Genomic DNA, 115,343 nt, shown 5'->3' with positions numbered 1-115,343 from the left:
GAAACCAAGGTTTCTCCAATCGCGGTTTTAGTTCCATCGGTAATTCTGACAGTGGTGCTGAGCTATGGTTTGTATTATAAATTTGGCGCGTCAGACGATATTGTTCAATGGCAAGAAGTGTCTGCAAATCTACCTGAGTTATCGAAAAAGCTGATGTCGGCTTCTTCTGAGCCGCTGAGTGACGATGAAATGGCGGATTTGACCCTAGCCCTTCGAACTCGCTTACATTACCAGCCGGAAGACTCGACAGGTTGGTTACTGCTAGGTCGTATTGCGTTAGCAAATCGTGATGTCACCACGGCTATCGATGCGATGGAAAAATCGTACCGCCTAGAGCCAAAAGACCCAGATGTGATGTTGGGTTATGCACAAGCTCTGATGCTGTCTCAAGAGGAAATGGATCAAGCGACGGCTCGCTCATTACTCGGCAAGCTGATGCAGCAAGACTATGTCGATCTGCGTGTGTTTTCTTTGTTAGCGTTCGATGCGTTTGAGCGTCAAGACTTCCCGGCAGCCATCAAGTACTGGGGAATCATGCAGCAAATGATTGGTCCAGAAGATAGCCGCTACGAGATGTTGTCACGCAGTATTGAGAGTGCTCGTAAGCAAATGGGCGAAGCGGTTTCACCGGATAAGAGTGTAGCAGTGACAATTAATGTGGCACCAAATGCTCGGTTGGATCCAAACGCAGTTCTGATTGTGTCAGTACACCGTTCAGATGGCTCCCCGATGCCTGTGGCTGCTGCTCGTTATCCGCTAGGTACTTTCCCTCGCACAGTCGTATTAGATGATGGCAATGCCATGATGCAAGGGCAAAAGTTATCTTCACTCGATAAGCTAATCGTCCGTGTGCGTGTAGATTCTGACGGTAACGTAGCAACGCGTGATCAAGATTGGCACGGAGAAAGTGACGTCGTTGAATTTGGCGCACCAGTAGAAGTGACCATTGATCAGCAGTATTAATTGTTAACATCTGTCTCTGAAACATGACAACGAGGTAGAGTCAGTTGCCTTTAGTGGTATGACTCTAAACGATCGAGTAGAATACCGAAGGCCAGCGATTGCTGGCCTTTATTTATTCCCATATCTGAGTCATCTTTACTATGTATCCTGCTCAACATACGTACAATGGTTAATCGGGGTGACTTAGGTACATTAATAGTCGTTATGGAAAATAAAATGTATAACAAGGGTAAATCTACCTTCTTGTTGCTGTTAGCCGTTGGACTGGTTGGCTGTTCAAGTGCGCCTGATGAAGCAGTAACAGGACAAGAAACAAATCAAACGACTTCTGATGTGTATGACCCGTTGGAAGGCTTTAACCGAACCATGTGGGAACTCAACTACGAATATTTAGATCCGTATTTGGTTCGTCCTGTATCACTTGCGTATGTAGAATACACGCCAGTTCCTATTCGTTCTGGTATCGCTAACTTCTTATCGAACTTAGATGAGCCAGCAAGCATGGTTAATAACTTAATCATGGGTAATGGTACGAAAGCCGTGGACCACTTTAACCGTTTTTGGATTAACTCGACGTTCGGTATTTTCGGTTTATTCGATATTGCAAGTGCCGCGGGTATTACGAAGTACGACGAGAAAGCGTTCAGTGATGCGGTAGGCCACTATGGTGTTGGAAATGGTCCTTACTTCATGGTTCCAGGTTATGGTCCGTATACCTTACGTGAAGTGACAGATACCGTAGATAGTACGTATTTACCCCTCTCTTATCTCAACTTCTGGGCGAGTTTGGGTAAGTGGGCGTTTGAAGGAATGGAGAAGCGTGCTTTATTAGTACCGCAAGAAGCGCAGCTAGACTCGTCGCCGGATCCATATATTCTAACTCGCGATGTTTATATCCAGCGTCAAAACTTTAAAGCAGAAGTTGAAACGGTAGAAGAAGTTAACATCGAAGAAGAAGAGTATTTAGACGAATACCTAGAAGACTTTTAAGCGTTGTTCTTCACAATAGAGAAATGAAAAAAGGCTTAGCTGATGCTAAGCCTTTTTTGTATTTTGCAGCTTGGTTAGAAACGGTAGTTTGCTTGAACACCGATTAGCCAAACATTACCCGTAGTTTCGCCTACGAATTGGCCACCGACTTGTTCTGCAGTGTCGTCTGACTTGTAACCACGAGACTCAACGATTGGTGCGTCTTTCGCAAAAATATAGGTGAAGCCAGCGTCTAGGCTGAAGTCTTTCGTCCAATCGTACGTTGCGCCAATACTTAGCCAAGTGCGGTCAGTTTCTGGAATAGTGATCGTACGGTTTTTGTCGCTTACTGCTGAAGTATCGTATGCAATACCAGTGCGTAGCGCTAGCTTAGGATCAAGCTGGTAAGTGGCACCAACAGCAAAGCGATAGTTGTCTTCCCAGTTTTCTACTTTAACCATATGCGTGCCAGCAGTATCTAGACGTGCTTCCAATTTCTCGAAAGAGCTCCAATCCGTCCAGTTAACGCTTGCGTGTAATGCAAGTTGGTCTGTTACTTGGTGGAAGCTTGCCAACTCAGCCGTTGCAGGCAGGTTTAGATACATGTAGCCGTTGTCGCGTTCAGAAGTACCGAAGCCAAAACCAAGACCTTCAGCATGGCCTTCAAGCTTCAGTTCAACTTCAGATTTGTACGCGAATCCGATACGGTTATTTTCATTGATCTGCCATGCTGTACCAACTTGCCAGCCCCAAGCGGTATCGTCACCTTCCATGTATTTTAGAGCGGTACCTTGAGGAACACTGATTGGTTGATTAGTTTCAGGGTTTAACCCTACAACGTTATTCTTAGGAGCTGCTGCGCCAAAGCTGCCTTCGCCGATGATGTAACGGATACCACCACCAACGCTGATTGATTCATTGACTTTGTAAGCTGCGTTCAAGTTCGCTTCCATTGTCGTTACGCTTGCTTCGTTACCGAAGTGCGAGGCACCAAAGCCTTTACCTAAATCGGTTTCCATGCCGTAGTTGGTGCCAAATGCCAAACCAATCGCGAATTTCTCATTATATTGGTGTGATAGGTAGAAGTTTGGAATGATTGCATCATGTGCGAAGTCATCTGAAGATGCAGAAGAAGTGCTACCGTGGAAGTTTACATCACCTTCAATATCAATATTTGGGTTCACATAGATTGCACCAACGGACACTTGAGTGCCTTCCAAATAAGTTAGCATTGCTGGGTTACGCCATTGTGCACTTGCGTTGTCAGCCATTGCTGCTTCACCAGCATATGCTCGACCTAGGCCTGTTGCAGAATATTCAGCAAGTTGGAAACCTGCTGCGTTAGCCATGCCCGTTGCGCCAAGTAGGCTTAATGCCACTGCTGTTGATAGAAGAGTCTTGTTGGTTTTCATTCGAATGTTCGCTGATTTATTTATAACGTGGGACGAAAGTTTAAAGGTAGAGTTTTTACTTTAGAAATGAAAATCCAGTATAAGCAGTCATTTGGAATATTATGCTTTCAAGTGTTGATTGGGTGGTTTAATTATCTAACTGTGAAAGGCTTGTAAACGGAATTCAGCGAACAGCTGTGCGTCCTAATTGTGAGATTTAGATACACGTGTTCACTCAAATTGAGTGGGCAATAAATCGCAGATATGAAAAAAGGCTGGAAATCCAGCCTTTTATATAAAGTATTTTTCTACTAACTAACAGCGAAGCGTTTAGAAGCTACGGCTGTATTGTAAGCCGAATAGAATAGCATCAGCGCGTGTTGTTGCTGACAAGCTCGAGATATTTTGAGGGCTTTGAGCGTCACTTGGGTTGTACATTGGGTTAGGTGTTGATTCATTTACCTCAACATCTTTACCCATTAGGTACGTAAAGCCAAAGTCGACATTTGATTTACTATCAATGTGATAAGTAAAGCCGGTAGAGAACCATTGGCGATCTGAGTCAGGAACGGAAACAGACGTTAAGTCAGCTTGGGCGCTCGTGTCGTACATGTAACCAGCACGAAGTGTCCAGTTATTACTTAGGTAATATGTACCACCAATCGAGTAGTGCCAAGCATCTTGCCACTGGTACTGTTTATCGTACGATGAGCCAAGAGGAGAGCCTTTTAAGTTAGAGAATTCAATTTGATCGAAAGTTTCCCAGCCAATGTATTGGATACTGTAGTGTACAGCAAACTTAGTGTCTTGAATTTTGTGGAAGCCGGAGAACTCGGCCATATCTGGTAAAGGTAGTGTGATTTTTTGACCTTTATCGTCTTTTGCTTCCATTTCTGGACTATGACGGTATGCAAGACCAAATCGATTGTTTTCATCTAGCTCGTACACAGTACCAACATTGAAACCTACAGCCCAACCATCAGCTTCGTCTACATCGACGAGTGTGCCTATTGCAGCATGTTCACGCTTCATTGTACCTTGGCCGTAGATTAAATCTAAACCAGCACCAAAGCTCCATTGTTCATTGAGACGGTAAGAACCTGCAAGGCCAAAGTTTACGCTCTTAACATCAGTTAAGCCGCCATATTCTTTTGCCGCAAAGCTATTGTCGAATTCTGTTTTAGTACCGAAATTAGAGTATGCGTTTACGCCCCATGCAAACTTGTCATTTACAGGAACGATTAGATGAATGTTCGGTGCAATAGAAGTATCGCCAGCGTCGTCATAGTTTGAGTCGACAGGCTTGAGCAGTGTTGGTGCTACTTGGCACGTTGAACCACAATATTTCGCATCTTTCACTTCAATCATTGAAGTAATGCTTTCGAAACCTAGCGACAGTTCCATTTTATCAAACAGAGCCATTGCTGCTGGGTTACGAGCCATTACTGCTGCATTATCTGCGATTACTGCATCACCAGCAAATGCACGGCCGATGCCAGTTGCTGATTGAGCGTTGATTTGGAAACCCGCTGCCATCGATTGACCTGAGGCAAAAGCTACCGTTACTGCTAGGAGAGTCTTTTTAAACAGACGCGTGTTCTGAGTCATTTGTTTTTCCTTATTAGATTCGTCTCTTTGGACGATAAATTGAGCTTTTGCTCAGTGGCGCAGATAGTAGTATCAATAATTGCTTGGACAAATCCGACCATTGGATAAAATTGAATAAAAATTGCAGAAATGATGTCTAAAAGACGGGAAATTGCACTTAAAATGCATAATTTAGAGTTTAAGCTCTAAATGGTATAGCGATGGTGAATGTTTTGCGTTCTATTTATACAAAAATGCCGCTAAATAAGATCATTTAGCGGCATTTAACCTTTTGAAGGCTGGAAATCGTCGAAGTTGTTACATCGGCTTAATCATTGATGCAAGAGTCGTAGCGATAGCATCAATATTTTCACCTTCTTCCCCGACTAAAATCAGGCTTGAACTCCCAACGGGCTGAACGATTCCGGTCATGCCATCCTTATTAAAGTCGGTACTTTGTTCGCTTGGAATACCAGTAATAAATAACGTTACTTTACCTTTTGGACCTTGGAACACCATATGCACCGCATTGGATTCACCAAAACCGCAGTGGTTTAGGTAGTAAACGTGATATGGAAAGTTTTCACTAAACTGGTAATGAAATGGCGACATTTTCGCATTAATTTGCGAGCTCGGTACATCCTCATCAAGATGACGAACAAACGGTTCTTCATGAATTACGTGTTTCATCGCGGTATCCGCTAAACTGGCTTGTGCTGGAGACACCAAAACATTTCCCCAGTTTACTTGACCAACTAATAACCCTGCGGTGAACGCAATAGAAGCGGCAAGTGCCATTGCTTTGCGGACAAAGTTTGGTCTGACGACCTTCTCTTCATCAAGTGCACTCGACGTCTGGCTAAATAAAATCTTATCTGCGAGATCTTCGGGTACATCCACATTCATGGCTTGTTTAATTTTTACATCGAGATCCAAAACGTCATCAACAAACTTATTGTTGGCGTCGCTACCAGCTAAAGCTTGCAGAATCTCTTCATCCTTTTGTTTTGGATCCGACAAAATACGACGACGAAATTCTAAATCATCCATTCTTTTGTCCTCTCTTGGTATCTTGAGAATCCAACATCTCTTTAAGTTGATTACGAGCGCGAAATAGTCGAGTCATCACTGTGTTTTTATTTAAATCAAGAATGTCACCAATTTCTTCTCCACTGAAACCACCGACAACTTGGAGAAATAAAGGCTCACGGTATTCAACATCGAGCTTCATGATCTGTGCCTGCAGCCATTCTTGCTGATGATGTGGGTCATCGCTGACTTTAGCATCATTGCCGTAATCATCGATATCAACTAAATCAAATTGTTTACGTTCGAAGCGGCGCGCATTTTCTCGTCTCAATATTGTGATGAGCCAAGACTTGGCAGCTTTTTCGTCTTGGAGGCTATCGAGTGACTTCCAAGCTCTAAGACAGGTTTCCTGAACTAGATCTTCCGCGACCGCTTTATCTTTGCACAACCAATATGCGTAGCGGTACAAGTCACGATGATACCCTCGGACGAGCGCTTCGTATTTTCTTTGCTTGTCCATATCAGAGTTGACCGGACTGTTGGAATTTTTCTTTCCAAACATTTTTAATATGGCCACAGGAGCCTCCATCCTCGCTCTGTGAGTTTCTTATTTGTTCTGAGCATGACTTTACTTGCTTCATCGCTTAGCGGTTTTGGTTGCAGGATTTGTCATGCAACCCCTTTGACACAATAAGCCATGTGGTTACCTAAAAGTGTATACGCAAATGTCAGATATCATCGAACACGAATTGATATATATTGTTAACAATATCATCATTAGTAATCAATGGCTTGGATAAGTTCACTCGATGGAGCATTAAAAGGGACTTCTGATGGTGGATTCTTGAATTGTTTTGAATCAATAATCGCTCTAGGTGAGCTTAAAACTCGTAAAATCACTATAAAATTGATCTATTTCAAAATATCAAGCAGTGAAGGGGTTATAGTACACCTTGTCATCTCGTTAGTCATTGCGACTAACATGTTGAGCAAGATGACACTTCCTTTTGAAGGCTGACTTTACTTTCTCCTAATCAGGAAACTGATTACTTTTCAATTGGCGTAAGTTAATTGTTTTATAGATATTCCGACCACACAGTTATGTGTGGTTTTTTTTTGCTTCGATTTTACTTTCCGTATACCTCTTACCGTTTTAACTCTCTATAGTTAACCATTAGTAATCGCATAAGAATCAAAGAAGTAGAGTAATTGAACTACTTGCTTCACGTTTATTTAAACGCACGTTTGATAAATTTAACAAATTCATTACAATGCATCAGGTCAGACCTCTTGTATTTAAGGAGAAACAATGGGCAAGCAGGAAGTAAAAACACGCAATGGTGAGCGTGTCGCTATTGTCGCGGGGCTTCGAACTCCCTTTGCTCGTCAAAGCACGGAATTTAGCCAAGTGCCAGCGGTCGATTTAGGGAAAATGGTAGTAAGCGAAATGCTTGCTCGAACAGATATTGATCCGAAGTTAATCGAACAAGTGGTATTTGGACAAGTAGTACAAATGCCTGAAGCGCCAAACATCGCACGAGAAATCGTGTTAGGCACCGGTATGAACATCCATACTGATGCTTACAGTGTGACTCGAGCGTGTGCGACGAGTTTTCAAGCGGCGGTTAATGTCGCAGAAAGCATCATGGCGGGAACCATCGATATTGGTATTGCTGGCGGTGCAGACTCTTCTTCCGTCCTGCCTATTGGCGTATCAAAGAAATTGGCCGCTAATCTGCTTGCTCTTAGTAAGACAAAAACAATGGGTCAGAAGCTTAGTATCCTCAAAAACTTGAGCTTTAAAGACCTGATGCCAGTGCCACCAGCAGTAGCAGAGTACTCTACGGGTTTATCCATGGGACAAACTGCAGAGCAAATGGCTAAAACACATGGTATTTCTCGCGCAGAACAGGATGCGCTTGCACATCGTTCTCATACGCTGGCTTCTCAAGCTTGGAAAGAAGGAAAAATCCAAGATGAAGTGATGACGGCTTTCCCTGAACCATACAAAAAGTGGATTTCGGAAGACAACAATATCCGTCATGACTCAACGGTTGAGGGATACGCGAAATTGCGACCTGCGTTTGATCGTCAGTATGGCAGTGTTACGGCTGCGAACAGTACGCCATTGACTGATGGTGGTGCGGCAGTGATGTTGATGCGAGAAGGTAAAGCGAAAGAGCTCGGAATGGAGATTCTTGGTTACATCCGAGGTTATGCATTCTCTGCTATCGGCGTGGAAAAGGACATGCTGATGGGGCCGACTTATGCCACAGCGAAAGTGCTTGAAAATACAGGCTTGGAACTGTCAGACCTGACGTTGATCGACATGCACGAGGCCTTTGCTGCTCAAGCATTGGCGAATGTGAAGATGTTTGCTTCCGATAAGTTTGCTCAAGAAAACCTTGGTCGCTCAAAAGCGATTGGTGAAATTGACATGGATAAGTTCAACGTGCTTGGCGGATCAATTGCTTATGGTCACCCATTTGCTGCGACTGGTGCGCGTATGATGACGCAAACCCTACGAGAACTAAAACGCCGTGGCGGTGGTATTGCATTGAATACCGCATGTGCTGCTGGTGGTCTTGGTGCGGCAATGATTCTGGAGGTTGAGTAATGAGCGAGCAAAAAGCATTTAGTCTAAAGGTTGATGAGCAAAATATTGCTTGGTTAGCAATTGATGTTCCTAATGAAAAAATGAATACGCTGCAGGCGGCTTTTGCTGACGAAATGAAAGAAATTTTTGCTCAGCTAAAAGACTCCAGTGGTATTAAAGGGATGATCATCCACTCCCTAAAACCGGACAATTTTGTTGCGGGCGCAGATGTTCGAATGCTAGAAGCATGCACCACAGCAAGTGAAGCGGAAGACTTAGCAAGGCAAGGTCAGGATTTATTCCAGCAGCTATCGGACTTACCGTATCCTGTCGTTGCGGCTATTCATGGCCCATGTTTGGGCGGTGGTTTAGAACTGGCTCTTGCATGTGATTATCGTGTTTGTACGGATTCTGACAAAACGCGTTTAGGTCTGCCAGAAGTACAACTTGGTTTATTGCCAGGTTCTGGTGGTACTCAGCGTCTGCCACGTTTGATTGGCCTGTTACCGTCGTTGGACTTGATCCTGACGGGTAAACAACTTCGTGCGAAGAAAGCTAAAAAATTGGGCGTTGTGGACGCCTGTGTGCCTGACACCATTTTGCTCGACGTAGCAAAACAGTTTATCGACAAAGGTAAAAACAAGGGCACGAAAAAGCTATCGACGAAAGAAAAGGTGATGTCTGGTAGCGGGCTAGGGCGCAAGTTTGTATTTGAGCAAGCTGCGAAGAAAACGAATCAAAAAACTCGCGGTAACTATCCAGCAACGGTTGCAATTCTAGAAGTTATTCAACATGGCTTAGAGAAAGGCTTCGCTAAAGGTCAAGAGCTTGAAGCGAAGCGCTTCGGTGAGCTTGTGATGAGCTCAGAGTCAAAAGCGCTCCGTTCGATCTTCTTTGCCACAACAGAAATGAAGAAAGAAAATGGCACGGATGCGAAACCAGCACCAGTTCATAAAGTTGGTGTGCTTGGTGGTGGTTTGATGGGCGCCGGAATCAGCCATGTGTCTGTTGCAAAAGCAAAAGTACCTGTTCGCATCAAAGACGTTAGCAACGATGGCGTTTTAAACGCGCTCAACTACAACTACAAGTTATTTGAGAAACAGCGCAAACGTCGCATTCTATCCAAGGCCGATCTGCAAGCGAAAATGCTGCAACTGTCTGGTGGTGTCGATTTTACCAGTTTTAATCATATTGATGTCGTAATTGAAGCCGTTTTTGAAGACTTAGATCTTAAGCAAAAAATGGTGGCGGACATTGAAGCGAACGCTAAGACAGAAACTATCTTTGCGACCAATACTTCTTCGTTGCCTATCCACAAAATTGCAGAAAAAGCGGAGCGTCCAGAAAACGTAGTGGGTTTGCATTACTTCAGCCCGGTAGAAAAAATGCCGTTGGTGGAAGTGATTCCGCATGAAACGACGTCAGATGAAACCGTTTCAACAGTTGTTGCACTTGCTAAGAAGCAAGGTAAAACCCCGATCGTAGTGAAAGACAAAGCGGGCTTTTACGTGAACCGCATTCTTGCTCCATACATGAACGAAGCGGCGCATATTTTGTTGGCTAACGAACCGATCGAAAAGATTGATACGGCGTTGCTTGATTTTGGTTTCCCTGTTGGCCCGATTACCTTGTTGGATGAAGTTGGTGTCGACATTGGCGCGAAAATTATGCCGATCCTGGTTAATGAGTTAGGTGACCGATTCAAAGGGCCGGATGTGTTTGATATCTTGTTAAATGATGGACGTAAAGGACGCAAGAGTGGTAAGGGGTTTTACACTTACAAGGGCAAGAAGAAAGATGTCGACAAATCGGTTTACAAACTGCTTAAGCTCGACCCTGAATCTAAGCTAAGCGATAACGATATTGCGTTGCGCTGTGTGCTGCCAATGCTGAATGAAGCGGTACGTTGTTTGGATGATGGTATCATTCGCTCGCCACGTGACGGCGATATTGGCGCGATATTTGGTATTGGTTTCCCACCGTTCTTGGGTGGTCCGTTCCGTTACATGGACCAATTTGGCATTAAAGAGCTCGTAGAGAAAATGAATGAGTTTGCATCGAAGTATGGCGATCGTTACGCGCCATGTGATGGCTTGCTTACTCGAGCTGGTGAAGGGACAACGTTCTATTAAACGTTGCTTCGGTAGAGAAAAAGGCTTGCCAGTGGCAAGCCTTTTTCATAAAGAAGAAATGGTTACTTCTTCTTGTCTTTCTTATCTTTATTGTGGCCTTTACCAGGGTTGTCGTCCCCATGAACGCTGCTATTACCTTTTTTGTCTTTATCATTCCACTGTTTTGAAGAGCAATCATCTGATTTGATGGATACATTGTCTCCGCTAAGGCGCACACAGTCGTCACTTAGTTCGAAACCATCGCCTTTGACTGAGATTTCAGCGTGAGCAGATGCCAATGGCAGTATAAGAGCCACAAGTAAAAGTGCTTTTTTCATGATTACCTCATTAAGTTATTTTTAGTGCGGTAATTAGAGCATAAGCCGCAATGGCGCAATTTCAATTTTCTGCCAATTATGGTGCCGATTCAATCTATGAGACCGACAACCTCATGGGTTTGTAGGTTCATTCTAGTAATCGACAATTTTATTTCTGCGCAACTAGATCACCCCAAGCCGCAATCTTTTGGCCGAAGTTGGAACTCTTCAATCGATCCTATTTCTTGTCCTAGATGGATGCGCGGAGCCTCCGAATGCGCTTGACCTTGAGAGTGCATGATCAAACGATTTGCAGTACGAGGTTTCAATTCGTTCACAACGAAGCGAATCATGTCTGCGCGCGTCAGCTTCTTCAACTCGGCCAGTACCTTGTCACGTTGGTTAAACTCAGTGTCTTTGTTTCCTATCGCAACCCAAAGACGTTGAGCTCGTCCTCGAAGAGTGGTGTCCGGCGTTGCTATTTGGTTCCACAAGCCGCGCTTACTGCTGTGCCATTGGTAATCGTTTAGCTCTAACAGCACCATATAAAAGGCATTTAAAAACTCGTCGATTGAGGTAACCAGCTCGGCAGGTGCTGCATTAGGTGACTGCACATACAGTACAATACCAGGGTGACGATTTAGCGGCATATTGCCAGTGCCTACCATGTAACCTAATTGCTGCTTGGTACGGATTTCGTGGAAAAACGTTGCCGACATAAGGTGATTGGCCAATGAGTATAGCGCGATACTACGAGGCTCAATATCCTCGCACTGGTGGTAAATAACGACCGCGGAATCTTGCTGATTACAATGCACCTCACGTTGAAAGCTGCCATTTTTACCTAGCATAATGAGCGGACGAAGTGCCTCTTCATAACGTTGCTCGTTAACTCTTAGAGCATCCTTCAAGGTCGTAGCCATGTCATGGGCTTGCTGGCGTTGCCAGTCTCCGTAAACAAACATTTCAACGTGCAGTTCTGCAAGAATGGATTCTACGAATACCGAGAGTTCATCGACTTCGATTTCTTCTAGCGCTTCGACTAAGGTTGCGAAAGGCGGGTTATTGGGTTGAAGTAACCCAGTAAGTGCGTTAAACAGCTGCGAAATAGGGCGATCTTGTGAAGCATTTCTCCAGTTTCGTAACAGTTGTTGTTTGATGGTTTCAAAGCGAGCAGGGCTGAAATCTCGAGAAGCAAAACGGTGCAGAATCATTTCTAGCAACTGAGGCAGCTTTTGACTGAACCCTGAGAGGGTTAAGGTCACACCACCTTGGTGAGCGTACATGTTGTAACCCATCCCTGCGATTTCTGCTTGATAGGTTTCTTTTGCTAGCGAATCGAGGAACATCTCTACACATAAGCGCGTTTTGACGATGTTCTTTGGTGATGCAACGGCATGAGAGCTGTCGATAGCGACATAAACGACACCTTTAGGCACGCGAAATTCGTCATCTTGCAAATGCCACAGCCGAAACCCTTCGAGATCCTCAATCAACTCTGGCAGCGAATCACCATTTTCGAGTGGCATGGGGTCGAGGTCGTAGCAAATATAAGGGTTCTTTTTCGGTAAGACGAATTGCCAGCTTGGGTCGATTTGTTGATAGAAACGACGTTGGCCTTCACTAAAAGGTGTGACGGAGTACGGGGTAAAGTACCATTCGGCAGTACGGTTGTATTCCAGGCCTTTAGCAATCAAAGTGACGCGTACATTATCGATGGTTAAGTATCGCAGCAATGAACGCTGTAACTCCTCATCGTAGCCCGCCATTTTGTAGTCACCATAAACCGTGTCTTCCGGTTGATAGTGCTGCATGTTGATCACCAGATGGCTGACGAGATCCATTGGGCGCGATGGCTCTTGGAAGCGGAAAGCCGATTCTAATACCGCTTGTTTTTCGAGATAGCGCCATTCATCTAACCCGTCTTGTTTGATCATCGAGAGGTATTGAAAAACCGCTTGAACGATATCATCAACATGATCTAAGCCGTTTGGCGTCAGGGTGCAGCTTACGGTAAAGTCTCGGTAGTTACTGCCACTCGCGCCGCCGCCCGCTGAGAGAGAGGTAATCCAGCCTTTTTCTTTGAGTTGAAGCATCAAACTGCCTTCTCCTTCATAACCCAACAGGTGAGCAAAGTAGGAGAGTGGCTTCACGCTATAATGCGCATCCATTCCCGGCATGGGGAATGTGAGAATCAGTTTACGGAACTCTTTGAGCGGCTCGACTTGAACCAAAATGCCCGTGCTTTCCTCAGTGCCTATCGGTACATCAATCGATTTTCCACGAAGGTGGTGATTTGGGATGTCGGCAAACATGGTTTCTACCCAAGCTTGCTGTTCATCGAGCGACTGTGGCCCAAATAGAGTCAGTGTCATCAAATCGGCGGAATACTGAGAGTGGTGAAACTCCACAATTTCGTCGCGGATGGATTTACCATCTCGGTCGCCAAGAGTATCTAAGTTTCCGACAGAGAATTTTGAAAACGGGTGCTCTGGATTGATGACTTCTTTGTTAACTTGATACAGGCGACGAGAATCATCATTGAGTTTGAGCTTGTATTCGGAGTCGACAGCCTGGCGTTCTTTGTCTAATGCTTCTTCGTTAAACAAAGGTGCGGTAAAGAATTGGCTAAATCGATCTAAGGCACTTTCAAAGGCATTTGGAGCAATATTGAAAAAGAAACAAGTGTGCTCTGTACCAGTCCAAGCGTTGTTTGTTCCACCGTGTTGGCTAATATAGCTTTGAAACTCGCCCACTTTAGGGTATTTTTCCGTACCCAAAAAAAGCATGTGTTCTAAATAGTGTGCCAGACCTTGGCGATCGTTTGGGTCGTCGAAGTGTCCAACGTTCACTGCCAGAGCAGCTGCCGACTGTTGAGCTGTATCGGAATGAATCAGCAGTACACGCAGTTCATTGCTCAAGGTAATGTAGCGGTATTGATTTGAATCGTTAGGACTTAGATGCACGATGCGTCTCCAGATTTCGCATTACAGTAATTTAGGCTCCCCTCGCGGGGGGGCGCAAAGTTTGCGTTTCGACAAATACTGCTTGCCGTATTTTTGTTATTCGTAGACTTCTGCACAGGCCCATCGCGTTTGCGTATGGGTAAGAACTGTTTGAGTGAATGCTCTGAACTCATTGCACAGTTAAATAGTGTGATGAACTGAGTACATTCTTTTAATAGATTGTTAAGAAAGTCGCTATCTTTAACAAGCGAATTGGTATAATGAACAGATAATTATATCAGTATTTTTGTTTCGTCATTGTTAAAGTTAGCCCCGTCTATCTAATAAAGATAGCAGTCAACCTTTTGGTAGCGTTAGCTATCCCTAGGAAATAACATGAAAATATTCATCATGCGTCACGGTGAAGCCGAGCATTTTGCAGATTCAGACGCAGCACGACAATTGACCCCAAGAGGCAGAGTCGAATCAGAAGCGGTTGCGAGAGCCTGTAAAGAACAGGGTTTTGCGCAATTCGATAAAGTGTTGGTGAGTCCGTACATTAGAGCTCAACAAACTTGGCAAGAGATCAGTGCGTATTTCTCTGCAAAAAGCATTGAAACTTGTGAAGATATTACACCTTATGGCCAGTCCGAGCATGTCTTCGATTTCGCAAGTGCGTTAATCGAAGTCGAACAATTGGACTCGCTTTTGTTCGTATCGCATTTGCCTTTGGTCGGTTATCTGACTTCAGAGTTTGTAAAAGACATGACACCACCGATGTTTCCTACATCAGGCCTAGTGTGCATTGAATATGATTTACAAACACAAAATGGTGAAGTGCTTTGGCATATTACGCCATAAGTGTCTAAACCAAAATAAGCGTTTGCAAATTAGAGACAGAATAAGAAAGGCAGGAGATCCCTGCCTTTTCGTTTCGTCGTGTCTACAGCAAGCCTGTTACTTTTCAGGAATAGAAAGCAACACTAACAACGCACCATCACCACCAAATTCTAGTGGCGCTTGGTGAAAAGCCATAACGTCAGGATGCTGTGCTAACCAAAGTGGGGCTTTCTGTTTCAGGATGTGTTTCCCAATACCATGTTGCACACACGCACAATGAATCTCGTTTTTGATGCAATAGGCTATCATCGCACCAAGCTCGCGTTTTGCTTCTTGCTGTGTCATGCCGTGCATATCGAGGAACACGTCCGGTACATACACGCCACGACGTAGACGTTTGACTTCATAAGTGGAGACGTCGTCACGTGCATAACGAGTTGGACCTTCATCGTTTAATAGAGGGACAAACTCGTCTGAAAAGTAAAATTCAGAGTCACTCGCTTCACGGTTGGAGCGCTTGATTTCTTTTTGCTTAGTATTTTTTTTTGGTTGCTGGATTATGGTATCCTGTCGCAACTTTTTCACGCCCTGTACTGCTTCCTGAAACAAGGCGAAATCGTCATCGTTCTCGGTGTCTTTTTTGCTCATTAGGTAAACAATTTCATTAATAAACTTTATTGGCAGTATTGTAGCGCTTTTCGGAGGCAATTTTGGATAAGATTTTTGTAGAAGAAGCGGTATCGGAACTGCATACCCTTCAAGATATGATTCGTTGGACGGTAAGCCGCTTTAATGCAGCGAACCTGTTTTACGGTCATGGTACTGATAATGCGTGGGATGAAGCTGTTCAGCTTATCCTGCCAACCTTATACTTGCCGATTGATGTGCCTCCGCACGTATTGAACTCTCGCCTAACGACAAGCGAGCGTCTGCGTATTGTTGAGCGCGTAGTAAAACGCATCAACGAGCGTACGCCAACAGCATACCTAACCAACAAAGCATGGTTCTGCGGTCTTGAGTTCTTCGTTGATGAGCGTGTACTTGTGCCACGTTCTCCTATCGGCGAATTGATTCAAGCGGAATTCCAACCTTGGTTGGTGGAAGAGCCTACGCGCATCATGGACCTATGTACGGGTTCTGGTTGTATCGCGATTGCTTGTGCGCACGCTTTCCCTGAAGCAGAAGTGGATGCTATCGACATCTCTACAGATGCTCTACAAGTGGCTGAGCAAAACGTACAAGATCATGGCATGGAGCAGCAAGTGTTCCCAATTCGCTCTGATTTGTTCCGTGATCTTCCAAAAGAGAAATACAATCTAATCGTGTCTAACCCACCATATGTGGATGAAGAAGACATGAACAGCCTGCCAGATGAGTTCACGCATGAGCCTGAGCTTGGGCTAGCTGCGGGTACGGATGGTCTAAAACTAGTGCGTCGTATTCTTGCTAACGCGCCAGATTATCTAACAGATAACGGCATTCTTATTTGTGAAGTCGGAAACTCAATGATTCATATGATGGAACAGTATCCAGAGATTCCATTTACTTGGATTGAGTTCGAGAACGGCGGTCATGGCGTATTTATGCTAACGCGTGACCAGCTGGTTGAGTGTGCAGAAGAGTTTAAACTGTACAAAGACTAATAGAGTCTTGCACTAAACATCAAAACACCGAGCTTTATGCTCGGTGTTTTTTTTATGCATACCTCGCCGATATTAACTCTTTACATCAAAACGTAATAAAGCCACTATGAATCCACGAAGAATTGGAAAGCAGCTATGCTCTGTTTTGAGAGAGCGTGGCGATAAAAACTTGAGGAAGTAATGGCAGGAAACAGTATCGGACAACATTTCCGAGTGACGACATTCGGGGAAAGTCACGGTATCGCACTGGGATGTATCGTAGACGGATGTCCTCCGGGGTTGGAAATTACAGAAGCAGATCTACAAATCGATCTCGACCGCCGTCGTCCAGGCACATCACGTTACACCACACAACGTCGTGAACCGGATGAAGTTAAAATTCTTTCTGGCGTTTTTGAAGGCAAAACCACGGGCACATCGATCGGTTTGCTAATTGAAAACACCGATCAGCGCTCAAAAGACTACTCTGACATCAAAGATAAGTTCAGACCGGGTCATGCTGATTACACTTACCACCAAAAATATGGCATCCGCGACTATCGCGGTGGCGGCCGTTCTTCAGCTCGTGAAACCGCAATGCGTGTGGCTGCTGGTGCAATCGCGAAGAAATACTTAAAAGATGAGTTTGGTGTTGAGATTCGTGCTTACTTGTCACAAATGGGTGATGTATCTATCGACAAGGTAGATTGGAACGAAATCGAGAACAATGCATTCTTCTGCCCTGATGCTGACAAAGTAGAAGCATTTGACCAACTTATCCGTGACCTGAAAAAAGAAGGCGACTCTATTGGCGCAAAAATCCAGGTTGTGGCAACTAACGTGCCTGTTGGTCTTGGGGAACCCGTATTTGACCGTTTGGATGCAGACATCGCGCACGCACTAATGAGCATAAACGCGGTGAAAGGCGTGGAAATCGGAGACGGTTTCGAGGTGGTAAACCAAAAAGGCAGTCAGCACCGTGATGCGCTTGCTCCTGAAGGTTTTGGTAGTAATCATGCGGGTGGCATTCTTGGTGGTATCTCGACTGGTCAAGACATTGTCGCAAACATTGCGCTTAAGCCAACATCAAGTATCACTGTGCCGGGTGAGACCATCACAAGAGAAGGTGAACCAACTCAGTTGATCACCAAAGGTCGTCATGACCCATGTGTGGGTATTCGTGCTGTGCCTATCGCAGAAGCGATGCTGGCTATTGTGGTGATGGATCATTTACTACGCCACCGTGGTCAAAACCATGGCGTAACAACTGAAACACCGAAGATTTAAGAGCTTTGTGTCATTCCAGCGAGCTATAGCGAGACTAGGAATCTAATTTCAGCGCGATGAAAAGAGAAAGAAACATCTCTGACAACAGAGTGCTCGGATAATAGATCCTGAATCATGTTCCTTCGTCGCTGTTCAGGATGACTGAATATAAAATTATGCCACTCACTGAATCGCGGGTGGCACAATTTTATCAGGCAACCTTTTTTGTTTAAGTAGTTTTTGCTTAATGAATCGAGCCTTCTGTTTCCAAATGGAAAGAAGGCAGACGCCACTTAAAGCGTACCGCAGCCATACGCAACATGTAACCAGTAACCAGTGTAATAATAGTGGCAGTGACATCGGGAACATTGAATTCTAATAGCGCTAAGTACATTCCTGATGCGATAAGAGCGACAGAAGCGTAAAGCTCTTCATGCAGTACCAATGGTGTTTGGCGACAGATTAAGTCGCGAAGTAGCCCACCGAATACACCCGTTACTAACGCTGAAACCATACAAATACCAGGGTGCAAGCCCATGCCCATCGCAATTTTTGTTCCGATGATACTAAACACGATTAAACCTAGTGCATCGAGGCGAATGAACAGACCTTTCAGCTTAATCACCCATTTCGCTAAACCTGTTGTTAGCACACCTGCAACACACGTAATTGCAAGGAACTCTGGGTTTTTTACCCAACCAAGAGGGTAGTGGCCTAATAGAATGTCACGTACGGTGCCACCACCAATGGCCGTTGCGCTGGCCACCAACATAACACCAAACCAGTCCATCTTTCTTCTACCAGCACTTAACGCACCTGTCATGGCTTCAGCCGTGATACCAATGATATACAACACACTTAGCAACATAGGGAAACACTCAACGTAAAAAGTCACTACGTTCTACGAGAATCAGCGTAGGCGAAGTAACAACACTTACAAACGGTTCTATCTCTCTTAAAAAGTGATTAAAACCAGCAACATGCTTGTAGTCAAACGGCTTAAAAATAGCGGTTTGAAAGGCATCAAAATAAGGCGAGAGTGTAGTGGTAAATAAGTACGCTGACGAATGAGAAATTGTATGGAGAAAGCGACCTTCAGATAAATTCAACTAATAACCAAAAATGTGGGGGTGCCTTTACCTCATAGCTAAAAACAGCGACAATATGCAGCGCATGTCAAACTGAAGTACAAACTCGACGATGACCCACGAATACCAAGACTTAATCACCATTTTTAATGACACCTTTTTAGAACAATTTAATACGAAATTAGAGTTAGGTGGTGATGAGCCTATTTATCTTCCTGCTGATGATGAACACCCTCATCATCGGATTATTTTTGCTCGGGGTTTTTACGCCTCTGCTTTACACGAGATCTCGCATTGGTGTGTGGCTGGTCCAGAGCGTCGTTTGCTGGAAGATTTTGGCTATTGGTATGAACCCGATGGGCGAACAGCAGAAGTTCAAGCGGAGTTTGAGAAAGTTGAAGTGCGACCTCAAGCTTATGAATGGATTCTGGCACAAAGCGCTGGCTTCCCTTTTACGGTGAGTTGTGACAATCTACACGGCGATTTTGAACCAGATAGGCTCGGCTTTATGAAAAAAGTGCATAAAGAAGTGCTGGGTATTTTGGACGTTGGCTTGCCTTTGCGAGTGAAAATGCTTTCTGATGCCCTGCGCGCATTTTATCAAACTAAGCCACTGGAAGCGTCGGACTTTTGCGTTAAATAACCACTAATAACCTCAGAGATACACCATGATTATTGAATTTGAAGAAAAACTACTGGAACTGATTGATGCTCGAATTGAAACAGCATCTGACGATGAATTGTTTGCTGGTGGTTATTTACGTGGTCACATCTCTTTATCCGCGGCGTCTTGTGAAGAAGAAGGGATTAGCGATATTACTGAGCTGAAGTCACGCATTGAGAGCAGCTTAGAAGATGCGCGTACCGAGTTAAGCCCGGCCGATCGCGTGATTGTCAGTGATTTGTGGCAAGAGCTCCAGGCTCAGGCTTAATCCCTAAGCAGCGTTCTCCCTTTATTTAATCCTAGTAATTTACTACTTCGAAAAATTCGAACCTCTCCATAAAATTTTTGTGGTTGTAGCGAAACTGTTCAACTTTTATTCTGATCAGCATAAAACGTGAACAAAGGATTACAACCATGAAAATTGTCGCATTTGGTGCATCTACCAGCTCTACCTCAATCAACAAACTACTTGCTACATACGCAGCAAATCAAGTCGAAGGCGCTCAAGTGAATGTTCTAGACTTAAACGATTATCAAGCGCCAATGTTTAGCGAGGACAAAGAGAAAGAAATAGGTCAAGCTGAAGGGGCTGTCGCGTTTTTACGTGACTTGGCGGAGGCTGACGCTCTCGTTGTTTCCTTCGCAGAGCACAACGGTTCGTACCCAGCGGCCTATAAAAACTTGTTCGATTGGGCGACGCGCATTGAGCGTAATGTATTTCAAAACAAACCTGTCGTTTATTTAGCAACTTCCCCAGGTCCCGGTGGTGCACAAAGTGTTCTTGCGGCGGCGACAGGTTCTGCACAATTTTTTGGCGCGGATGTAAAGGCATCGTTATCTGTGCCGAGCTTCTACGAAAATTTTGACGTGGAATCGGGTAAGGTTGTAAACCCAGAAGTGGCAGAGCAAGTGAAACAGGCAGTTGCACTGCTGAAGTAATCTCAGTACGAGCAACTTAGTGAGTTAGCGATTCCCGACACGTATCTGTGTCGGGAGTTAAAACGAGAGAATACTCTTACAGCTCGGTAATGGCTTTGCCTTTTCTTAGTTTACGAACCCACATTCGACTTGGGTGAAGTTCGGTCAATACATCAACCGGTAATGGCAGCGGGTCCCCACAGATCTGGGAGGCCAACACTTCAGCTAATAATGGTGCAGAGCTCAGTCCACGAGATCCTAAACCTAAGAAGCAGAATAGGTTAGGGTACTGATGAATGGTTTCTACCTCTTCTGCTTTTTGATTTTGTAAGTTGGCGTATTGCGTTTTGATCGTCTCAAAGTCACCCACATTCCCGACAAATGGTAAGTGATCTCGGCTAACACAACGAATACCTTGGCGAGATTGATTATCAGTGATATCTACCTCTTTTGCCCATGTTTGATTCGGTACACATTTCACTAGCTTTTCCGCATTATCTTTTTGGGCGTTTTCATCAAATTCGTAGTCAAGGTGACTGCGGTCGTAGCTTGCACCGATACACAAGTGTTGATTACTTGGGTTAACAGGTGTCATGTAACCGTCGTAACACAACACCGTTTTCAGCTGACTCAGCGTTTCGGTTGCTGGCGCATGACTGACTTGTCCTTTCACTTGTCCCATTGGTAGGGAAGCGGTTTGACTCAATGTCTGGAACTCATGGCCGTTCGCAATTACAACCGTTGAGTGCTCAAATGTTTGACCACTCGCCGTTAGTAGCCAGAGCTGACGCTTTTCATCCCAATCTAATGCCTCAACATGGTGTTCAAACTTCGTTGAGAGTAACGACGTCTTCTCCAATTGTTTAATTAACCCGCGAGTTAACTCGGCAGGGCACAGCCACCCTCCCATTGGGTAGTGCACAGACGCCATATCAATAGGTAACCCGATAGTGTTCGCAGTTTCCTCGGCGGACAGCTTTTGAATGAGCTCTGGAGTGAAGTTACCCGCAAGCATTTTCTCCAGTTTGTCTGTGGATTTGTCATCCCACATCAACTGAGTTACGCCACACCAGTCATGATCAAAATCGATCTCTTGTGCTGCTTGTTCAACAAACTGACGTGCGAACAAAAATGCAGGAGCAAACACTCGTGAAACACCCGTGTGCGGGCCATTAAGCAGTGGATAAACGGCTCCTTGTCGATTGCCTGAAGCTCCTTTGGCTGGTTGTTTGTCTTTACAGTAAAGGGTGACGTTTTGGCCACGACGAACTAACGTTTTCGCTAACGCCGCGCTGGCTATACCACCACCAATGATGGCAATCGAATCAAGATTGCTAGATGCTGTGCGATTGAACCAAGGGAGATGGTTCGACTGCTTTTCACGTTGCTCCATAGAGCCGGCGATCATTTCTCGCTTAGTGCCGAAACCTTTCACCTTTTTCATTGTAAAGCCAGCTTCGTTCAAACCACGACGTACAAAGCCTGCTGCGGTAAACGTGGCAACTGTACAATCTTGCTTGGCTAGCTTTGCCATGTTGTTGAACAGGCCTTGGTTCCACATCTCTGGGTTTTTGCTTGGCGCGAATCCATCTAAGAACCAAGCATTAATCAAACCTTGTTCGTTGTATGGGACTTGCGGCATGCAGTCTTTAATGTCACCAAACCAAAGGTCGAGTGTGATTGCGCCGTCTTCTAAAACAATGCGATGACACTCCGGCACAGCGGCAGGGTAGTGCTTTTGTAACTTTTCCGCGTACTCAGCTAGCTCAGGCCAAGCTTCATGCGCCTTCTTTAAATCGGCTTTGCTTAATGGGTATTTTTCAAAGCTAATAAAATGCAGCTCTTTCAATGTTGCGTCCGGATGCTGACGACGAAACTCACTAAACCACTGGCATACTGCTAAGAAGTTTAATCCCGTGCCAAATCCTGTTTCACCAATGACAAAACGTCTTTGGTCAAATTCCTGCCATCTTTCTGGGAGATGATTTTGTTTTAAGAAAACGTAGCGTGTCTCTTCAAGACCGTTTACGTTAGAGAAGTAAACATCATCAAATTGGTCTGAAACCGGAGTACCAGCTTCGTTCCAACCAAGTTCTGCGTTTTTTATTGAAGTCATAATGGTGCAAATTTGTGATTTGGCGCGGTAAGAATGGGGCGATTGTACGAATTTATGGGAAAGCTGACCACTTTTGTTGACTATCTTAGTTATCATCTAGCGGATTTTTGAATTATAGGAATGTCATAATGAAACGAGTCGTAATCACCGGTATGGGTATTGTTTCAAGTATCGGTAACAACGTCGAAGAAGTTCTAGCGTCTCTTAAAGCGGGCAAATCTGGCATCACTGCATCTGAGCAGTTCAAAGAACACGGTCTTCGTTCGCAAGTATGGGGTGACCTAAAAATCAACCCGGCGGAACACATCGACCGTAAGCAGATGCGCTTTATGGGTGATGCGGCTGCTTATGCATACCTATCAATGGAGCAAGCAATCGCAGACGCTGGTCTTACAGAAGAGCAGGTTTCAAACGATCGTACCGGTATCGTTGCAGGTTCTGGCGGTGCTTCTGCATACAACCAAACGGTAGCGACAGACACGATGCGCGCAAAAGGCGTAAAGCGAGTTGGTCCTTACATGGTTCCTCGTACTATGTCTTCTACTGTTTCTGCTTGTCTTGCTACGCCATTTAAGATTCGTGGCGTGAACTACTCAATGAGCTCTGCATGTGCAACATCTGCACACTGTATCGGCCATGCTATGGAGCTTATTCAACTAGGCAAACAAGATATTGTTTTTGCTGGTGGCGGCGAAGAGCTAGATTGGTCTCAAACTATGATGTTTGATGCGATGGGCGCACTGTCAACCAAATACAATGACACGCCAGACAAAGCATCTCGTACATACGATGCAGACCGTGACGGTTTTGTTATCTCGGGCGGCGGCGGCATGCTGGTTATTGAAGAACTAGAGCACGCACTGGCACGTGGTGCGAAAATCTACGGTGAAATCGTAGGTTACGGTGCGACATCAGATGGCTACGACATGGTAGCGCCATCAGGTGAAGGCGCAATTCGTTGTATGAAGATGGCGATGCAAAACGTTGATGGTGTGGATTACATCAACACGCACGGTACATCGACACCAGTTGGTGACGTGAAAGAGCTTGGTGCTATCCAACAATTGTTTGGTGAGAACAGCCCTGCAATCTCTGCAACAAAAGCAATGACTGGCCACGCACTCGGCGCAGCGGGCGTGCACGAAGCAATTTACTCAACACTTATGCTAGACAAAAACTTCATTGCTCCAAGCATCAATATTTCAAACTTGGACGAAGCAGCACAAGGTCTGGACATAGTGACAGAAGCACGTGATGCAGAGTTAACGACCGTAATGTCAAACAGCTTTGGCTTTGGCGGCACAAACGCAACTTTGGTTATTAAAAAGTACCAAGGTTAACTGAATTTGTTGGCGCCTTGCGAGAGTACTGTAAACGCCAACAATCCAGTTTCCAGAGCTTGATCAGTCACACTGATCGAACAGACGCAGACTCTATCCCATGGAGAGCGGGATAGGATCCTTTTGTTCTGGAACTTTGCCCGGCTATTTAGCCGGGCTTTTTCTTTTCTCTGTTTCTGCTTTTCTCTAGGCTTCCCGGCAATCGATTCTATAGGAGTTACCTCCTTGAGGTTTATTGGTGTTATATCTTGAGATTTTTCGGGAAAAGGGCACAATCGCTTTAGTTTCGCATCTTGCGAATAAACGAACTCTTACAAATGGATGTTAGAACGCTGGCGCTATGAAAATTATTGTTGATGAAAATATGCCGTATGCTGAAGAGCTATTCAGCCAACTCGGTAACGTAATTCTAAAACCAGGTCGTACACTGACCGCCGATGATTTAGTGGATGTTGATGCCCTAATGATTCGCTCTGTCACCAAAGTGAATGCTGACCTGATCAGCAAAGCAAACAAGCTGAAGTTTGTTGGTACGGCCACGGCAGGCATGGATCATGTTGACCAAGCACTCTTAAAAGAGAAAGGCATTTTCTTCACTGCTGCGCCAGGGTGTAACAAAGTGGGTGTAGCGGAATACGCGTTCAGCGTGATGATGGTACTCGCTCAGCAACAAGGTTTCTCGGTATTTGACAAGACGGTAGGTATTATTGGTGCAGGCCAAGTAGGTAGCTACCTAGAGAAATGTTTGAAAGGCATGGGTATTAAAGTTCTCATCAATGACCCATTCAAACAAGAGGCTGGTGATCCTCGTAGCTTTACTCCGTTGACAGAACTGATTGAAAGCTCAGACATCATTACACTACATACGCCAATCACCAAAGATGGCCCATACCCAACGCATCATTTGATTGATGAGAAGGTGTTAAATGGTCTCCGCAGCGATCAAATTTTGATTAACGCGGCTCGAGGTCCCATCGTTGACAACGCTGCTTTGAAGCAACGTCTTTTGAAAAACGATGGCTTTACAGCGGCACTTGACGTATTTGAATTTGAACCAGAGGTTGATATGGAGCTTCTGCCTCTGCTAGCATTCGCAACCCCTCACGTTGCAGGCTATGGTCTGGAAGGGAAAGCTCGCGGTACGACGATGATTTTCAACAGCTATTGTGAGTTCTTAAATAACGAATTACGTGCGCATGCCAGCGATTTACTGCCAACCGCGCCTGTTCCTACTATGGTATTGGACAGAGCTTGGGACGAAGCAACACTGCATAACATCACGCAGTTAATCTATGATGTGCGTAGAGATGACGCTCTTTTCCGCCGTGAAATCAGTAAGCCAGGCGCTTTTGACCTGATGCGTAAAAACTACTGGGATCGCCGTGAATACAGCGCTGTCACGCTAGTGGGTAACAAAACATGTAACCTTGCTCCATTAGCAGAACTAGGTTTTCAGATTGAGGTAAGTCAATGAGCCAGCAATATAATGTTGCCATTTTAGGTGCGACCGGTGCGGTCGGTGAAACAATTTTGGATGTGCTTCAAGAGCGCAAATTCCCAGTAGGCGAAATCTTCCTACTCGCGAGTGAGCGCAGCGAAGGCAAGACTTACCGCTTCAATGGTAAAACGGTACGCGTTCAAAACGTAGAAGAGTTCGATTGGTCTCAAGCGCATATCGCACTGTTTTCTGCTGGTGGTGAGCTATCAGCCAAGTGGGCTCCAATTGCCGCTGATGAAGGCGTGATTGTTATCGACAATACATCACACTTCCGTTACGAGTACGACATTCCTCTTGTCGTGCCTGAAGTAAACCCAGAAGCGATTGCAGAGTTTCGTAACCGTAACATCATTGCGAACCCGAACTGTTCAACCATCCAAATGCTGGTGGCACTAAAACCAATTCACGATGCGGTGGGCATTGAGCGTATTAACGTATCAACTTACCAATCGGTGTCTGGTGCAGGCAAAGCGGGTATCGATGAGCTAGCAGGTCAAACGGCGAAGCTGCTAAACGGTCTGCCTGCAGACAAGAAGCAATTCTCTCAACAGATCGCGTTTAACTGTATTCCACAAATCGATCAAATGATGGAAAACGGCTACACCAAAGAAGAAATGAAAATGGTGTGGGAAACACAGAAGATCTTTAACGATCCATCAATCACAGTCAATCCAACGTGTGTACGTGTTCCTGTATTCTACGGTCACGCAGAAGCACTTCACATTGAGACTCGTTCACCTATCGATGCACAAGAAGTCGTTAACTTGCTTGAGCAAACTGACGGTATCGAAGTGTTCCACGGTGAAGACTTCCCTACACAAGTTCGCGATGCGGGCGGTAAAGACCATGTAATGGTTGGCCGTATCCGTAACGATATCAGCCATCATAGCGGCGTAAACCTGTGGGTTGTTGCTGATAACGTGCGTAAAGGCGCGGCAACTAACGCGGTGCAAATCGCAGAAGTTCTGATCCGCGATTACTACTAAGTCGCTTACAGTTCATTTCAAAGCCTCGCACAGTGCGAGGCTTTTTTGTACGAACGAAACAAAATAGTGTGAGATTAGTACGAATATGGCGAGAGCCACACATTTTTTATTCTCAACGCTATAGTTTTGCATGCGATATCCGATATATTTAACCGATCACCATTTCAAATTGTATCTAGCACAAAACTGAGCCTTCTATGCGTCAAAATTATAAGCGTTTGTTAGCAGCCCTTGTGTTGATGAGCGCGACTCAGACATCATCAGTGGTTCAAGCCGAAGGAATTCGTCTTGTTGGACCGTCTGGTGAAGTGCAATCATCTCCGAGCTATGCTGAAGATATTGAGCGAGCATTACCTGCTCCTCCTGCGAATACTCAACCGTCACGTTTCTTTGGTCCGACTGGTGAAAATCAAACACTATGGTCGATCGCTTCAGAATTACGACCTTCACGCGGTGTTACCGTTCAACAAACGCTTCTTGCCATTTACCGAATTAACCCTCAAGCGTTTGAGAACCAAAACATTCATGAATTGATCCCAGGGAGTCGGCTACGAGTACCTTCTCTAGAGCAAGTGCAAAGCGCGACCACAGCGCAAGCTGTTGCGATTATGAAGGCGCATGAAGCTAAGTTAAAACAGCCGAAGCCGACAAATAGAGCGACGCCAGCACAACGAGTCACCGAGCAACCAAAGCCACAAATTAAAGTAGAACCCAAGCCTGCGGCTAAGCCAGAGACAGTGGCAGCAACGGAGCCAAAACCAACTCCGAAAACAATACCCGTCATCCCTGCGCCACCAGTAACCACCTCTCCGCAGGGTGAAAAGCAGGTCAGTGCGCTAAAGGACAAACTTCAAGGCTCACAAAGTGAATTAGACTCATTAGAAGAGAAGAACCATCGTCTTCGATTGATGCTGTCAGAAGTGCAAAGCGAAGTCGAAACTTTGAAAAGCGAACTGAATGACGAAGAACGCATTCGCTCAGAAGTCGAGAAACTGCTTGCAGAAGAGCGCCAGCGCCTTGCTGAACAACAGCGCATGCAACCAAGCACCATGGACAAAATTTTGTCTAATGGTTGGCTTGTTGGTCTTGCGGCATTAATTCCTGGAGCTTTGATTGCGTTGCTAGTTGTTATGCTTCTTGGTCGACGCTCTAAAGCGAAAGGGGAAGAAGCGGCTGCACAGGAACAGCAAAACGTTGATCCTCTTGCGGCGCCAATCGGTTTAGCGGCGGCGGATGAGCTTGATGAAGAGCTCACGCTTGATGATGAATTGTTTGCAGATGAAGATATCAACACACAGTCTTTACAAGAAGAGAAGTCAGATTTAGAAGAAGACGTCTTTGCTAACCTCGACGATGAAGAACTTGATTTCAATCTGGAAGGGGACGATGACCCATTTGCAGATATTGGCGATGACGGTGACCTAGATGTTGGTCTGGATGAGTTTGAGTCATCGAACAATGGTATCCAAGTCAACGGCGAAGAAAAAGCGCTTGGTTTAGAAGAAATGGAGCGAGCCTTAGATGAGGTTGCTCCAGAACTAGAAGTGCTCGATGACGATGAGTCTGGCTTCGATCTTTCGGATGATACGAATGAGAAATCAGACTCACTTTCAGACGACGCATTTGCCGAGTTACTTGCAGCCGATGAGCCGTCAGAAGAGTTACCAAGTGACACTGTCGACCAGGATATGCTTGATGACTTGTTTGCTGAACTTGGCAACGATGACTTCGATTTAGATACTGATGAGCCTGAGTTAAAACAGCCCGTTTCGGATGATGACTTTAGTGTTGGAGAGGCATCTGACGACGATATCGATAAGCTATTGGCCCAGTATGAACAACCGGCTAGTGAATCGGAAGTTCGAGAAGCTGACGCCAATGAAGGACCTGTTCTAGATGAAAACAGTACAGAGCTACTCGATGAACTCATTGATTTTGATGAAGATGACGCAGACGAGTTTGATCCACTAAACGAGCTAGAAGCAATCTCTGGTTTTGAAGGTGATGACTCGATCGAAGAGTTAGACGCAGATAGCACAGACTTACTGGATGAACTCATTGATGATGTTACCTCTGAACTTGATGAAGAGACTGAAGCTGATTTAGATCCGTTTGATGATCTGATTCGAGAGGACGAGAGCCCAGAGCAGAATAAATCGGAAGAGGAAGAGTTACTGAAATCACTTGGTTTTGGTGAGTCAGACGCCGGCGAAAAGCCATCTTCCGTAGTTGAGTCAGAACAAACTCATGAAGATCAGGACATTGAGTCTGGATTGGACATCGACGCTTTATTAAGTGAAAGCCAACCAGACACGCAACAAGCTGCAAAAGAGCAACCATTAACCGAGCCAGAGGCTGCTTCAGAGCCATTTAGCAGCGATGAATTTCTTGGTGATTTAGAGGACCTCTCACCAGAGAATGATCCTTTAATGAGCGAGCTAGACGACCTATTTGAGTCAGACAGTGAAGAACTTCTGCCAACAGAACAAGAAAAAGCGGATTTTTCTGCTGAACTTGACGCTCTATTTGATAGTGAAGACGATTTACCGCAGCAAGTTGAAAAAACACAAACGGAGATAGAGGAAGCTTCATCACTACAACAAGAGGCTACCGATACTGATTCAACACAAGAACCATCCGTGGAGTCCGATGCTGAGGTACAGCCTCACGTTGAGCAAGAGGAAGACATTCCAGCCTTCACGCCGACACCAAATACAATAGAAAATGAATTCGGTGTTCCACAAGAAGAAGATTGGCTACTGGATGAGCCTGAATTGGAGCCGGAAACTGAGTCGACCAACGATTCAGAAGAAGAATTCAATTTTGATGAGCTGGATCTTCCAGAATTCAGCGAAGAAGATGCTCTAGCATCTATGGCTGGCGAACCTGCGTTAGAAACGTCCGAGTCCGTTGAACCAGAACAAATTGTAGCCGACTTGCCAGCTGAGTCCGAAGAAGAGTTCAATTTTGACGAGCTGGATCTTCCAGAATTCAGCGAAGAAGATGCTCTAGCATCTATGGCTGGCGAACCTGCGTTAGAAACGTCCGAATCCGTTGAACCAGAACAAATTGAACCCGACTTGCCAACTGAGTCCGAAGAAGAGTTCAATTTTGACGAGCTGGATCTTCCAGAATTCAGTGAAGAAGATGCTCTAGCATCTATGGCTGGCGAACCTGCGTTAGAAACGTCCGAGTCCGTTAAACCAGAGCAAGTCGAAGCTGACTTACCAACCGAGTCCGAAGAAGAGTTCAATTTTGATGAGCTGGATCTTCCTGAGTTTAGTGAAGAAGACGCATTGGCGTCTATGGCGGATGAGCCGGAGTTAGAAACGTCCGAGTCCATTGAACTAGAACAAGTTGAAGCCGACTTGCCAACTGAGTCCGAAGAAGAGTTCAATTTTGATGATCTCGATTTGCCAGAGTTCAGTGAAGAAGATGCCTTGGCGTCGATGGCTGGCGAACCTGCGTTAGAAACGTCCGAGTCCGTTGAGCCAGAACAAGTTGAAGCCGACTTGCCAACTGAGTCCGAAGAAGAGTTCAATTTTGATGAGCTCGATTTGCCAGAGTTCAGTGAAGAAGATGCACTGGCGTCTATGGTGGATGAGCCGGAGTTAGAAACGTCCGAGTCCATTGAACTAGAACAAGTTGAAGCCGACTTGCCAACTGAGTCCGAAGAAGAGTTCAATTATGATGAGCTCGATTTGCCAGAGTTCAGCGAAGAAGATGCCTTGACGTCGATGGAAGAAGAGCCAGAATTACCGAGCTCTGAGACTGCAGATATAGAACCAATCTCCGGTGAGGATGAAGAGTTAAGTTTTGACGACCAAGATCTTCCAGAGTTCAATGAGGAAGATGTTCTCGCGTCAATGAACGAGGGTGCTTCAGGGAGCCCTAAGGTTGAAGCAGAGACATCGAGACCAGCTATTCAAGCCGATAACGATCATGATGCTTTGTTTGAAGTATTTGCGCAGCAAAACGGCTTTGATACTGACCCAGAAGTGCAGCCAACAGCGACAGAGGGTGAGCCGCTCAGTAATTTGGATGATGAATCATCAATGGCTAACCTTCTTGCGGAAGACGCAAACTCAGAAGTATTTGAAGGTAAACTAGACAGTGACACCATCGCAAGTGCAGGTATGGATTTTGAAACCATGCTTGATGTTGGAGATGATTGGGATGGCTTTAAACCCGCTGCTGATAACGTAAGTTCTACTGAAGAAGTGCCTGAGGACCAGCGTGATGTTTGGAATTCGAGTGATGCACTAAGTCAGCCAGAGATCGCGCAAGAAAACTGGGCAGAGCAAAGCGACTTGGATGACTTCGACCCGAAGAAAAATCAATTTATGACGATTGATGAATTGATGGCTCAGGTCGACAGAGAAGGCGGTGAGTTCGAAGAAGAAGACTTTAAGCTCGATGTCGGATTGAACGAGTTTCCAGATGTTATCGGTGAGATCGGCGATATTGACGTAGATAGCAATGCTGAAGCGGCTGGGAAACTGGATTTGGCTAAAATCTATCTCGAGATGAACGATTCTCAAGGGGCGATTAAACTACTAGAAGAGGCGATTGTTTACGGTGAGGATGATATTCGCCGCGAAGCAAAAAGCCTGATTGACGCCATTAATGGCCGATAAACCGAAACAAAAGGGTAGCGTTTGCTACCCTTTTTGTGTCCCGTTAGTAGGATGCTACCTTTATGTCACCCTTGGTGAAACTGGCAACTTGAGGTGACTTGAGTATATACTTCCCGCCCCATTTTAGAGTTCGAAGGTTAAGATGAGAATCGCATTAGGTATCGAGTACAACGGTACAAACTACTTTGGTTGGCAGCGCCAAAGAGAAGTGAAAAGTGTCCAAGAAGAGCTAGAGAAAGCATTGTCCGTCGTCGCTAATCACCCAGTTGAAGTTCAGTGTGCTGGTCGGACAGACGCAGGCGTGCATGGCACGGGACAAGTTGTGCACTTTGATACCAACGTTACTCGAAAAATGGTAGCTTGGACCATGGGCGCAAACGCGAACATGCCGAGCGATATAGCGGTTCGTTGGGCTCAAGAAGTTTCAGATGATTTCCATGCAAGATTCTCAGCGACAGCGCGCCGTTATCGTTACATTATTTTCAATCATGCTTTACGTCCAGGCATCTTAAACTCGGGGGTTAGTCACTATCATGGTGAGCTCGACGAGAAAAAAATGCATGAAGCAGGGCAGTTCCTACTCGGCGAAAATGATTTTACGTCGTTTCGCGCGGCGCATTGTCAGTCTCGCAGTCCATTTCGAAACTTGATGCATCTGAACGTTACGCGCCATGGAAACTATGTGGTTATTGATATTAAAGCCAATGCGTTCGTGCATCATATGGTTCGTAATATCACGGGTAGCTTGATAAAAGTTGGACGTGGCGAAGAGAGTCCTGAATGGATCAAGTGGTTATTAGAAGCCAAAGATCGCAAACTAGCGGGTGCGACAGCGAAAGCGGAAGGTCTGTACCTGGTAGATGTAGACTACCCAGAAGAGTTTGGGTTACCTGAAGTGCCGATCGGTCCACTGTTTTTACCAGATAATTTGAACTAATTTTACAAACTTATTTCAAAATATCGGTAGTGTTTACATTGAATGTGAACGGAAAACATACGCTATTTACGATATCAAAAATAGGTACAACCAGTTTTTTATCTACAGTAGCTGCAAGATATGGTTTAATCCGTCGGTATTATGTCGAATTTATATCTTTCGCAATGAAGCGGAAGAGTTGAGAGAAAAGGTCTTCCATGAGTTGGCTTGAAAAGATTTTAGAGAAAAGCAATCTAGTAAGTTCACGCAAAGCTTCTATCCCAGAAGGTGTGTGGACTAAATGTACCTCTTGTGAACAGGTTTTATACCATGCTGAACTAGAGCGTAACTTAGAAGTTTGTCCAAAGTGTAACCATCACATGCGTATGAAAGCGCGTCGTCGTTTGGAAACATTTTTAGATGAAGGTAATCGAGTTGAATTAGGTTCTGAACTTGAGCCACAGGATAAACTGAAATTTAAAGATTCTAAGCGATACAAAGAGCGTATCTCTGCTGCACAAAAAAACAGCGGTGAGAAAGATGCGCTAGTTGTGATGCAGGGTGAATTGCTTGGTCTGCCGCTTGTGGCGTGTGCGTTTGAATTCTCCTTCATGGGTGGTTCAATGGGTTCAGTCGTTGGTGCTCGCTTTGTGAAAGCAGTGGATGCAGCCATTGAAAATAACTGTGCGCTTGTTTGTTTCTCAGCAAGTGGTGGTGCTCGTATGCAAGAGGCTTTAATGTCTCTTATGCAAATGGCAAAAACCAGTGCTGCGCTTGAGCGTTTATCAGAAAAGGGTCTGCCGTTTATTTCGGTTCTAACTGACCCTACAATGGGTGGTGTTTCAGCAAGTTTGGCTATGTTGGGTGATATCAACATCGGTGAACCTAAGGCCCTCATTGGCTTTGCTGGTCGTCGTGTAATCGAGCAAACTGTACGTGAAGATCTTCCTGAAGGTTTCCAGCGTAGTGAGTTCCTACTTGATCACGGTGCTATTGATATGATCGTTGACCGTCGTGAAATGCGTCAGCGTGTGGGTGGTCTTATCGCTAAGATGACTAACCACAAGTCTCCTTTGGTGGTTTCGGTTAACGAATCTCCAAATGAAGAGCCATATTCTGTACCAGAAGCGGACGAAAAAGGGTAAAGTATCAACTAACATAAAAACCAAAGAATTTAATGGTTAAAGTTAGATGACCCAAAACCCAATTCCTCAAGCCACATCTTCATTAGAGATGTGGCTTGATTATTTAGCAAATATTCATTCCTCAGCAATTGATCTAGGCTTAGACCGTGTCCAAGCGGTAGCAAACAAAGCCAATCTTACCAAACCAGCTCCAACCGTAATCACCGTTGCCGGAACCAATGGCAAAGGCTCAACGTGTGCGTTAATGGAAGCCATTTTACTTGATGCTGGCTATTCAGTCGGTGTTTATAGTTCTCCGCACCTGATTCGTTACAACGAGCGTGTACGCATTAATGGCGTTGACGTTGTAGATGCCAAGCACTGTGAAGCATTCGATTATGTAGAAAAGCAGCGTGGTGATGTTAGCCTTAGCCTCTTTGAATTCGGTACGCTTGCTGCGCTACGTATTTTCCAAGTAGAGAAAGTTGACGTTGTCTTACTTGAAGTAGGACTTGGCGGCCGTCTAGACGCCACTAACGTTGTTGACCATGATGTTTCTGTTATTACGAGCTTAGCGATCGATCATGTGGATTGGCTTGGTGATGACATCAATGTTATTGGTTTTGAAAAAGCGGGCATTTACCGTTCAGGGAAGCCAGCAATTTGTGGTCAACCGACGCCACCAGCGACCGTGGCGGCTCATGCTGACGATATTGGTTCTGAGTTCTTCCAAGTAGGTATTCAGTACGATTACCAACTAACTGATAATGGTTGGAAATGGAGCAGTGGGGCATTTGAGTTAGAGGATTTACCAATCCCATCGCTACCATTACAAAATGCAGCCACTGCACTGATGGCACTAGGGGCTTCGGAATTGCAAATCACTGACATAAATATTGTCAATGGCTTGAATAATGCTCGTTTGGCGGGGCGTATGCAAGTACTGCATCACGAACCTGAAATAGTCCTTGATGTCGCTCATAACCCGCACTCTGCTGAGTATTTGGTAGAAAGAGTGAAGCAACAATATCTGGGTAAGAATATCCATATTGTGGTTGCAATGCTGCATGACAAGGACATTAAAGCAACCATTGAAGCGCTAACTCCAGTTGCAACACAATGGTATCCAGCGTCGCTTACTGGACCGAGAGCGGCGACCGCTGATGAATTGTGCCAATACTTACCTGATGGGCAAGTTCATTTTGAAAACCCTGTTGACGCCTTCGAGAGTGCGAGAAGCCACGCAAAGGCAGGAGACGTTATTCTGGTGGTTGGCTCATTCCATACCGTCGGAGAGGTATTGGAACATTGGCAATCAAATAATAAATAAGCAAAGGTATTTTGATGGCAAGTAAATTCCAAAGTCGTTTAGTCGGCACCATCATTCTAGTCGCAGTCGGAGTCATTGTTCTTCCCGATGTGCTAGATGGTAAGAAACTGCACTACAAAGAAGAATTTGCCAGTATTCCTATCAAACCAGAACTTGATAGTGATGTGGAAAACTTCGAAATATTAGAGCCAGTGGAAGACGACATTACGTTACCGGATTCTCCGGTTGAAGCTGTAGTGCAAGAACGTGAGGATGCTCAAGTAGCCGTTTCTGAGCCCGAGCCAGTGCCAACATCTAAACCTGAGGTCATCAAACAACCAGAGCAAGTTGAGGTCGTCACTCGTCCTGTTCAAGAGAAAAATCAATATGAAGATTCAGCTTGGATCATTCAGTTGATGGCACTTAAGAATCACGAAAATGCTGTCGCGCTTGTCGCGGATTTGCAAAAGCGTGGTTATCAAGCTCACACAAAGAAAGAAAACGAGTTTACGAGAGTGATTGTTGGCCCTGATGTGTCAAAAAGTAAACTTGAACGACAAGTTCAAGAATTACAAAAAATTACAGGTTCAAAAGGTCAATTGCTTAAATTTAAGCCATTAAATCCATAAGAAAACGTTTGCGTCAGCATTTTTTCTGTTAAAATGCGCGCCAACTTAAGATGAAGAAAAGATGAATTGGATAGATTTTATCATTTTAGGTGTGATCGGATTTTCAGCTCTGATCAGTTTAGTTCGCGGTTTTGCTAAAGAAGCTTTGTCTTTGGTGATTTGGTTCGGAGCGTTTTTTATCTCCAGTAATTACTATGCCAAATTGGCGGTGTACTTCACCAACATCGAAGATGATATGTTTCGTAACGGAGCGGCGATTGCGGCGTTACTTGTCGCAACCTTGGTAGTTGGTGCAGTGGTGAATTACGTCATTGGTCAACTGGTACAAAAAACAGGGCTATCAGGTACGGACCGAATTCTCGGGATTGTATTTGGTGGTCTACGCGGAGTCTTAATTGTTTCTGCGGTGCTGTTTTTTATGGATGCGTTTACTGCATTCCCAAGCTCGGATTGGTGGAAAGATTCACAGTTGATCCCTGAGTTCAGCCGTATCATCGCCCCATTCTTCGAGCATTTACAAGCAACATCAAGTTTTCTGTCTGGCACTATCTAGTAGTGCCAGCTACTGTCGCAAATCGAGGATTAGGACATGTGTGGTATTGTTGGAATCGTGGGCACAACGCCTGTAAACCAGTCTATTTATGACGCGTTAACGGTGTTACAGCATCGTGGCCAAGATGCCGCTGGTATTTGTACCATAGAAAGCAATCGTTTTCGTCTGCGTAAGGCGAACGGTTTAGTCAAGGATGTATTTGAAGCAAGACACATGCAGCGCCTGCAAGGCGAGGTCGGAATTGGTCATGTTCGTTACCCTACAGCAGGCAGTTCAAGTGCTTCAGAAGCTCAACCTTTCTACGTAAACTCTCCTTTCGGTATTACACTTGCCCACAACGGTAACTTGACCAACGCTAACGAAGTTCGTCAGAAGCTGTTTGAAAAAGATCGCCGTCATATCAATACCACTTCAGACTCTGAAGTATTACTAAATGTACTGGCGCACGAAATTGACTCAGTAAAAGGAAATGTCACGACCGAAGACGTATTCCGCGCAGTCACCAATGTTCATCGCACAATTCGCGGTGCTTATGCTGTGACCGCCATGATCATTGGTCATGGTATGATTGCATTTCGTGACCCACACGGTATTCGCCCGCTGTGTTTAGGTAAGCGTGAAGTTAACGGCAGAGCAGAGTACATGGTTGCGTCTGAATCGGTGGCATTGGATGCGGTCGGTTTTGATTTCGTCCGTGATGTTGCACCTGGTGAAGCGATTTACGCAACGTTTGACGGTGAGCTTTACACGAAGCAGTGTGCAGACAATCCTAAGCTGAACCCTTGTATTTTCGAGTTCGTGTACTTTGCTCGTCCAGATTCGTTCATCGATAAAATTTCGGTATACAGCGCTCGCGTTGAAATGGGTAAAAAGCTGGGCGAACGTATTCGTGAAGATTACGCAAACCTTGATATCGATGTTGTCATTCCTATCCCTGAAACGTCTTGCGACATTGCACTGCAAATCGCTCAAGCGATCGATATCCCTTATCGCCAGGGTTTCGTGAAAAACCGTTATGTTGGACGTACGTTTATCATGCCTGGCCAGCAACAACGTAAGAAATCAGTACGTCGCAAGTTGAATGCTATTCGTTCGGAATTCAAAGGTAAGAATGTGTTGCTGGTGGATGACTCTATTGTTCGAGGTACAACGTCAGAGCAGATTATTGAGATGGCTCGTGATTCTGGTGCCAAGAAAGTGTACATGGTCTCAGCGGCTCCTGAAGTTCGTTTCCCGAACGTATACGGCATTGATATGCCAAGTGCTACAGAGCTTATTGCCCATGGCCGTGACAACGATACAATTTGTAAGCAGATTGGTGCCGATGCGCTTATTTATCAACGTCTAGAAGATTTGGTAGAGGCGGTAGGTCTTGGAAACCAAGATATTACTCAGTTCGATACATCCGTGTTTAACGGCGAATACGTAACGGGTGATATTGACCAACAATACCTAGATTTTTTGGATGGTCTTCGTAATGATGATGCGAAAACACAACTTGAAATCCAACAGGATTTAGCAAACCTAGAGCTTCATAACGAAGGCGCATAGGGTGCGTTTTCTTAAGTCGTAAAAAAACCAGAGCTTCGGCTCTGGTTTTTTGTTTTCGCTATCTAGTTAGTGAATGTTATAAGCGATCACAAAGTCAATAAAGAGGCGAACTTTCTCTGGCAGGTGGTCTTTGTGGTTGTAAAGCATATAAATGTCGCGCGGGTTTGCACTCCAATCTGGCAGTACGCGTACCAAATCGCCGCTCTCGATGTACTCTTTGATCATGACATCTGGCATTAGTGTGATGCCTAAACCTTCGGAACAAGCGCTGCGCACCACATTGAGCGCGTTTGCTTGAAAACGACCACGATCAACATTCACCACAGACTCGCCTTTGCTATTAATCAAGGTCCACTTAATAAGTGGGTACCCTTTTAGCAATGAATGGTTAGATAGCTCTTCTGCATGGTGTGGCGCAGGATTCGAGGTTAGATAGTCAGGGCTTGCAACGAGAATATCCTTCACTTCGCCAATCTTACGCGCGATGAGGCTAGAGTCGCGTTGCGGTCCCACTCGAAAAATTACATCCCATTCAGTAGGGTCAAGCTTGTCCGCATTATTCTCTGTCGTTAGCTCAATGTTGATGTCCGGGTACTGCTTCATAAAGCTGTTGAACATCGGCATCATCATTCGTTTAGTTAAGTTGTAAGGCGCGGATATCTTAATCTTGCCGGATGCTCCTCGGCAGTCGTCAGTGATTTCCTCTGCTGCGGTTGTTAGCCTTTGTAGTAAAGGAGAGCACTCATGGTAAAAACGTTCCCCTGCTTCAGTGAGCGAGAGTTTGCGAGCATGACGGTTCAATAGTCGAAGATTGACAGAGTCTTCTAGCGCTTGAATGCGTCGGGTGATGGTTGCAACCGGGATCATGGTTTTTCGCGAAGTTGCGGTGTAGCTCCCATTTTCGACAACCAGTCGAAACAGGTTTAAGTCATCTAATTTCATATTTCCAGACACATTAAATTACCGATTACGGTTAATTTATAATTAACTTTGTGATCAAAGCTTGCTTTAAGTCAACATGTTGCATCATTTGAACACAGCAACCCTGTTTGAGTAAATACTGTTATACGCCGTAATATTTGTATTAATGCAGTTTCCGAGCTAAGTTTTATAACAAGGCGAAGCGGCCTCAGGTCTTGCTGTGACACGTTTTGCTGGAAGTAAACACAACAAAAATAATGACTTAATAATAAATCTGTTTTTTTGACTGAGCTTTGTGAGGGATAAAGGTATGTTTAAGACTCACAGTCAAACGGCAATGGTCTCGGCACAGGAAGTGATTAATCAAAAACTAATAATGTTGGTGGACGATGATCCAATATTTCGTAAAGTAACCAATGCCTATTTAGAAAGTCAGGGTTTTAAAGTAGTAGAAGCAGAAAACGGCCTAGAAGCGCTTCAACAACTCAGGGAATGCCAACCCGATCTTATCTTATGTGATTTATCGATGCCGGTCTTAGATGGTATCGAGTTCGTCGAAGAAGTTAGTCTCGAATATCCATATATGCCGCTTATCGTGGTATCAGGCACGGATGAAATGTCCGATGTCGCGAAAGCGTTGCGATTTGGTATTAAAGATTTTCTTCCTAAACCGATAGGTAATTATGAGCACCTATCTCAGGCGATAGAGAATACGCTAGAAGATACCGATAGCCACTTCTCAGAACAACGTGACTTTTCAAGTCAGTGGTTCAGGGTTGATGATGGTGGTGAAATCCCGGATGAACAAGAGCTGTATTGGCATCTGGAATATTTGCAACAGAATCCGAGTGCGGCAAGAGATTTACTGCAAGCTCTATTGCCAGAGAAGGATGCTGCTCAGGGAGATTGGCGCTGCTCGTACCGTTTATTGCAATCGACGGATGTGATGCCCTTGGTTTTCGATTATCGTTGGTTAATGAATGGTCAATTTGCGTTTTATCTCGTTGATTCTGCTTCCCAAGCTAATGATGGAGTTGCGACGACATTGCTCGTTAGGGCATTGTTTGACGATTATCTCCGTAACTTGAAAAGTTTCAGTGCTGATCTCAAGGACATGGTAGGGATCATTGAAAAAGGAATTGAGTGTTCGGAGTGTGCGGGTGCAGTCAATGCTGTGTTTGGTGTCGCCGACCTCGCTTCATCCTCGGTCTCTATATTGCCTGCGGGTTTAGATAGCCATTGGTCTGACGGAAATACGAATCAACACATCGCAGCAGGTAACCGTTTAGGGGGAGGAAGTATGAAAAACTTCATCACCCGCGATTTACCGCTAAGTGTTGCAGGACAGTTGTCTATCGGGTGTTTAGGTTCTTCAAGTTTTAGTTTAAGTATTACCCGGAAATCCCGACTAGTATAATTATGACTTGCAAACCAATAAGCAGCGTCCTTACGCTGCTTATTATCTTTTTAGAACCACCAAAACAACATACGTTTAGTTCAATAACCTTACTTTTTACTGGTGTTTAGATTTGGCTGTTTAATGTATAGTCAGCGCTTAAAACAATAATGACCCATTTGTGCAACGATAATTTAACGCTGTGCCTTGGGAGAAGCAAAGTAAACTAGTGAGAAGACACATCATGGCAGACAAAGATTTTAAAGAGCCTTATAATATTTTTTACTTTTTAGGTTTTATTGCAGTTCTTTTGATCCCAACACTTCCTGCAACGCTAACCTGGCTTCGTGTAATGAATGGTTACGCAGGCTTTTAATATAGCTATTTTGTACCGGAGTTCACCATTCGTATTAAGCGTTACTTTTTCAATACTGTTGGTGGACTCTGTATTGTGCTCGGCATAGCCGGCATAGCCCTTCCACTTTTACCCACCACACCTTTTATTTTGCTTGCTAGCGCATGTTTTATGCGTGGTAGCCCCGCATTTCATCAATGGTTACATAACCACAAAACGTTTGGACCCATTCTCGACAATTGGCATAAGCATCGGGCTGTTACTTCAAAAGTAAAAAAGCGTGGTGCGATTTTTATTGCGCTTAGTTTCATGGTTTCAATCGTTGTTGTCCCCCTCGTTTGGGTAAAAATTGGTCTTTTAGTGATGCTAATCGTTTTACTCAGCTGGTTTATGCGTCTGCCTGTGATTGAGTTGGTTGCTGACCGAGAAGAAAATCACTAAGATTGTAGAGAATAGTGTGCCCGCTCTTCGAGTGGGCGTTTGTATTTTCAGCGCCTGTGACTTTTACGAAAATAAGCACATAGTGGTGAAAACCTATTGTTCGTTGCCCTCGTGATACTGCGATTAGAGAGGGCGATGAGCCAATCTAAGTAAATCGGTATTATGACTACAGAAACAATTTCACTGATCAAATCTAGCATCAAAAGCATCCAAGACTACCCAAAGCCAGGCATTCTATTTCGTGATGTGACGAGCCTTCTTGAAGACGCGAAAGCATACCAAGCAACGATCAACTTACTTGTTGAACGTTACAAAGATATGGGCTTTACCAAGGTTGTGGGTACGGAAGCTCGTGGCTTTCTATTTGGCGCGCCTTTAGCGCTTGAGCTAGGTGTTGGTTTTGTACCAGTGCGTAAACCAGGCAAGCTACCACGCCCTACTGTTGCTCAATCTTATGAGCTTGAATACGGCGTTGATACACTAGAAATCCATACAGATGCCATCGTTGAAGGCGACAAAGTACTGGTTGTCGACGATTTATTGGCAACGGGCGGTACTATTGAAGCGACGACTAAGCTGATTCGCCAACTGGGTGGTGAAGTTGAGCACGCTGCGTTCGTTATCAACCTACCAGAAATCGGTGGCGATAAACGTTTAGAAGCATTAGGTCTAAACGTGTACAGCATCTGCGATTTTGAAGGACATTAATACATTCAATGAGTTATTTAGCTTTAGCGCGAAAATGGCGTCCTAATCAGTTTGACCAAGTTGTCGGACAAAAACATGTCCTGACGGCGTTGGAAAACGCACTGGCGCAAAACCGTTTACACCATGCTTATCTGTTCAGCGGGACTCGTGGTGTGGGTAAAACGAGTATCGGTAGGCTGTTTGCCAAAGGCTTGAACTGCGAAACCGGCATTACCGCGACACCTTGTGGTAAGTGTGATACTTGTCGTGAAATTGATGAAGGTCGCTTTGTCGATCTTCTTGAAATCGACGCAGCATCACGTACTAAAGTTGAAGACACTCGTGAACTGTTAGACAACGTTCAATACAAACCTGCTCGTGGACGTTTTAAAGTGTACCTCATCGATGAGGTGCACATGCTATCGCGTCACTCTTTCAATGCGTTGTTGAAAACCCTGGAAGAGCCGCCAGAGTATGTGAAGTTCTTACTCGCAACAACTGATCCACAAAAGCTGCCTGTCACTATATTGTCGCGTTGTCTTCAGTTTCATCTGAAACCAATCAGCGTTGATGATATTCACCAGCAACTTGATTACATCCTAGGTCAAGAGCAAGTTTCAGCAGAGCCAAAAGCGTTGGGTATGATCTCACATGCTGCAGATGGCAGTATGCGTGATGCTCTCAGCTTGACTGATCAAGCAATTGCATTAGGTAACGGTGCGGTGCAAGCCGATATTGTCAGCCACATGTTGGGGACGATTGATACCGACCAAGCGATTCACTTACTAGAGTCAATCAGCAGCAAGAAACCTCAACAAGCTATGGATAAAATCCAACAATTAGCGGCAAATGGTGTTGAGTGGGATGGTTTGTTGCAGCAAGTCGCAACACAGTTACACCGAATTGCGATGTATCAAGCGTTGCCCGCGTCGTTAGACCGAGCACAACCAGATGCAGAGAAAATTGAGCTGTTGAGTAAAGCTCTAAGCCCGCAAGACGTTCAGCTTTACTATCAAATTGCATTGAAAGGTCGTGAAGATTTGACCCTCTCGCCAAATGGGCGAGTCGGTTTGGAAATGATTGTGCTGCGTATGATGGCGTTCCGCCCATCAAATAACAGTGGGGCAAATGTTGTTTCTAGTAACTGCGAGCCAGCGTCATCTCCGGCTCAAAGTACCAGTCAACCAAAGGCTGCGCCAGCTCAGACAGCCGCTGCTCCTCGAGCTCAGCAGCCGAGTCCAGCACAAAGCACACCACAAGTGGCGCCTCAACCTTCATCCAGTTCGCAACCTGAGTATCAAGCGAGTGGATATGAGACGGTTCCACCACAGTATGATATGGCGCCGCCGATGAGTGAAAACCCAGCGCCGCAGCATGAAACGCCACCTCAACAAATGCAAGAGAGCGTTTCAACACCAGCGCGCGGTGGTCTAAGCGGTTTACGTCACCAATTACGTTCTCAGCGTCAAGGCCTACAACAGAACACTCCTCAAAATGGTGGCTCAAAAAAGCCTAAAGCGGCATCTGCACAACCAGAATCGGTTATCGACCGAGTAGCGCAATTGCATGGCAGTTCCGCGCAGGTGTCGCCAAACTCAGCTCCGAAGTCGACGGAGCCACAAGTTGAGGAAGCGTATCGCTGGCGTCCAAGCAAGCCTGTTGAGACAAAAGTAAATACAAAACTGACACCTACGCAGCTCAAGCAGGCACTTGAGCATGAGAAAACGCCTGAAATGGCACAAAAGCTCATCGATGAGTCATTAGAACATAATGAATGGGCGAAGCTAATCAGCTTAATGGAGATCCCTAAGCTGGTAGAGCAACTTGCGCTAAACTCTCATTATAGTAAGGAAGGAACAACCGTTTCGTTACTATTGAGAAGCAGCCAAGCTCATTTGAATACTGATAGAGCTCAAGCCGAATTGCTTAAAGCACTTAATACCGTGTTGGGTGAAGAGTGCCACATGAGCATCGAAATAGGGGAGAGTGGAGAAACACCACTTGAACTGAGAGATAGGCTCTACCAAGAGAAATTGCAGCAAGCGCTGAACAGTTTAGAAAACGATCCAAATGTTCAATTTATTGAACGTCGTTTTGCTGCAGAGCTTGATAAAGATAGTGTGCGCCCTATCTAATAATCGAATGGAATGGGGTTGAAAACCCAAAGGTATAACCCCATTAATTGATGCAACACCTCATTAAACCAGAGAGATAAACATGTTTGGTAAAGGCGGTATGGGCAACCTAATGAAGCAAGCCCAGCAAATGCAAGATCGCATGCAAAAGCTTCAAGAAGAAATCGCGAATATGGAAGTAACTGGCGAGTCTGGTGCTGGCCTAGTTAAAGTTACTATCACTGGTAGTCACAGCGTACGTCGTGTTGACATCGATGAAAGTTTGATGGAAGACGACAAAGAAATGCTTGAAGATCTGATCGCTGCGGCGTTCAACGATGCAGCCCGTCGTGTTGAAGAAACTCAAAAAGAGAAAATGGCTTCTGTAACTGGCGGTATGCAACTACCACCAGGCATGAAAATGCCATTCTAATCTGCTGATATTTAATTAAGCGGACTTTTAATGCGTACCAGTCATATGCTGGAGCAATTGATGGAGGCCTTACGTTGTCTACCTGGGGTTGGCCCCAAGTCAGCGCAGCGTATGGCCTTTCATTTGTTACAGCGCGATAGAAAAGGCGGTTTGCAGCTTGCAGATGCGCTGAGTCAGGCAATGACAGAAATAGGTCATTGTACTGAGTGTCGAACCTTCACCGAAGAAGAAGTCTGTCACATTTGTACCAACCCAAAACGCCAAGAAAATGGTCAAATTTGTGTGGTAGAAAGCCCGGCAGACATCGCAGCCGTTGAAGCAACAGGCCAATATTCTGGTCGGTATTTTGTTCTTATGGGGCATTTGTCGCCATTAGATGGTATTGGTCCAAGTGATATTGGATTAGATGTCCTTGATTACCGCTTACGTCGCGGTGATATTACCGAAGTGATTTTGGCGACAAACCCAACAGTTGAAGGTGAAGCCACTGCCCACTACATCGCAGAGCTATGTAAAGAGCACCAAGTTGATGCCAGCCGCATCGCGCATGGTGTGCCTGTCGGTGGGGAGCTAGAGCTTGTTGATGGCACGACGTTGTCACATTCGCTATTAGGTCGACACAGAATTTAATAAAAAGCCGCTGAATTCAGCGGCTTTTTTGATTTTGGGAGTTAGGAACGATTAATCGTTCGATTCTTTACCAAGAAGGTTTTTGTAGATAACCGCACCAAGCACGCCACCCACAATAGGAGCAAGCCAGAACAGCCATAGCTGAGAAACCGCCCAGTCACCCACATATACTGCGACAGCCGTGCTACGAGCAGGGTTTACTGACGTATTGGTGACAGGAATGCTGATCAGGTGAATGAGAGTCAAACACAGGCCAATTGCGATAGGTGCAAAGCCTTGTGGCGCACGTTTGTCTGTTGCACCCATAATGACAATCAGGAACATCATCGTCATGACAACTTCAGTCACAAGTGCAGCGATCATCGAGTATTGGCCTGGAGAGTGTTCACCATAACCATTGGCGGCAAAGCCAGAACCCACAACATCGAATCCTGCTTGTCCAGATGCAATAACGTAAAGCACACCACCTGCGATAAGCCCGCCGATAACCTGTGAGATGATGTAGGGAGCAACGTCTTTTGTCTCAAAACGACCGCCAGCCCAAAGGCCAACTGTCACTGCAGGGTTCAAGTGACAACCTGAAATATGACCGATAGCAAATGCCATCGTCAGAACGGTTAAACCGAATGCCAAAGAAACGCCCAACAGACCAATACCCACTTCAGGGAAACCCGCAGCCAACACCGCGCTACCACAGCCGCCTAACACTAGCCAGAACGTGCCAAAAGCCTCAGCCAAATACTTATTCATGTTCTTTCCTGATCTTTAATTAAATGACCCGCTGAACATAGTCGAGAATTGTCAATAAATTGTGAGGGAGATCGCGCGAAAACCGCAAATGGAACGCTATGTGGCAAGAGTTCTCAAGGGTGAGATAAAAAGCAGAGGGGGAAAGTGCTAAATCTTGAGTTTGCTTTGATTACTGCCTCGGAGAGAAACAACCGAGGTACTAACTTTAAACGTGTGGTCTAGAGTCGCATTACGTCAATTGTTCTAATTCAGTGATGTTGTCGAGTGCTTCTTGATTGGTGTTGCCGCATACAATCGGACACGGTTTAAAATCGTGACAGACTTTAGGGCGTTCAGGCTTACCAAATAGCTTGCACAAATTGTCGTCGTTGAGTTGCACACAACGAACACCTGCAGGTTTGCCCTTGGGCATTCCAGGTATTGGTGAAGAGATACTTGGCGCAATACAGCACGCTCCACATCCTAATCGACAATCCATAATGTAAACCTCTTAAAAATTAAGGGGGCAATTATGGTCATTTTGACGTGGATTGGAAGAGTGAAGAAAGAAAAAAATAAAAGGGCGCGCTTAACATTACGCTCCCTTTTTGGTTTTTTGCTTTTAAATCATCGTGATTATTTTAAGAAACGGTTATAAACAAACAACAGAATAAATGCGCCTAGTGTTGCGGTAATGATACTACCAATGTTGACGCCAGTGGCTCCGCCGAAACCGAGAATGCCGCCAAGGAAGCCACCTACAAATGCCCCTGCAATACCAAGTAACATTGTTGCAATCCAACCGCCCCCATCTTTTCCTGGCATGAGCCATTTAGCAAGTGCGCCGGCGATTAAGCCCAAAATAATCCAAGAAATAATACCCATGAAAACTCCTTAATGCCTTCTTGATCAATTGAGTAATGGAAACTTGTTTAAGGATAGAACAGTAAAACGAAAGTAGTTGAATATCTCCACCGTTATGTGGGAAGGATGCAAGATCTTCTCAAAACTTGAACTTTTGCGTTGAGAAGAGTATAAATCGCCCCCTAAATTCCCTTGGTGAGACCTGAAGTATGAGCACTCCATTTTGGCAAAGTAAATCGTTAGAGCAGATGACAGAAGAGGAATGGGAATCTCTCTGTGATGGTTGTGGCAAATGTTGTTTGCATAAGCTTATGGATGAAGATACCGATGAAATCTACTATACCAATGTGGCTTGTAGCTGGCTGAGCAGTAAAACGTGTTCATGTAAGGATTACCCAAACCGTTTCACTTCGGGTGAAGAGTGCACCAAGCTGACCCGAGAAGACATCGACGATTTTACTTGGCTGCCACACACGTGCGCTTACCGTCTGTTGGCTGAAAAGCAGCCTTTACCAGAATGGCATCCGCTGATTACAGGCTCTAAGTCCGCAATGCATGCGGCAGGGGAAAGTGTCCGTAACAAAGTTGTTTACGAGATTGATGTGGTGGATTGGGAAGACCATATTTTAAATCATCCCAACCGTCCTTAGTCGAATACAAACAAGCCTTTCATTGATTAAATGAAAGGCTTGTTTGCTATTGGGGCTCCCAACTTTGACGTCTCGCTAACGAAATGCTGCTCAGTTTATTATTTAGTGTTGTAAACTTAGGAGTATGATTTCAACGCTTTACACTTCTATTCCTGATTGTTTTGATCAGGATTGTTCCCTATGAGGTAAACATGACGTTTCATTTCCCCCAGAAACTGCGCCTGACATCTTGGGTGACATTATTCGCACTTGCCGTCATTATGTTCTCCCCAATGGCTGTTCATGCGACTGCTACTGACGATATCCAAGAGCCTTCTGCTGCCGAAATCTCGATTGACAACTTGAACCGAGAGATTGTGGATTTATCCCAAAGCCTCTCGCAAGCGAGTGGCGACGAGCGTGATGCCCTTCAACTGCAACTATTCCAAAAGAATGAAGAATTAAGAAGCCAGTTAGCGTCAGCGATTGAACGTGAAACTATCTCTCGCGACAAGCTGATCTTGCTAGTTAAAAAACAAGAACAATACTCTGAGGATGCGACGAACTATCTATCGGAAAAAATAAAGAAAGTCGTCGAGGATTTAAATAAGGCTAAGGATGAAGAGAAGCTTGCTCTTGTTAATGATTATCGAGAGCTACAGCCTTATCTTGATGTTAGCTTCGATTCGAGCTGGCAAAATCTCGCTTGGTTGAAGGAGCTAGGGGCCCAAAACGAGCGCGCAGAAGCGGAACTAAAAGATAAAATTGATAAACGTATGCGCTTACTGTCTGCTTCAATTGAGTACTTGAGTCAGCAAAGTGAGATCATTGGCTCCCAACTTTCGTCTAGCCCAGAGTCGGAAAAAGCGTCGTTGCAACTTAGTCAGCTCATTACTAAACAAAGGCTAAATATTGCGACAGAAAGCTTACGCAACCTGATTTCAATTGGTGATAAAGTCGGTTTAGAAACGTCTGAATACAAACGCCAAATTTTTGAAGTGACGGGTAATATCACCCATGATTTACTGAATACCAAAGTTGTGTGGTCAATACTGAGTCACTGGTCCAACTCGGCACTGGATTGGTTTGCCGAGAATGCACCGCAGCATATCTTCCAGTTGTTTGTTTTTGCGCTGATTTTATTGATCGCTCGCGGACTGGCTAAGTTAACTCGCAAAGTCGTCCGTAAAGCAGTTGCATCGAAAAACTTAAAACTTTCCCACTTGATGCAGGACTTCTTTATCTCGATGTCCGGCAAATTCGTGTGGGTGATCGGTATCATGGTGGGCTTATCTCAGCTTGGTTTGAACCTAGCGCCAATCCTAACCGGTTTCGGTATTGCTGGTGTGATTATTGGTTTCGCGTTGCAAGACACGTTATCCAACTTCGCGGCGGGTATGATGCTGCTTATTTATCGCCCATTTGATGTTGGTGATTTTGTGTATGCTGGCGGTGTGGATGGCAAGGTAAGCCATATGAGTTTGGTGAACACCACAATCCGTACGTTTGATAACCAAATTATTATTGTTCCTAACAGCAAAATCTGGGGAGATGTTATTAAGAACGTCACGCATGAACGCATTCGCCGCGTGGATATGGTGTTTGGCATTGGCTATGCGGATGACCTCTTAAAAGCGGAGTCAGTATTGTCTGATATCATTACCTCTCACCCTTCGGTACTTCGCACTCCAGAGCCAATGATCAAAGTTCATACATTAAATACGTCTTCTGTAGATTTTATTGTGCGTCCTTGGGTAAAAACGGATGATTACTGGGATGTATACTGGGATGTGACAAAAGAAGTGAAACTACGCTTCGACCGAGAAGGTATTTCGATTCCTTTCCCACAACAAGATGTGCATTTGCATATGGTGGAGAAGCAAGACGCTTAATCACAGGTCCTAACAAGTGAAAGGCACTCTAGGTAGAGTGCCTTTTTTGATCTTCGGTTAGCGTTATTGTTACAGTTCGTCGAAGAACACCAGTTTCGGCTCGCATTCTAACAAGTTGTCGATCTGGCTAATCAAAAGAACAAAGTGTTCTGTTTTACCATGAAGCTCAAATGCTTGTTGGTTTTTAAATTGCTCCTGAAAAACGAAGTGGCATGCATTGTCTTTATCTTGGAACAATTGATAACGAACGCAACCTTCTTCATTGCGAGTAGGTTCAAGCGCTTGGGTAAGTACCTCTTTCAACTCTTGTTCTTTTCCCGGTTGTGCATGAAAGGTAGCCGTCAAGTGCATCATAATGTTTACTCTTTTTGTTATAGGTAACGCCCTTGGCGTTGCAGGAACTCAATTTTGTAACCATCAGGGTCGGTTACAAAAAAGAACGTTGCTAAATGCTTTTGTTGATGGTCAAAGGCTTTGATGTCACCAGTTTCAATGCCTAGAGATTTAATGCGTTTGTGGGCTTGTTCAATGTCCTCCACGCTGACGGCAAGGTGGCCGTAGCCTGAGCCGTGAGTGTAGGGCTCACTTTGGTCGTGATTGTGCGTCAGTTCCAATTCAAAGCCAGTTTCTTGGTTGGCTAGATAGGTTAGAGAAAAGCCATCAAAGATGTATTGATCAGCGACTTCTAGTTCAAGTACGTCACAGTAAAATTGTAGAGAGCGGTCCAGATCACTTACTCGGATCATGGTGTGAATCATTTTTGTCATGGGTACTCCTTGATAGTCCGCATAGGTTAGCGATTTCAAAAGGAGTCTGGGTAGTACTCTAGTACGACAAATTAGAAGATGCTCAAGGGGTTATAATACGGATACATAGCTTAGGATGGTTATTGGTCGGTTGGTTGCTATTAACTGTTAAGTTGCGCAAGTGCTTGACGAGTGGTCTCTTGAGGTTGGCGAGCGTACGTGAGGCAGGCGCATCTGAGTAAGGAGGCAAAGTTGTTCACTTCACCATTGTATTCGAGTGCTTCTTGATAAACAGTGCTTATGAATTTAGGAACCGTCATGTTTTGAGCACTAGCGATTTCCTCAAGAATTGTCCAAAAGCTCGCTTCAAGTTTTACACTGGTCGCGTGACCATCAATACGGATAGAGCGGGTGATGAACTGATAGTTGTCTTGGGGTTGCTTAGCAAAGATTTCGCACATTTTCTTTATTCATATAATTAAAGACCCATAATTATTGTGGTGTACGATTTAAAACGTCAACTGTTTTCATGCATAAAAAAACGCTCCCTTGCGAGAGCGTTGAAACATCACGAGTTGTGAAGTAAGTGCAAGTTGATTATTTAATTTGTTGCTTCAAGTACTCGCCTAGTTGCGAGTGGTGCATGATTTTTGATACCGGAAGGATAGTTTCTGCAGGTCCCCAAGCAAATACGTTGACAGGAGTATGCGTATGAGTACCCGTCCCCCATACTGTGTTTTGTTTTGTTGCATGCTCACGCGCTAGCAAGTTGCCACGGTCGTTGTAAGGAAAGAAAGCATCAAAGTCATTGATTGTCGGTACGTTCTCTTCGCTTAAGTATTTGTGTCCAGCGAGTCGGTATGGATTTGGTTTACTTGCTAACACGCGTTCTGCTTGCTCAGGCGTAATCGAAAAATCGCTATTTGCGTTCACGACTTCCGCAAACTTCTCTGGAGTTTGCTCTTTCTTATCAAGCGCTTGGAATTCACTGATCATGCCGTAGTAACTTTTCTTTTGGTTGTATAAACCATCGAGGATCTCGAACTGACCAAAGTTGAAGTTTGGCGCGTAATCCTGATTTTTGAATGCTTCGCCGTCGCGTTTTTGTGGTTTAGGCAAGTTTGCTGATGAGTAGCTAAAGCCAAAAGAGCCGGTTTCGTGGTCAGCAGTAACAATGATCAGGGTGTCATCACGGCCTTTTGCCCACTCATAAACTGAGTTTACCGCTTCATCGAATTTAAGCATTTCATGCAGCATCGTACCTGCATCGTTACTGTGGCCAGCCCAGTCAATTTGACCGCCTTCAACCATCAAGAAAAAACCGTCTTTGTCTTTTGAAAGAATGTCGATTGCTTTGGTGGTCATTTCTTTCAGCGATGGCTGCGTGCGTTTTGGATCGTTTTTGCTTTGACTGTAGGCAATACCATCGTTCATGCCCGAGTAAGCAAAAAGTCCAAGTAATTTGTCACCTTTAGCTTGTGTGAGCATATCGCGGCTGAAAGCTAAGCTATAGCCTTGGTCTTGCGCTTCGGCAAGCAAGTTGCGTTCGTCTTTGCGTTTCGATTTTAGGTAGACATTACCTTGAGTGAGCTTTTCAAGTTGCTCGTATGTCTCTCCCTTGTCGTTTGTCGACTTTGGAATCCAATGACGAAGTCCCCCAGACATCATCACGTCTACGCCTGTTTCGAGCATATCCGCCGCAATACTGTTTTCTAGGGAGCGATGTGGTTGATGAGCGGCAAATGCTGCTGGCGTTGCGTGGGTCATACGCGTATCAGAGACGAGCCCAGTTGCTTTACCTTTACTTTTGGCTTTTTCCAAAATAGTTTCGACATGGTTGCCTTGGCTATCAATGCCAATGACTTCAGAAGCGGTAGGGATTCCTGTCGCTAGCATCGTAGCTGAGCACGCAGAGTCGACGACAATTGCGTCTTCTGGATTGGTCAGTGATGATCCAATCACACCTTCTTGAGCGAGTTTGTATAACGCTGTGCTTTCGCCTTTGTAAACCGAGTTAGGTGCGTGTTTTGCGTAGGTCTCGAGTAAACCAACTTGTTGAGGACCCATGCCGTCGCCGATCATCAAAATGACGTTTTTGATTTCAGCTGAGAGTGCGTTGAAAGAGAGGGTAGATGCAGCCACTGCCGTAACGATTGGAGATACTAAGCGCTTCATTATATTTTCCTTGTTTATTGAAAGCGCAGGCATTAAAGCAATGATTTATGAAGGTTTTGTGTCGGTAATAAAAGTTTAACCAAATTGTCGTTTTTGTTTGGTTTTGCAGAAAAAATGAGTCGCTCTCTAACGTTCGTTAGTTTGGAAAGAAGAAAGCCCACAAACGTGGGCTTGGATTACGCTTAGGAGTTGAAAGCATGGACTAAAGTTATCCATTCAGTGCCTTCACAAGAAACCTAGTTTAGGGAGCAATAAACGAGCATGTATTATCGGGCCACAAGAGCGGTCGAATTCACTTACGTTTGCATCATATCGTTCTTTGGCTTATTAAATTATGGGCTGCAGTAAGTGTTTGGTTCAAATAGGATTTGTTGTCGTGACGATTATCAGACTGGTTATCAGACTAATGCCAGTATGATGCCACCAACGGTAAGTGCCGCAGAAAGGTATTGACCCGCAGAATATGAGCCATCCTCTTCTTTCTCGATTTTATCGGGGTGATCCATGCCAAGAGCACCATGCGTGAAAGATTCGACCTTTTCACCAACAGATTTATCTTCTGCTTCTATTTTCTTGCTGTCGTGCTCGATTTGTTGCAGAGCGGCAAGTAGCGCTTTGCCTTCGGTCGAAAGCGTCACCTTATTGTGTTCGACTTTCAGCGGCGAAGCACTAGTTTCTTCTTGTGCAATACTTGCTTGTTTAGAGGCGACAGATTGTTTGGCATAGCTATTAACAGAAGTGCTTCCTACTGGATTCATCGAATACTCCTTGGAACATCGACACTCGGTCACTGAGTGCGGGTAAAAAGCAGTTATATTTTTATCGGCGGCAAAGTTTATTTCTGAAGCTATTTGGATAAAAACAGGTCTGCTTTTGCCGCTTCTAGTTTCTATTGGTGATCTTTAGCAAAAAATAGACCAGCAGGAAGCAGACCGTTGTCACTCTATGAACTCGGAGCGGTGTGATGATGCAACGCAACGACAAGGTAGTAACTTAAATTGAAGACCAGCTACTTACATTGAAGATCGTTATTGCGTTTAGTTAGATGTTGATATGCCGCCATGCGGTGAGCATCTTGTACATACCGTACTGGTGGTGCGAGAACCTCTAACTGATAGTCTGTATTATCAGAAAGCACGTTATCTGTTGGGCTAATTACAACCACTTTTAAGCTCGGGTTGCGGCTTAAGATTGATGCTGCCGTACCCAACCCTTGCTCGGTGTGAAACTTGCCCGCAACATGGACAATCTGAGCGCCTGGGTTGTCGTCTAGGTAGCTAACGATAGATTCCGCCATAGTTTCATCCCAAGTAACTTGAGCTGCAAACTGTTTTTCCGTCTGCTCTGGCTTACCGTGATGCATGGATGCCATGAACTTTTCTTTGTACGGACTACTACCAGTGTTGATGGCTTGTGCAATGAACATTCGCTGATCATCATCGAGCTTGTTAATGTAATCTAGCCCTTGTCGACCAATGCATCGAACAATGCTCTTTGGTGCATTTGCTGCAATGACCGGGAGATTTTTCTGCTTAGCAAACTCCACGAGAGGGCGATAGTCGCTTTCATAATTGGGCCAAGCGTTGGCTTGTTTCATTAAGTACTGTTCGCCGATCTCCCCACGTAGGTAAGCGTCAACAACAGGTTGTTTGTCGCGGGTAAATTGTTCCATAGATAACGCGAGTGAGCGGTCGTAGGACGTAAGTTGTTTGAGCATATCGGTTTGAAAGCGATGAACGCCGGCGTGTGTGTGCCATTCACCAATAAGAATGACATCTGCTTGTTGCAGCTCAATTGGCAGTTTGCTTAGAGCGATATGCTCGCCAGAAGGGGTGTATAGTTGGTAGTCGTAAAAACTAGTGACTTCCGCTGAGGTTGCGTGAGAGTTGGTTTGCGTATATGAAGAGCAACCAGTAAGTAAGCCTGCAAAGAGCAAGCTCAAAGTAGAAAAGCGCATTGAAAAGCCTCCAAAAATGTCCGGATGATATTAATGGAGGCTGAGCAATGAATCAATATAAATGATAACTATTTGCGTTTGTTGTTTTTTTTGACTTATTAATTGAGTGTTTTTTTGCGATATACACGCAACATAAAATCAGCCTCACATTGGAAAAGTGTAGCGGATTTCAACTCTTCACGAAGAGCATCGGTTGCTTTCCATGCGAATGGCGTCATTTGCAATAAATCGATTGCGGCTCCGTTTTTCAAGTCCATAACATAGTTAAGATGCTGCTGGTGCTCTAATTCAAACCCTTCAATATGTTCTGGTTCTTCATTGTGAAGACGAACTTCTTGATAAATGCGCTCACGCAGTTGGTATAAGTGGCGGCTAGCAGGAGTAACCGTGACAACAACGCCGTCGTTTTTTACAACGCGCTGCAGCTCCTCAGCTTTACACGGGGCATAAATGCGCAAAATGGCATCTAAGGATTCATTTGCGAAGGGAAGTCGGTGACTAGAAGCCACACTAAAGTTGCAGTGCGTGTAACGCTTCGCCGCGTAACGAATGGCAACTTTGGAAATGTCTAAGCCATAAATCGTGGCATGGTTCGCTTGTGTTTCTATCGTCTTTTGTACTTGATCTGTGTAGTAACCTTCACCACAACCAATATCTAATAATTGATGGGTGCTCCCCTCAGTGTATGTTGCACACAGCTGCGCCACTTCTTGGCGCATTGGGTTGTAGTAATCTCCTTCGAGGAATCGACGACGAGCTTGCATCATCTCTTTGTTGTCACCAGGATCTTTAGAACGTTTGTGGTGCGCTGGCATCAAGTTAACGTAGCCTTCTTTTGCTAAGTCAAACTGATGATTGTTTTCGCACTTAAACGTTTTTTCATTTAACGCTAGAGCTTGGTGGCATAGAGGGCATTGATAGTTCATGACGATCTCGAACAGAAAGTAGGGCGGCAAATTCTATCAAAAAGCATGGTCTCAAGTGAAACAAAAAGAGCCGACTGGGTCGGCTCTTATTAAGTATTAGTGGAAGAAGTCGACTTGCTCTTTCAAGTTTCGTGCTTGTTGTTGAAGTTCAATGGCACTTTGCGAGGTTTTTGCGCTCGTGTTGCGGCTTTCTCGGTTAAGTTCACTGATAGAATGGGCATTTGCTGCAATTTCTTGTGAAACTTGAGCTTGTTCTTCTGAAGTCGCTGCAATGGCGTCGGCTTGAGAGGCTATCGACTGCACTTGTACTGCGATGGCTTCTAATGCTGTGCCCGCGTCTTGTGCTTTGTCCAAGACCTGGTTTGCACTGCGTTGGCTGTCTGTCATCATATTAACTGCATTATGAGTCGACCCTTTTAGTTTCTCGATAATTTCCACGACATCCTGAACTGAGCTTTGGGTTCGGTGCGCAAGTGTGCGCACTTCATCTGCTACAACTGCGAAGCCACGACCTTGTTCACCTGCTCGTGCTGCTTCAATGGCGGCATTCAAGGCAAGTAAATTGGTTTGCTCAGCAATTTCATCAATCATTTTAGTGACGGTTTGAATACTCTCGCTATCGCGATTTACTTGCTCGATAGCCGTTGCTGATTGATCCAATTGATCGTTAAGTTGAGCAACGTCGATACATACGCCTTCAACAATCGCGAGACCAGACTGGCTATCGGTATTTGCTGAGCGTACGTTTTCCGCAATGCTTTCGACTTGTTGTGCGACAGATTGAGCGGAAGAGGCCATTTCTTCAATCGCTGTCACAACTTGCTCGACTTCTTGTTGTTGTCGGTCGGCTTGGGTCAAATTGCTATGTGCATCGTTGGCAACGCTGGTGGAGTTGCTCTCCACTAAGTCGCTTGTTGAACGGATCTTACCAACGAGTTCATTGAGCTGACTTGCCATACTGGCGACACCCGAGCTCAGGTTCGTAATTTCATTCTTTGATGCTTTACGAGACGCTGGGATGCTCAAGCTGACTTCGCCGCCGGCTAAGCGAGTCATGTATGAGTTTAGAGTCGTGAGAGGTTGTAAGCTGTGATTCAAGAAAAGTGTCAGTACAACAAAAGTAATGATTGCCGCTACCGAAGAAATGATGGCAATGAGTGTGAGAAGCGTGTCGCTACCTTTTGTAACTTCTTTGATAAACGTACCGCCTAGCAGTTTCCAGTTCCAACCTGGAACCTCTGTGTAGACAAGATACTTTTCGCCTACGTTACCTTGGAACTCGAAAGGGTAGCGAATTAATCCACTAGATTGTTCGAAAATCTGGCCAAAAGGCTTGTGACCATTGTAGTCGGCGACTTCTAGTATTGACGAATCTGAGCCGCTTTTTGCTGGATGAAGTAGGTATTTACCAAGATTGTTTTCGTCGTTATCAACGATAATGGTGTAACCAGTGTCGCCCCATTTTATCTCTTCGAGTGCATCGAATAAGGTTTGTGTCGCTTGGTCTACTGGTAAGCCAATAAACGATAGGCCTGCTACCTTTCCTGTCGCATCTTTGATTGGGGCATAGTAGGTAATGTAGCGCTCGCCATACAATTTAATTTGAGCGTAATACGGTTGTCCTGCTTTAAGTTGCTGATAACCAGGATGGTTGATGCCTAGCGTGGTTCCGACCGCTCGCTGACCTTGTGGATCTTTTAGGGAGGTGGACACCCGAATAAAGTCGTCACCCAATGGTGCGAATAGCGTTGCTATAGCGCCGGTATCACGTGTGAAACTGTCGACCAACTTGGTGTCATTAATTAAGCTTTCACTGTATTGAGTGATGTTTGGTACTTCATGTCCCATGAAGTCAACCGTGTAATTTTCGACATAGACACCGGCAAGGTAGCCATTGCGAAAAGTAGATTCGAGGACTTTAGCGGTGTGCAGGTAAGCATCGAATTGGCCAGCAATGGTTTTTGCCATTGATTCTACTTTAGATTGGTGTTCTTTCAGTGTGCTTTCCAATAGAACATCGGAAGCGTTGCGGTAAACAAGCGCTGCAATACTGCTGAAAGCAATGAATAGACACAAAGTGATCACCAGTTTCAACTGGAATCCGACACTTTGATTTCGGTATCTCTCTAACATAGACTAATTCCTGATATTTTTATTATTTATGAGTTTTGTATCGGTATGCTATCGGTTTATATGATCAATTTTTTTGATATTTATTAATGAAACCGTCAAAAGTGACCAGTAACCAATAAGTTAGTAAAGATAGGACCATCTAGGCAGAGCTTTTATTACAAAAAAAGCCGGGTATCCCGGCCTTTATATGGTGATTCTTACTGCGCTGAAATGACAGTGACAAGTTCATGTGTCTCACCTGGTTGGAGGGTTTGACCTTGCTCAATACTTGGTGCATGAACAGCAGACTCCACACACAACATGGTTTGATAACCATCGTCAGCCATGTCACCCATGCTTTGCGCACCTTCTGCCCAAGGGTTCCATAATACTGCTGAGTTGTGGCCTTGGTTGTGTACGCTTAGCGTACGATCCAATACCGGGTCTTTTACCAAAATTTTCGCTTCTGGTTGCGTGTAAACGCGATCAATGGTGTCAGTTAGTTGTAGAACATTACCACCTTGGCATACCGCATCAGTTTTCAAGCTATCAATGTACTCGGCACCCATGCCTGTCGTTTGTGCTTGCTTAATGTCTCCAACGTTTAGGTAAGTATGTAATGCGCCAGAGAAGGTCCAAGCCTCGTCATCAATGTTCATGACTTTGAGCGTCACTTTTAGCTCATCGCCCACTTCAATCACCAAACGAGCGTCAAACATATGGGGCCAAATATCGTGGATTTCTTCTGTCGGGAACAGAGCAAGTTCAACAATCACACCGTTATGGTTCTCACGATGTTCAACCAACTCCCATTCTGCGGTGCGGGCAAAGCCGTGAGCTGGAGCAGCAATACGCCCAAACCAAGGCCAACAAACCGGAATACCACCGCGAAGAGCAGCTTTACCATCGAAGACAGCTTTTTCGCTCATCCAGATCAGATCTTCTTGACCTTTAGGCGTGAACGACACGACATGACCACCGTGTAGCGAGATGCCTGCCGTTGCTTTGTCATGAATCACGCGGACGATTTTTATCTGATCAACTTCAACGATAGTGACGTTATCAGATAGCACCGTTAGGGCTGGGAGAGTTTTTAAATCCATGTGTAGTTTCCTATCGCTGGGGAGAGCTTTTAGACGCGCTTCGCACATTAAATGCAACATCGAGCCTGCATTCTCTCAAATTCCAGATACAAAAAAGGCGACTCTAGAGCCGCCTTTTCTTTAACGAAGTTATTCGCTAATTGCTAACTTTCTAATTACTTAGAGATGTGAGCGATTAGGTCTAGAACTTTGTTTGAGTAACCGATTTCGTTGTCGTACCAAGATACAACCTTAACGAATTTGTCAGTTAGCGCGATACCAGCTTTAGCATCGAATACTGAAGTGCAAACTTCGCCGATGAAGTCTTGAGATACAACTGCATCTTCAGTGTAGCCTAGAACGCCTTTTAGTTCGCCTTCAGAAGCTTCTTTCATCGCTTTACAGATGTCTTCGTAAGAAGCACCGTTAACTAGGTTAACAGTTAGGTCAACTACAGAAACGTTAGCAGTTGGTACGCGGAAAGCCATACCAGTTAGTTTGCCGTTTACTTCTGGAAGTACAACGCCTACAGCTTTAGCAGCACCAGTTGAAGATGGGATGATGTTTTGAGAAGCACCACGACCACCGCGCCAGTCTTTAGCAGAAGGACCATCTACAGTTTTTTGAGTTGCTGTAGTTGCGTGAACTGTAGTCATAAGACCAGATTCGATACCGAACTTGTCGTTAAGAACTTTAGCGATAGGCGCTAGACAGTTAGTAGTACAAGAAGCGTTAGAAACGATGTCTTGACCAGCGTAAGTGTCGAAGTTTACGCCGTTAACGAACATTGGAGTAGCGTCTTTAGAAGGACCAGTTAGTACAACTTTTTTCGCGCCAGCAGTGATGTGCTTACGTGCAGTCTCGTCAGTTAGGAAAAGACCAGTTGCTTCAGCTACAACGTCAACACCGATTTCGTCCCATTTTAGGTCTTCAGGGTTGCGCTCTGCAGTAACACGTACAGTTTTACCGTTAACGATTAGGTTACCGCCTTCAACTTCAACAGTACCGTTGAAACGGCCGTGAGTTGAGTCATACTTAAGCATGTATGCCATGTAATCTACATCGATAAGGTCGTTAATACCTACTACTTCGATGTCGTTGCGCTCTTGCGCTGCACGGAATACGAAACGACCGATACGGCCAAAACCGTTAATACCTACTTTGATAGTCATTATAGTTGCTCCACAACTTAATTTCTGATTAAAGATAACTGGTAGTAAAATTACAGAATCCAGTAAACATCTGCAAGTGATAATCGGACTTAACTTGTTTAAAGTCAAAAAAAAGCGACGCTTTTTTTAACAATTCTTTGCAAATGTACGTTTTTTAAACTTTTAACTGATTCTTCTGTAGCCCAGTTGGCGTAATATAACTGGTGAGATAAGTGCTCTTATCAAATTAATTACGCATGGTGTCCTGGTGAGAAAGTATGTGCTACAACTGTTAAGAGAAGCAAGTTTTTTGCTAAAAAAGTCAATACCAAGAACAGTAAATAAGGAGCCGAAAGTCGTGGAACAAAGCGGGAAAAAAGTGACGAAGTCAGATGAACAGTGGCGTGAGCAACTGTCTGATGAAGAGTTCCGTGTTTGCCGAGAGCAAGGTACAGAGCCTCCTTTCAGCGGTAAGCTACTGCATAATAAGGAAACTGGTGTTTATGCTTGTACTTGTTGTAATGCCCCTCTCTTTGTCTCTGATAACAAGTATGACTCTGGCTGCGGATGGCCAAGTTTTGATGCGCCTATCAACGATCAAGCGGTGCGTTATTTAGAAGATCTAAGTCACGGAATGGTACGTACAGAGATTCGTTGTGCAACGTGTGATAGCCATCTAGGGCACGTTTTTGAAGATGGCCCACAGACCACAGGAGAGCGTTTTTGTGTTAATTCTGTGTCGTTAATTTTCAACAAATCAGAATAATAACGACAAAATTGTGCTCGAGATTGTTTTATCCTTTCAGGATGATTCATGCTCAACAGTGATCTGAGTGTCGCTCGACTTAAATAAAAACTCCCGCTCATTGCGGGAGTTTTTCGTTTATATCTCACTGGGTATCATTGCTGGGGAATAGATACCTTTCTCTATGGCTTTCGCCACCGATTCGGCTAATTCATCCAACTGCTTATATCGCTCTGGATGACTGAAATTGAACATACGTTGGAGCTGCTTTTCATCAGCAAGCGGTACGTCGAATCTCTTCGCGACCATTGCCCATAGATACGCTTGCTCTTTGTCTCCAAGCCCCTGATGAATACTTGCCATTGACTTGAGAATGACCGGATTGATGTTGTCTTCATCAGATAAAGACAACGCGTTATTAAGAAGCTCCAGGGTTTTCTTGGTATCTCGGTTGGTATAAAAAGTGGCTAATGCATATTGCATCTCAGCATTATTTAATTGGGGAGACCCTTCCATTTGTAAAAATGCGCGCCGAGCTTGAGTATCTCCCGTTTGAGACCATAAGAAATACAAAGTAGCCGGGTCTTCTGAGCCTTTTAACTCGTTTACGATGCGCTCTAGCTCATCAATACTGTTTACCAATGCATTAAAGCGTTGTCTTTTGAGAGCACTTTGATCAATAGGGGTGATCTGGGAGGCGAGTTCTAAGCATTTCCTATATTCAGCGACCAGACCGTATTCGATGATTTGGTTTGCTTCCGATGGGTTTTTCAATTGCTCAAACCGATGCCAAACCAAATTTGTTCTTGGAATTCGACATTGGCCGTCATCCATATTGAGCTGCTCGCAACGCAGTTCTGGTGTTTTTTGGCACAACTCTTCGGTTGTCACGTTACCTTCAAAACAGCCCGATAGCACAAAACATGCGAGGCTGAGAAGTAACCAGTTTGTTCTTTTCATGGCTTTGCTTGTGATCCGTTACACCAATTCATTTTCGTATTCTTGACTCAGTTTCTTAACCCGTTATGTTCTGTAAATAGAATGTAATAAGAAGGTACACTATGGACGCAGAACAACTATTACAAGCGATGACTCCAGAAGTTTATGATCGCTTAGTCTATGCAGTAGAAACGGGAAGATGGCCTGAGGGTACAACACTTTCTAAAGAGCAGCGAGATTCGTGTATGCAAGCTGTGATGTTGTATCAATCAAAACATAATACTGATGCGCAGCATATGACGGTTGCAGCCGGTGGTGAAATCAGTTTTAAATCAAAACAAGAGCTTAAAAAACAATTCAGCGGAGAAGAGAGCGATATTGTTCGTGTCAATCCGAACATTGATTAATCCTTACGCCTTATTTCTCAAAATTTTATTATATTGATTTTGAAAGAAAAAAGCCCAAATTGTATTGGGCTTTTTAGATCGCAGAAAGCTTGAACTTACAGGCTCATTTCACCACGCAGTACTTGTTGCATTCTCTCTTTTACTTCTTCGTAAGAAAGGTTTTGGCTTAGAAGGTAGTGTAGTTTTGCCAGCGCCGCTTCGGGCGTCATGTCAAAGCCACTGATAACACCAGAGTCTGCGAGCGCACAACCTGTGGCATATCCGCCCATATTCACTTTACCTGCCAAACACTGAGTTAGGTTTACGACAATAACGCCGCGCTCAGAGGCTTCTTTCAGGTGACCAAGCAGCTCAGGGTTTTGAGGAGCATTGCCGACACCAAAAGTCAGAAGAATCATCGCATTCACGGGCTGACGAAGCGTGTTGCGGATAACTTCGTGTGAAATACCAGGGTACATGGTGATCACACCGATTGGTTGTGGCGTGATGTTGTGAACCTTAAACTCACCTTCTGGTTGTGCACCAACGGTTACGCTGTTGCTAACTTGAATATTGATCCCAGCTTCCAATAGTGGAGGAAGGTTTGGTGAAGTAAAGGCATTAAAACCGTCTGCATGAGATTTTGTGCTGCGGTTACCACGCATCAATTGATTATTGAAGAACAAAGTTACTTCGTTGATCGGGTAGTTTGCCGCAATATGTAGCGCGTTTAACAGGTTTGCTTGGCCGTCAGAACGCAGCTCTGCGAGAGGGATTTGTGAACCCGTTACAATCACTGGCTTACCAAGGTTTTCAAGCATGAAAGACAATGCGGACGCTGTGTACGCCATGGTGTCAGTACCATGTAGGATAACGAAACCATCGTATTTGTCATAGTTGTCACGAATATCATTCGCAATCTGCTGCCAGTCAGCAGGTGTCATATCTGATGAGTCAATCAGAGGGTCGTATTCGTGGATGGTGTAATCCGGCATTTCAGGACGATGGAATTCGGGCATGCTTGCTAATTGCTTTTCCATAAAGCCAGCAACAGGCACATAGCCGTGGTCGGATTTTTGCATTCCGATGGTACCACCGGTGTAAGCGATGTAGATGTGTTTTCTAGTCATCGTTTTTTCTTTCGTGTAGGGGAACAGAGGCGGGGATTATATACCTAAATAACCTTGAGATGCGAGGCTATACGCACAGCATCAGAAAGTCATCTGAGGAGATGCAAAGCCTAATAAAAAGGGCACTTCAAGTAGAAGTGCCCTTTGTAATATTGATGGAAAAACTACTGCACTTGGCAGTTCAAACAAAATGCGTATTGACCTTTAGGATCGTTGAAGCTTTGGAGCAAGCTTGCGTCTTGTTCGAATTGTTGAGCTACGGGTTGAAGACTTTTTGGTAGCAAGCTTGTTGCATCAATACCTAGAGAGACTTTCACCTGTTTCATAAACTCTTGTAGAAATAGTTCAGTAGGTGAAAGAGGCTCTTCTACCCAGTAAATGCCATAATCGGTCACGTTCGCTAGTTTCGCCGCTAGCTCTACAGCATCATCAAAGTCACCCATTTGATCGACAAGACCAAAGGATAGTGCATCTTGGCCAGTCCAAACTCGACCTTGAGCAACTTTGTCAACTTCCTCTAGAGACATATCGCGATTCTCGCCAACTAGAGAAATAAAGCGCTTGTAACCGTGCTCGATACCTAACTGGAACACTTGAGACGCGCCCTCAGAAAGGCCAGTGGTAATACCGTCACCTGAGAACGGCGATGTGCCAACGCCATCAGTATTAATACCTAACTTGCTAAAGCCTTTTTCAAACGTGGTGATGACACTAAATATACCAATGGAGCCCGTCAGGGTTGTTGGCTGAGCAACGATTTTGTCTGCGCTCATTGAAATCCAATAACCACCAGAAGCGGCCAAACTCGACATGGATACAACAACCGGCTTACCTGCTTGCTTCAGAGCTTCTACTTCGTTACGAATCACTTCAGAAGCAAAGGCACTGCCTCCTGGACTATCTACTCGTAACACGACCGCTTTCACTTTTTCATCATTGCGTGCTTGACGCAGCAAGCTTGCGACCGTGTCACCACCAACAGTTCCGCGAGGTTGTTGACCGTCCATAATCGCGCCACTGGCTAGAACAACGGCGATGTCGTGTTGAGGTAGTGTGTAATCGGGACGAATCGTTGCAAGGTAGTCGTAGTAACCAATCGCGTTGTAGCTGTCTTTGCCGTCGCTACCAAACTGTTTTGCAAATAGAGTGCGAATGTCTTGGCGTGTCGCGAGTTCATCCACTAGCCCCAATTTGACTGCGAGCTGAGCAATATCGCCATTTACAGACTTCATCTCGTTAATCAGCTCATCCATGGTTGGATTAAGCACTTTCGCATCAATGTTTCGGTTTGTTGTTACGTCATCAACAAAAGCACTCCATAATTGAGTAACCCAACGTGTTGCTGACTCTTTCGCCGCATCGGACATGTCATCACGAATAAAAGGTTCGATAGCGGATTTATAAGTACCTACGCGAAAAACATGAGTAGAAACGTCAAGCTTTTCAAGTAACGTTTTGTAGTACATTGAGTAAGCGCTGTAACCTTTAATCAATACACCACCATCAGGTGCCAGATAAACTTTATCGGCGTAACTTGCCAAGTAATATTGGCTTTGGTTGTAGAAATCACCTACGGCGTAAACGGGTTTGCCTGATGCTTTAAATTCGTTCAACGCTTTCGCGATGTAACGTAGTTTCGTGAGATTTGTTTCTGGCATGTCTCGCAGTGCTAGCACTAATCCAGACACTTTAGGATCGTCTTTCGCGTAGCGAATAGTATCAACGATATCGAAAAGGACGTTTTCTTTCGGTAGCTCATTACCCAAAAGGGAACCAGCAAAAGAGTCCATTGGGTTTACATAACGTCTTTGTTCGACAATTGGGCCTGAAAGGTTCATCACCAATGCCGATTCTTTTTCGACGACAGGTTGACCGTCTCCGGTATAAGTAAAGGCAAAGTAGAAAACGGCAATCATCAGCAAGAAAATTAGGTTTGCCAGTGCGAGTCTGATGAAAGTGATACTTTTCCATATCCCTTTAAATATCAAACCAATAAATTTGAAGAGTTTTTTCATCTTGTCTCCATAACGAGATAGTTACGCCGAGTCTAACAAAGTATGGGTTCTTATCTCTAAGATCTCAAAAGATAACATTTTTTTAGCTTATCACGACCACTCAACAATTGGCATATTTTCACACGAGATTGATCGGTGTTACAAAAATGTAAACGCTTGTTTGATTTTTTGGTTGAGCAGGCTTAATCTGGTCAGACCATGATAATAACAATGGATGTTAAGTGATGTCTGCCATGTACCCAAACCTATTAAAGCCACTGGACCTCGGTTTCACACAATTACGAAACCGAGTTCTGATGGGATCAATGCACACTGGCTTAGAAGAGCACAAAGAAGGATTACAGAAGCTCGCGGCTTTTTATGAAGAACGCGCGAAAGGCGGTGTCGGACTGATTGTAACCGGAGGTTTTTCTCCTAACTTACGCGGTCGTTTACACCCGTTGAGTGCTGAATTCAGCAAGCCAAAACATGCTAAAGCCCATAAAGTTGTGACAGAAGCGGTGCACAAGCACGGTGGTAAAATTGCGTTGCAAATTCTCCATGCTGGGCGTTATGCAATGCATCCATTCTCGCAAAGTGCATCTGGCATTAAAGCGCCAATTGCAAAGTTTGCTCCGAGTGAAATGAGCGACCGCCAGATAAAGAAAACCATCGACGCGTTTGCTAATAGTGCGGAGTTAGCACAGCTTGCTGGTTATGATGGCGTCGAGTTAATGGGCTCGGAAGGTTACTTGATAAACCAATTCTTATGTAAACGTACTAATATGCGTTACGACGAATGGGGTGGCAGCTATAAAAAACGTATGCGTTTTCCGCTAGAAATTGTTAAAGCGGTACGCAAGACGGTAGGTGACAAGTTCATCATCATCTTCCGTCTTTCTATGCTGGATCTTGTCGAGCAGGGCAGCACTTTTGAAGACGTTATCGAATTGGCGAAAGCACTTGAAGAGGCTGGCGTCACGATTATTAATACGGGTATCGGTTGGCATGAGGCTCGAATTCCGACAATTGCGACTCAAGTACCACGCGGTGCGTTTACATGGGTTACGGAAAAAGTTAAACCTCACGTTTCGGTTCCTATTATCACTTGCAACCGTATAAATACGCCAGATGAAGCAGAACGTATTTTATCTTCAGGTCATGCCGACATGGTTTCGATGGCGCGCCCATTCTTGGCCGATCCTTACTTTGTTGCTAAAGCCGAACAGGAAAAAGCGCAGCTTATTAATACGTGTATTGGTTGTAATCAGGCGTGTCTAGATAACGTGTTTAAAGGTAAGCGCGCCAGTTGCTTAGTGAACCCTCTAGCGTGCTATGAAACCGAAATTGTTGTTGAACCAGCCTTTAAAAAGAAAAACATTGCAGTTGTTGGTGCTGGACCTGCGGGCTTGGCTTGTGCGACCACACTGGCTGAACGTGGCCATAAGGTTGATTTGTTCGAAAAGAACGACCGCATCGGTGGTCAGTTCCGTCTTGCGATGCAGATCCCTGGTAAGGAAGAGTTTCGAGAGACGATACGATATTTCGCTAACCGTATTGATGAAACAGGCGTGAATCTGCACTTATCGACGGAAGCGAACTATGACTTACTCACAGAGTACGATGAGATAGTGATGGCATCGGGTGTTGAGCCACGTAAAGTCAATATTGATGGAATTGATAACCCAGAGAAAGTCGTCGACTATCAAACTCTCATTCGAGACAAAACGCCAGTCGGTGAGAAAGTGGCTATCGTTGGTGCTGGTGGCATTGGCGTAGATGTCGCGACCATGCTCACAGAGCCAGTTGGACAAACGTTGGATGACTGGTTGCATGAATGGGGAATCGACAAGGAGATGTCTCAGCCGGGTGGTTTATACCCTTACCCTGATGCGGTTAGCGATAAAGAAGTCTGGGTACTTCAGCGTCGTAAAGGTCGTGTAGGTAAAGGTCCGGGTAAAACGACAGGTTGGATCCATAAACGTACCCTTGAAAAACGGGGCGTACATTTAGTCGGTGGTGTGTCTTACGATAAAATTGATGATCAAGGTTTGCACATTCATGTAGATGGAAAAGAACAATTATTGAACGCGGACAAAGTCGTCATTTGTGCGGGGCAAGAGTCTGTTCGTCCATTTGAAGATAAATGGTCTGAACTCGGAGAGAAGATTCATATCATTGGCGGAGCTGACCATGCGGGTGAACTTGATGCTGTGCGTGCGATTCGTCAAGGTGTTAAATTGGCGGTAAAACTCTAGCCTTTTAATGTGTGTTTACCATAAAAGCTGCGCTTTGAGCGCAGCTTTTTTGTATAGAACTAGTCACTGATAACTGGCAGTTGTTTGGCCATTACCACGCCAGCAAAAGTAATAAAAGAGAACACTAACACCACAGCTGAAAGGCTCAAGAAGTTCGACATAACACCAAGAGAGCTCATTAGAAGCAGCATTATCCCAACCACTGTGTTACTCACGGCTACATAGCTCGTCCGTTTGTCACCTTCTGCGATATCAACTAAATAGGTTTTTCGTCCGACTCGTATTCCGTCGTGGGCAATACAAACACAAAAGTAAAGCAGAGGAATCACGAATAGGAAGCTTTGGCTAGCGGTGACCCATGTATCGTAAACAAATAACACAACACCAAGTAGCGCGCTCATCATTGCGCCTATGACCATCACACTGCGGCTAGAGCGATCGGACATTCTTCCCCAGAAAGGACCTGACACAAAGGAGGCTAAGCCACTCGCAAACATAAAGAGAGCTAGCACCCAGAGCTGTCCACCCAGAGATTGCTGTGCCAGCACAACGTAGTACGGTGCACTCAGCGCAGAACATAAAAATAGTGTCCGCGTGATAACGAATCGACGAAAGGTCACGTCTGTCTTAAGTAACGCGAGTTGTTTAAATGCTTCGAGGACGCCATTTCGACCACCGTCTACCTCACCGGCATACTCATTAATTCGCGCATAGACTAATGCCGCGATGAGCCATATGACGCCCGCTAAGCCTAAACTCAGACCGTAAAAGCGCTCTGTCGGCTCTACGTCCCATAACCAGGCTAGTGCCAGAAGGCTAGCGAAAAGCAGCGTAACCAGGCCAGCAGCGCTTGAAGACCAGCCGTTGACTTGACCTCGTTGGTTTTTAGGGATGGTTTTGCCCAATACATCTTTTGATGCGACGGAATTTAAACCGCGTGAGAGGCTGAAGATCACAAGACATGCAATCACACCATAACCCGCAGCTGCTCCTGTTAGAGTTAATGCGACCAATCCGATTGCAAATATGGAAAGAGCCTGCAAGATGCTGCCAATTACCCAGACCCATTTTCTTACTGGAATGCGTCGGATGTAGTGCGCGATGCTAAGTTGTGGGATAAGGGATCCTGACTCACGAATAGGAACCAGCCAACCAATTAAATAAACCGGTGCCCCGAGACTTTGTAGTATCCACGGCAACGTGACTTTAGGGTTGATTAACGCATCGCCGACCTTCGTTAAAAACTGAGCGAGAATGATTTTAAGAAAGTTGCCGGGAACTTGATGACAAGCTGATTCAGGAATCGCCTTACAGGCACGGGCATCTTCGTCATTAACGATCTTTTCGTAAATGCTGTTTTGTTTGTCCTTGTTCATCAACCTGCCTATGTTCAACTTATTCATTTCGCGAATAAATTAACATTAAACCCAGATTGATGTTAAGTGAAGCACGTTATCAAGCCCACAGAAAACCGGTTGTTATTCGCAGGAGCAGATTGTGCTAAAGTGGCGTAAACAAAATAACAACGATATTCAATAAGGATTCTTTCATGGACGCTCTCGATCTTTTGCTCAATCGCCGATCTATCGCGAAGTTATCCGCGCCTGCTCCAGAAGGTAAAGCACTTGAGAACATCATTCGTGCTGGCCTTCGTGCGCCTGACCATGCGGGATTAACCCCTTGGCGTTTCGTTATCGCACAGGGCGATGGTTTGAAAAAACTGTCAGATATATTGGTAAAAGCGGCAGAAGCTGAAAATAGTGATGAAGCGGTGGTCGAAAAGGTAAAGAATGCCCCATTTCGCGCACCAATGGTGATCACGGTGATTGCTAAAGTAACAGAACATGAGAAAGTACCAGCACTAGAGCAACACTTATCTGCGGGATGCGCTGTACAAGCGATGCAAATGGCAGCCGTAGCGCAAGGCTTTCAAGGGTTTTGGCGCTCAGGTAAGTGGATGTTCCATCCAGAAGTTCATCAAGCATTTGGTTTAGAGGGTGACGATGAGATTGTTGGTTTCTTGTACTTAGGCACGCCTGGTTGTACACCGATGAAAGTTCCTGAGCGTGACCTTTCTCAGTTTGTTGAATTCCTATAACTAAAAACTTAAATAAACTGACTGTTTATTTATACAGTTTTTCTTGATTTATTAGGGCTACATTCGATAATGTGGCCCTAATTATATTTATTTCCAAAACGTTATGTCTCGTCTGTTTATTGCTGAAAAACCAAGTTTAGGCCGTGCGATTGCCGCTGCACTGCCAAACCCTCAAAAGAAAGATCAAGGATTCATCCGCTGTGGGAACGGGGATATCGTTACTTGGTGTATCGGCCACTTACTCGAACAAGTCGAACCCGACGCTTACGATGAGCGTTATAAAAAGTGGAATATGGCAGATTTACCAATTGTTCCGCAGCAATGGCAGCTCAGACCGAGGAAAAGTGCAAGTAAGCAATTAACAGTGATTCGTAAATTGCTCAAAGAAGCTAACGAAGTCATTCATGCAGGAGACCCAGATCGAGAGGGTCAGCTGTTAGTTGATGAAGTTCTGGACTATTGCAAGTTATCTAAAACCAAGAAGGAATCTACACAGCGTTTGTTGATTTCCGACTTGAACTTACCTGCGGTTAAACGTGCTCTCAGTTCTATGCGCAGTAATCGCGAGTTTATCCCACTTTCAGTTTCAGCATTGGCCCGCTCTCGGGCTGATTGGCTGTATGGTATGAACATGTCTCGTGCTTATACCTTGCTTGGTCAAAAAGCAGGGTATCAAGGTGTTCTCTCGGTAGGGCGAGTGCAAACGCCAGTTCTTGGCTTAGTGGTGCGTCGTGATGAAGAAATCGAAAACTTTGTCCCGAAGGACTATTTTACCCTACATGCTCTGATCCCATATCAAGATGCCAATGGTACTTTTGATATTCGTGCTCGTTGGAAGCCAAGTGAGGCATGTAAGCCTTGGCAGGACGAAGAAGGTCGAGTATTAAACCGTAAGTTGGTAGAAAATGTTGCAAACCGTATTGCAAATCAACCCGCAAAAGTGACAGAGTCGGAACAAAAGCAAACCAAGCAATCAGCACCATTACCTTATTCGTTATCTGCTTTACAGATCGATGCCGCGAAGCGCTATGGTATGAGTGCGCAACAAGTACTAGATACTTGTCAGGCATTGTATGAAAAGCACAAGCTGATCACTTACCCGCGTTCAGATTGTCGCTATTTACCGATGGAACACTACTCACAAGCAGGGACGGTGACAACTGCTATTGCGAATAACGCAAAAGAGTTGCAAGTTGCCGTTCAGGGAGCAGACTTAACATTAAAGTCCAAAGCCTGGAACGATAAAAAAGTGGATGCGCACCATGCGATTATCCCTACACCGAAGCAAGCTAATGTGAATGCGCTTTCCGGCAATGAGATGAAAGTGTATCAATTGATTGCGCGCCAGTACCTCATGCAGTTCTATCCGGCGGCGGTTTACGCAGAAGCGAAATTGGTTTTCGATATCGCTGGTGGTACGTTTATCGCGAAAGGTCGTCAGTTAGTTTCGCCGGGTTGGAAAGCGCTAATGGGCAAAACTGACAAGGAAGATGAAGGTATTGATGCCGTGCCACCGCTACCCGAAGGCACCGTGTTAACTTGTCGTGAAGGGGAAATAAAAGACCGAAAAACCGAGCCACCAAAGCATTTTACCGAAGCATCGCTGTTGCAAGCGATGACCGGGATCGCCCGTTACGTTGCGGATAAAGAACTGAAAAAAATCCTTCGTGACACTGATGGGCTAGGCACGGAAGCGACTCGCGCTGGTATTTTGGACACGCTGTTCAAACGCCAACTGCTTACGCGTCAAGGTAAGTCAATTCTCAGTTCTCCTGCGGGAAGAGGTCTCATTCATGCCTTGCCAGAAGATTCAACATACCCTGATATGACGGCTCATTGGGAGCACCAGTTACAAGGTATGGCAGAGAGAAATCAAGCATATCAGCCGTTCATGCAAGCACTGGAACAACGCATTGATAGCTTGATGGCACAAGTAAAAGCAGGCCCTATCCCTGATTCATTACGTCATTTACCCAAGGTGGAACGTCCTGCGTTTAAACGTAAAAAGCGCAGTTATTCAAAGAATGGTGGCGCGACTAAATCTCGTGCAACCAAAGGTAAGCAGGCATAGGACAAGCGCGGTGTAATTAAACACCGCGCATGCTTGAAAATAGATTACTCGAACAGGTCACCGTGGTTTTGGATCGCGCCTCTTACTTCACCTTGAGTTAACACGCGTTTGTCCAGTACCTCTTTCACCTGGTTGCCCAAGTCAACTAATGTATCTCGATTCGCTTGAGTTTGGCGTTTACCAGCACTTCTCAAGCAGTAATTTAGTTCGTGCTCTTCGCTAAAATTAACCAAATCCCTATCTGCTGCCATCGTGCTTTCTCCTTATTTGTTCTACTTTTTCCTAAGTCTGGATTGGATGTAGATAAATTCAAGTTAGATTGCGTGAATTATGCTGGTGGATCACTGATGAACATTATGTTTGCCAACCAAGTCACGATTATGAAGCCTGGCTTTGATGGTATTTGGTTTAGTGATGGTTGTGTCTTAATGCTGCTACCAAGGTAACTCAGTACCATCGTAGTTAATAAATCGACCTGAAAGCTGCGGTGTGCTCAGCTCTATCACGTTCGCTAGGCCTTGCGCGGAGGTTTGCGTATCTATCAAAGCATTTGGCCCGCCCATCGCCGTTTTTACCCAACCAGGGTGAAGCGCTAAAACGGTAAATCCTTCAGGTGTTAAATCATTACTTAAGCTTTTCACAACCGAGTTAAGCGCCGCTTTCGATGAGCGATAAATATAACCGCCACCGGACGTATTTTCGGTCATGCTCCCCACTTTTGATGAGATACAAGCAATCTTTTTTATCTTGCCTTGTTGTAAGCGAGGGTAACAGTGCTCAACCAGTTTTAACGGTGCAATGGTGTTTACTTCGAAGGCTTTACGCCATTCTTCTACGTCAGTGTTTCCAAAGCCATATCCCTTGGGGCCGTAATATCCTGCATTATTGATGAGTAAGTCGATGGCAGGGAGTTTATCGGCAAGCTTAGCGACTTGTTCGTAGTGAGTGACATCCAGTTCGTGCAAAACCAAATTACTGAATTGTGAGGCTAGAGTTTGTAGTTCTGAACTGTTCTCTAAGGAACGGCTAGTAGCATGTACTTGGTGGCCTTGCTTCAGGTACAGCTCAGTTAAGCTAAGGCCAATGCCGCGATTTGCTCCGGTAATAAAGACGGTTTGACTCATACAAACACCTATGTTTTTTTGATTTCAGTTGAAAGTCATTGTGTTAGTTAAGCACAATAAAATCAACCAACCACCACGCACCAACAACAAGAGATGAAAATAGGGACAGGGCACAAAGAGAGCCAAACAGTGCGCCGAGAATAGCAAAGAAAGTAGAATTCATATGTATATTAAATTTAATTGATATTGAAAATCATTATCAATTAAATTGCGTTTTATTCAACCCTTTAAGTTGATACTATTTCGTTACCATTGTTATTAAGAATTTCTCATGCTGCCATTTATCTACCACCCGATTTATTCTCAACTTGAGTTGCCAGAGGGGCATCGTTACCCAATTATGAAATACCAGTACCTCTATGAATCGGTATTGGTGCATATAGAGAAAGATAACTGGAAAGAGCACACGCAGTTTTTCCAGCCCGAAGCATTAACTGTTGGGGAAGTAAAACGTGTTCATGACGAGGAATACGTCGAGTTACTTGTTAGTGGAAACATACCAGCTGCGAAGATGCGCCGAATAGGTTTTCCTTGGAGTGAGTCTCTCATTACCAGAACGCTAACGTCAGCAGCGGGCACGGCTCTGACCGCAAAAAAGGCACTTGAGTACGGTGTGGCCATTCATTTGAGTGGTGGGTATCACCACGCACACAAAGAGTTTGGCAGTGGTTTTTGTTTATTTAATGACTTAGTGATCGCGGCCAGGCAAGCGCTCGAAGTCGAGCATGTCGATAAAGTATTGATCATTGATAGTGATGTTCACCATGGGGATGGAACAGCAACTTTATGTGACGATGAGCCAGATATCATCACGCTTTCTTTCCACTGTGATAAAAACTTCCCAGCGAGGAAGCCTCAGTCTGATCTCGATGTGCCTTTGGTGCGAGGAACAGGTGATGAGGACTTTTTAATGGCGTTTAAAGAAGTGGTCGATATGGCACTTAATCTTCATCGCCCTGATTTAGTTATCTACGATGCTGGTGTCGATATACATCAAGACGATGAGCTTGGATATTTTGATGTGTCGACGCAAGGGATCTTAGAACGTGATAGATTTTTAATGCAAACAGTGAAATCTCGAGGTATCCCTGTCGCAGCTGTCGTTGGAGGTGGATATCGAACGAATCATGCTGACCTCGTCCCAATCCATTTGCAGCTTATCAATGCCGCTAAAGAAGTCTTTATTGATGAGTAGATACAACTAGACGTAAATATCAAATTGATTCAACACTGGAACGAACGAAAAGGGCATTAATTTTTTGTGGGTTCTTTCTGAGTGTGGTGGAGTGCTTAGTTGCGTTCAAGAAGTGATAAGTGATTTGTACAAATCTTTTTAAGTCTGGAGATGCGAAAAAGTCCGCTAATTTCTTAGCGGGCTTTTTCTAAATGTGGCGGAGAGATAGGGATTTGAACCCTAGATACGCTATTAACGTATGCCGGTTTTCAAGACCGGTGCTTTCAACCACTCAGCCATCTCTCCGTTGTTGAGGCGCATAATATAAGGCTTTGAAAATGTTGTAAACCCCTAGTTGAACTGATTGGATGTTTACTGCGCAAATTTGTGGTTTGTGTTGTTGAAATAAACAAAAACTCCCCAAAAAGGGGAGTTTGAATAGTATATGGATTGCTAGGTATTAATCGTTTTTAGAATAAAAACGCTGTAACTCAGTTAAACCTTGCATCAAAACTGGCAACTTCGGTGCATCATCTCGAAGTCGTTTGTAGTTTTTGTCATACAGCTTGTAGTTGCCAAACTTATCGATCACTGTGGTTTGTGAGCTAGTAATTAAGGCAAGCTCGCGAGTATCGCCCGCCAAGATCCAGCGACGACGACTTTCATCGAATAGGTTGCGACCACTACTGTAATCATATGGGTTGGAAGATACGCCGAGCATATCTTGCAACAGTGTAACTGAGAGGTCCAAGTGACTTGTGCTGTGATTAAATTCGCCAGCCAGCATTCCAGGCCAATGGATCACCATCGGAACTTGTAATTGATAACGGCTGTAGTTGCTGTTTGCTCCCCAGCTGTTCGTATTGGTTTCGTTAAATTCACTACCGTGATTAGAAGTGATGATTACGATGGTGTTTGTCAGTTGTCCCGTCGTTTCCAGTTCATCAATAATACCGGCGATAGTTCTATCCGCCGACTTCACTGCATATTCATAAGCTTTTTTGAATCGCTCACTTGCAGGCATTTCTTCGTCATTATTTGAAGGAATCGATTCAAAATTATCAACGGTGGTGACTTCGATGTAACTAAACCATGGCTGACTTGCTTTCTCTGCTAACCATGTATTCCAGTTTGCGATAGATTGTTTATCGGTATGAGCTTGCGTGCCATCTAGGTCTTCCGCTAAGTTCAAGTCGCGGAAAATAATTTCTGAGTAGAGATCATCTTCAAACCCACTGCCACTGAATAAACCAAAGTTGTAGCCCTGATCTTTCAGTACATCGAGCAATACTGGGGAAGCACCTTGCGCCTTGATGCTTGATGCATAACTGGTCGGTAAGCCATAGAACAAACCAAAGGCCCCGTATGTATCATTACTTGAGCTGTAATGATTACGGAAGTTCTGATTGTTTTCAGCAAACTCATAGAGGTTAGGCATCTCTTCTTGGTTCAGCGCATCCGCTCGTAAATTGTTTATGCTGATCATCAACACATTGAGCTTATTAACTCGGCGGTTAAACTCAAGCTTTTCAAGAGGGTAGTTGACTAACTCTACGTTGCCTTCGTTTTCTGCCAAACGTTTTAGGTATTCCTCACGGTCAAGTAGACCATGTTTTTCCATAAAACTCTTCGCCGTCATCGGGTAAGACAAAGGGAAGTTTGAACGCTGGCTAGTAATTGGGTTGTAAAAATACGCATCTGCCCAAATGTAAACCAAATGGCTGGTCATAAAGCTGAGGAAAAAGACGGCCGCGAGAGGGCGTCCTACGTGCTTATGAGATAGTTTGCGCTGTTTTCGCCATACCCATTCGGATAGTGCGAGTTGAATAAGGAAGATCAGCGGCATCACAACAAATAAATGTTGTAGGTCAGTGCTGAGCGCACTTTTGTCTTCGCTGAATAGTAACTCCCAGACAACGGGAGTTAAGTGCAAATTGATCGACTGATACGCTTGGGTATCAATTAATAATATGGTTTGCCCAACGGTTGCGAAAATCACTGCCACCAAACGGAACAATTTCCGCGATGGCAGGATAAACGTCAACGGGAATAGAACAAGCAAGTAAAGTGCGAAAACTAGAAAGCCAAAGTGACCAACCCAAGAAACCGCCAGATAAAACTGACCAAGTAACGTCTCGGGCCAAGGAGACTGAACAATGTAGCGTGTGCCTATCAACATCGACGCAACGATATTGAAGAATGCAAACCAGTGACCCCAACCAACTAGTCGAGATACACGTTCGCCGTATGAGTTTCCGCTGTCTACCATGTATGTGTTCTATTGTCCGTGATTAGTGTGTTTTTGGTGTTTCTAAAGAAGACATCAGCGCCTGAGCAAATTTTTCAGCAATCGCTTTGCGTTGTGAAGCAGCAACACGTTGATTTAAGACATTGGTTGCGATATTTCCGGCAATCATTAGCGTCAACTCAGGAGAAGCAGCATGTTTTTCAAGAACTGTTGCTACTTCAGCAAGAATTTTTTCTACTTGCTCGTCAGTATATTTAGATGTAATCGGCATAAAGACTCTAATAATGATAGTAAAAGCGGCTTATGATAACCTACAATGCCCATCAACTAAAACCTTGTAGCAAGATAAAATCACTATGAGTCTTCATCTTTCAAACGTTATTCTGCATCAACTGTGCAAAAACGATCAGGACGAGCTGGTTGTAAACTTTCGTCCAGCATCATTAGAGAACGATGCATCTACAGAAAACTTAGTCGCTGAGCTTCACCGAGTATTCCATTCTAAAGCTGGTAAAGGTTTTGGCGCTTTCCAGTCAGACAGCGAATTTCAATTTTGGCTTCAAGAAATGCGCAAAGGAGAGCGAGATTTTTACGACTTCTCACAAATTAGTGCAAATCGCTTGAAAGAAGAGTTGATTAAGTACCCATTTGCGGATGAAGGTATCTTGGTTTTCGCAGAGTATCAGAGTTTAGCAACGGACTACTTGTTCATCGGTATCTTACCAATGAATCAGAGTTTAAAAGTGACCGAAGGTTTGGACATCAGTGCGACAGATTACTTAGATATCACCAAAATGGATATTGCCGCACGCATCGACCTGTCGAGCTACGAGACCGACAAGGAATCCAATCGTTATCTGCAATACATTAAAGGACGCGTTGGCCGTAAAGTGGCGGACTTCTTCCTAGATTTTCTGCAAGCGGATATTGGCTTAGATACTAAACAACAAAACTTAGTGTTGATGCAGGCGGTGGATGATTTTTGTGCTGACTCGAAGCTAGAAAAGCAAGAAGTGAACGAGTACAAGAAACAAGTTTACGACTACTGCAATGAGCAAATTAAATCCGGTGATGAAGTTCAAATCTCAGAGCTTTCCGGAGAGCTTCCTCAAAGCCAAGATGGCACGAGCTTTATGGATTTCACCAAAGAGCAAGGGTACGAACTTGAAGAGTCTTTCCCAGGTGATCGTGCGACGGTTCGCAAACTGACTAAATTTGTTGGAGCTGGTGGTGGTTTGAATATTAGCTTCGATAGTCTCTTACTTGGCGAGCGTATTTTTTATGATCCAGAGACGGATACCTTAACGATTAAAGGGACGCCTCCAAATCTAAAAGATCAGTTAAGTCGCAACTAAAATCATATCGTTAAATAAAGAGAGCAAACGGCTCTCTTTTTTTATGTGAATAAGAAACATCCATAGTATATGCTTGTAATTAATGGAGATATGCGAGGGGCAAGTGTTGCTGAAGCTAAAAGAAGGAATACGGCGGTTTGTTTGGTTCTGGTTCGTTTTGTGGTGTGTTTTAGCACTTGGCATTTGGCTGCAAGCCAAACAAACGATTCAAACGATTTCGACTGTAAATGAGTTAGGAAGTAAAGTTGAAGAAGTCAGGCACTTTTTTAACTTCGATCTGCCTTACCGTGTTAAACACGTCGACCAAATTTCACTGAAACTTCAGTTGGCTTATGCAGTTCGCTTACAGCTTGAAAGTGAGTTTTCTGAAGGGAAAATCACACCAGATATCACTCAATTGCTTTATACGACCGACCGATTTTTAGAAAGTGCTCGAGCTTTTGTGAGAAGTGACAGTGAATTGGTTTCGTTAGCAGAACAGTTACGAAGCAGCCGTGCTCGAACAGAAAACTCTGAGCAAATTCAGGCAATGTACTATCGCTTAGGTGCGCTTGTTTTTGAGTCTGTCTTTAGTGACTCTGCAACGAATAGCGATACTTACCGTGACTTAGACCGACTTTTTATTGAATCAGAGACGCTCTCTCCCGAAGAGCGAAGCGCTCTTCAGCGCCAGCTTGCTCAAACCTCAAGCGCACTATCTGCTCAGGCACAGGGCAGTTATTTATCCAATCACCTGCTTAATCCAGATTTCCCGAACCAGTTAACTTCGATAAATGATCAGTTGGAACAGAAGCTAATGACTTTTATTGTTTGGTTGTCTGTAATCAGTGGTTTGCTCCTTTTCCTCATTTCATGGGGAGCCTTCTCCCCAAAAACGATTCAACCGATACCACTACCCAGAACCGATGATAAAAAGTCAGAGCAAGTTGGCGATGATAAAAATGGAGCTAACGCTGTTCCCTCAGCTCAGTCAGAAAATTTTCAAAACGTCCAAATGAACGAAGAAAGTTGTAATGAGGTGAATTCATCACAAGTGGAAGTAGTGGAACGTGAGCCGTACATAGATATCAATAAAATGTTAGATTCTCTGTCTGGTGACGAGGGCGCTGTGCGGATGTTACTGGAGGTCTTTATTCAGGATCACTCTGGCGATGGCACTAAAATGTATCAGCTGTTAGAAGAGGATAAAGAGCAAGCGCAAAGAGCCGCACACAGTCTTAAAGGGGTCTCAGGGAGTTTAGGTGCAATGCCATTGCACTGTATTTCGGGTGATATTGAACTGTTGATTAAACAAGGGCAAAAAGTGCCGGAAGAGAAGTTGGCATGTTTAGATGATGTCCTAAAACAAACCATACTTTTTGCTAATAATGTTCTCAATAGTGAAAAGATAACAGAAGCGCTAACAGATTGATATTGCTCTGACTTAATGTCATAAGAGTTGAGGTAATAAAGGCTCGAACTATATGACTTAGTTCGCTTTATTCCTGTTCTATACAATTTGTTAAAGGTGTTTTCATGTCCGTTCGCCGAATGTCTTCAATGATGTTGATAGGGCTGGTTATGATGCTTTCAGGGTGCTCCCTGCTCGAAGTCAAGATCGAGAGTCAAACCGTCCCTCTTACCAAACAAGAGCTCAATATGCGTCTTTTGACTCGTGAGTATGCGCAGCAGTTTTTTGCTCAGGTTGAGCAAGCAGCAGATGCACTACACGAACAATATGATCCTCATGATAAAGTTCATCAATCTTATATTTTACTTTGGAAGATAAATGCTGAAGAGGGCATCCAAGCTTCTGCGTATCAAGTGTCCCCAATGGCTGCACTGATTGATACATGGACTTTCACGCTACAAATGGAACAGTTCTTTACTACCGCTTCTGGTAATGAGCTCTTTGCGTCCGGTGAGGCCAAGTTAGTTTCCGTTTATTTAGCGAAAGAGGTAGATAAACTGGCTCAATCTTTATTGAAGAAAGAAGCATACATCAAGACACAAACGTTTGTTGCAGAGTTCGCCAAGCAGCATCCATTCGCTGATTTAAGCATGATTAGGACTCCGGCTTACCGTGGGTGGTTAGATGCAAACCAAATTAGCGAAGAGGAAGCCGTTACAACGCTAGGCACGATGCCAGAAGCACTTGGGGATGTCTCTGATCGTCTAAGTCTGGTATCAGAACAGACACCAAAAATTATGACGTGGAAAGCGCAGTTGTTGGCCTTGAATAGCTCTGCCAGTATCGAAAAAGTCAATGCGGCGCTCAATAGTTTGCAAGTTACCGCTGATTCGATGAGGGATTTTATCGATAACAACCCAGAGTACATGCGTTATTTGGCAGAACAAATGGCGCTGGAGTTACAACCTTTGGTTGACGATATCGATCAAAGGACGGAGGCGCGTTTATCTCAGTTGGGTGAAGAACGCCAAGCTATAGAGCTGATGGTTGCCAGAGAACGTCAAGAAATCGCACAGATCATTACCCATGAGCGCGAGAAGTTTGCTCAAGATATGGATCGAGTGTCGCAAGAGGTTGTGAATCTCGCCATGACTAAGCTGATTGAACTTGTCAAAAGTACCATCATCTACTTTATTCTGTTCATTGCCGTTATATTCTTTGCACCGCTTGGCTTGGGCTATTGGTTTGGGAAGCGTGCAGCCGTAAAAACGCCAGTAAAACAAAGCTAACGATTTGTTTTGGAAATAAAAAAAGAGCGCTTTAAAGCGCTCTTTTTTAGTATTGAATTCGGAAGGGAGGTTCTTCCTATCTCTACGAAGTTAAGCGGTTTGCTGCTTTAATTCGCCTTCAGCTTCTTCAACTGCTTCTGCTGTTGGTTCGCACTTATCAACAAACCAACCCATGTAAGAAGTGAAGATCGTTACGATGATACATACAAAACTCAGCCACATGAACGGGGCATAAGACAGTGTAGCAACACCCAAAATACTGGCCATGTAGATACCGTTGTCACTCCAAGGGACCATACCTGAGGTTAGCGTGCCGCCAAATTCTGCGTTACGAGACAAATTCTTACGTTTGTAGCCTAGACGGTCATAGTTCTTCGCACAGATTTTTGGGGTCAGAATAAGTGAAACGTACATCGCTGAACCAAATACGTTGCCCATAAAGGCCGTACCAATTGTGCTTGTTGCCAATGAACCTGCACTTTGAACGCGTTTTTCAAACAGCTTCGCGATAGTCTCTAGCACGCCTACTTTATCTAGTAGACCGCCAAAACCAAGGCCGAATACGATAACCGCTACCGACCCAAGCATTGAAGACATGCCGCCACGGTTAAGGATTGAGTCAATGAAATCTACGCCAGATGAGATTGCAAACGGAGCCCAAGCCGTGTTGAACGCGGTTAGGAAATCGACATCTTGGATCATCACTGCCCAAATAATACCTAGCAGAGAACCAAAACTGATCACTGGGAATGAAGGCATACGCATCGCTAGAAGTGACAATACGATGATCACAGGAACAAATGAGTAAGGGGTGATGTAGAACTGCTGTTCCATCGCTTTAATGACAGAGTCTACCTGGCTCATGTCAACTTGACCTGCGTAGTGGAAGCCAAATGCAGTAAACATAATGCCTGTAATAATGTAGCTAATGAGTGCTATCGGCAACATGCCTTTAATATGTTCCATCACTTCAACGTTAGACATAGATGAAGCAAGGATTACTGAATCCGATAGAGGCGACATTTTGTCACCAAAGTAACAGCCTGAAAGTACGGCACCTGCAGTGATTGGCGCAGGAACACCAAGACCTTGACCGATACCCATCATTGCAATACCTGCCGTGCCAGCCGCACCCCAAGATGTGCCAGTCGCTAGCGCAGTCAATGAACAGATGATCATGGTCGCGAGCAAAAAGATGGAAGGGTGGATTGCTTTAAGGCCGTAGTAAATAATGGTTGGAACAATACCACCAGAGATCCAAGTACCTACAAGCGCGCCAACGGCCAAAAGGATTAAAACGGCTCCAAGTCCATTGGAAATGCCATTTAGTGCTGCTTTTTCCAGATCTTTATACTGATGGCCAAGCTTTATGCCCAATATCATGACAATGAACCAACCGATGTATAGCGCTAGCTGAATCGGTAGGTCTAGCTTGGCTGTGAACGAAAATGCCAGCAGGAGAAATAAACCGAGCGAGATAAATACCTGTATCAAGCTTGGTAGGCGTGGTGTAACTTGCTTCATATGTGCCTCTGTCAATCTTGGAGCAATAGAGGAAGGCGCTCCTTGTTGTAATCGCGCATAACATACATTAACAAAAATTATATTTCGAACATTTGGTGTTTTATCTTGATGTTCGTCGGTAAAAACGTTTGCTTGTGAAATTAACTGTTAGTTTGTTTTAACTTTTTTGGTTTTAAATGTTGTGTGATGTGAAATTGTTGTGCTTCATGTGTTATTTTCTCATTGAGTGGTAAGACCAATTAGGGGACTAAAGTGCTTTCCCTACTTGAAAAATGGTTAAAACCGCAAACCAAACACTAAAAAATCTCGTGTAACCCGGTTTTTCAGAGGAAAAGGTTAAAAAACGCGCTTATTTACAAAATAGGGGTTGAGATTTTGCTGTGAAAAATTAACTATGGGGTAGGTTTTTTAATACATGGAGAGTTAATACGATGAGAGTTGGTTTAGTTGGTTGGCGCGGTATGGTTGGTTCAGTCCTTATGCAGCGTATGGTTGAAGAGAAAGACTTCGACCTAATCGAACCAGTATTCTACAGTACTTCTCAAGTTGGTATTCCTGCTCCTAACTTAGGAAAAGACGCAGGCTTACTGCAAGACGCGTATGATATTGAAAGCTTAAAACAGCTTGATGCGGTAATCACCTGTCAAGGTGGTAGCTACACAGAAAAAGTTTTCCCTGCACTTCGTCAGGCTGGTTGGAAAGGCTACTGGATTGACGCGGCCTCTACGCTACGTATGGCTGAAGATTCGATCATCACACTTGATCCAGTGAACTTAAAGCAAATCCAACAAGGCATCCACGGTGGCACGAACACATTTGTCGGTGGTAACTGTACGGTTAGTTTAATGCTAATGGGGCTAGGTGGTCTATTTGAGAAAGGCCTTGTTGAGTGGACAAGCGCAATGACTTATCAAGCCGCATCTGGTGCTGGTGCGCAAAATATGCGTGAGTTGATCTCGCAAATGGGCGTTATCAATGACTCTGTGAGCTCTGAACTTGCAAACCCATCAAGCTCTATCCTAGATATTGATAAGAAAGTTGCGGATACAATGCGCAGCGGCTCTTTCCCTACAGATAAATTCGGTGTGCCACTAGCTGGTTCGTTGATCCCATGGATCGATGTGAAGCGCGATAATGGTCAGAGTAAAGAAGAGTGGAAAGCGGGTGCTGAGGCGAATAAAATTTTGGGTTCTCAAAGTTCACCTGTTCCAATTGACGGTACTTGTGTGCGTATTGGCGCGATGCGTTGTCACTCTCAAGCACTTACTATCAAGCTTAAACAAAATGTACCAATGGACGAAATCGAAGAAATCATCGCCACTCATAACGATTGGGTGAAAGTGATTCCTAACGACCGTGACATCACTGCTCAAGAGCTAACGCCGGCAAAAGTTACGGGCACAATGTCTGTACCAGTGGGTCGTCTACGTAAGATGGCAATGGGTGATGATTTCCTAAATGCTTTCACTGTTGGTGACCAACTGCTTTGGGGTGCTGCGGAGCCATTGCGTCGTACTCTGCGAATTATTTTGTCTGAGAAAGCATAATCACATCAATCCTTTATTTGATGACAAAATAAAAGAGCTCCTTAGGGAGCTCTTTTTTCATGCGTCGTCTTCCGTTCGAACGACTCTTTTGTCTGGATCGGCCAGTTCACTACCACAATGTTTACAGTAAATTGCGTCAGAGTCGTGCCCTGCGTGGGAGCAGTTTGGGCATTTCACCAATACTTTGTGCGATTGCATCTCTTGGTGCAGTTCGGCAGTGAAAATACCTGTAGGTACCGCCAAAATGGAATAACCCAGTAACATGGTGAGTGATGCAAGCCCTTTACCTAGGTCTGTTTGAGGGACCAAGTCACCATAACCAACCGTTGTGATGGTCACGATCGCCCAATAAATACTTTTAGGAATGCTAGTAAATCCGTTTTCAGGTCCTTCAATGATAAAAATCAATGAGCCGAAAATCGTTACCATAATGGCGACGGAACTAAAGAAGATAAAAATCTTTCTGCGCGCCATAAGCAGTGAACGTAAGAGGATATTGGACTCTTGGAGGTATCGGACTAACTTGAGTATGCGGAATATTCGCATCACTCGCAGCGCCCTGATCACACCCATAAACGAAGCGGATGGGAAGAAGAGTGCTAAATAGGTGGGCAAAATCGCAAGTAAATCGACGACACCATAAAAACTCTTTGCGTAGGCGGCAGGTTTAGGAGAGCAATAAAGCCTTAGAAGGTATTCAATCGTGAATAGGCCAGTAAATGTGTATTCAATAAACTTCAGCTCTTTTTCCCACTCGGCCCGAACGGAGGGTATCGAATCTAACACCAGTACGATTAACGAACTGATGATCGCGATAATGAGAGCAATATCGAACGTTTTACCAGCTTTGGTATGAGTACCAAAAATGGTGACATATAGAGTATGTTTAAGAGAGTCAGTCGTCATGACAAAGCGATCCATTGTTGAATCGCTCTATCATACAATTTTATAGAAACTCAGGCTAATCCTGGAAATAAGTTGCGTAAGCCATTCGCAATGAACTCTATGCCAAGCGCGCCCAATATCAAACCCATGATACGAGTAATGACGTTGATTCCAGTTTGACCTAAAAATCGTACGATCAATGGGGCAGAACGGAATAATAGCCATGAACAAAGGCAGAACAAACCAATCGTAATACTAATGCCCACGGTATCGAACATGCTTGGGTAGCGTGCACCATAAACAATAGTCGAACTGATTGCACCAGGACCTGCCATTAAAGGCATTGCAAGAGGGACCACACCAATCTGTTCACGACTGACGTATTCCGTTTTCTCTTGTTTGTTCTGCTTATCTTCCCCCAGTTTACCGCTCATCATCGAGAATGCGATGCTAAGTAATAGCAACCCGCCAGCGACACGAAACGAATCCAGAGAAATACTGAACATGTCTAACAGTAACTGACCAGCAAAAAGCGAAATGATCAGGATGACCGCAACAGCCACATTTGCTGTTGTTGCCGTATTGCGCTTTTCGTCTGGTGTCATATGCCCGGTTAGTGACACAAACACAGGCATGATACCAACAGGGTTTACTGCGGCGACCAAACCGAGAAAAAACTGCAAGAAGATAGCAAGTTCAAAAGTTTGCATGTTGCGTACTCATCAAAGTTCACATTAGTGAAAAGGAGAAGGGGTAATTTGGGCGTAATGTAAGGCAAAAGTTAGGTTGTAAGAAATGAAAAAAACTAACGCATTCCCTGCCATTTAAGTGAGAAAAACTAATTCTTTAATAAACTGTATCTAATCTGGAAAGGAAATGTTACGTATAAAGTTGCTGATAAATCGCACTGTTTTACATAAACGTTAACATTCGCACATTTTTGATAAAAACCAAGGTGGTTTGTAGAGAGATGTATTCGGTTCGATATACTCTCAGTAGCACAAAGAATTGGGCCTACATGTAATTTTGTTGGTCAAAAATGAAACTTTTTTACAGGTTGTTGTAGTTTCTTTTATTTATTTGTCCATTTGCTTCTTTTTTACTCAATAAAAAATGAGAGTTAATTTATTTGTTTATCAGTGATTTATGTCATTTTGGTGTGATGAGGCACCACTTTGGTAGTATTTAGGTGGTGAGAACTGATCCAAGTCAATTTTTTTCACACTCTGAAATATTATACTCAGTCCTGAAAGCAATTTACTAAGACGTTTGTTTTCTAAGTGACTGATAAACAGTAAAAACGATAAGTAATAGCCTTAGTAAAAAGTTTTTAATATTTGTTAATTTTAGGAGATTCCCTATGCCTGTAACTAATATGGCTGAACTAGATGCAATGGTTGCTCGCGTTAAGAAAGCGCAAGAAGAGTTCGCTACTTACTCTCAAGAGCAAGTAGATAAAATCTTTCGTGCAGCATCGCTTGCAGCTAACCAGGCCCGTATCCCTCTAGCTCAACAAGCGGTAGAAGAATCTGGTATGGGTATTGTTGAAGATAAAGTAATCAAGAACCACTTCGCTTCTGAGTTTATCTACAACAAATACAAAGACGAACAAACGTGTGGCATCTTAGAAGAGGATGACAACCTAGGTACTATGACTATCGCTGAGCCTGTAGGCATCATCTGCGGTATCGTACCAACGACTAACCCAACTTCTACAGCGATCTTCAAATCTCTAATCTCTTTGAAGACTCGTAACGGTATCATCTTCTCACCACACCCACGTGCGAAAAACTCAACTAACGATGCAGCTAAACTCGTTCTAGATGCAGCAGTAGCAGCAGGCGCACCAAAAGACATCATCGGTTGGATCGACCAGCCTTCTGTTGAGCTTTCAAACGCTCTAATGAAACACGATGACATCGCGCTTATCCTTGCAACTGGTGGTCCTGGCATGGTTAAAGCCGCTTACTCTTCTGGTAAGCCAGCAATCGGTGTAGGTGCAGGTAACGTTCCGGTTGTTATCGATGAAACAGCAGACATCAAACGTGCTGTTGCTTCTATCCTTATGTCTAAGACTTTCGACAACGGTGTAGTATGTGCTTCTGAGCAAGCTGCAATCGTAGTTGATGAAGTATACGACGAAGTGAAAGAGCGTTTTGCTTCTCACAAAGCTTATGTCCTAAGCAAAGCAGAAGCTGATAAAGTTCGTAAAGTGCTTCTTATCGATGGCGCGCTAAACGCGAAAATCGTAGGTCAGCCAGCAGCAGCAATCGCTGAAATGGCAGGCGTTAAAGTTCCAGCAGACACTAAAGTTCTTGTTGGTGAAGGTCTGGGCAAAGTATCTCACGATGACGCATTCGCTCACGAGAAACTATCTCCAACTCTAGGTCTATTCCGTGCTGACAACTTCGAAGACGCGGTTGCTCAAGCGGTAACTATGGTTGAGATTGGTGGTATCGGCCACACATCTGGTCTTTACACTAACCAAGATACTAACGCTGACCGTATCCGTTACTTCGGTGACAAGATGAAGACAGCTCGTATCCTAATCAACATCCCGACTACTCACGGTGGTATCGGTGACTTGTACAACTTCAACGTTGCGCCATCTCTAACGCTAGGTTGTGGTTCTTGGGGTGGTAACTCTATCTCTGAGAACGTAGGTCCTAAACACCTAATCAACAAGAAAACTGTAGCGAAGCGAGCTGAAAACATGTTGTGGCATAAACTACCTAAGTCAATCTACTTCCGTCGTGGTAGCCTTCCAATCGCGCTTGGCGACCTAGAAGGCAAGAAACGTGCATTCCTAGTAACTGACCGTTTCCTATTCAACAACGGTTACGCAGATGACGTAGTAAGCCTACTAAAAGCTCAAGGCATGGAAGTTCAAACATTCTTCGATGTTGAAGCTGACCCAACACTGTCTGTAGTAGAAAAAGGTGCGGCTCAAATGGCTAGCTACCAACCTGACGTTATCCTAGCGCTAGGCGGTGGTTCACCAATGGATGCAGCGAAAATCATGTGGGTAATGTACGAGCACCCAGAAACTCACTTTGAAGAACTAGCAATGCGCTTTATGGACATCCGTAAACGTATCTACAAGTTCCCTAAAATGGGTAAAAAAGCTGAGCTTGTATGTATCACTACAACTTCAGGTACTGGTTCAGAAGTTACTCCATTCGCGGTTGTTACTGACGACAAGACTGGTGCGAAATACCCACTAGCTGACTACGAAATCACGCCAAACATGGCAATCGTTGATGCGAACCTAGTAATGAACATGCCTAAGTCTCTAACAGCATTTGGTGGTTACGATGCAGTAACTCACGCTCTAGAAGCTTACGTTTCTGTTCTTGCTAACGAATACTCAGATGGCCAAGCTCTTCAAGCACTTAAGATGCTAAAAGAGTACCTACCATCAAGCTATGCGAACGGTGCAAATGACCCAATCGCTCGTGAGAAAGTACACAACGCAGCTACTATCGCTGGTGTTGCATTTGCGAACGCATTCCTAGGTGTTTGTCACTCAATGGCTCACAAACTGGGTGCTGAGTTCCACTTGCCACACGGCCTAGCTAACGCACTACTTATCTCTAACGTGGTGCGTTACAACGCGAACGACAATCCAACTAAACAAACTGCGTTCTCTCAATACGACCGTCCACAAGCACGTCGTCGTTACGCTGAAGTTGCTGACCACCTAGGCCTAAGCCAAGAAGGTGACCGTACTGCTCAGAAGATTGAACGTCTACTAGCATGGTTGGATGAACTAAAAGTTAACCTAGACATCCCAATGTCTATCCAAGCGGCAGGTGTTGCTGAATCAGATTTCGTAGCGAAACTGGATGAGCTAGCGGTAGAAGCGTTCGATGACCAATGTACTGGTGCGAACCCACGTTACCCTCTAATCAGCGAACTTAAAGATGTGTTGATGGCTTCTTACTACGGTAAAGCATTTGTTGAAGGCGAAACTTTCGAAGGTACAACTGTTATCAAGAAGAAAGCAGACCAAGAAGCAGCAAAAGCAGCACCTAAAGCAAAGAAAGAAAAAGCTGACGCGTAATTAAAAAATCGAGTGAGCAAGGTTTTCGCTAGCACGGAACCTTAATCGGGAAAAGGTTAAAGCCCCAGTCAAATGACTGGGGCTTTTTTTTATTTTGGTGCAGGAGTTACATCTGGCTTGGGAAAACAGAGTTGCTGTGTATGCTTACACTTCGGTCGCAACTACTCGGCCACTGAAGTATTCATTCGCGACGATGTATGCTGTGTTGCGGACTAGTTCGTCTTGGATCTCAGCCCAGTGCCTCTCGTTGAGCTCTTCTTTTGTATGATTTACCGAGGGAATAACGCCGCCCACTCGAATGTTGAATGGTGTGAGTTCTTTTGCCCAGCTGTGAGTAAAACCTGACACCAACGCCGCCATGCTTTCAACTCCCGTAAAGTCTTCATGGTTGTCATGAGAAATGACGTTAACAATGACGCCTTTCTTGTTTCTGGCTCGAAAGCGCTCTGCTCCTACTTGGCCGTAGGTATAAAGGAAGCGTGCCGCAGACGACAAGTGATCAATGTAAGTACTCATTGGTTCTGGCGCCATTAAGCCAGGCATAGGGGAGCTGGTCCAGCAATTAACAATCACATCTGGTGTCGCACGTAGCTGTGATTCTATCTGGTCAAACAATAAGTTAATGGACGTTGTGTTATCACTACACACATTCATCGCATACACTTTGTCAGTGAAAGCGCTGATTTGCTCATAGCTCGCTCTCAAAGCGCTAGAATTTTGGTCACAAAGAATCAACGTTGCTCCAAGGTGAGCAAAGTGATTTGCACAGGTTCTTCCTATAACTGAACCTGCAGACGTGACGAGAATAATTGATTCTTTGATATCCATAGCACCTTCACTGTATCCATATGTGAAAAACAATACACCAGTGGTTTGTGCTAATAGCATGGTTGAAATTCGTTGGGTTCAGTGTGAAAGGCTTCAAACTAACGCTTTCGAGTGAGGACTATTGTGCGGTAATTTGTAAGATGTCACATTTCTGACGTGTAGGTATTGCAAGCTATTGGATAAAAAGCGGATCTCTATGCTTTAGCTTGAATTTGATGCTGACGTTGAGCCGTCACTAGCTGATTATATAGCCCAGCATCTGGGATCAGTTGTTTGTTGCGTTCGCCCAATCTGCGTCGCTCATGACCAGATAGGTTGTGATAAACCTCCTCTGGTAGGTTGAATGTGTCTTCAGGCAGGTAAGTCAGCGCATCTGGTTTTAGGTAGTGGCTTAACTTTGCAGATGGCAGACCCGCATTATGGAATTGTTTCGCTTGTAATGCGGCGAGCTCGTAGCTGCTGCTATCAGAACGAAGAGCTTGAGGTTGCGATAAACCCAATTGTTGGCGAAGAATACTGTCACTGGTGATGACTTCCTGGACCTCTTCAACTGGGACCACATCGCGAACATCATTAGAGAACATAGACAGAATCAGCGAGAAATCCGCACGACGACCTTCGTGTACGGCATGGTTGATACCATTACCGAACTGAAGTTCGTTGATAATTGCAGCTTTGTCTAAAGTATGAATTTGCATGATGTTCCTCGCTCGATGCTCTTTTAACGGCGTGGATAAGAAGAACTTTAGTAAAAGAGGGAATTATTTAAAGGTGCTAGGGAAGGCGAAACAAAAAAGCCCGCTAAATAGCGAGCTTTTGAATAAGACTAAATTGAACTTAGGGGGAAGTATATTACTTCGCTAGGTTCTCAGCTACGAAGTCCCAGTTTACTAGAGCCCAGAAACCGTTCATGTAATCAGGACGTACGTTGCGGTAATCGATGTAGTACGCGTGTTCCCATAGGTCAACAGTTAGAAGTGGTGTTGTACCTTCTTCTGTTAGAGGAGTAGCAGCGTTAGAAGTGTTAACGATCTCTAGAGAGCCGTCAGCTTTCTTAACAAGCCAAGTCCATGAAGAACCGAAGTTGTTGATTGCTGAATCAGTAAACTTCGCTTTGAATTCTTCAAAAGAACCGAATGCTGCGTTGATAGCGTCTGCAACTGCGCCAGTTGGCTCGCCGCCCGCATTTGGAGCAAGACAGTGCCAGTAGAACGTGTGGTTCCAGATTTGCGCTGCGTTGTTGAATACGCCACCAGTAGAAGTCTTGATGATCTCTTCTAGAGTTTTGCCTTCGAACTCAGTACCAGGGATAAGACCGTTAAGCTTAACAACGTAAGTGTTGTGGTGCTTACCGTGGTGGTAGTCTAGAGTCTCTGCTGAGATGTGTGGTTCTAGTGCGTCTTTCGCGTAAGGAAGAGCTGGTAGTTCAAATGCCATTACTCGATTCTCCATTGATTTGAAAGGATGACCTTTCGATTGCTTCCAGTGTTTTTTATAGCTATGTCGCCTTTAAGGCTGACTTGCTAAGTATTTTAGCAAGTTTTTACTTTATTAAAACCCCGATATGAAAATATTTTAAGAGGTTAGCAGTGGTGCAGTGCTGCATTGCTCGCCAATGAGCAACCTAAAATTAAGCCTTATTAATTATATGGTTTTTATTCTGTCGTTATTGAGTAGAATGTGGCAAATAAATAAAGTTCAAACCCATGAATGAGGAAGCGATGGAAACTATCGACAAAATCAAACAGCAGATCTCTGAAAACTCAATCCTGCTGTACATGAAAGGATCACCGAAACTACCTAGCTGTGGTTTCTCTTCTCAAGCGTCACAGGCACTAATGGCATGTGGTGAGAAGTTCGCTTACGTAGACATTCTGCAAAACCCAGATATCCGTGCTGAGTTACCAAAGTACGCGCAATGGCCAACTTTCCCTCAACTATGGGTTGAAGGTGAGCTTATCGGCGGTTGTGACATTATTCTAGAAATGTTCCAAAAAGGTGAACTGCAGCCTCTAATCAAAGAAGCAGCAGCGCGCGCTGAAGATCAAGCTGAGTAATTCGTAAATACTCACATTTAGCGATAGAATACGAAGGAGCCGTACTGGCTCCTTTTTCTTTTTAGGTTAGTGGAATGAACATAAAGCTTTGTTCTGACTGCCTATCTCGTAAACCTCGCGAAGCCATGTAAATTCCGCCTAGTGTATACAAAAACTTCAATATGCATTTTAATGCGTTTTGGCGCGTAATTACGATGTATGCCGCCATCTATTTCGTAAAGTCGTTTTCAAACATGATTGCTTACAGGTCTTGACAAGGGAGTTGCTACAAATGGTATTTGGTTAAGGAATTACACTAAAGGCAATTTAAGTCCCCCAGAATTTTGAGGCCAACTTATTTCGGTACAAAATGCACTCGAAGAGTAAGCCCCATCATAAATCGGCATTGGACGCTAAAAATCAAGTTTTGGAAGGATTATGACAGTTTACAAGATAATAGATAATTTAAGAGAATTTCAAACGATCTGCTCTGGTCCCGATGAAATCGCTAGCCAGTTAGGTGACTTCGACTATTTTGAGAGGATCTTGTTACAGGCAATTAAAAATCAATCTCTGCAAGATATTTGGAAGCCTGTGGAGGTAAAGTTTCAAGATGTATTTAAGCACAATTCTCTATTGCCTGATATTAGTTTGTGGGCGCGAACATATCTTGTTTTATCTCCGAGGGCATATGAAATATTGAATGATTATCTAACTGAACACGGAGAGTTTTTACCTGCTAACTACCAAGGTGGGCAATGGTATTTATATGCATCACTGACTTTTGGACAAGAAAACAAGAGAAAGTGCGTAGAAAAAATTGCATATGGGAGCCGAGATGAGTTAGATACCCTTGTTTTTATTGACGATGATGTTAAAGACAAAATGGTTTTCAAGTCTCGGCTAGAAGGAGCGGGCACCTTGTACTGTACAGATAAGTTTAAGGCTTTGTGTGAACAAAATCAGCTCAATGGCATCATGTTTTCTTCTAATTTGACAGACCCATTTAATTAGTGATTTTTATTAATATGAAAATACTATTTCTCTGATACTGGGGTTTGGAAGCACGGTAATGGTCGACGAGGAAATTAGCTTTCTCCTCTAAAACGCAGCTTTTTTAGGCCTGTTTCCTTCATGAAGAATGATTTGAAAAGTAACTTACCCATAGGTGGCTCCTGGTAGTAAAACATGAGGAGTTGATAGATTAATGACGGTTTATAAAATTTTCGACTGTCACAATGAATATAAAATCGTGAGCACTACGCCTAGTTCTATAGCTAGGCAGTTAGGTGACATTGATTTAATAGAAAAAATCGTTGTGCAGCCATTAGAAAACTTTTCTTTCAAAAGTATATGGGGTGAAGTAGATATTGAGTTTGAAGATGTTCTCAAGAAAGACTCATTACTTCCTGATATCAGTTTATGGTTACGGGTTTTCTTAGTGCTTTCCCCTAAAGCTTATGCATCTTTAAAAGAGCCATTGAGCAAAGTAGGCGAGTTCTTATCGATTCGTTATAAAGGAGAGGAATGGTACCTGTATACACCGTTGGAGTTTGGGCAAGAAGATGAAGATAAGTGCGTCCAAAAAATTGAATATGGCAGCTTAGCAGGTGTAGAGGTGTTAGTATTTAATGAAAGCGACGTTGCAGAAAAGGTTGTTTTCAAGTCAAAGATGCTAGGAGCGAGCTTTCTGTATTGTACTGAACATTTTAAGAGTTTGTGCGAACAAAATGAGCTAGGTGGGCTAGAGTTCTCAGCTGACAGACTTGTTTATCTAACCTAAGATCTACAATGAAACTTAACACGCCTCGTATAGACTGGCTTTAGAGCGAATTATTAAGATAAAGCAGTTTTTCAACTTATGAGACTGTATAATTACTCCGAGATTTTGAAATGATTTTAAAGGTTTAATTATTAAAGTGGATATAAAGCTTTACTACGTGCATGACCCAATGTGCAGTTGGTGTTGGGGTTACAAACCAACGCTGGATAAACTAAAACAGCAACTGCCAGGAGTGATTCAGTTTGAGTATGTGGTTGGTGGTCTTGCGCCAGATACTAATTTACCGATGCCGCCCGAGATGCAACAAAAACTCGAAGGTATTTGGAAGCAGATTGAGCGCCAGTTAGGCACTAAGTTTAACTACGATTTCTGGAAGCTTTGTACGCCAGTTAGAAGCACTTACCAATCTTGTCGTGCGGTTATTGCAGCGGGCTTTCAAGACTCTTATGAGCAGATGCTAGAAGCGATTCAGCATGCGTATTACTTACGTGCGATGCCTCCTCATGAAGAAGCCACTCACTTGCAACTAGCGAGAGAAATTGGCTTGAATGTTCAGCAATTCAAGAATGACATGGATGGCTCTTTCTTAGAGGGTGTGTTCGAAGATCAATTGAGCCTTGCAAAGAGCCTAGGTGTGAACTCTTACCCTAGCTTGGTTCTTAAAATTAACGACGCTTATTTTCCGATTGCCATCGATTACCTGTCGACAGAACCAACCTTGAAGCTGATTCGTGAGCGTATTATTGACAATATGCCAGCGCAATAACCACAGTTATGAATAACAAAAAGCCGCTCATTGAGCGGCTTTTTCGTAACTAATGTATATCCATCCAAACAATAGTATTAAAGCACCATTGCTGCAATCCAACCAAAGATGATTAGAGGGATATTATAATGGATAAAGGTTGGAACGACTGTTTCCCAAATGTGCTCATGTTGACCGTCGGCATTTAGACCAGATGTAGGGCCTAATGTAGAGTCAGAAGCTGGAGAGCCTGCATCACCTAACGCCGCTGCAGTACCTACCAGTGCAATCGTTGCCATCGGCGAGAAACCGAATGCTAGCGCAAGAGGCACATAGATAGTTGCAAGGATTGGAATCGTAGAGAACGATGAACCAATGCCCATTGTTACTAATAGGCCAACGATCAGCATCAGTAGTGCAGCTAGAGGCTTATTGTCACCGATGCTGGTTGATAGCGATTGTACTAGTGTTTCAACACCGCCAGTTTGCTTCATTACTGCTGCAAAACCTGCCGCTGCGATCATGATGAAGCCAATCATTGCCATCATGTGTACACCTTTAGTGAACACGTCGTGCGTCTCTTTCCATGCGATAACGCCGCCGAAAGTGAACACCATAAAGCCAGCTAGAGCACCGATAATCATTGAACCCGTGTAAAGCTGAACACCCAAAGCAGCGACAATACCAAGTGCCGCAACTAAGATGTGCTTTTTATTAATGACGTGATCGGTTTCGTCAACGACAGTCAACTCAGTTTCTTTGTAGACACGCGGTTTACGATAGCTCACAAAGATAGCCAGTAATAGACCAAACAGCATCCCTGCACCTGGCAGTAACATGGCGGTTGGGACTTGGCTTGCAATCACATTCTCCAAACCGTTGTCATGTAGGTTCTTTAATAGAATGTTGTTTAAGAAAATACCGCCGAAACCAACAGGTAAGATCATGTAAGGTGTGATCAAACCGAAGGTAAGAACACACGCGACCAAACGTCGGTCGAGCTTAAGTTTCGCAAATACGCCCAAAAGAGGTGGAATCAAAATTGGAATAAAGGCGATATGGACCGGAATTACGTTCTGAGATGACATCGTGACAAGCACTAATGCCACCAGCACGGCGTACTTTAACCCGGTAGTTGACGCCGAGTTTTCTTTACCATTTAAGCGCTTGATAACACTTTTGGCCAGTAGATCCGTGATGCCTGATTTCGAGATGGCAACAGCGAAAGTACCTAACATGGCGTAGCTTAGTGCGATAGTTGCACCGCCACCTAGACCACTTTCAAATGCGGCAACCGTATCCCCAAGGCTCATGCCTGCGGCTAGGCCGCCTACGATGGCACTAAACGTGAGGGCAACCACCACGTTTACGCGCATCAATGCTAACACGAGCATGACGCACACTGATATAACGACAGGATTCATACTTTTCCTAATATGTTGTGTTTACTTATTATTCTTCGTCGACAAGCGGCCAACCGCCGAGGGCCTTCCATTTGTTGACAATACCGCAGAATAATTCTGCTGTTTTTTGTGTATCGTAAAGCGCAGAGTGTGCTTCACGGTTATCAAATTCCATCCCGGCTGTTTTGCATGCTTTAGCGAGAACTGTTTGGCCATAAGCAAGGCCACTTAATGTAGCCGTATCAAAAGTAGCAAAGGGATGAAAAGGGACTCTTTTTAGTTTACAGCGTTCATTTGCTGCATTTACAAAACCCAAGTCGAATGCTGCGTTATGAGCAACCATAATTGCACGTGAGCAATCTGCGGCTTTTTGTTCTTTGCGAATAAGCTTATAAATTTCCTTTAGCGCCTCTTGCTCAGAAACAGCACCACGAAGAGGGCTGAAAGGGTCACGAATACCATTGAATTCAAGCGCTTCTTTTTCTAAGTTAGCGCCTTCAAATGGCTCCACATGAAAATGAATGGTGGAGGCCGGATGCAACACGCCATGTTCGTCCATTTTCAACGTAACGGCACAGATTTCTAAAAGTGCATCAGTTTGAGCATTGAAACCAGCGGTCTCAACGTCTACTACCACAGGGAAATAACCACGAAAGCGTTTTTTCAAGGTTAGAGCTTCATTTTCTAGTGTCATGTTGGCTTATTTTTGTGTGACGAAGGCTGCATTATTGCAGATTATACCGATGAGAAAAACCGCAATTTAAGAGAAAACCGGAATTCTATTTTGCATCCAATCAATAAGTTTGTATTGCATATTATGTAGACGTTTATTCGCCATACTTTGCATCATGTAAACCGATAAAACATGAGGAAGTAAAACGCTAAGTGGCGGTTAAGGTGATTGGAACACGGTGGCTCACATTAATGGCAGTGTGACAGATAACCCTATATTGGCGAGATTTTTGCATGCCGGTTGAAGTAATTTTATTGATGCAAATTGACGGCAACAGACTGCCGTTTAAGAGACAGTATTAGATGAAGAAATGGCTGATTACCAGTGGTGTTGTATTTTCGTTGTTTAGCACAAGCAGCTTCGCTTTGATGGGCAAACGTTATGCTGCAACTCCACAGCAATCTCAATGGGAAATGGTGGTCAATACACCACTAGAATGTCAGCTTGTACACCCCATTCCAAGCTTTGGAGATGCGGTATTTTCATCTCGTGCAAATAAAAAAATCAATTTAGACTTTGAGTTAAAAATGCGTCGTCCGATGGGAGAAACACGTAACGTCAGTCTCATTTCTATGCCGCCACCTTGGCGACCAGGTGAACACGCCGATCGAATTACAAACCTAAAGTTTTTTAAACAGTTTGATGGTTATGTCGGAGGGCAAACAGCATGGGGCATGTTGTCTGAGCTGGAAAAAGGCCGTTATCCGACTTTTAGTTACCAAGATTGGCAGAGCCGAGATCAGAGAATTGAAGTCGCATTGTCATCAGTACTGTTTCAAAACAAGTACAACGCGTTTAGCGACTGTATTTCCAACTTATTGAAATACAGTTTCGAGGACATTGCTTTTACGATTTTGCACTACGAAAGACAAGGTGATCAGTTAACCAAGGCTTCTAAAAAGCGTTTATCACAAATTGCAGATTATATCCGACATAATCAAGATATCGATCTCGTGCTGGTGGCGACGTACACAGATTCAACCGATGGTAAAAGTGCGAGTCAAAGTTTATCAGAGCGACGTGCAGAGTCACTTCGTGATTACTTTCAGTCTCTAGGGCTACCGGAAGATCGAATTCAAGTGCAAGGGTACGGCAAGCGTCGTCCTATTGCAGATAACGGTTCGCCAATAGGAAAAGACAAAAACCGCCGAGTCGTGATATCTCTAGGGCGAACCCAAGTGTGATGCATATAAAAACGCCGAAGCTGAAAGCTTCGGCGTTTTTGATTTACTGACGTTGTTAATAATATTTTAGTGGTATTTTGCCAAGCACCTTTCGGTGATTCTTGCTGTATAATTTGAATGTTAGTTTAAGCGGAATTTGGCAATGACTTCGCAATTGGTTGCGGTATCTATTTTTTCAACCTGTTTGGCAATAGCCGGATTAGGGTGACGCTTCATAAAGTCTATCAACGCCTTAGTACAGCATCCTATCGAGTCGATAAAGCTTGCACACTCTTTATTTGGGCATTGTGGGATAAGTGTTAAGACTTTCTCAGAGGCCAGTTGAAGGTATTTGAGTTCATAGTCAGTATCTCCAGCCCAACGCCAGAACTGAGCTAAGTTATGACAAGAAATCACAGAAATTAATAATCGCTCGTCCGCCTCAATTTCCACACATTCGCTGATATCTTCACTCAGGCTTAGGGCTTGCTGGTAATGAAGAATGCTGCGAACAGGGTCATCTAGTTGAAGTGCCGTATCGGCTAGAAGTGTGTGTTTTTCCCATTCACTGATCATTATCGTAATCCCGCATATCGAAGTTGCGGATAAATCTAAACGATAACTATTATCAAGTAAAGAGTTTTGTTTATAAAAGGACAGGCAGATCGCAGACCTGCCTGTAATCGGAGTTCAACTTGCAGTACAAGTGATTATTAGAAGTGCCGCTTAGCCTTCAAGACCTGCTGAAGCTTGCTTGTTTTGAATAAGCTCAATCATATAACCATCTGGGTCTTTTACGAATGCAATGTGCGTGCTTCCGCCTTTTACGGGACCTGGCTCACGCGTCACATTACCGCCCGCCGCTTTGATAGCGTCGCAAGTTGTGTAGATATCATCAACACCAATGGCGATATGACCAAAAGCGGTACCTAAGTCATACTCAGTTTTACCCCAGTTGTAAGTCAGTTCGATCACTGCACCTTGGGATTCGTCACCATAACCAAGAAACGCTAGCGTGTATTCGTACTCTTTATTTTCGTTAGTACGAAGCAGCTGCATGCCCATAACTTCAGTGTAAAACTTGATGGATTTGTCTAGATCACCTACGCGAAGCATAGTGTGGAGAATTCGACCGTTTGACATTTTTTGCTCCTAGCTTTGATTTACAAATAGCGTTAGCTATCTGGGTATACTTTCTCTTTATATTCGCACAAATCTTCGATAATGCAGCTACCGCAGCGAGGCTTTCTTGCTACGCACGTATAACGACCATGAAGAATGAGCCAGTGGTGCACATCGAGTTTGAACTCTTTTGGCACAACTTTTAATAGCTTCTGCTCGACATCATCAACCGTTTTTCCCATCGCAAATTTAGTGCGATTCGACACGCGATAAATGTGCGTATCGACGGCAATAGTTGGCCAACCAAAAGCGGTGTTGAGCACGACGTTTGCGGTCTTGCGACCTACGCCTGGTAGCGCTTCTAACGCGGCACGATCTTCAGGAACTTCACCATTGTGTTTTTCCAACAAGATCTTACAAGTCTTGATTGTGTTTTCTGCCTTTGAGTTAAACAAACCGATGGTCTTTATGTATTCTTTTAAGCCATCGACTCCCAAATCAAGAATACTTTGTGGTGTATTAGCGACAGGGAAAAGCTTGTCGGTGGCTTTATTGACGCTTACATCGGTTGCTTGAGCTGATAGTAATACAGCGATTAGCAGCTCAAAAGGGGAGCTCCAGTTAAGCTCAGTTTGAGGATTCGGATTGTTTTCTCGTAATCGCTCAAGAATTTCGATTCTTTTTATTTTGTTCATTGCTGACTTCCAATACCGTCTCTGCGGTTTATGAAAAAGGCTCCTATGACAGAGCCTTATCTTGTTATGCGTTAGTGACGCGAGCACGTTCTATGGTTGGTTTTTCTTCTTTTGGTTGACGTGCCTGAATTGAATTATCTATGACATTTTTGAGCGCTATCAACAGCCCAACACCGATAAATGCACCAGGTGGGAGAAGCGCTAACAGGAAGCTATTGTCAAATTGGAAAACTTGAATCCGTAGAGCTGAAGCCCAGTCTCCTAGGAGAAGGTCTGCTCCGTCGAATAGTGTGCCATTACCAATTAATTCGCGCATGGCACCTAAAACAACCAAGACGCTCGTCATACCAAGGCCCATCCACAAACCATCTAGCGCAGCGGGTGCAACATCATTTTTTGACGCGTAAGCTTCTGCTCGGCCAATAATAATGCAGTTCGTTACAATCAGAGGAATAAAGATACCTAGAGACAGGTACAAACCGTACGCATAGGCATTCATTAACAACTGAACGCAGGTAACGAGTGAGGCAATGATCATAACGAATACAGGTATACGGATCTCTTTTGGCACATAGTTACGGATAAGAGAAACTGTTACGTTGGATCCAACTAGCACGAGTAAGGTTGCAATACCAAGACCTAATGCATTGGTTATCGTGGAAGAAACCGCTAGCAGTGGACATAAGCCCAGCAGTTGTACGAGAGCGGGGTTATTACTCCACATACCGTTTTTCATCAGTAATTTATTCTCATTCATTACTGCTCTCCTTCACAGCCTAACGGCTGGCTAAGAATGTCTTCACGAGATTGGTTTACGTAGTTAACGGTATTTCGCACCACTTTTACGACGGCTCTTGGCGTGATCGTTGCACCAGTAAATTGATCGAAATCGCCGCCATCTTTACGAACTTTCCACGAATTCCAATTGTTTTCCGTGACTTGTTTTCCTGTAAAGCTCAGGATCCAGTCGGTGACACGAAGATCGATTTTATCGCCCAGACCAGGGGTTTCTTGGTGGTTTAGGACGCGTGTCCCCAAAATATTGCCCTGATTATCAATCCCAGTAATCACTTTTATCTCACCATTGTAGCCATCTGGCGCGATAGATTCTATTGCGATTGCTGTTGGTTCACCATTCTTCGTGGCGAGGTAGGCTGGCATCGCACGTAATGTCCCCAGATCTGGAGACGTGACCATTGTACAAGCTTGCGTGAGTGCGTTGTCATGCATGTTTTCTGGAATGACTTGATTCAAAACAGAAAGTAATTGTTTTTGCTCTTGTACCTTGATTTGGTCATTTGTTAGGTACTGAGTAAGGGCGACTAATCCGGTTGTTGCACATGCAAATATCGCGAGTGTCAGACCATTTTTTCTAATAGCGGTTAACATGTTTACCTCAGTGACCGTAAGTTCTAGGTTTGGTGTAGTAATCGATCAGTGGCACACACATATTTGCAAGCAACACTGCAAATGCAACACCATCTGGGAAACCGCCCCAACTGCGAATGATAAAAACCAAAGCACCAATAAGCGCACCGAAGATTAAACGTCCTTTGACGGTGGTAGACGCCGAAACGGGATCGGTTGCAATAAAGAATGCGCCAAGCATGGTTGCACCAGATAACAAGTGTAAAATTGGCGACGCAGTTTCCCCTGGCGTCAGCAACGTGAACACTAGGCTAAACAGAGTCAGACTCGCAAGGAAACCTGCTGGAATATACCATTGGATGATACGCTTTTTGATCATGACTATGCCGCCAAGAAGGTAAGCAAGGTTTACCCATTGCCAACCAATACCACCTAAGCCATCAAATATTGGCTGCGACATTACTTCGCTTGGAGTGGCACCTGTAAGAATGCCAGTCTTAAATGCATCAAGTGGTGTCGCCATTGTCACGCCGTCAACACCTGAGCGAACTTGCTGAAGTGATAAGCCGTCGTAATCATAGCCCGTAAAAATTAAAGAGAGTGTATCTGCAAAATTTACATGATCAGGTATGAGTGATGTCGGTGCACTCCAACTCGTCATTTGTACTGGGAAAGAGATCAACAAGACCACATAAGCGACCATTGCAGGGTTGAATAAGTTTTGTCCAAGGCCACCATAGAGGTGTTTAGCGATTACTATCGCAAAAATAAGCCCGATCACCATAATCCACCACGGAGACCATGGTGGTATAGCAACGGCTAACAACCAAGCGGTAACTATTGCACTGTTATCACGTAGCGCTCTCATTGGTGAGCGTTTACGACAGATCATGACTAAGGCTTCAAGGGATACAGCGACTGCAATGGCAAAAATCAGCTGAATAAGCGTACCCCAGCCAAAGAAGTAGGTTTGAGCTACTAAACCTGGAAGTGCGCAAAGTGCCACCCATTTCATTAAATCTGGCGTACTACGACGACTGTGGGTATGCGGTGAACTGGCAATAAAAAACGACACTACTCGTTCTCCTCAGTATTATTTTTATTAGCTTCTTGTTGCGCTTTGCGTGCCTTCGCGCGCGCAATTGCTGCGGCAACCGCGGCTTTCTTCGGATCCACTTCTGGTTCTTCGGAGGTTGCTTCTTCAACAGGCTCTGTTTGCGTTTCTTGCTTCGCTTTGCGCGCTTTGGCTCGAGCGATGGCAGCAGCCACGGCGGCTTTTTTCGGATCTTCGGTTTGCTCGGCAGGTGCGTCAGCTTCTTCCGCTTCAGTTGAGTCTGCTTGTTTCGCTTTACGCGCTTTGGCACGTGCAATGGCAGCAGCCACTGCGGCTTTCTTCGGATCTTCGGTTTGCTCGGCTGGTGCTTCAGCTTCTTCCGCTTCAGTTGAGTCTGCTTGTTTCGCTTTACGTGCTTTGGCACGTGCAATCGCGGCAGCCACGGCGGCTTTTTTCGGATCTTCGGTTTGCTCGGCAGGTGCTTCGGCTTCTTCCGCTTCAATTGAGTCTGCTTGCTTCGCTTTTCGTGCTTTGGCACGTGCAATCGCAGCAGCCACGGCGGCTTTTTTCGGATCTTCGGTTTGCTCGGCAGGTGCGTCAGCTTCTTCCGCTTCGGTTGAGTCTGCTTGCTTCGCTTTGCGCGCTTTGGCTCGAGCAATTGCAGCGGCAACTGCGGCTTTTTTCGGATCGTCGGTTTGCTCGGCAGGTGCTTCAGCTTCTTCCGCTTCAATTGAGTCTGCTTGCTTCGCTTTACGTGCTTTGGCACGTGCAATCGCAGCAGCCACGGCGGCTTTTTTCGGATCGTCGGTTTGCTCAGCAGGTGCTTCAGCTTCTTCCGCTTCAGTTGAGTCTGCTTGCTTCGCTTTGCGTGCTTTGGCACGTGCAATGGCAGCAGCAACCGCGGCTTTTTTCGGATCGCCGTCTTGCTGCGCAGACGTTTCCGATTCTACAGATTCAGTTGAATCTTCTTGTTGTGCTTTTTTCGCTTTAGCTCGGGCGATGGCGGCCGCAACTGCCGATTTTTTATCATCAGCGTTATTGTCTGGCGTTTCGCCTTGTTCTTTTTGCGCTTTACGTTCGCGAGCAAGACGTTTGCGTTCTTCGCGCAGTTTTGCCATTTCTGAGTTATCAGGTTCACTAGAGCCTGCTTTAGCTGCTGCCGCTTGTTTAGCCTTCGCTTTGGCAATGGCTGCCGCTACGGCTGGTTTTACTGCTGGCTCTGCTTTTTCAGTGGTTTCTGTCTTCTGAGCTTTCACTCGTGCGATCGCTGCTGCTATCGCATCATCGCTACCAGAAGACTTCATCTCTTTTCGGCGTTGATCGGCAGCTTTCTTGAAGCGATTTTCACGTTCTGCTTTTTCGCGTTCCATACGCGCTTTTTTCTCTTCAAAACGCAGTTTTGCTCGCTCTGCAGCTTCCGCTTCTTGTGTTCTAGTTCTAATTTCTGCTTTCGCTTGGCGGTAGTACTGTACAAGCGGAATTTCACTTGGACATACAAACGCACAAGCGCCGCACTCGATACAATCCTTTAAGTTTAATTCTTCGAGTTTGTCATACTCTTCAGCTTTCGCATGCCATTGCAGTTGTTGAGGCAGCAGCGAAGCAGGGCATGCTTCGGCACATTGGCTACAGCGAATACATTCCATCTCATACTGGTGCGGAGAGATCTCACGACGAGTCGGAGCAAGGATACAGTTTGCTGTCTTGGTAATCGGCACTTGGGAGTGAGGAAGGGTAAAGCCCATCATTGGCCCACCCATAATTAAACGCTGTAACTTCTTATCTGCTTTATAGCCAAACTCATCCAACAGTGCTTGTACTGGTGTCCCTAATAATGCCCAAACGTTGCGTGGTTGTTTGAAGGTTTTACCAGTGAGAGTCACGATGCGTTTTATCATCGGCTCACCGTCGATGACTGCGCGTTTTATAGCGTAAAGAGAACCAACATTCTGGACCAAAATACCAATATCGGCTGGAATCGCGCCACTTGGCACTTCTTTATTGGTTAAAATTTTGATCAGCTGTTTTTCACCGCCAGAAGGGTATTTAGTTGGGATAACGCGAATAACGATATCTTTGTTTATAGCCGCAGCTTCTAGCGCTTTGATTGCTTCTGGTTTGTTGTCTTCAATGCCAATAATCGTGAGCTTTGGTGTCAGGATATGTTCGACAATTTCGATACCTTGAATAAGCTCTTCGGCATGTTCTTGCATGAGCTTGTCATCAGACGTGATGTATGGCTCGCACTCTGCTGCATTAACGATAAGAATCTCGGTACGAGCAAAACCTGATTGGATTTTTTTTGCAGTAGGGAAGCCTGCGCCACCCATACCAGAAATACCAGCGAGACGAATAACATCAATCAGTGCGTCAGAGGTTTCTTGTTGGTAATCTGCGACGGGGTTTCTTTCACACCATGCATCGTTACCATCAGGCGTGATGACAGCGCACAATTCACTTAACCCAGAAGGGTGCGCGACAGTTCGTGGCTCAATCGCGGTGAGCGTACCTGATGTTGGAGCATGCACTGGAACCGTAAAGCCGGTCTCCGATTGCGTTAATGGCTGACCTTTTAATACGTAGTCACCTTCGGAAACCAGTAGGTTACCCGCTTTACCAATGTGCTGTTTTAGCGGCAATACAATTTCTGACGGGATAGCCGCATGAGCGAGTTCAGTTTTGTTGGACTGCTTTTTATTTTCTGCCGGATGCACACCACCTGGGAAATCCCAAAGCGCGCCTGTACGAATTTGTTCAATCAAAGACAACATGTGAAACCTTACTTAATTGAATCTTTCACGTTCGCTGCATTGTCGGCAGCATCCGTAATGTTAAGTACTGGAATGGAGTGAAGTTGCCACTTCCAGCTTTCTGTGGTCGTTGCCACAGGAATCATTTCAATACAATCAGTCGGACATGGGGCAACACACAAGTCACAGCCCGTACATTCGTCTTTGATTACGGTATGGACCGCCTTTGTTCCGCCTACAATTGCATCCACCGGACACGCCTGAATACACTTAGTGCAGCCAATACACATGTCTTCATGAATAAACGCAACGGTTGGAATTTTGCTGTCGAGATCGTGCGCAGATTCTTCTGGCTCAACACCCATTAAGTCGGCGAGCTTTTCGATTGTTGCCTGACCACCAGGGGGACATTTGTTTATGTGGTCGCCATTTGCAATTGCTTCAGCATAAGGGCGGCAACCAGGGTAGCCACATTGACCGCATTGAGTTTGCGGTAAAATGGCGTCGATTTGATCCACAATAGGGTCCGCTTCAACTTTAAAGCGAATAGAAGCAAAACCAAGTATCGCGCCGAAAATCGCAGCCAGAACCGCTAACGCGATAATCGCAATTAAAATCGTACTCATCGCTTACTTCACCAAACCTGTAAAGCCCATAAAGGCGAGTGACATTAAACCTGCTGTAATCATTGCTATTGATGCACCTTTAAAAGGTACAGGAACGTCGGCGGCGGCTATGCGCTCTCGCATGGATGCAAAAAGTATCAACACCAATGAGAAACCAACAGCGGCGCCGAAGCCGTAGATGATCGATTCAATAAAGTTATGGTTTTCATTAATGTTAAGAAGTGCCACGCCCAATACTGCGCAGTTTGTTGTGATCAGCGGTAAGAAAATGCCAAGCAAGCGATAAAGCGTCGGGCTGGTTTTGTGCACAACCATTTCGGTGAACTGCACCACAACGGCTATCACCAAAATAAAACTCATGGTTCGAAGGTACTCAATACCTAGTGGACGAAGGATGTAGCTTTCCACTAAATACGCACACACTGACGCGAGCGTTAGCACAAAAGTTGTCGCTAAGCCCATACCTATTGCTGTTTCCAGTTTTTTGGACACACCCATGAAAGGACATAGGCCCAAAAACTTCACCAGTACAAAGTTGTTCACCAGCACAGTGCCGACCAACAACAAAACATATTCGGTCATAGTTATTACGTTCTTAAAATCCGATCTTGATATTATCGTGTTTTGTGACACCAATAACAACCAGTGAACGATGTGGTTTTACATACACGATGGAAAAATAGTCGTCTATTTGATCTATTTTGATGAATCAATAAGAAATTGAATCGTTTGCTGAATGTATTGTTAGCGAGAGGATACTACCTATTAATTTTCATCTAATGTGTGATTTTAAAAAAAGCCCGCCTCTCCCAGGTAGAAAAGAGAGGCAGGCAATGCATATTTACAAGCTAATTATTTAAATCTTCTGAGTGCTTGATGGACTATGTTTATATCTTGCTTGTGAAAGTACGAGTGATGACGTCTTGCTGTTGCTCTGTCGTTAGAGAGTTAAAACGTACCGCATAACCAGACACTCGAATCGTCAACTGAGGGTATTTCTCTGGATGTTCAACCGCATCCAATAACATCTCTCGGTCTAGAACGTTGACGTTAAGGTGTTGACCACCTTCAATCGCAATGCCCTCGTTGCTTGCTTCGTGATGGAAGTAACCATCCATTAGCGCAGCTAGGTTCTTCTTCTGACTCAAGTCATCTTTACCCAATGCGCTCGGCACAATTGAGAAAGTGTAAGAAATACCATCTTTAGCGTAAGCAAACGGTAATTTAGAAACCGATGCCAGAGACGCAACCGCCCCTTTTTCATCACGACCGTGCATTGGGTTTGCACCCGGTCCAAAAGGCATACCTGCGCGACGGCCATCAGGTGTATTACCCGTTTTTTTACCGTAAACCACGTTAGATGTGATTGTTAAAATCGATTGAGTTGGCACTGCTTCGCGGTAGGTGTGCATCTTCTGAATTTTCTTCATGAAGCGCTCAACTAGATCACAAGCGATGTCATCAACACGGGCATCGTTGTTACCAAATTTTGGATAATCACCTTCGATTTTAAAATCAACGGCGATGCCATCTTCATCACGAACGGGTTTCACGGTTGCGTATTTAATTGCTGCTAAAGAGTCTGCAACAACAGACAGACCTGCAATACCACACGCCATCGTGCGGTGCACGTCGCGATCCATCAATGCCATCAGTGACGCTTCGTAGCTGTAACGGTCATGTGAGTAATGGATGATGTTCAACGCTGTGACGTATTGCGTTGCTAACCATTCCAACATGTTGTCGAAACGAGGCATCAAAGCGTCAAAGTCGAGAATTTCATCTTGAACTTTGTCCACTACCGGACCCACTTGCGCTTTCGATTTTTCATCGATACCACCATTGATGGTGTAAAGCAGCGCTTTTGCAAGGTTGGCACGTGCACCAAAGAATTGCATGTGCTGACCAACAATTTGCGGGCTCACACAACAGGCAATCGCGTAGTCGTCATTGTTGAAATCAGGACGCATTAGATCGTCGTTTTCGTATTGAACCGAAGAGGTATCAATCGACACTTTTGCAGCGTATTGCTTGAACGCTTCAGGTAATTGCTCTGACCAAAGAATCGTCATGTTTGGCTCAGGAGCAGGGCCCATAGTATGTAGTGTATGTAAGTACCGGAATGTCGTTTTAGATACTAGCGTACGGCCATCAACGCCCATACCAGCCATGGCTTCGGTTGCCCAGATTGGGTCGCCAGAGAACAATGAATCGTATTCTGGTGTGCGTAGGAAGCGAACCATGCGTAGCTTCATGATGAAGTGGTCAATCATTTCTTGCGCTTGTGATTCATCAATCAAACCGTTTGCGATATCGCGTTCTAGATAGACGTCTAGGAAAGTCGAAGTACGGCCCAGTGACATTGCTGCGCCGTTTTGCGATTTAACCGCCGCTAGGTAGCCAAAGTAGGTAAATTGGATCGCTTCTTGTGCTGTTTTTGCAGGTAGCGACATATCAATACCGTATTTCAGACCCATTTGACGAATGTCTTCAAGTGCTTGAACTTGATCGGCTATTTCTTCGCGAAGACGAAGTGTTTTCTCAAGATCGTTGCCTTGTTCTAAGAACGTTTGTGTTGAATTGTATTGTTCTTTTTTGTCTGCTTTTAAGAAGTCGATACCGTATAGGGCGAGACGGCGATAGTCACCAATAATACGACCACGGCCATAGGCATCAGGAAGACCCGTAATGATGCCGGATTTACGACACGCTAGGATTTCTTTGGTGTAAAGGTCGAAACACGCTTTGTTGTGAGTTTTACGGTATTCAGTGAAGATTTTTTCAACCGTTGGATCCAGCTCGCGGCCATAAACTTCGCAAGAGTTTTTGACCATGCGAATCCCGCCATTGGCGATGATTGCACGTTTTAGCGGTTGATCAGTTTGTAAGCCAACGATCTTTTCCAGATCTTTGTTGATGTAGCCTGCATCGTGGGAAGTGATTGTTGAGGGCAAGTCTGTGTCAAAATCAATAGGGGCGTGTGTGCGGCTTTCTTGTTTTATGCCTTCAAGCACTTGGTTCCATAATGCTGAAGTGGATTCGCTAACTTCAGCTAAGAAAGTCTCGTCTCCCTCATAGGGTGTATAGTTTTTTTGGATGAAGTCACGAGTGTTGACAGAGTTTTGCCATTCACCAGCAGTAAATCCAGCCCATGCATCTAGCATGTCAGTTGTCGGAATAGTCATAAGTAAATCCCTAAGTTATTGATAATTAGAATGGAGGCGACGAGTAGGACGGAACCATTCTTAACCCTTTTAATCGTATGGATTTATTTATTATGAGTAAAATGAATGCTTTTCATTTTTTTAATGATTAAATTGCATTAATAATAGATTCAAATATTTACGATTGTGTTTTGCTAGAAAAGAGACAGAATTAAATGTGTGGTGCTGTGAGAACACTATCTATGACAATGTTATGAGTTCTGTAATTTGAACTTATTTCGGTGTGATTTTATGGCGCCTAGATTGGCTTAGATTTCATGGTGATTAAGATACAAAAAAGCCGTGTCTTGCGACACGGCTTTTCTATAATCTGGCTCCTCCTGCTGGGCTCGAACCAGCGACCTGCGGATTAACAGTCCGTCGCTCTACCAACTGAGCTAAGGAGGAATTGCTTTGCTTGAAAGCGGGAAGAATCTTACCGAGCACTCAAACTACTGTCAACAGTAAAAAAATACATTTTTAGCAAAAAATATTGATTTAAGGGCTTTACTTTTCTGTATGGCTTGCCAGTAAAGGCTCGAAGTTAGTTATCCACTAAATTTGTGGATAAGTATGTTGATGAGATCTGGGTAAAGAAAATTGATATGCAACTAAGTTTTCATTTAATGAATTTTTAGTCGGAGTTATGCGTAAAATAAGCAAATAAAACAGAGATTTATCGATCTTAATCAAAATGTATTCAAAGTGGATAAAAATCAATCTTTTGGGGATAAGAAAGTTTTAAGCTAATTTTTGGGGAAAAGTTGTGGAAACTATAATGTGAAGAATGTGTGTGGCTCTTCAACTAGGGCGAAGTACTATATCAGAGTCACTTTTGTATGGCTATAGCATTCTAGACAAACAAGAAAATTTATTAACAATGATGGTTAAATTCTCGATAGACGTAGATTTCATTAGCTAAGGTGTATATATACAGCCTTAGCGCAGTAAAATTGAGGAAGGGTATGAGTAAAGTCTATGAATTGGTCTCCGATTATCAGCCGTCGGGCGATCAACCAGGAGCGATCAATCAGTTGCTTGAGGGGCTCGATGCTGGGCTAGCACATCAAACATTGTTGGGGGTCACAGGCTCAGGTAAAACCTTCACACTAGCGAATGTGATTGCTCAAGCCCAACGACCTGCAATATTACTTGCGCCAAACAAAACGCTTGCTGCTCAGTTATATGGTGAGATGAAGTCATTCTTTCCTAATAATGCGGTTGAGTATTTTGTTTCTTACTATGATTACTACCAACCTGAAGCATACGTTCCCACAACAGATACTTTCATTGAAAAGGACGCTTCGGTTAACGCCCACATTGAGCAAATGCGACTGTCTGCCACTAAAGCTTTATTGGAACGGAAAGACGCTATTATCGTTGCTTCGGTTTCAGCTATCTATGGTTTGGGTGATCCGGAATCCTACTTACAAATGATGCTTCATTTGCGACGTGGAGATGTGATTGATCAGCGTGATATGCTTCGTCGCCTAGCGGAGCTCCAATACTCGCGCAATGATGTTGCTTTTGAGCGAGGGCAGTTCCGTGTCCGTGGCGAGGTGATTGATATATTCCCTGCTGAATCAGACCAAGACGCTGTACGCGTTGAGATGTTTGACGATGAGGTGGATTGCATCAGTGTGTTCGACCCATTGACAGGCGTGGTCAAACAACGAGACTTGCCGCGCTATACCATCTATCCCAAGACGCACTATGTCACGCCAAGAGATCGCATTCTTGAAGCGATTGAAAATATTAAAGTCGAACTAGAAGTGCGCAAAAAGCAGCTTCTAGATAACAACAAGCTACTGGAAGAGCAGCGAATTAGCCAGCGCACTCAATTCGATATCGAAATGATGAATGAGTTGGGCTTTTGCTCCGGTATCGAAAACTATTCTCGTTATCTCAGTGGACGCTCGGAAGGTGAGCCGCCACCAACCCTGTTTGACTACTTACCTCATGATGGCTTGTTGATCATCGATGAATCTCACGTGACAGTACCGCAGATAGGTGCCATGTATAAAGGTGACCGTTCGCGTAAAGAAACGCTGGTGGAGTTTGGTTTCCGGTTACCTTCAGCTTTGGATAATCGTCCACTGAAGTTTGAGGAGTTTGAAGCACTAGCGCCACAAACGATTTTCGTCTCTGCTACGCCCGGAAATTACGAACTAGAAAAATCGGCGGGTGATGTAGCGGATCAAGTCGTTCGTCCAACAGGCTTGCTTGACCCTGAGTTGGAGGTTCGCCCAGTAGCGACCCAAGTCGACGACCTATTGTCTGAGATCCGTATTCGCGCTGCTAAAGATGAGCGAGTTCTGGTTACAACACTGACCAAACGAATGGCTGAAGATCTCACCGAATACCTTCACGAACATGATGTTAAGGTACGTTATTTACACTCAGACATTGATACTGTTGAGCGTGTGGAAATTATTCGTGACCTTCGCCTTGGAGAATTTGACGTGCTGGTGGGAATCAACTTATTGAGAGAGGGCCTGGATATGCCAGAGGTCTCGTTAGTTGCAATTTTGGATGCGGATAAAGAGGGCTTCTTGCGGTCTGAACGCTCACTCATTCAGACCATTGGTCGTGCTGCGCGAAACATCGAAGGTAAGGCGATTCTATACGCTGACCGAATCACCAACTCAATGAAAAAGGCGATGGATGAAACTAACCGTCGTCGCGAGAAGCAGGAAGCGTACAACGAAGAAATGGGTATTTCGCCACAAGCGCTCAAACGAAATATCAAAGACATCATGGAACTTGGCGATATCACTAAGTCTAAACGCCAGCGTAACACTAAACAGGTACCATTATCGAAAGTGGCGGAGCCTTCGCAAACTTACGAGGCACTGTCCCCTCAGCAGCTAGAAAAAGAAATCAGTCGACTGGAGGCGGCGATGTATCAGCATGCGCAAGATTTAGAATTTGAGTTAGCGGCACAAAAGCGTGACGAGATTGAAAAACTACGAGCGCAGTTCATCGCAAATAGTTGAACAAACTTACCGATTTAGCTATCCAAGCATTTTAGGTCGCTTGTAAAAAAAAGAAGCCAATAGGCAGTCGGGTCTATTGGCTTGTTTTGTGAACATATCGTTCACTAACAACGTCAGTTGGCTAGGTGACCCGAGGGGTCACTATCGTTACAGCATGGTTTGTGCCACTTTTTAAATAATTGATATTATTTTTGAATTTTTTCCTTTGCCCATAATTTAGCTAATGTTATTTGCAAAATGCAAAGCGTAATGCGATTATTGTTTAAAACACAACAAAATAATAGCTAGGTTATGCAACAAAAACCCGAAGGCCCAAAGTCTCGTTACCTTTTAATGGTCGAGGACACCGCATCTGTTGCGGCTCTGTACCGCTCATACCTGACACCGCTTGGCATAGATATCAATATTGTCGGCACAGGTAGGGATGCCATTGAGAGCCTAAATCATCGAATTCCAGATCTTATTTTACTCGATCTCCGTCTACCAGATATGACGGGGATGGACGTTTTACATGCCGTTAAAAAGAGTCATCCCGACGTACCTATAATCTTTATGACCGCTCACGGTTCTATCGATACCGCTGTCGAGGCCATGCGTCATGGCTCACAAGACTTTTTAATCAAACCGTGTGAAGCAGACCGTTTACGTGTCACGGTTAACAATGCCATTCGTAAAGCGACCAAACTAAAAAATGAAGCCGATAATCCAGGTAATCAGAGCTATCAGGGGTTTATCGGCAGTAGCCAAACCATGCAGCAGGTTTACCGTACGATAGATTCAGCGGCGAGCAGTAAAGCGAGTATTTTTATCACAGGTGAAAGTGGTACTGGTAAAGAGGTGTGTGCCGAGGCTATTCACGCAGCAAGTAAACGTGGTGACAAACCTTTTATTGCAATTAACTGTGCTGCAATTCCAAAAGATTTGATTGAGAGTGAACTGTTTGGTCACGTAAAAGGGGCCTTTACTGGTGCTGCGAATGATCGTCAAGGTGCTGCTGAGTTAGCGGATGGCGGCACACTTTTTCTAGATGAGCTTTGTGAGATGGACTTGGATTTACAAACCAAGTTGCTACGATTTATTCAAACGGGCACATTCCAAAAAGTGGGTTCCTCAAAAATGAAGAGCGTGGATGTGCGCTTTGTTTGTGCCACTAACCGTGATCCCTGGAAAGAGGTACAAGAAGGTCGATTCCGTGAAGATTTGTACTATCGTTTGTATGTCATTCCTTTGCATTTACCGCCTTTACGCGAACGAGGCGAAGATGTTATTGAAATTGCATACTCACTGTTAGGTTACATGTCACACGAAGAAGGAAAAAGCTTCATACGTTTTGCGCCTGATGTCATCGAGCGATTCAACAACTATGAGTGGCCGGGTAACGTTCGTCAGTTACAAAACGTGCTACGCAATATCGTTGTTCTAAACAACGGTAAAGAGATTACGTTGGACATGTTACCGCCACCGTTGAATCAACCGCTTGACCGTCCGTCGTCTGTGACTAAATTAATTGAGCCGAAAGCGATGACCGCATCTGAGATTATGCCATTATGGATGACGGAAAAAATGGCAATCGAGCAAGCGATTGAAGCATGTGATGGCAATATTCCTCGAGCGGCGGGATACCTTGATGTCAGTCCGTCGACGATTTACCGCAAGTTACAGGCATGGAACGGCAAGGAAGAGCGGCAAAAAGTATGAGTGTAAATGTATTAAATCAGCAAAAAATAGATGAACTGTCGATGGAAATTGGCAGTGACAACGTACCTGTACTGTTCGATATCTTCCTAGGAGAAATGGATACCTATATCGAGAACTTATCCAAACTGCAGGGGGCAGAGCGATTAGCTTACTCAAAAGAAATCAGCCACGCGTTGAAAAGTAGTGCTGCGAGCTTTGGGGCAGATCGCCTTTGTGAACTGGCGATGTCCATAGACAAAAAAGCGAAAGCCGGTGAGTTGACTGCGGAGTCTGAGGAGTTAGAGGCTATGTTCGATCTTTTGCACGAAACTAGAGATGCTTATCGCTCTTGGCGAAAGTAGCTATTTATTCTTATTAACCATTTTTTCTTAGTAAACATCTGTTCTTACTGGATGTCTGAACTAAAACCCTTCGATGACAGAAGGGTTTTCATTATCAATAAACAACTTAAAAGAGGGCGCTAGCCAGGTAACGTGCTCTTAAATAGAAAGTTGTAGCTGATTTTCAATCGCTAGTTTGAGCTTGTTTCTATCGTGACGCCAGTCTCGGTTAGAGGAGGCGAGTGACTCCGTCACTACATTCCATTGACTTAAGACGTCTTGCTCGGTTTTCTCTGCTAGAACCACGTCTATTTTTCTTCCTTGGCAGGCACGTTCACACCATTCTAACTTTTGAGCCATCGTCATACGTCCTGCTGGGCCGTATTCTGGGCTCAGGTTAGCAACAAAAATGACTTTTGCTTTTGTGTTTGCTGCAATCGCTTTGCCGAGTTCAGGCAGCAATAAAGGAGGCATGATACTAGTTAAAAAACTGCCAGGGCCAAGAATAATCGCGTCCGCTTCCGCCAAAGCTGTGATGGCTTCTTTGGTAGCAGGCACTTCTGGTGAAAGATCCAAACGTCGCAAGTCTGCTTTCATTTCGTCGACATTTGTTTCTCCCGTAACCCACTTCCCATCTACGGATAACGCGGAAAGATCGGAAGGGTGTTCGGACATAGGAAGGATGTTAACGTCGACTTTTAACATATTGCGAATCAGATTAATGGCATCTAAAGGCCTGACCGATAAGTTATCGAGTGCAGTAAGCATCAAATTACCAAGATTATGACCATCAAGTTCGCCAGTGCCTTTGAAGCGATATTCAAACATCATCGAACTGATTGAAGGCTCTGTAATGAGCTGATTAATACAGTTACGTGTGTCTCCCCAAGCGATTCCTCCTTGGCAGTGACGAATTCTTCCTGTTGAACCACCATTGTCAGTCGTGGCAACAATCCCAGTTGCATTGCTGCCAAAATCTCGTAATGCGGCCAGCATTCGACCTAAGCCATGACCACCGCCAACAGCGACCACTTTTTTATCTGTGTAGATATTCATTATGTTCTTCTAATAATCTAATAAAAAACGGCTACAATTTATCTTAAGGAGTGTCTTAAAGGTACTCACTTAGCGGTAAATTGTGTCTCTAGAGAGTTTTTTATCACTCAAGTCTGGATTCCATTACAAATATTAAGTATTTTACACCGCAAAGCTATCAGAGATTTCATATCTCTGGTTGCCATAACTCCGAGCTCACTATTGCTAAGTCCTTGGATAAGCGTTTTGAGCCAGTGGCATACTGTCACAAGGGCATGATTGGAAATGGCCATGCCTCCCGTGTTTGGAAAGGTGTTCCGTGGCGCAACAATTCGAAGACAAATTTCATCGTAAGTTTTATTACTTGCGTCTGTCTGTGACCGACGTATGTAATTTCAAATGTACCTATTGCCTTCCTGATGGCTATAAGCCTTCGGGCAATAAAAACTCGTCTTTTTTATCTCTCCCTGAAATCAAACGGGTCGTAAAAGCATTCGCTGATTGTGGCACGTCAAAAGTGCGCATCACTGGTGGTGAGCCTAGCTTACGCAAAGATTTTACCGACATAATCCATTCAGTAGCGGCGACGCCTGGCATTCAAAAAGTTGCAACGACAACCAATGGCTATCGCATGGCAAAACAAGTCGCAGATTGGCGTGAAGCGGGTTTAACCCACATTAATGTCAGTGTGGATAGCCTTGACCCGCGTATGTTTCATCAAATCACAGGTGAAAATAAGTTTACTGAAGTCATGAATGGTATCGAACGTGCGTTCGAGGTCGGTTATGAGCAAGTAAAAGTTAATGTGGTGTTGATGAAAGATCTGAACCATCACGAGCTGCCAGCGTTTCTTAACTGGATAAAAGATCGTCCAATCCAACTGCGTTTCATTGAGTTGATGCAAACGGGTGAGATGGATGAGCTATTTAATAAGCACCATGTATCCGGAGTGGCAATTCGTAACCAGCTAATTGCAAATGGTTGGTTGCTGAAAGTACGCTCGCATAATGATGGTCCTGCGCAAGTATTTGTTCATCCTGATTACAAGGGTGAAATAGGTCTTATCATGCCTTATGAAAAAGACTTTTGTGAAAGCTGCAACCGACTGCGCGTTTCTGCGATGGGTAAGCTGCACCTATGTCTGTTTGGAGACTACGGTGTAGAATTGCGTGATCTTTTGGAACGTGATGAGCAAGAGAGTGAGCTTATTGAACGTATCCAGGCGCAGTTACAAACCAAGTCGGTAAGCCATTTCTTGCATGATGGCAATACTGGTATGACGCCACACCTCGCGTCTATCGGCGGCTAACTTCATTCAACTTTTAGAGCGAGCTTAGTGATAAGCTGGCTCTAACTTTTTCCGAATCGATACCAAGCGTATCAAAGCTAATTAAGAGAATAGGTGAACAAATGGGTCACGCTGAAAGCAAATTCCAACCTGCAAATATTGCCGTTCTAACGGTATCTGACACTCGTACTGAAGAAAACGATACCTCTGGTCGTTACCTAGCTGAGCATGCTCAAGAAGCGGGTCACAACGTAGTAGACAAGCAAATTGTTATTGATGACATGTACAAGATCCGCGCGATTGTTTCTCAATGGATTGCTGATGAAAGCGTACAAGCGATCATGATTACTGGCGGTACAGGTTTCACCTCACGTGATAGCACGCCAGAAGCACTTAAGCCTCTATTTGATAAAGAAGTTGAAGGTTTTGGTGAGTTGTTCCGTATGGTGTCGTACGAAGAGATCGGTACGTCTACGATTCAGTCTCGTGCGATTGCTGGTTTTGCTAACCACACCGTGATCTTCGCAATGCCAGGTTCAACTGGTGCGTGCCGCACAGGCTGGACAAAAATTATTAAACAGCAGTTGGATGCAAGTCATCGCCCTTGTAACTTCATGCCACACCTATCTGTATAACCTTTCCTAAAAGCGAAGGAAAAACAATGACCCAATTTACACATATCAATGCTTCTGGCGAAGCAAACATGGTTGACGTGTCAGCAAAAACGGAGACGGTTCGTGAAGCTCGTGCTGAAGCATTTGTTCACATGGCCCCAGAAACACTTCAACTGATTGTCTCTGGCCAGCACCATAAAGGTGATGTATTTGCGACGGCTCGTATTGCTGGTATTCAAGCTGCGAAGAAAACCTGGGATTTGATTCCACTTTGTCATCCGCTACTACTCTCTAAAGTTGAAGTTCAACTGGAAGCTATCGAAGCAGAGAACAAAGTTCGCATCGAATCAGTATGTAAACTTGCGGGTAAAACTGGTGTGGAAATGGAAGCGCTCACGGCAGCTTCCGTTGCTGCTCTAACGATTTACGATATGTGTAAAGCAGTACAAAAAGACATGGTCATTGGTCAAGTTCGTCTATTAGAGAAAACGGGTGGTAAATCTGGTCACTTTAAGGTGGAATCATGATTAAAGTACTTTTCTTTGCTCAAACTCGCGAGCTGATTGGCATCGACAGTGTTGAGTTAGACGGGCCGTTTGAAACGGTTGAATCAATTCGTGCACATCTAGTGGAAGAAGGCACTGAGAAAGATGGCAAGTGGGATTTAGCACTCGAGTCAGGAAAGCTACTTGCTGCAGTGAACCAATCTATCGTCCCTCTGGATACACAAGTAAAAGCAGGTGATGAAGTTGCGTTTTTCCCGCCGGTAACTGGGGGTTAAGATGGATTCTCGTGTTTCTGTACAAATTGAAGACTTTTCGGTTGAGCAAGAATATCAACGTCTATCTGAAGGGACGGCTGCCGGCGCTGTCGTTACATTCGTTGGTAAAGTTCGAGATATGAACCTTGGGGATAATGTGATTGGTTTACATCTAGAGCACTATCCGGGGATGACAGAGAAGAGCTTGAGCGACATTTGCGATCAAGCTGAGTCTCGCTGGCCACTATTAGGTGTACGCGTGATTCATCGTGTCGGAGACATGGATAGCGGTGATCAAATTGTATTTGTGGGCGTTTCTAGTGCGCACCGCGGCGCGGCATTTGATGCGTGCGAGTTCATCATGGATTATCTGAAGACCCAAGCACCATTTTGGAAAAAAGAGCGTACGACGAATGAAGATCGTTGGATTGAGTCGCGCGACACCGATCATCAAGCTGCACAGCGTTGGGAAAAATAGAACTAACCCGCATTCTAGTGAAAAAAGCTAAGTGCTAATGGCACTTAGCTTTTTTTGTATTTATTGTGCCGTCCTAAATAAGGTTGACACTTTCCCCCAAAAAAATTGGAGAGTGTTATGAAATCAACAACTAAAAGAACTCAGCGCGATTACTCCCTCGCTTTTAAACTCACTGTAGTTGATGAGGTTGAAAAAGGAAGCCTCACTTACAAACAAGCCC

103 protein-coding genes, 2 tRNA genes and 1 riboswitch (1 of these 106 running past the window's edge) are annotated in these 115,343 nt (G+C 44.5%); of the genes, 53 read left to right on the top strand and 52 right to left on the bottom strand.

Annotated features, from left to right (window positions below; translation table 11 throughout):
• Both ccmI and R7Z78_RS09895 read left to right on the top strand, forming a co-directional pair.
• A protein-coding gene (gene ccmI, locus R7Z78_RS09900) for a c-type cytochrome biogenesis protein CcmI (protein WP_042522520.1) crosses the window boundary here: on the top strand, positions 1-963 show its 3' portion. The gene continues 252 nt to the left of window position 1, outside the view; 963 of the gene's 1,215 nt are visible here — the last part of the coding sequence; its start codon lies off the left edge, out of view; the stop codon is at positions 961-963.
• Positions 964-1,179: 216 nt separating this feature from the next.
• Positions 1,180-1,953 carry a VacJ family lipoprotein gene (locus tag R7Z78_RS09895; RefSeq protein ID WP_005380523.1) on the top strand — a complete coding sequence of 258 codons (774 nt, stop codon included), beginning with the start codon at positions 1,180-1,182 and terminating at the stop codon, positions 1,951-1,953.
• 74 nt (positions 1,954-2,027) lie between these two features.
• Here the strand turns inward: R7Z78_RS09895 and R7Z78_RS09890 are convergent, their stop codons facing one another.
• The 4 genes from R7Z78_RS09890 to R7Z78_RS09875 form a co-directional block, all read right to left on the bottom strand.
• Entirely contained in the window at positions 2,028-3,344 is a 1,317-nt protein-coding gene (locus R7Z78_RS09890; protein ID WP_042522518.1) for an outer membrane protein transport protein, read from the bottom strand.
• A 309-nt stretch (positions 3,345-3,653) separates the two neighbouring features.
• On the bottom strand, positions 3,654-4,931 hold the full coding sequence (locus tag R7Z78_RS09885; protein ID WP_042522517.1) for an outer membrane protein transport protein: 1,278 nt from the start codon (positions 4,929-4,931) through the stop codon (positions 3,654-3,656).
• A gap of 297 nt (positions 4,932-5,228) precedes the next feature.
• Complete coding sequence (locus R7Z78_RS09880) at positions 5,229-5,960, bottom strand: DUF3379 domain-containing protein (RefSeq protein WP_005380527.1); 732 nt, start codon at positions 5,958-5,960, stop codon at positions 5,229-5,231.
• Entirely contained in the window at positions 5,953-6,528 is a 576-nt protein-coding gene (locus R7Z78_RS09875; RefSeq protein WP_042522516.1) for a sigma-70 family RNA polymerase sigma factor, read from the bottom strand. Before R7Z78_RS09875 ends, R7Z78_RS09880 begins: the two co-directional genes overlap by 8 nt.
• Positions 6,529-7,248: 720 nt before the next feature.
• Between R7Z78_RS09875 and fadI the strand changes: the two genes are divergently transcribed.
• Positions 7,249-8,556 carry an acetyl-CoA C-acyltransferase FadI gene (fadI, locus tag R7Z78_RS09870; RefSeq protein WP_005384447.1) on the top strand — a complete coding sequence of 436 codons (1,308 nt, stop codon included), beginning with the start codon at positions 7,249-7,251 and terminating at the stop codon, positions 8,554-8,556.
• The gene (fadJ, locus tag R7Z78_RS09865; protein WP_005380532.1) at positions 8,556-10,667 is read left to right on the top strand and encodes a fatty acid oxidation complex subunit alpha FadJ; all 2,112 of its coding nucleotides are present in this window, start codon (positions 8,556-8,558) and stop codon (positions 10,665-10,667) included. Before fadI ends, fadJ begins: the two co-directional genes overlap by 1 nt.
• Before the next feature lie 62 nt (positions 10,668-10,729).
• Here fadJ and R7Z78_RS09860 read toward each other — a convergent pair whose 3' ends face one another.
• Together R7Z78_RS09860 and R7Z78_RS09855 are read right to left on the bottom strand one after the other, a co-directional pair.
• Positions 10,730-10,984 carry a hypothetical protein gene (locus R7Z78_RS09860; protein ID WP_005384444.1) on the bottom strand — a complete coding sequence of 85 codons (255 nt, stop codon included), beginning with the start codon at positions 10,982-10,984 and terminating at the stop codon, positions 10,730-10,732.
• A 167-nt stretch (positions 10,985-11,151) separates the two neighbouring features.
• Positions 11,152-13,929 (bottom strand): insulinase family protein, encoded by a 2,778-nt coding sequence (locus tag R7Z78_RS09855; RefSeq protein ID WP_042522515.1) that lies wholly within the window; start codon positions 13,927-13,929, stop codon positions 11,152-11,154.
• A 375-nt stretch (positions 13,930-14,304) separates the two neighbouring features.
• Between R7Z78_RS09855 and sixA the strand changes: the two genes are divergently transcribed.
• Positions 14,305-14,769 (top strand): phosphohistidine phosphatase SixA, encoded by a 465-nt coding sequence (sixA, locus tag R7Z78_RS09850; RefSeq protein WP_005380537.1) that lies wholly within the window; start codon positions 14,305-14,307, stop codon positions 14,767-14,769.
• Between the two features lie 96 nt (positions 14,770-14,865).
• On the opposite strand, the gene smrB is transcribed toward sixA, so the two are convergent.
• Entirely contained in the window at positions 14,866-15,396 is a 531-nt protein-coding gene (gene smrB / locus R7Z78_RS09845; RefSeq protein ID WP_005380539.1) for an endonuclease SmrB, read from the bottom strand.
• 62 nt (positions 15,397-15,458) lie between these two features.
• Here smrB and prmB point away from each other — a divergent pair, with 62 nt between their 5' ends.
• Both prmB and aroC read left to right on the top strand, forming a co-directional pair.
• Positions 15,459-16,391, top strand: coding sequence for a 50S ribosomal protein L3 N(5)-glutamine methyltransferase (prmB, locus tag R7Z78_RS09840; protein WP_005380541.1), 933 nt, complete (start codon positions 15,459-15,461; stop codon positions 16,389-16,391).
• Between the two features lie 180 nt (positions 16,392-16,571).
• On the top strand, positions 16,572-17,657 hold the full coding sequence (aroC, locus tag R7Z78_RS09835; protein ID WP_104975524.1) for a chorismate synthase: 1,086 nt from the start codon (positions 16,572-16,574) through the stop codon (positions 17,655-17,657).
• 223 nt (positions 17,658-17,880) lie between these two features.
• Here the strand turns inward: aroC and R7Z78_RS09830 are convergent, their stop codons facing one another.
• Positions 17,881-18,504 (bottom strand): trimeric intracellular cation channel family protein, encoded by a 624-nt coding sequence (locus R7Z78_RS09830; protein ID WP_005380544.1) that lies wholly within the window; start codon positions 18,502-18,504, stop codon positions 17,881-17,883.
• Positions 18,505-18,836: 332 nt separating this feature from the next.
• On the opposite strand from R7Z78_RS09830, the gene R7Z78_RS09825 reads away from it, so the two are divergent.
• The 3 genes from R7Z78_RS09825 (at position 18,837) to R7Z78_RS09815 (ending at position 20,327) form a co-directional block, all read left to right on the top strand.
• Entirely contained in the window at positions 18,837-19,367 is a 531-nt protein-coding gene (locus R7Z78_RS09825; protein WP_005380546.1) for an elongation factor P hydroxylase, read from the top strand.
• A gap of 25 nt (positions 19,368-19,392) precedes the next feature.
• Complete coding sequence (locus tag R7Z78_RS09820) at positions 19,393-19,656, top strand: YfcL family protein (protein WP_005380548.1); 264 nt, start codon at positions 19,393-19,395, stop codon at positions 19,654-19,656.
• Positions 19,657-19,802: 146 nt separating this feature from the next.
• On the top strand, positions 19,803-20,327 hold the full coding sequence (locus R7Z78_RS09815; protein ID WP_005380552.1) for an NADPH-dependent FMN reductase: 525 nt from the start codon (positions 19,803-19,805) through the stop codon (positions 20,325-20,327).
• Between the two features lie 76 nt (positions 20,328-20,403).
• Here R7Z78_RS09815 and mnmC read toward each other — a convergent pair whose 3' ends face one another.
• Positions 20,404-22,422 (bottom strand): bifunctional tRNA (5-methylaminomethyl-2-thiouridine)(34)-methyltransferase MnmD/FAD-dependent 5-carboxymethylaminomethyl-2-thiouridine(34) oxidoreductase MnmC, encoded by a 2,019-nt coding sequence (mnmC, locus tag R7Z78_RS09810; protein WP_042522514.1) that lies wholly within the window; start codon positions 22,420-22,422, stop codon positions 20,404-20,406.
• Between the two features lie 128 nt (positions 22,423-22,550).
• On the opposite strand from mnmC, the gene fabB reads away from it, so the two are divergent.
• The 10 genes from fabB (at position 22,551) to purF (ending at position 36,965) form a co-directional block, all read left to right on the top strand.
• Complete coding sequence (gene fabB / locus R7Z78_RS09805) at positions 22,551-23,762, top strand: beta-ketoacyl-ACP synthase I (protein ID WP_005389435.1); 1,212 nt, start codon at positions 22,551-22,553, stop codon at positions 23,760-23,762.
• Positions 23,763-24,102: 340 nt separating this feature from the next.
• Positions 24,103-25,236: a 4-phosphoerythronate dehydrogenase gene (locus R7Z78_RS09800; RefSeq protein ID WP_005380560.1), complete on the top strand. Its 1,134-nt coding sequence runs from the start codon at positions 24,103-24,105 to the stop codon at positions 25,234-25,236.
• Positions 25,233-26,246 carry an aspartate-semialdehyde dehydrogenase gene (locus tag R7Z78_RS09795; protein ID WP_005380562.1) on the top strand — a complete coding sequence of 338 codons (1,014 nt, stop codon included), beginning with the start codon at positions 25,233-25,235 and terminating at the stop codon, positions 26,244-26,246. The genes R7Z78_RS09800 and R7Z78_RS09795 overlap by 4 nt, the downstream gene beginning before the upstream one ends.
• A 197-nt stretch (positions 26,247-26,443) precedes the next feature.
• Positions 26,444-30,883, top strand: a complete 4,440-nt coding sequence (locus R7Z78_RS09790; protein WP_104975521.1) for a FimV/HubP family polar landmark protein — start codon at positions 26,444-26,446, stop codon at positions 30,881-30,883.
• Positions 30,884-31,025: 142 nt separating this feature from the next.
• Positions 31,026-31,820, top strand: coding sequence for a tRNA pseudouridine(38-40) synthase TruA (truA, locus tag R7Z78_RS09785; protein ID WP_025767185.1), 795 nt, complete (start codon positions 31,026-31,028; stop codon positions 31,818-31,820).
• Between the two features lie 197 nt (positions 31,821-32,017).
• Entirely contained in the window at positions 32,018-32,944 is a 927-nt protein-coding gene (accD, locus tag R7Z78_RS09780) for an acetyl-CoA carboxylase, carboxyltransferase subunit beta (RefSeq protein ID WP_005380583.1), read from the top strand.
• Between the two features lie 46 nt (positions 32,945-32,990).
• The gene (folC, locus tag R7Z78_RS09775) at positions 32,991-34,253 is read left to right on the top strand and encodes a bifunctional tetrahydrofolate synthase/dihydrofolate synthase (RefSeq protein ID WP_005380586.1); all 1,263 of its coding nucleotides are present in this window, start codon (positions 32,991-32,993) and stop codon (positions 34,251-34,253) included.
• 14 nt (positions 34,254-34,267) lie between these two features.
• Entirely contained in the window at positions 34,268-34,861 is a 594-nt protein-coding gene (locus tag R7Z78_RS09770) for an SPOR domain-containing protein (RefSeq protein WP_005380588.1), read from the top strand.
• A 61-nt stretch (positions 34,862-34,922) separates the two neighbouring features.
• Positions 34,923-35,414 carry a CvpA family protein gene (locus R7Z78_RS09765; protein ID WP_104975520.1) on the top strand — a complete coding sequence of 164 codons (492 nt, stop codon included), beginning with the start codon at positions 34,923-34,925 and terminating at the stop codon, positions 35,412-35,414.
• A 36-nt stretch (positions 35,415-35,450) separates the two neighbouring features.
• Complete coding sequence (purF, locus tag R7Z78_RS09760; protein ID WP_005380592.1) at positions 35,451-36,965, top strand: amidophosphoribosyltransferase; 1,515 nt, start codon at positions 35,451-35,453, stop codon at positions 36,963-36,965.
• A 66-nt stretch (positions 36,966-37,031) separates the two neighbouring features.
• On the opposite strand, the gene R7Z78_RS09755 is transcribed toward purF, so the two are convergent.
• Complete coding sequence (locus R7Z78_RS09755; protein ID WP_005384959.1) at positions 37,032-37,907, bottom strand: LysR family transcriptional regulator; 876 nt, start codon at positions 37,905-37,907, stop codon at positions 37,032-37,034.
• 289 nt (positions 37,908-38,196) lie between these two features.
• Here R7Z78_RS09755 and R7Z78_RS09750 point away from each other — a divergent pair, with 289 nt between their 5' ends.
• From R7Z78_RS09750 to recR, 7 genes are all read left to right on the top strand, one after another.
• Positions 38,197-39,303 (top strand): response regulator, encoded by a 1,107-nt coding sequence (locus R7Z78_RS09750; protein ID WP_005380606.1) that lies wholly within the window; start codon positions 38,197-38,199, stop codon positions 39,301-39,303.
• Between the two features lie 223 nt (positions 39,304-39,526).
• On the top strand, positions 39,527-39,658 hold the full coding sequence (locus tag R7Z78_RS09745) for a hypothetical protein (RefSeq protein WP_005380608.1): 132 nt from the start codon (positions 39,527-39,529) through the stop codon (positions 39,656-39,658).
• 33 nt (positions 39,659-39,691) lie between these two features.
• A complete protein-coding gene (locus R7Z78_RS09740) occupies positions 39,692-40,078 on the top strand; it encodes a YbaN family protein (RefSeq protein WP_080276930.1) in 387 nt (128 codons plus the stop codon).
• 162 nt (positions 40,079-40,240) lie between these two features.
• Positions 40,241-40,786: an adenine phosphoribosyltransferase gene (apt, locus tag R7Z78_RS09735; protein ID WP_005380615.1), complete on the top strand. Its 546-nt coding sequence runs from the start codon at positions 40,241-40,243 to the stop codon at positions 40,784-40,786.
• 8 nt (positions 40,787-40,794) lie between these two features.
• A complete protein-coding gene (gene dnaX / locus R7Z78_RS09730; RefSeq protein WP_104975518.1) occupies positions 40,795-42,900 on the top strand; it encodes a DNA polymerase III subunit gamma/tau in 2,106 nt (701 codons plus the stop codon).
• Between the two features lie 82 nt (positions 42,901-42,982).
• Complete coding sequence (locus tag R7Z78_RS09725; RefSeq protein WP_005380618.1) at positions 42,983-43,312, top strand: YbaB/EbfC family nucleoid-associated protein; 330 nt, start codon at positions 42,983-42,985, stop codon at positions 43,310-43,312.
• 30 nt (positions 43,313-43,342) lie between these two features.
• Positions 43,343-43,942 carry a recombination mediator RecR gene (gene recR / locus R7Z78_RS09720; protein WP_005380619.1) on the top strand — a complete coding sequence of 200 codons (600 nt, stop codon included), beginning with the start codon at positions 43,343-43,345 and terminating at the stop codon, positions 43,940-43,942.
• Between the two features lie 51 nt (positions 43,943-43,993).
• On the opposite strand, the gene aqpZ is transcribed toward recR, so the two are convergent.
• The 3 genes from aqpZ to R7Z78_RS09705 form a co-directional block, all read right to left on the bottom strand.
• Positions 43,994-44,692, bottom strand: coding sequence for an aquaporin Z (aqpZ, locus tag R7Z78_RS09715; RefSeq protein WP_104975517.1), 699 nt, complete (start codon positions 44,690-44,692; stop codon positions 43,994-43,996).
• A gap of 229 nt (positions 44,693-44,921) precedes the next feature.
• Positions 44,922-45,170 (bottom strand): YkgJ family cysteine cluster protein, encoded by a 249-nt coding sequence (locus R7Z78_RS09710; protein ID WP_017820793.1) that lies wholly within the window; start codon positions 45,168-45,170, stop codon positions 44,922-44,924.
• 137 nt (positions 45,171-45,307) lie between these two features.
• Entirely contained in the window at positions 45,308-45,556 is a 249-nt protein-coding gene (locus R7Z78_RS09705; RefSeq protein WP_005380625.1) for a GlsB/YeaQ/YmgE family stress response membrane protein, read from the bottom strand.
• A gap of 188 nt (positions 45,557-45,744) precedes the next feature.
• On the opposite strand from R7Z78_RS09705, the gene R7Z78_RS09700 reads away from it, so the two are divergent.
• Positions 45,745-46,185: a YcgN family cysteine cluster protein gene (locus R7Z78_RS09700; RefSeq protein ID WP_104975516.1), complete on the top strand. Its 441-nt coding sequence runs from the start codon at positions 45,745-45,747 to the stop codon at positions 46,183-46,185.
• A gap of 191 nt (positions 46,186-46,376) precedes the next feature.
• Positions 46,377-48,056, top strand: a complete 1,680-nt coding sequence (locus R7Z78_RS09695) for a mechanosensitive ion channel family protein (RefSeq protein WP_104975515.1) — start codon at positions 46,377-46,379, stop codon at positions 48,054-48,056.
• Positions 48,057-48,125: 69 nt separating this feature from the next.
• Here the strand turns inward: R7Z78_RS09695 and R7Z78_RS09690 are convergent, their stop codons facing one another.
• The 10 genes from R7Z78_RS09690 to gap all read right to left on the bottom strand — a co-directional run bounded on the left by R7Z78_RS09690 (position 48,126) and on the right by gap (position 58,226).
• On the bottom strand, positions 48,126-48,410 hold the full coding sequence (locus tag R7Z78_RS09690; RefSeq protein WP_104975514.1) for a putative quinol monooxygenase: 285 nt from the start codon (positions 48,408-48,410) through the stop codon (positions 48,126-48,128).
• A 17-nt stretch (positions 48,411-48,427) separates the two neighbouring features.
• The gene (locus R7Z78_RS09685; RefSeq protein WP_005380685.1) at positions 48,428-48,823 is read right to left on the bottom strand and encodes a VOC family protein; all 396 of its coding nucleotides are present in this window, start codon (positions 48,821-48,823) and stop codon (positions 48,428-48,430) included.
• Between the two features lie 140 nt (positions 48,824-48,963).
• Positions 48,964-49,263, bottom strand: coding sequence for a ribbon-helix-helix domain-containing protein (locus R7Z78_RS09680; protein WP_005384938.1), 300 nt, complete (start codon positions 49,261-49,263; stop codon positions 48,964-48,966).
• 136 nt (positions 49,264-49,399) lie between these two features.
• On the bottom strand, positions 49,400-50,977 hold the full coding sequence (locus tag R7Z78_RS09675; RefSeq protein ID WP_047104402.1) for an alkaline phosphatase: 1,578 nt from the start codon (positions 50,975-50,977) through the stop codon (positions 49,400-49,402).
• A gap of 398 nt (positions 50,978-51,375) precedes the next feature.
• Positions 51,376-51,735, bottom strand: coding sequence for a hypothetical protein (locus R7Z78_RS09670; RefSeq protein ID WP_005380688.1), 360 nt, complete (start codon positions 51,733-51,735; stop codon positions 51,376-51,378).
• A gap of 251 nt (positions 51,736-51,986) precedes the next feature.
• Positions 51,987-52,934 (bottom strand): ChaN family lipoprotein, encoded by a 948-nt coding sequence (locus R7Z78_RS09665; RefSeq protein WP_047104404.1) that lies wholly within the window; start codon positions 52,932-52,934, stop codon positions 51,987-51,989.
• Positions 52,935-53,032: 98 nt separating this feature from the next.
• Entirely contained in the window at positions 53,033-53,860 is an 828-nt protein-coding gene (rlmA, locus tag R7Z78_RS09660) for a 23S rRNA (guanine(745)-N(1))-methyltransferase (RefSeq protein ID WP_005380691.1), read from the bottom strand.
• 96 nt (positions 53,861-53,956) lie between these two features.
• Entirely contained in the window at positions 53,957-55,993 is a 2,037-nt protein-coding gene (locus R7Z78_RS09655) for a methyl-accepting chemotaxis protein (protein ID WP_104975513.1), read from the bottom strand.
• Between the two features lie 197 nt (positions 55,994-56,190).
• Positions 56,191-57,075, bottom strand: coding sequence for a D-hexose-6-phosphate mutarotase (locus R7Z78_RS09650; RefSeq protein WP_104975512.1), 885 nt, complete (start codon positions 57,073-57,075; stop codon positions 56,191-56,193).
• A gap of 155 nt (positions 57,076-57,230) precedes the next feature.
• Positions 57,231-58,226 carry a type I glyceraldehyde-3-phosphate dehydrogenase gene (gap, locus tag R7Z78_RS09645; RefSeq protein ID WP_005380697.1) on the bottom strand — a complete coding sequence of 332 codons (996 nt, stop codon included), beginning with the start codon at positions 58,224-58,226 and terminating at the stop codon, positions 57,231-57,233.
• Between the two features lie 337 nt (positions 58,227-58,563).
• Here gap and msrB point away from each other — a divergent pair, with 337 nt between their 5' ends.
• Entirely contained in the window at positions 58,564-58,971 is a 408-nt protein-coding gene (msrB, locus tag R7Z78_RS09640; RefSeq protein ID WP_005380698.1) for a peptide-methionine (R)-S-oxide reductase MsrB, read from the top strand.
• Between the two features lie 117 nt (positions 58,972-59,088).
• Here msrB and R7Z78_RS09635 read toward each other — a convergent pair whose 3' ends face one another.
• Entirely contained in the window at positions 59,089-59,910 is an 822-nt protein-coding gene (locus R7Z78_RS09635) for a DUF2989 domain-containing protein (RefSeq protein ID WP_104975511.1), read from the bottom strand.
• Positions 59,911-60,011: 101 nt separating this feature from the next.
• Here R7Z78_RS09635 and R7Z78_RS09630 point away from each other — a divergent pair, with 101 nt between their 5' ends.
• Entirely contained in the window at positions 60,012-60,296 is a 285-nt protein-coding gene (locus tag R7Z78_RS09630) for a YeaC family protein (RefSeq protein ID WP_005380700.1), read from the top strand.
• A gap of 95 nt (positions 60,297-60,391) precedes the next feature.
• Here the strand turns inward: R7Z78_RS09630 and ansA are convergent, their stop codons facing one another.
• Entirely contained in the window at positions 60,392-61,405 is a 1,014-nt protein-coding gene (gene ansA / locus R7Z78_RS09625) for an asparaginase (RefSeq protein WP_017635822.1), read from the bottom strand.
• A gap of 164 nt (positions 61,406-61,569) precedes the next feature.
• Positions 61,570-63,420: a signal peptide peptidase SppA gene (gene sppA / locus R7Z78_RS09620; protein WP_005380705.1), complete on the bottom strand. Its 1,851-nt coding sequence runs from the start codon at positions 63,418-63,420 to the stop codon at positions 61,570-61,572.
• Positions 63,421-63,644: 224 nt separating this feature from the next.
• Here sppA and R7Z78_RS09615 point away from each other — a divergent pair, with 224 nt between their 5' ends.
• Entirely contained in the window at positions 63,645-65,657 is a 2,013-nt protein-coding gene (locus R7Z78_RS09615) for an NADPH-dependent 2,4-dienoyl-CoA reductase (protein WP_053306674.1), read from the top strand.
• A gap of 59 nt (positions 65,658-65,716) precedes the next feature.
• On the opposite strand, the gene R7Z78_RS09610 is transcribed toward R7Z78_RS09615, so the two are convergent.
• Positions 65,717-67,033 carry an MFS transporter gene (locus tag R7Z78_RS09610; RefSeq protein ID WP_104975510.1) on the bottom strand — a complete coding sequence of 439 codons (1,317 nt, stop codon included), beginning with the start codon at positions 67,031-67,033 and terminating at the stop codon, positions 65,717-65,719.
• A gap of 173 nt (positions 67,034-67,206) precedes the next feature.
• Here R7Z78_RS09610 and R7Z78_RS09605 point away from each other — a divergent pair, with 173 nt between their 5' ends.
• Complete coding sequence (locus R7Z78_RS09605; protein WP_005380711.1) at positions 67,207-67,755, top strand: NAD(P)H nitroreductase; 549 nt, start codon at positions 67,207-67,209, stop codon at positions 67,753-67,755.
• A 103-nt stretch (positions 67,756-67,858) separates the two neighbouring features.
• On the top strand, positions 67,859-69,826 hold the full coding sequence (locus R7Z78_RS09600; RefSeq protein WP_104975509.1) for a DNA topoisomerase III: 1,968 nt from the start codon (positions 67,859-67,861) through the stop codon (positions 69,824-69,826).
• A gap of 44 nt (positions 69,827-69,870) precedes the next feature.
• On the opposite strand, the gene R7Z78_RS09595 is transcribed toward R7Z78_RS09600, so the two are convergent.
• Together R7Z78_RS09595 and R7Z78_RS09590 are read right to left on the bottom strand one after the other, a co-directional pair.
• Positions 69,871-70,077 (bottom strand): hypothetical protein, encoded by a 207-nt coding sequence (locus R7Z78_RS09595; RefSeq protein ID WP_005380717.1) that lies wholly within the window; start codon positions 70,075-70,077, stop codon positions 69,871-69,873.
• 183 nt (positions 70,078-70,260) lie between these two features.
• On the bottom strand, positions 70,261-70,950 hold the full coding sequence (locus tag R7Z78_RS09590) for an SDR family oxidoreductase (protein ID WP_017635826.1): 690 nt from the start codon (positions 70,948-70,950) through the stop codon (positions 70,261-70,263).
• Positions 70,951-71,221: 271 nt separating this feature from the next.
• On the opposite strand from R7Z78_RS09590, the gene R7Z78_RS09585 reads away from it, so the two are divergent.
• A complete protein-coding gene (locus tag R7Z78_RS09585; RefSeq protein ID WP_104975508.1) occupies positions 71,222-72,145 on the top strand; it encodes a histone deacetylase in 924 nt (307 codons plus the stop codon).
• A gap of 194 nt (positions 72,146-72,339) precedes the next feature.
• On the opposite strand, the gene R7Z78_RS09580 is transcribed toward R7Z78_RS09585, so the two are convergent.
• The 3 genes from R7Z78_RS09580 to R7Z78_RS09570 all read right to left on the bottom strand — a co-directional run bounded on the left by R7Z78_RS09580 (position 72,340) and on the right by R7Z78_RS09570 (position 74,643).
• Positions 72,340-72,430, bottom strand: a tRNA-Ser gene (locus R7Z78_RS09580).
• Positions 72,431-72,584: 154 nt separating this feature from the next.
• Positions 72,585-74,393: a DUF3413 domain-containing protein gene (locus R7Z78_RS09575; protein ID WP_005380721.1), complete on the bottom strand. Its 1,809-nt coding sequence runs from the start codon at positions 74,391-74,393 to the stop codon at positions 72,585-72,587.
• A 22-nt stretch (positions 74,394-74,415) separates the two neighbouring features.
• Positions 74,416-74,643, bottom strand: a complete 228-nt coding sequence (locus R7Z78_RS09570) for a YejL family protein (RefSeq protein WP_005380722.1) — start codon at positions 74,641-74,643, stop codon at positions 74,416-74,418.
• Between the two features lie 85 nt (positions 74,644-74,728).
• On the opposite strand from R7Z78_RS09570, the gene yejK reads away from it, so the two are divergent.
• The 3 genes from yejK (at position 74,729) to R7Z78_RS09555 (ending at position 78,406) form a co-directional block, all read left to right on the top strand.
• Positions 74,729-75,727: a nucleoid-associated protein YejK gene (yejK, locus tag R7Z78_RS09565; RefSeq protein WP_005380723.1), complete on the top strand. Its 999-nt coding sequence runs from the start codon at positions 74,729-74,731 to the stop codon at positions 75,725-75,727.
• 82 nt (positions 75,728-75,809) lie between these two features.
• Positions 75,810-77,138, top strand: a complete 1,329-nt coding sequence (locus tag R7Z78_RS09560; protein WP_081008332.1) for an Hpt domain-containing protein — start codon at positions 75,810-75,812, stop codon at positions 77,136-77,138.
• Positions 77,139-77,242: 104 nt separating this feature from the next.
• Positions 77,243-78,406 (top strand): chemotaxis protein, encoded by a 1,164-nt coding sequence (locus R7Z78_RS09555; RefSeq protein ID WP_104975507.1) that lies wholly within the window; start codon positions 77,243-77,245, stop codon positions 78,404-78,406.
• 90 nt (positions 78,407-78,496) lie between these two features.
• Here the strand turns inward: R7Z78_RS09555 and nhaC are convergent, their stop codons facing one another.
• Positions 78,497-79,930, bottom strand: coding sequence for a Na+/H+ antiporter NhaC (nhaC, locus tag R7Z78_RS09550; RefSeq protein ID WP_005380726.1), 1,434 nt, complete (start codon positions 79,928-79,930; stop codon positions 78,497-78,499).
• A gap of 431 nt (positions 79,931-80,361) precedes the next feature.
• Here nhaC and asd point away from each other — a divergent pair, with 431 nt between their 5' ends.
• Positions 80,362-81,477 carry an aspartate-semialdehyde dehydrogenase gene (gene asd, locus R7Z78_RS09545; protein ID WP_005380727.1) on the top strand — a complete coding sequence of 372 codons (1,116 nt, stop codon included), beginning with the start codon at positions 80,362-80,364 and terminating at the stop codon, positions 81,475-81,477.
• Between the two features lie 57 nt (positions 81,478-81,534).
• Here asd and R7Z78_RS09540 read toward each other — a convergent pair whose 3' ends face one another.
• Positions 81,535-82,398 carry an ion transporter gene (locus R7Z78_RS09540; protein WP_005380728.1) on the bottom strand — a complete coding sequence of 288 codons (864 nt, stop codon included), beginning with the start codon at positions 82,396-82,398 and terminating at the stop codon, positions 81,535-81,537.
• A 35-nt stretch (positions 82,399-82,433) separates the two neighbouring features.
• A complete protein-coding gene (locus R7Z78_RS09535) occupies positions 82,434-83,072 on the bottom strand; it encodes a YchE family NAAT transporter (RefSeq protein WP_104975506.1) in 639 nt (212 codons plus the stop codon).
• A gap of 650 nt (positions 83,073-83,722) precedes the next feature.
• Here R7Z78_RS09535 and adhE point away from each other — a divergent pair.
• On the top strand, positions 83,723-86,425 hold the full coding sequence (gene adhE / locus R7Z78_RS09530; protein ID WP_005380731.1) for a bifunctional acetaldehyde-CoA/alcohol dehydrogenase: 2,703 nt from the start codon (positions 83,723-83,725) through the stop codon (positions 86,423-86,425).
• A 144-nt stretch (positions 86,426-86,569) separates the two neighbouring features.
• On the opposite strand, the gene R7Z78_RS09525 is transcribed toward adhE, so the two are convergent.
• The 3 genes from R7Z78_RS09525 to sodB all read right to left on the bottom strand — a co-directional run bounded on the left by R7Z78_RS09525 (position 86,570) and on the right by sodB (position 88,690).
• The gene (locus tag R7Z78_RS09525; protein ID WP_005380732.1) at positions 86,570-87,313 is read right to left on the bottom strand and encodes an SDR family oxidoreductase; all 744 of its coding nucleotides are present in this window, start codon (positions 87,311-87,313) and stop codon (positions 86,570-86,572) included.
• A 134-nt stretch (positions 87,314-87,447) separates the two neighbouring features.
• Positions 87,448-87,951, bottom strand: coding sequence for a VC2046/SO_2500 family protein (locus R7Z78_RS09520; RefSeq protein ID WP_104975505.1), 504 nt, complete (start codon positions 87,949-87,951; stop codon positions 87,448-87,450).
• A 154-nt stretch (positions 87,952-88,105) separates the two neighbouring features.
• Positions 88,106-88,690 carry a superoxide dismutase [Fe] gene (gene sodB, locus R7Z78_RS09515; protein ID WP_005396533.1) on the bottom strand — a complete coding sequence of 195 codons (585 nt, stop codon included), beginning with the start codon at positions 88,688-88,690 and terminating at the stop codon, positions 88,106-88,108.
• A gap of 284 nt (positions 88,691-88,974) precedes the next feature.
• Between sodB and R7Z78_RS09510 the strand changes: the two genes are divergently transcribed.
• From R7Z78_RS09510 to R7Z78_RS09495, 4 genes are all read left to right on the top strand, one after another.
• Positions 88,975-89,310: a Grx4 family monothiol glutaredoxin gene (locus tag R7Z78_RS09510; protein WP_017635833.1), complete on the top strand. Its 336-nt coding sequence runs from the start codon at positions 88,975-88,977 to the stop codon at positions 89,308-89,310.
• A gap of 417 nt (positions 89,311-89,727) precedes the next feature.
• A complete protein-coding gene (locus tag R7Z78_RS09505; protein ID WP_065274721.1) occupies positions 89,728-90,303 on the top strand; it encodes a hypothetical protein in 576 nt (191 codons plus the stop codon).
• Between the two features lie 193 nt (positions 90,304-90,496).
• Positions 90,497-91,072 (top strand): hypothetical protein, encoded by a 576-nt coding sequence (locus R7Z78_RS09500; RefSeq protein ID WP_053349608.1) that lies wholly within the window; start codon positions 90,497-90,499, stop codon positions 91,070-91,072.
• Between the two features lie 136 nt (positions 91,073-91,208).
• Complete coding sequence (locus R7Z78_RS09495) at positions 91,209-91,838, top strand: DsbA family protein (protein WP_053304219.1); 630 nt, start codon at positions 91,209-91,211, stop codon at positions 91,836-91,838.
• Positions 91,839-91,915: 77 nt separating this feature from the next.
• Here R7Z78_RS09495 and R7Z78_RS09490 read toward each other — a convergent pair whose 3' ends face one another.
• Positions 91,916-93,241, bottom strand: coding sequence for a Na+/H+ antiporter family protein (locus R7Z78_RS09490; RefSeq protein ID WP_104975504.1), 1,326 nt, complete (start codon positions 93,239-93,241; stop codon positions 91,916-91,918).
• 28 nt (positions 93,242-93,269) lie between these two features.
• Positions 93,270-93,914 carry a ribonuclease T gene (rnt, locus tag R7Z78_RS09485; RefSeq protein WP_005384888.1) on the bottom strand — a complete coding sequence of 215 codons (645 nt, stop codon included), beginning with the start codon at positions 93,912-93,914 and terminating at the stop codon, positions 93,270-93,272.
• A gap of 341 nt (positions 93,915-94,255) precedes the next feature.
• Here rnt and motY point away from each other — a divergent pair, with 341 nt between their 5' ends.
• On the top strand, positions 94,256-95,137 hold the full coding sequence (gene motY / locus R7Z78_RS09480; RefSeq protein ID WP_104975503.1) for a flagellar protein MotY: 882 nt from the start codon (positions 94,256-94,258) through the stop codon (positions 95,135-95,137).
• 120 nt (positions 95,138-95,257) lie between these two features.
• Here motY and R7Z78_RS09475 read toward each other — a convergent pair whose 3' ends face one another.
• The 11 genes from R7Z78_RS09475 to R7Z78_RS09425 all read right to left on the bottom strand — a co-directional run bounded on the left by R7Z78_RS09475 (position 95,258) and on the right by R7Z78_RS09425 (position 106,342).
• Positions 95,258-95,692: a DUF2753 domain-containing protein gene (locus tag R7Z78_RS09475; RefSeq protein ID WP_005384886.1), complete on the bottom strand. Its 435-nt coding sequence runs from the start codon at positions 95,690-95,692 to the stop codon at positions 95,258-95,260.
• 150 nt (positions 95,693-95,842) lie between these two features.
• Entirely contained in the window at positions 95,843-96,259 is a 417-nt protein-coding gene (gloA, locus tag R7Z78_RS09470) for a lactoylglutathione lyase (protein ID WP_005380739.1), read from the bottom strand.
• Between the two features lie 32 nt (positions 96,260-96,291).
• Positions 96,292-96,933, bottom strand: a complete 642-nt coding sequence (gene nth, locus R7Z78_RS09465; RefSeq protein WP_005380743.1) for an endonuclease III — start codon at positions 96,931-96,933, stop codon at positions 96,292-96,294.
• Between the two features lie 64 nt (positions 96,934-96,997).
• Positions 96,998-97,690 (bottom strand): electron transport complex subunit E, encoded by a 693-nt coding sequence (locus R7Z78_RS09460; RefSeq protein WP_005380745.1) that lies wholly within the window; start codon positions 97,688-97,690, stop codon positions 96,998-97,000.
• Positions 97,690-98,322: an electron transport complex subunit RsxG gene (rsxG, locus tag R7Z78_RS09455; RefSeq protein ID WP_104975502.1), complete on the bottom strand. Its 633-nt coding sequence runs from the start codon at positions 98,320-98,322 to the stop codon at positions 97,690-97,692. The genes R7Z78_RS09460 and rsxG overlap by 1 nt, the downstream gene beginning before the upstream one ends.
• A gap of 7 nt (positions 98,323-98,329) precedes the next feature.
• Positions 98,330-99,376: an electron transport complex subunit RsxD gene (rsxD, locus tag R7Z78_RS09450; protein ID WP_005380749.1), complete on the bottom strand. Its 1,047-nt coding sequence runs from the start codon at positions 99,374-99,376 to the stop codon at positions 98,330-98,332.
• The gene (rsxC, locus tag R7Z78_RS09445) at positions 99,376-102,126 is read right to left on the bottom strand and encodes an electron transport complex subunit RsxC (protein ID WP_104975501.1); all 2,751 of its coding nucleotides are present in this window, start codon (positions 102,124-102,126) and stop codon (positions 99,376-99,378) included. The genes rsxD and rsxC overlap by 1 nt, the downstream gene beginning before the upstream one ends.
• Before the next feature lie 8 nt (positions 102,127-102,134).
• Positions 102,135-102,731, bottom strand: a complete 597-nt coding sequence (gene rsxB / locus R7Z78_RS09440) for an electron transport complex subunit RsxB (RefSeq protein WP_005380760.1) — start codon at positions 102,729-102,731, stop codon at positions 102,135-102,137.
• A 3-nt stretch (positions 102,732-102,734) separates the two neighbouring features.
• A complete protein-coding gene (gene rsxA / locus R7Z78_RS09435; protein ID WP_005380762.1) occupies positions 102,735-103,313 on the bottom strand; it encodes an electron transport complex subunit RsxA in 579 nt (192 codons plus the stop codon).
• Positions 103,314-103,618: 305 nt separating this feature from the next.
• Complete coding sequence (gene pflB / locus R7Z78_RS09430) at positions 103,619-105,916, bottom strand: formate C-acetyltransferase (protein WP_104975500.1); 2,298 nt, start codon at positions 105,914-105,916, stop codon at positions 103,619-103,621.
• A 350-nt stretch (positions 105,917-106,266) separates the two neighbouring features.
• Positions 106,267-106,342, bottom strand: a tRNA-Asn gene (locus R7Z78_RS09425).
• 557 nt (positions 106,343-106,899) lie between these two features.
• On the opposite strand from R7Z78_RS09425, the gene uvrB reads away from it, so the two are divergent.
• The 3 genes from uvrB to luxU all read left to right on the top strand — a co-directional run bounded on the left by uvrB (position 106,900) and on the right by luxU (position 110,969).
• Positions 106,900-108,930, top strand: coding sequence for an excinuclease ABC subunit UvrB (gene uvrB / locus R7Z78_RS09420; protein ID WP_017636056.1), 2,031 nt, complete (start codon positions 106,900-106,902; stop codon positions 108,928-108,930).
• A 291-nt stretch (positions 108,931-109,221) separates the two neighbouring features.
• Positions 109,222-110,628, top strand: coding sequence for a quorum-sensing sigma-54 dependent transcriptional regulator LuxO (gene luxO, locus R7Z78_RS09415; protein WP_169644366.1), 1,407 nt, complete (start codon positions 109,222-109,224; stop codon positions 110,626-110,628).
• A complete protein-coding gene (luxU, locus tag R7Z78_RS09410; protein WP_104975499.1) occupies positions 110,625-110,969 on the top strand; it encodes a quorum-sensing phosphorelay protein LuxU in 345 nt (114 codons plus the stop codon). Before luxO ends, luxU begins: the two co-directional genes overlap by 4 nt.
• A 138-nt stretch (positions 110,970-111,107) precedes the next feature.
• Here luxU and R7Z78_RS09405 read toward each other — a convergent pair whose 3' ends face one another.
• Positions 111,108-112,004, bottom strand: a complete 897-nt coding sequence (locus R7Z78_RS09405) for a YvcK family protein (RefSeq protein ID WP_005388931.1) — start codon at positions 112,002-112,004, stop codon at positions 111,108-111,110.
• Positions 112,005-112,179: 175 nt separating this feature from the next.
• Positions 112,180-112,314, top strand: a riboswitch (molybdenum cofactor riboswitch).
• Here R7Z78_RS09405 and moaA point away from each other — a divergent pair.
• From moaA to moaE, 5 genes are all read left to right on the top strand, one after another.
• The gene (gene moaA, locus R7Z78_RS09400) at positions 112,303-113,292 is read left to right on the top strand and encodes a GTP 3',8-cyclase MoaA (protein WP_005380776.1); all 990 of its coding nucleotides are present in this window, start codon (positions 112,303-112,305) and stop codon (positions 113,290-113,292) included. (Overlaps the previous riboswitch by 12 nt.)
• A gap of 101 nt (positions 113,293-113,393) precedes the next feature.
• Positions 113,394-113,906, top strand: a complete 513-nt coding sequence (gene moaB / locus R7Z78_RS09395; RefSeq protein ID WP_005388935.1) for a molybdenum cofactor biosynthesis protein B — start codon at positions 113,394-113,396, stop codon at positions 113,904-113,906.
• Between the two features lie 26 nt (positions 113,907-113,932).
• On the top strand, positions 113,933-114,412 hold the full coding sequence (gene moaC, locus R7Z78_RS09390; RefSeq protein WP_005380779.1) for a cyclic pyranopterin monophosphate synthase MoaC: 480 nt from the start codon (positions 113,933-113,935) through the stop codon (positions 114,410-114,412).
• Entirely contained in the window at positions 114,409-114,666 is a 258-nt protein-coding gene (gene moaD / locus R7Z78_RS09385; RefSeq protein ID WP_005380780.1) for a molybdopterin synthase sulfur carrier subunit, read from the top strand. The genes moaC and moaD overlap by 4 nt, the downstream gene beginning before the upstream one ends.
• A 1-nt stretch (position 114,667) precedes the next feature.
• On the top strand, positions 114,668-115,123 hold the full coding sequence (gene moaE / locus R7Z78_RS09380; RefSeq protein ID WP_005380781.1) for a molybdopterin synthase catalytic subunit MoaE: 456 nt from the start codon (positions 114,668-114,670) through the stop codon (positions 115,121-115,123).
• The last annotated feature ends 220 nt before the right edge of the window (positions 115,124-115,343 follow it).

This window comes from Vibrio sp. 1167, from assembly GCF_033340375.1.
Lineage (GTDB): Bacteria > Pseudomonadota > Gammaproteobacteria > Enterobacterales > Vibrionaceae > Vibrio > Vibrio alginolyticus.
This window is presented reverse-complemented; position numbering and strand designations above follow the sequence as displayed.

Coding starts and splice junctions, on each gene's coding strand:
- R7Z78_RS09895 (WP_005380523.1), top strand. CDS start 1,180: ATGTATAACAAGGGTAAATCTACCTTCTTGTTGCTGTTAGCCGTTGGA.
- R7Z78_RS09890 (WP_042522518.1), bottom strand. CDS start 3,344: ATGAAAACCAACAAGACTCTTCTATCAACAGCAGTGGCATTAAGCCTA.
- R7Z78_RS09885 (WP_042522517.1), bottom strand. CDS start 4,931: ATGACTCAGAACACGCGTCTGTTTAAAAAGACTCTCCTAGCAGTAACG.
- R7Z78_RS09880 (WP_005380527.1), bottom strand. CDS start 5,960: ATGGATGATTTAGAATTTCGTCGTCGTATTTTGTCGGATCCAAAACAA.
- R7Z78_RS09875 (WP_042522516.1), bottom strand. CDS start 6,528: ATGGAGGCTCCTGTGGCCATATTAAAAATGTTTGGAAAGAAAAATTCC.
- fadI (WP_005384447.1), top strand. CDS start 7,249: ATGGGCAAGCAGGAAGTAAAAACACGCAATGGTGAGCGTGTCGCTATT.
- fadJ (WP_005380532.1), top strand. CDS start 8,556: ATGAGCGAGCAAAAAGCATTTAGTCTAAAGGTTGATGAGCAAAATATT.
- R7Z78_RS09860 (WP_005384444.1), bottom strand. CDS start 10,984: ATGAAAAAAGCACTTTTACTTGTGGCTCTTATACTGCCATTGGCATCT.
- sixA (WP_005380537.1), top strand. CDS start 14,305: ATGAAAATATTCATCATGCGTCACGGTGAAGCCGAGCATTTTGCAGAT.
- smrB (WP_005380539.1), bottom strand. CDS start 15,396: ATGAGCAAAAAAGACACCGAGAACGATGACGATTTCGCCTTGTTTCAG.
- aroC (WP_104975524.1), top strand. CDS start 16,572: ATGGCAGGAAACAGTATCGGACAACATTTCCGAGTGACGACATTCGGG.
- R7Z78_RS09830 (WP_005380544.1), bottom strand. CDS start 18,504: ATGTTGCTAAGTGTGTTGTATATCATTGGTATCACGGCTGAAGCCATG.
- R7Z78_RS09825 (WP_005380546.1), top strand. CDS start 18,837: ATGACCCACGAATACCAAGACTTAATCACCATTTTTAATGACACCTTT.
- R7Z78_RS09820 (WP_005380548.1), top strand. CDS start 19,393: ATGATTATTGAATTTGAAGAAAAACTACTGGAACTGATTGATGCTCGA.
- R7Z78_RS09815 (WP_005380552.1), top strand. CDS start 19,803: ATGAAAATTGTCGCATTTGGTGCATCTACCAGCTCTACCTCAATCAAC.
- mnmC (WP_042522514.1), bottom strand. CDS start 22,422: ATGACTTCAATAAAAAACGCAGAACTTGGTTGGAACGAAGCTGGTACT.
- fabB (WP_005389435.1), top strand. CDS start 22,551: ATGAAACGAGTCGTAATCACCGGTATGGGTATTGTTTCAAGTATCGGT.
- R7Z78_RS09800 (WP_005380560.1), top strand. CDS start 24,103: ATGAAAATTATTGTTGATGAAAATATGCCGTATGCTGAAGAGCTATTC.
- R7Z78_RS09795 (WP_005380562.1), top strand. CDS start 25,233: ATGAGCCAGCAATATAATGTTGCCATTTTAGGTGCGACCGGTGCGGTC.
- R7Z78_RS09790 (WP_104975521.1), top strand. CDS start 26,444: ATGCGTCAAAATTATAAGCGTTTGTTAGCAGCCCTTGTGTTGATGAGC.
- truA (WP_025767185.1), top strand. CDS start 31,026: ATGAGAATCGCATTAGGTATCGAGTACAACGGTACAAACTACTTTGGT.
- accD (WP_005380583.1), top strand. CDS start 32,018: ATGAGTTGGCTTGAAAAGATTTTAGAGAAAAGCAATCTAGTAAGTTCA.
- folC (WP_005380586.1), top strand. CDS start 32,991: ATGACCCAAAACCCAATTCCTCAAGCCACATCTTCATTAGAGATGTGG.
- R7Z78_RS09770 (WP_005380588.1), top strand. CDS start 34,268: ATGGCAAGTAAATTCCAAAGTCGTTTAGTCGGCACCATCATTCTAGTC.
- R7Z78_RS09765 (WP_104975520.1), top strand. CDS start 34,923: ATGAATTGGATAGATTTTATCATTTTAGGTGTGATCGGATTTTCAGCT.
- purF (WP_005380592.1), top strand. CDS start 35,451: ATGTGTGGTATTGTTGGAATCGTGGGCACAACGCCTGTAAACCAGTCT.
- R7Z78_RS09755 (WP_005384959.1), bottom strand. CDS start 37,907: ATGAAATTAGATGACTTAAACCTGTTTCGACTGGTTGTCGAAAATGGG.
- R7Z78_RS09750 (WP_005380606.1), top strand. CDS start 38,197: ATGTTTAAGACTCACAGTCAAACGGCAATGGTCTCGGCACAGGAAGTG.
- R7Z78_RS09745 (WP_005380608.1), top strand. CDS start 39,527: ATGGCAGACAAAGATTTTAAAGAGCCTTATAATATTTTTTACTTTTTA.
- apt (WP_005380615.1), top strand. CDS start 40,241: ATGACTACAGAAACAATTTCACTGATCAAATCTAGCATCAAAAGCATC.
- dnaX (WP_104975518.1), top strand. CDS start 40,795: ATGAGTTATTTAGCTTTAGCGCGAAAATGGCGTCCTAATCAGTTTGAC.
- R7Z78_RS09725 (WP_005380618.1), top strand. CDS start 42,983: ATGTTTGGTAAAGGCGGTATGGGCAACCTAATGAAGCAAGCCCAGCAA.
- recR (WP_005380619.1), top strand. CDS start 43,343: ATGCGTACCAGTCATATGCTGGAGCAATTGATGGAGGCCTTACGTTGT.
- aqpZ (WP_104975517.1), bottom strand. CDS start 44,692: ATGAATAAGTATTTGGCTGAGGCTTTTGGCACGTTCTGGCTAGTGTTA.
- R7Z78_RS09710 (WP_017820793.1), bottom strand. CDS start 45,170: ATGGATTGTCGATTAGGATGTGGAGCGTGCTGTATTGCGCCAAGTATC.
- R7Z78_RS09705 (WP_005380625.1), bottom strand. CDS start 45,556: ATGGGTATTATTTCTTGGATTATTTTGGGCTTAATCGCCGGCGCACTT.
- R7Z78_RS09700 (WP_104975516.1), top strand. CDS start 45,745: ATGAGCACTCCATTTTGGCAAAGTAAATCGTTAGAGCAGATGACAGAA.
- R7Z78_RS09695 (WP_104975515.1), top strand. CDS start 46,377: ATGACGTTTCATTTCCCCCAGAAACTGCGCCTGACATCTTGGGTGACA.
- R7Z78_RS09690 (WP_104975514.1), bottom strand. CDS start 48,410: ATGATGCACTTGACGGCTACCTTTCATGCACAACCGGGAAAAGAACAA.
- R7Z78_RS09685 (WP_005380685.1), bottom strand. CDS start 48,823: ATGACAAAAATGATTCACACCATGATCCGAGTAAGTGATCTGGACCGC.
- R7Z78_RS09680 (WP_005384938.1), bottom strand. CDS start 49,263: ATGTGCGAAATCTTTGCTAAGCAACCCCAAGACAACTATCAGTTCATC.
- R7Z78_RS09675 (WP_047104402.1), bottom strand. CDS start 50,977: ATGAAGCGCTTAGTATCTCCAATCGTTACGGCAGTGGCTGCATCTACC.
- R7Z78_RS09670 (WP_005380688.1), bottom strand. CDS start 51,735: ATGAATCCAGTAGGAAGCACTTCTGTTAATAGCTATGCCAAACAATCT.
- R7Z78_RS09665 (WP_047104404.1), bottom strand. CDS start 52,934: ATGCGCTTTTCTACTTTGAGCTTGCTCTTTGCAGGCTTACTTACTGGT.
- rlmA (WP_005380691.1), bottom strand. CDS start 53,860: ATGAACTATCAATGCCCTCTATGCCACCAAGCTCTAGCGTTAAATGAA.
- R7Z78_RS09655 (WP_104975513.1), bottom strand. CDS start 55,993: ATGTTAGAGAGATACCGAAATCAAAGTGTCGGATTCCAGTTGAAACTG.
- R7Z78_RS09650 (WP_104975512.1), bottom strand. CDS start 57,075: ATGGATTTAAAAACTCTCCCAGCCCTAACGGTGCTATCTGATAACGTC.
- gap (WP_005380697.1), bottom strand. CDS start 58,226: ATGACTATCAAAGTAGGTATTAACGGTTTTGGCCGTATCGGTCGTTTC.
- R7Z78_RS09635 (WP_104975511.1), bottom strand. CDS start 59,910: ATGAAAAGAACAAACTGGTTACTTCTCAGCCTCGCATGTTTTGTGCTA.
- R7Z78_RS09630 (WP_005380700.1), top strand. CDS start 60,012: ATGGACGCAGAACAACTATTACAAGCGATGACTCCAGAAGTTTATGAT.
- ansA (WP_017635822.1), bottom strand. CDS start 61,405: ATGACTAGAAAACACATCTACATCGCTTACACCGGTGGTACCATCGGA.
- sppA (WP_005380705.1), bottom strand. CDS start 63,420: ATGAAAAAACTCTTCAAATTTATTGGTTTGATATTTAAAGGGATATGG.
- R7Z78_RS09615 (WP_053306674.1), top strand. CDS start 63,645: ATGTCTGCCATGTACCCAAACCTATTAAAGCCACTGGACCTCGGTTTC.
- R7Z78_RS09610 (WP_104975510.1), bottom strand. CDS start 67,033: ATGAACAAGGACAAACAAAACAGCATTTACGAAAAGATCGTTAATGAC.
- R7Z78_RS09605 (WP_005380711.1), top strand. CDS start 67,207: ATGGACGCTCTCGATCTTTTGCTCAATCGCCGATCTATCGCGAAGTTA.
- R7Z78_RS09600 (WP_104975509.1), top strand. CDS start 67,859: ATGTCTCGTCTGTTTATTGCTGAAAAACCAAGTTTAGGCCGTGCGATT.
- R7Z78_RS09595 (WP_005380717.1), bottom strand. CDS start 70,077: ATGGCAGCAGATAGGGATTTGGTTAATTTTAGCGAAGAGCACGAACTA.
- R7Z78_RS09590 (WP_017635826.1), bottom strand. CDS start 70,950: ATGAGTCAAACCGTCTTTATTACCGGAGCAAATCGCGGCATTGGCCTT.
- R7Z78_RS09585 (WP_104975508.1), top strand. CDS start 71,222: ATGCTGCCATTTATCTACCACCCGATTTATTCTCAACTTGAGTTGCCA.
- R7Z78_RS09575 (WP_005380721.1), bottom strand. CDS start 74,393: ATGGTAGACAGCGGAAACTCATACGGCGAACGTGTATCTCGACTAGTT.
- R7Z78_RS09570 (WP_005380722.1), bottom strand. CDS start 74,643: ATGCCGATTACATCTAAATATACTGACGAGCAAGTAGAAAAAATTCTT.
- yejK (WP_005380723.1), top strand. CDS start 74,729: ATGAGTCTTCATCTTTCAAACGTTATTCTGCATCAACTGTGCAAAAAC.
- R7Z78_RS09560 (WP_081008332.1), top strand. CDS start 75,810: ATGGAGATATGCGAGGGGCAAGTGTTGCTGAAGCTAAAAGAAGGAATA.
- R7Z78_RS09555 (WP_104975507.1), top strand. CDS start 77,243: ATGTCCGTTCGCCGAATGTCTTCAATGATGTTGATAGGGCTGGTTATG.
- nhaC (WP_005380726.1), bottom strand. CDS start 79,930: ATGAAGCAAGTTACACCACGCCTACCAAGCTTGATACAGGTATTTATC.
- asd (WP_005380727.1), top strand. CDS start 80,362: ATGAGAGTTGGTTTAGTTGGTTGGCGCGGTATGGTTGGTTCAGTCCTT.
- R7Z78_RS09540 (WP_005380728.1), bottom strand. CDS start 82,398: ATGGATCGCTTTGTCATGACGACTGACTCTCTTAAACATACTCTATAT.
- R7Z78_RS09535 (WP_104975506.1), bottom strand. CDS start 83,072: ATGCAAACTTTTGAACTTGCTATCTTCTTGCAGTTTTTTCTCGGTTTG.
- adhE (WP_005380731.1), top strand. CDS start 83,723: ATGCCTGTAACTAATATGGCTGAACTAGATGCAATGGTTGCTCGCGTT.
- R7Z78_RS09525 (WP_005380732.1), bottom strand. CDS start 87,313: ATGCTATTAGCACAAACCACTGGTGTATTGTTTTTCACATATGGATAC.
- R7Z78_RS09520 (WP_104975505.1), bottom strand. CDS start 87,951: ATGCAAATTCATACTTTAGACAAAGCTGCAATTATCAACGAACTTCAG.
- sodB (WP_005396533.1), bottom strand. CDS start 88,690: ATGGCATTTGAACTACCAGCTCTTCCTTACGCGAAAGACGCACTAGAA.
- R7Z78_RS09510 (WP_017635833.1), top strand. CDS start 88,975: ATGGAAACTATCGACAAAATCAAACAGCAGATCTCTGAAAACTCAATC.
- R7Z78_RS09505 (WP_065274721.1), top strand. CDS start 89,728: ATGACAGTTTACAAGATAATAGATAATTTAAGAGAATTTCAAACGATC.
- R7Z78_RS09500 (WP_053349608.1), top strand. CDS start 90,497: ATGACGGTTTATAAAATTTTCGACTGTCACAATGAATATAAAATCGTG.
- R7Z78_RS09490 (WP_104975504.1), bottom strand. CDS start 93,241: ATGAATCCTGTCGTTATATCAGTGTGCGTCATGCTCGTGTTAGCATTG.
- rnt (WP_005384888.1), bottom strand. CDS start 93,914: ATGACACTAGAAAATGAAGCTCTAACCTTGAAAAAACGCTTTCGTGGT.
- motY (WP_104975503.1), top strand. CDS start 94,256: ATGAAGAAATGGCTGATTACCAGTGGTGTTGTATTTTCGTTGTTTAGC.
- R7Z78_RS09475 (WP_005384886.1), bottom strand. CDS start 95,692: ATGATCAGTGAATGGGAAAAACACACACTTCTAGCCGATACGGCACTT.
- gloA (WP_005380739.1), bottom strand. CDS start 96,259: ATGTCAAACGGTCGAATTCTCCACACTATGCTTCGCGTAGGTGATCTA.
- nth (WP_005380743.1), bottom strand. CDS start 96,933: ATGAACAAAATAAAAAGAATCGAAATTCTTGAGCGATTACGAGAAAAC.
- R7Z78_RS09460 (WP_005380745.1), bottom strand. CDS start 97,690: ATGAATGAGAATAAATTACTGATGAAAAACGGTATGTGGAGTAATAAC.
- rsxG (WP_104975502.1), bottom strand. CDS start 98,322: ATGTTAACCGCTATTAGAAAAAATGGTCTGACACTCGCGATATTTGCA.
- rsxC (WP_104975501.1), bottom strand. CDS start 102,126: ATGTTGTCTTTGATTGAACAAATTCGTACAGGCGCGCTTTGGGATTTC.
- rsxB (WP_005380760.1), bottom strand. CDS start 102,731: ATGAGTACGATTTTAATTGCGATTATCGCGTTAGCGGTTCTGGCTGCG.
- rsxA (WP_005380762.1), bottom strand. CDS start 103,313: ATGACCGAATATGTTTTGTTGTTGGTCGGCACTGTGCTGGTGAACAAC.
- pflB (WP_104975500.1), bottom strand. CDS start 105,916: ATGACTATTCCGACAACTGACATGCTAGATGCATGGGCTGGATTTACT.
- uvrB (WP_017636056.1), top strand. CDS start 106,900: ATGAGTAAAGTCTATGAATTGGTCTCCGATTATCAGCCGTCGGGCGAT.
- luxO (WP_169644366.1), top strand. CDS start 109,222: ATGCAACAAAAACCCGAAGGCCCAAAGTCTCGTTACCTTTTAATGGTC.
- luxU (WP_104975499.1), top strand. CDS start 110,625: ATGAGTGTAAATGTATTAAATCAGCAAAAAATAGATGAACTGTCGATG.
- R7Z78_RS09405 (WP_005388931.1), bottom strand. CDS start 112,004: ATGAATATCTACACAGATAAAAAAGTGGTCGCTGTTGGCGGTGGTCAT.
- moaB (WP_005388935.1), top strand. CDS start 113,394: ATGGGTCACGCTGAAAGCAAATTCCAACCTGCAAATATTGCCGTTCTA.
- moaC (WP_005380779.1), top strand. CDS start 113,933: ATGACCCAATTTACACATATCAATGCTTCTGGCGAAGCAAACATGGTT.
- moaD (WP_005380780.1), top strand. CDS start 114,409: ATGATTAAAGTACTTTTCTTTGCTCAAACTCGCGAGCTGATTGGCATC.
- moaE (WP_005380781.1), top strand. CDS start 114,668: ATGGATTCTCGTGTTTCTGTACAAATTGAAGACTTTTCGGTTGAGCAA.